Origin of the sequence: Ferrimonas senticii DSM 18821, assembly GCF_000422665.1 — a bacterium.
GTDB classification, from domain to species: Bacteria; Pseudomonadota; Gammaproteobacteria; order Enterobacterales; family Shewanellaceae; genus Ferrimonas; species Ferrimonas senticii.
The window spans coordinates 1-113,521 of sequence record NZ_KE383900.1; the positions used below are offsets into that span (position 1 = coordinate 1).

The window sequence follows — 113,521 nt, forward strand, 5'->3', positions numbered from 1 at the left end:
TTCATGGTGGACGCTCCTTCAGCGAATTAAGCAACTCAACTGCTTAATTCTGGCGCATTACGACGCCGTTTCACGGAGGGGCGTCCATCACATCATTACAGTTTTTGAGTAAGTTAGTATATCGTGCGATTGTTTTTCATCGTTCGATTGACCAAAAAACTCTTTCAACTTTTGATCAAATTTATCAAATGACTCAAATGTATTTCGTTCAAGTTTTATTGCTTCTGGGTTTAATGGTATTGGTGCGACAATTTTAGGAAGTAACTTTCCTTCGTTCAAAGTTACGCTTTCAACACGAATCCATAAACGGCCACCAGCCATTGACATTGGACAAGCATGTGTAACTAAGTCGCGATATGAGCCTAATACATTTAACCAACCGTTTTTATCACAAGCATTTTTAAAGTTAGCTCTGAATAATGTAGGCTGACTCTTATCTTTGAAATATTTTTTGAATATTCGAGATGTCATATTCATGTGCTGTACATCCAACTTTTCATCATCTGTTAATATGAAATGAAAAATAAACTCGGATAAGTAATCCCTTAAAGTACATGCGTCAAATAAAAAGTACTGAAAAGAGTTATAGATCTCTTTTGAGAATCCATCTTCAAATTTTCTTCCTATTTCAATTTTTTCTCGTACACACCGTCCCATAAGCTGCTTTCTGTATCTATGGGACAGTACTTTAAATGACCCATTTAAAGCACCAATTTGATGAGATATCCGTTTAGCTATATCCCACAAGAACGCATCCTTTATTTTGTGACCTTGATTTGACACATGTGACCAGTGCCAAATAGCTTCAGTGTGTGACCATGCTTTTGATTTATAAGCTGTATGAGCTCTCCATTCAGATGGAGCACTACCATCGAAATGAGATACATCAGTATAAAACTCTGTACCAACTAGTTCGCTTAATCCTACGTGAGCTAATCCTTCATATAACTTTTGATATGTTGGAATCGTTATCACTGCCGATTTACCATCAATAGTGCTAGGGTAAATCTTAACTTGATTAGATGAAGGTAAATTAATTGCATGAATACCACCGAGAAAATGGACATCCCTCCCTGATATTGGCCAATTATTCAATTTTATTCTCCATAGTTTGACAAAGTAGCTAACAGCTTATAGGAGAAATCATGCCTCCTATCCTCGTTCTGCAAGCATTCTATCGCGCCATATTGAAAGTTGTCACCGTGACACTTTAGCAAATTAGATCAATATCTTACTGGCAGTATTTGAGATTGCTCGTTACGATTTAAATTCGGCGGAACAACTAAATCCTCCAATGACAACACAAAAAAAGGGAGCCAATCGGCTCCCTGTTCGCTATCACGGTAATTACCGCAATTGAATTAGATATCTTCGTCGCCGCCGAAGTCGTCAAAGCCGCCGTCGTCAAAGCCACCGAAGTCTTCGCCACCGCCGAAACCAGCGTCAGCAAAGCTGTCGGTGCCGGCATCGGTGTACTCAGAAGCGAAACCGGAATCGCCGCCCAAGAAGCTGGAACCGGCTTCTTCAGTGGCTGCAGTTTCAACCGCTTCTGGCGCCGCTTCGGCTACTTCTGGTGCCGCTTCAGCCGCAGCGTCAGTCGCCGCGCTCATATCGGCAGCGTCGTCACCGAACAGCGCGTCGCTGATCAGGTTACCAACAACCATACCGGCGGCGATGCTAGCGGCAGTTTGCATAAAGCTGCCGAACGCGCTTGGCTGGTGTACTGGCTGTGGTGGCATTGGTGGTGGGGTTTTACCGCCCATCATACGGCTCAGGGTGCCACGCTCTGACTCTTGCTTGAAGTGGGCCACTTGCTGCTCAAGGAAGTCGTTTTTGGACTTCATCTCTTTCAGTGCCATCTCTTGCACCAGCACCGCTTGGGTCAGCTTGTACACGATGTCTTCTTGAGAACCGATCTGTTGGTTGATCAGCGCTTCCGCTTCGGCGTCTTTTGCTTGAGTTGGTGCCGCTTTCAGTTTATCCGCAACGTTTTGGATCAACTGTTGTTCTTGTGGGGTCATGGTTCAATCCTACGACTTAAATGGATTAGTTTTAGCGCATCCTAGCCTAACCCAAGCGCGCTGCTAACTACTTAATATTACTTTTTTAATCAACAGCTTAAATAAAGATCAATTCGTAACCAGTTGTAACTGAACCACCATCACAAGTGAGCATTCACATACGCCAGACAGCGCTGCTGGCACTGCTGCCATTGATGTTGATCTGCCCCAGCCGAGCTCAGGTTACCCCCGCAGTGATCGCTCTGCGGGAGCATCTGCGCCAGCGTTGCCAGCAATATCCCGTTTAGGCGATGTAAAAATCACCCAGCACCTTGCTGCGACGAAGATCCTGATACTGCAGCGCGTCGTGGCTGCACAGCACCTGCAGTGTCGGTTCGGTCGCCATCAGATGATTCAGCCACACGAATTGCGCTTGCAGCTGCTTTTCATCCTCTTTAATCCATGAGGCGTTTTTCATCTTTTGCTTAACGATGTTTTCCATCGACCAGCCAATATCAACGCTATGGATAAACTCTTGGCCCGATTCCAGCTTGATGTAGAACATCAACGAATCCGCTGAATGGCCAGGAGATTTGATCGCCACCAACCCCGGGGCAATCGGGTAGTACTGGTTAAAATCCACCACGATAAATTGGTCAACGATTTGCTGGCTAATTTTCAGGGTTGGCTTATGCGGCTTGGCCACCATCTGCTGTGCAGTTAGCTGGTTTAGCCACACTTTCGGCGCCAGTTGTGGCAGCTCTGCTGAACGCACCACCCCACCGACGTGATCGCCGTGATAGTGGCTGAACGCAATCAGTTTGGCCTGTGACAACGCCTGTTGCAGCACTTGATAACGCTCTGGGTAGAAGTTACCCCCTTTACCAAAGGTCAGATGGGTTGCTTCGTCCATGCCACTGTCGAGCATGATGGTGCCATCGGCGTATTGCAGCTGGTAAGCGGTGCGCTCTAATTTAATTTTGCGGTTGGCCTCAGCCCCTTTCACCACAATGTTGGCTGGGCGTTCGGTATCGGCAATGCTCAGCACATTTAGGCCAACTGGTAGGGCACCAGTCACGCTGGTGGCTAACTGACGAATGCGAGCCAAATCCGGGTTAAACAGCGGCATCTTCACCGCACTTTGTTCAGTCAAACTGGATGCCAGAGCTGGGCGACTAGCAACGCCTAGGCCTAAGCCAACGAATAGGGCGTTTTTGATAAAGGTTCTTCTGTTGTTGTTCATGGCGTTGCTACTCCGTTAAAGCTGATGACATATGTGAGCGACTGAAGCTCATCGAATGCCGCCATAATAAGTAAGCGCGGTTATCACCACGGTGACCACAACATGAAACTTTGTTCATTTGCAGTTAGCGGCTCGGCCTCCCGCAACAACTTAGCCCGCTCAATCGCCGCTGCAACCGGCTTAGCCAAATCCCCTGTAGCAAAAGGGCTAACCAACGAATTGGTTAGCCCTACCCACGCGCTCACGCGCTTAAGCCACCGATTGCGTTCCATACCCCAGCCGCGCCAACGCTTGTTGGATCAATTCCAGCGCCGCTGGATCTTCAATGGTGGCAGGCACTTTCACTGGTTTGTTGTCGGCCATCTGGCGCATGGTGCCGCGCAGGATCTTGCCCGAGCGGGTCTTGGGCAGCTTCTCCACCACGGTGACCAACTTAAACGCCGCCACCGGCCCTACTTGCTCGCGCACCAGTCCAATCAGATCGGCATCCAATTGCTGATCGGCAATCGCGCCGGCTTTCAGTACCACCAACCCCAGCGGCAACTGCCCTTTAAGTTTGTCGGCCACCCCAATCACCGCCACTTCGGCGACGCTCGGGTGCTGGGCTAGTACTTCCTCAAACCGGCCGGTCGACAGTCGGTGACCGGCAACATTGATGATGTCGTCAAGGCGGCTCATCACGTACAGATAGCCGTCGTCATCGAGATAACCGGCGTCACCGGTAAGGTAGTAGCCGGGATAGCGGCTTAAATAGCTGTCGATGTAGCGTTGGTCGTTGCCCCACAGGGTTGGCAAAGTGCCCGGTGGCAGCGGCAACTTAATCGCAATCGCACCGCTTTGATTGGCAGCCACTTGTTCACCGACTTCATCGAGAACTTCAACCTGATAACCAGGAATGGCGGTGGCGGGCGAACCGGCTTTAATCGGCAGCGGCGTCAGCCCCTGCAAGTTGGCGCAGATCGCCCAGCCGGTTTCGGTCTGCCACCAGTGATCGATCACCGGCTTGCCGAACACTTGGCTGGTCCATTCTAAGGTGTCGGGATCGCAGCGCTCACCGGCAAGGTAGATCGCTTGTAAGCAGTCGGTGTTGTAGCGGCGGCACTGAGCCCCGGCCGGATCATCGCGCTTAATCGCCCGCATCGCCGTCGGCGCGGTAAAGAAACTGCGCACTTGGTACTGTTCAATCACCCGCGCAAACGCGCCAGAGTCCGGGGTGCCGACCGGCTTACCCTCATATAACACGGTGCTGGCGCCCACCAACAGCGGCCCATAGACAATGTAGGAGTGGCCAACCACCCAACCGACATCGGAGGCCGCCCAAAAGGTGTCACCGGCTTTGATGTCGTACACCGCCTGCATCGACCACGCCAGCGCTACCGCATGGCCGCCGTTATCGCGCACCACCCCTTTGGGCGTGCCGGTGGTGCCGGAGGTGTAGAGGATATAGAGCGGATCGGTCGCCTTAACAGGAATCCAATCCGCCAGCGGCGCGGCGCTGACGCTCTGTTGCCAATCAAGATCGCGGTCTGGGGTTAACTCGGCGCTCAGCTGTGGCCGCTGCAGGATCAGACAATGCTCAACCTGATGCTGACTTTGTGCCAACGCCGCATCCAATAGTGGCTTGTAGGCCACGGTGCCGGAGGGCTCGATGCCACAGGAAGCGCTGAGCACTAACTTCGGTTTGGCGTCGTCAATTCGAGTCGCCAGCTCCGCCGCCGCAAAGCCACCAAACACCACCGAATGAACCGCGCCGATCCGGGCACAAGCCAGCATCGCCACCACGGTTTCCACCACCATCGGCATGTAGATCACCACGGTGTCGCCTTTGTTCGCCCCCAGTTGCTGCAAACAGCCCGCCAGTTGCGCCACCTGTTGTTGTAACTCGGCGTAACTGACGCTCTGCTGCTGACCAGTTACCGGACTGTCGTAATGGATGGCGATACGCTCGCCATGGCCGGCCTCTACATGACGGTCGACAGCGTTGTAACAGGTGTTGAGCACGCCATCGCTAAACCAGCGGTACAGCGGCGCGTTACTGTCATCAAGGATGGTGCTGGGGACGTTAACCCAATCGATCAATTCGGCGTGCTGTCCCCAGTATTGCTGTGGATGCTGTGTTGCCTGCTGTTGCAGTTGCCAAAGCTGCTGTTGATTGGCCTCGACGGTATTGGTTGGGCTGCTCATCACGATAGGGTCCTTACTTCGATTGATAGCGCCAGTTGTAGCAACTGCACCCGCCAGCGCCCATTAGACCAATGATTGAAACGCACTCGCCTTATTCGTGCCCGCTTTCACGGCACGCCAACAATCACAATAAGTTATTAAATAAATAACAAATGATAATTTCTGTTAATGCTCGTGCCGCCATAGACTGTGCTCATCGAAACAATCCTGTTTCCCAATGGTTAAGAGTTGGAGCGCATTATGAAAATGAGTCACGTAGGCATCATGGTCAACGATATGGACCAAGCGATTGAGTTTTACACCAAAGTGCTAGGCATGCGCGTGGTGATGGGCAACACCAAAGTGGTTGAAGAGTCCGAAACCGCCATTGGTCGCATGTGCATTGCCGTATTTGGTGAAGGCTTTAAAGGCTTCAATATCGGCCACTTGGTTACCAGCGATGGCGTCGGCTTTGAACTGTTCGAAATGGTTGACCGCGAACAGCGCCATCAGGTGGATTTCAGCCGCATCGGCTTGTTCCACTTCGGCTTAGAAACCGACGATTTTGAAGGGGTCATCGCCCGTACCGAACAGTACGGCGGCAAGGTACGGATGGACATCCATCGCTACCACCCAGAAGACGACAGCAAGCCAGCGAAAATGGTTTATCTGGAAGACCCGTTTGGCACCTTGTTTGAGCTGTACTCACACAGCTACGAAGAAACCTACGCCTCTGATTACGAGTAATTCGTCGCATCAAAGCGTCCTAAACCTCAGGCTGACAACAATCTCAGCCTGGGGTTTTTCATGTTTGGCACTGGCGGTCAGCACTGCCAAATCACACTTTTCTGGTACACTCTGCGCCCTTTTGTTTGTCGGTGTTTAACCATGCGTTTTGACCAGTTTGCCCTTGATGATCGTCTGCTTGCCGCGCTTACGGCGCTGGATTATCAAACTCCTACCCCAGTTCAAGCGGAAGCGATCCCGGCGCTGCTGGATGGTCGAGATGTGATGGCAGGGGCGCAAACCGGCACCGGCAAAACCGCCGCCTTTCTGCTGCCGATGTTGCAGCGCTTATTAACCACCCCGGCCAATAAGCAACCGCGCGCCTTGGTGTTAGCGCCAACCCGCGAACTGGCACAGCAAGTCGCCAGCAACGCCCGCCAACTGGCAGCCAATACCGAGCTGAAGATCACCGCCGTTTACGGTGGCACCAACTTGGGGCCGCAGATTGATCTGGTAAAGCCGGGCGTCGATCTGCTGGTGGCAACCCCGGGACGGCTGCTGGATCTGATTGGCAAACGAGTGATCAGCCTTAAGCAGGTGGCGATGGTGGTGTTTGATGAAGCCGACCGCATTCTCGATCTCGGCTTTAAAGAGGAGATCCGCCAAGTGCGCAGCCAGTTGCCAAAGCAGCGGCAAACCGCACTGTTCTCCGCCACCTTCGACGACAGCATGTTTGAATTCAGCAAGCGAGTGCTGACCGAACCACTGCGCTTGCAGCTGAATGAACGCAACAGCACCGCCGCCAAAATCGAGCAAAAGCTGTATGTGATCGACGCCGAGCGCAAAGCCGAATTTGTTGCTCACCTGATTGCCAAGCAGCAGTGGCCACAGTTGATCGCCTTTACCCGCACCAAAATTGGTGCCGATGAGCTCGCCAGCGCCCTCTGCGCCAACGGCATCAACGCCGCCAGCATCCACGGCGACAAAACCCAAAGCGCCCGCGACAAGGTGTTAGCCGAGTTTAAACAGGGGCAGTTGTGTGCGCTGATCGCCACCGACGTTGCCGCCCGCGGCATCGATATCCAGGGTCTTGATGTGGTGATTAACTACGACCTGCCCTACATCGCCGAGGATTACGTCCATCGCATCGGTCGCTGCGGCCGCGCTGGCCGCGAGGGGTTAGCGCTGTCGCTGCTGTGCCCCGGCGAAGAGTATCTGCTGGAAGAGATTGAAGCGGTGATTGGTGATCGCTTAGGTCAGCAGTGGTATCCGGGCTTTGAGCCGGATTTAACCAAAGAGCCGCTGGACGATCCCCGCAACAGCCGCGCCGCCCAGAAACGTCGTGCCAAAAAACGCGGCCGTGGCGGTCGCACCGGTAACCGTCGCGGTTAATAGCATTCTGCATAATCATCTGGTCTATCTGACTTTCCCGGTAAACGCTCTTGCTCAAGCCTTCGGCGGTCAAGGGCGGTGCCCTTTGGATTCCCCTTAGCCTGCAAGGTTGACGAGAGCCACTGTAATAAGCGGCATCGAATGCGCAAACCAATGCAATTTATAGATGACGGTTGCGCCAACGGGCTTTGGCCGACTCGCGGCGCTGAGCGGTGTGCTGCGGATTGAGGCCGGAGGCCATGGATGGCCGAAGTGCGCTGCTAAGCCATGGATGGCGCATCAGCGCAGTGCCGAAAGGAGCAGCACAAGGAGCGAAGGGTTGTCGCCGTGTTGGAGGCTTTCGGGTGTGCAGAGGGCAACGCCCTCGCCCGCCGGAGGCTAACGGCTATGAAATGGGAGATTGAACATCGCGATATTAGCTGCAGCCACCGGCAATCTTGCTCTTACAGGCCACGGCGGACCAATCACTGCTAACGCTCTTATCTTTACCTCCGGTGGCCTAGGGCTGTGCCCTTTGGAATCCACTGCGCCTCCAAGGTTGACGAAAGCCCCTCGTTCCCACCGCACTGCGCGGCCGTACCGGCCCGAGGCGGCATCCATGCCTTCACGGGCCTCTCGGGCATCCTGCCCTCGGCTTGCCGCTACGTTTGCGGTTTCACTCGGCGTCAACAAGTCGGCAAAAGCACTCTGATTTACCCTCATCGAAAACAGAAACGTCAGCAGTTTGCTGTAACAGTTGCGCCAACGGGCTTTGGCTCTGCTCTTACTAACGACTGCGAACTAATCACTATCAACTCTCTTCTCTTTGCTTCCGGCGGCCTAGGGCTATGAAATGGAAAATTGAATGTCGTCGGTATTAGCTGCCATCGGCAATAAAAAAGCGGCTCCAGAACGGAGCCGCTTTGTGGTCTTGGCAGTGGGTTATCGCTACGCCAGCGAGAAGAAAATGCCGGCGATCGCCGCGCTCATTAAGTTAGAGCAGCTGGCAGCAATCAAAGTGCGTACACCGTATTTAGCAATAAAGTCGCGGCGAGATGGGCACAGAGTGCCAATGCCGCCAATCAGAATGCCGATAGAGGCGATGTTGGCAAAGCCACACAGGGCGAAGCTAACAATCACTTGGGTTTTCGCTTGCAGCAACTGACCACCAGCCGCTAACACCGCCGCTGGATCTTTCAGATACGGCGACAGATCGGAGTAGGCCACGAATTCGTTAACGATGATCTTCTTGCCGATCAGCGCCCCAGCGATGTCGATATCCGCCAGCGGCACCCCTAATAGGAACGCCAATGGGGCGAAGATCCAACCAAGGATAATCTCCAGCGACAGCTCCCAACCAAACAAGCCACCTAGGCTGCCCAGCAGGACGTTTACCAAAGCCACCAGACCGATCATGGTCACCAGCATGGCACCGATCGCCGCCGCCAATTTCAGGCCGCTCATCGCGCCCTCACCGGCCGCCGCCAGCACGTTCTCTGGGCGTTTGCCATCGAACTGAGTTTCTTTGCTGATGGTGTATTGCGGAGTGGTGGTTTCTGGGATCACCAGCTTGGCAAACAGAATACCGCCGGGTACCGCCATAAAGGACGCCGCTAACAGGTAGTTCATATCAACCCCCATCATCGCGTAACCCGCCAATACCGTGCCGGAAACCGACGCCATACCACCACACATGATGGCGAAGAACTCGGAATCGCTCATCTTCGGCATGTAAGGCTTCACCACCAACGGCGCTTCGCTTTGACCAACAAAGGCGTTGGCCACCGCCGACATCGATTCCGCCTGTGAAGTGCCCAGCGCCTTAGCGACTAAGCCACCGATGGTGCGGATCACCAACTGCATAATGCCCAAATAGTAAAGCACCGCGATAAAGGCGGAGAAGAAGATAACCAGCGGCAACACGTTGAGAGCGAAAACAAAGCCAATGCCTTCAACCGAGAAGTTCACCAAGTTGCCAAACAGGAAGCGAATGCCCGCTTTGCCGCTGTCTAATACCGCATGAACCCCATGAGACAAGCCTTGTAATGCCTGTCGACCCAGCGGCACATACAGCACCAAGGCGCCAATCGCCATTTGCATTAACAGCGCCAAACTGACGGTACGCCAGTTGATAGCGCGACGGTTGGTGGAGATCAAAAAGCCGATCAGCACCAACACCGCGATGCCAACAAAACCAATTGCAAACATGGGAGATCCTTATGCCGCAAAGTGGCTTTGCATAAACTGTTCAATCAGTTTGATGAAGTTGCCTTCGGCAAGCTTGGCGCTGGCCAGGGTTTGCTCGTGAGACAATTCAACGTCACCGAGTCCTTCAGCCATGTTGGTGATGGCACAGATCGCCAGCACCGGCAGGCCGCAATGGGCCGCAGAGATCACTTCTGGAACCACGGACATACCCACCACATCGGCACCGATAATCTGCATCATGCGGATCTCAGCCGGGGTTTCGAAGTTCGGTCCGGTGTAGGAGACAAACACCCCTTGGTTCAGGTGGATGTTGTTGTTTTGGGCAACCTGCAAGGCTTCGGCGCGCAGATCGCGATCGTAGGCGTTGGCAAGACTGAAGAAGCGCGGGCCGTAAGCCTCATCATTCGGGCCACACATTGGCGATTCCGGCATGGTATTGATGTGATCGGTAAACATCACCAATGAGCCCACATCAATTCGCTCTGGACGCAGCGAACCGGCGGCGTTGGTCACCAGTACAAATTCACAGCCTAAGCGCTTGAAGGTGCGGATTGGGGTGGTCATCACCTTCATATCACTGTTTTCGTAGTAGTGACCACGGCCCTTCATGCACACCACATCGACACCGTGCAGTCGCCCCAACACCAATTCGCCAGAGTGGCCGGAAACGGTGCTGACTGGGAAGCCCGCCAGCTGCGCGTAAGGGATCACCACTTTGTCTTCTAACGCATCGGCGATCACCCCTAGGCCAGAGCCTAAGATCAAGGCCGCTTTCGGGTTAAAACCTGGCTTACGGGCGCGGATGGTATCCACCGCCACCAATACTGGATCGTGTTTCATTTTTATTGTTGCTCTTGTAGGTACAGAGGCGAGCAAAATAGCAAAAAACCCATTTGCGAACGTATGCAAATACCCCACTATCGTGCTGATTTTCAGTATAATCCGCCAAAATTTCCCTCTCGAACGACGGCTAATTGCGGTGATAAACGACAAATTGACCCTGCGCGCCCTGCGCTATTTTTCGGTACTGGCTCAGACCCGCCATTTCGGCCAAGCCGCCGAGCGCTTGAATATCACCACCTCGCCGCTGAGCAGCAACATCAAAGAGCTGGAACAACAGCTGGGGGTTAGCTTGTTTGAGCGCAACTCCCGCAATGTCCGGTTAACCGCCGCCGGCCACGCCTTAAAAGCCGAATGTGAGCAGCTATTCAAACAGCTAGATCAGTCGATTATTCGGGTGCAGCAGGTCGCTCAAGGGGAGTTGGCCGATCTGACCATCGGCTTGATCAGTACCGCCTTTTGGTCAGGGCTCGGTGAGCTGCTGACGGCGCAGCGGCAACGGCGACCACAGCAACAACTGGAACTGATTGAGGCCAGCCCGCAACAGCAAAAGAAACTGATATTGGCCAAGCAGCTCGACATTGGCTTAGTGCGTTACGCCGACGCCCAGCAAATTGCGCCATTAACCGCACGGCGCTTAACCCATGAACCGTTCATGGTCGCCCTCAATGCCCAGCATCCGTTGGCTCAACAGCCGCAACTGAGTTTTAGCCAAGTGGCACACCATCAATGGTGCGTATTCAATCGGCAAAATTCCGCGTCGACCGAACTGTTATTGGCCGCCAGCCAGCAGCAAGGGATAACGCCGTTGGCGCTCAAATCATTTATCGAACCCAATACCCTGATGGCCTACGTCGCCCACAGTGACAACGTCGCCATTGTTCCCGCCAGTTTTGCCAACCAGCACTGGCACAATCTCACCTTCATTCCTTTCGATGAGCCACTCGAAGCGGGGCTTTGGGCGATATTCCACCAACCATCTCTGCCCGTTACTGCCACCGAATTCTTAAACCATTTAACTTAATCATCTGGTCAATACAGCTTTCCCGATGAACGCTCTAGCCTCCGGCGATCAAGGGCAATGCGCTGTGAAATCCCCTCGTTCTCACCGCAAAGGGGTAGCCGCGAACATGTTCGCGGGATTATTGAACCGCTGACGGTTGCTCCATCGGGCTTTAGCTCTTACTGCCCACTGCGAGCTAATCACTATCAACTCTCTTCTCTTTGCCTCCGGCGGCCAAGGGCTGCGCCCTTTGGAATCCCCTTAGCCTCCAAGGTTGACGAGAGCCTCTCGTTCCCACCGCACTGCGCGGCAGCATCGGCCCGAGGCGGCATCCCTGCCTTCACGGGCCTCTCGGGCATCCTGCCCTCGGCTTGCCGCTACGTTTGCGGTTTCACTCGGCGTCAACAAGTCGGCTTAGAGCCGTCATAGCAACCGTCATCAGAAGTATCAAGGACAGCAATTCTCTGGCAACGGTTGCGCCAACGGGTTTTGGCCGACTCGCGGCGCTGAGCGGTGTGCTGCGCATTGAGGCCGGAGGGCAGGATGCCCGAAGTGCGCTGCTAAGCCATGGATGGCGCATCAGCGCAGTGCCGAAAGGAGCAGCACAAGGAGCGAAGGGGTGTCGCCGTGTTGGAGGCGCTGGGGTGTGCAGAGGGCGCAGCCCTTGCCCGCCGGAGGCTAATGGCTATGGAATGGGAGATTGAGTGTCGTCGGTATTAGCTGCCATCGGCAATATTGGCCTTGCTACCCACGGCGAACTAATCATTGCTATCGCTCTTATCTTTAACCTCCGGTGGCCAAGGGCTGCGCCCTTTGGAATCCCCTTAGCCTCCAAGGTTGACGAGAGCCCCTCGTTCTCACCGCACTTCGCGGCAGCATCGGCCCGAGGCGGCATCCCTGCCTTCACGGGCCTCTCGGGCATCCTGCCCTCGGCTTGCCGCTACGTTTGCGGTTTCACTCGGCGTCAACAAGTCGGCTTAGAGCCGTCATAGCAACCGTCATCAGAAGTATCAAGGACAGCAATTTTCTGGCAGCGGTTACGCCAACGGGCTTTGGCCGACTCGCGGCGCCGAAGCCTGAGTCCGGCGGCCAGCCCGTCCAAATTTACTGACGGTCGCCAGTGATTGCAGATGGTCAACAATTGCCCACCCAGGTTTACCTTAACGTAAAGGTGAGATACGTTAATCGCATGTAACAACACACGGACGCGGTTACGATGCCAACCAAAGAAACTACGTACTCCATCAGCGAGTTGTCGAAAGAGTTCGACATCACCACCCGCGCGATCCGCTTCTACGAAGACCAAGGGTTACTGAAGCCTAAGCGCCGCGGCCAAACTCGGATCTACAACCTGCAAGACCGAGTGCGCCTGAAACTGATCCTGCGCGGCAAACGTTTGGGCTTTTCGTTAGCGGAAACCGGCCGCCTATTTGACCTCTATGACGCCGATCGCAGCAGCCGCACCCAGCTGCACACCATGCTGGAGCTTGTGTCGGAGAAAAAGGCCGACTTGCAGCAGCAGATGGACGACATCCGGGTGATCATGATGGAGCTGAACTCCGCCGAAACTCAGTGCCTCGACGCACTGGCGCAATTACCCGAGCAAAGCCTCGCCGACAACTAATGCGGCGGGGTAGCCCACCCCGCCTAAAAACAACCACAGCAGATTAGAGATCGCGCCACAGCCGCCAGCAAGAGCGGCGCGCCAACCAACTACGAGGCCAAGCCTCACCGGGAGAAGTGACATGGAACTGTACCTCAACACCTTTAACTTTGGCCTTGGCGACACTGCCGAGATGCTGCGCGATGCCGTGCGCGATTTTGCCCAAGCGGAAATTGCGCCGATGGCGGAAAGCATCGACCGCGACAACGCCTTCCCCAACGAACTGTGGCGCAAATTTGGCGACATGGGTTTGCTTGGGATCACCGTCGATGAGCAGTATGGCGGTGCCGGCATGGGCTACCTTGAGCACGTAATCGCGATGGAGGAGATCTCCCGCGCCTCAGCCTCGGTAGGGCTCTCCTACGGCGCTCACTCCAACCTCTGCGTTAACCAAATTCACCGCAACGGCAACGACGCGCAGAAGCAAAAGTACCTGCCGAAATTGGTCAGTGGCGAACACATCGGCGCGCTGGCGATGAGTGAGCCCGGCGCCGGTTCCGACGTGATGTCGATGAAACTGAAAGCGGTCAAAGATGGCGATCACTATGTGCTCAATGGCAACAAGATGTGGATCACCAACGGTCCCGATGCCGACGTCTATGTGATTTACGCCAAAACCGATCCCGAGGGCGGCAGCCGCAGTGTCAGCGCCTTTATTGTCGAGCGCGGCAGCGCTGGCTTTAGCCAAGCGCAGAAGCTCGACAAACTGGGGATGCGCGGCTCCAACACCTGCGAATTGGTGTTTGAGGATGTCCGAGTGCCGGCAGAAAACCTGCTGGGCAACGAAGGCGATGGTGCCAAAATCTTAATGAGTGGCCTTGATTACGAACGAGTGGTGCTCTCCGGCGGCCCGCTCGGGATCATGGCCGCCTGCGTCGATAACGTGATGCCCTACATCGCTCAGCGCCAGCAGTTCGGTAAAGCGATTGGCGAATTCCAATTGGTGCAGGGCAAAGTCGCCGACATGTACACCCGCGCTAACGCCGCTCGCGCCTTTGTTTATGCGGTCGCCGCCAGTTGCGATCGCGGCGAAACCACCCGTAAAGAAGCCGCTGGCGCGATTCTTTACAGCGCCGAGTTGGCAACCCAATTGGCACTGGATGCGATTCAGCTGCTCGGCGGCAACGGCTACATCAATGAATACGCCACCGGCCGCTTGCTGCGCGATGCCAAGCTGTACGAAATCGGCGCCGGCACCAGTGAAATTCGCCGCTTTTTGATTGGCCGCGAGCTGATGAACGAGATGAAGTAAGGGCAAGTCGATGACGGTATTACGCAGCACCATCAATCCCTCATCCCCGGAGTTTGCCGAGCGCCAACAAGGGATGAGCGAGTTAGTCCACGATCTTAAGCAGCAACTGGCGACCATTCTGCCCGGCGGCAACCAAGCGGCACGAGAGCGCCACAGCAGTCGCGGTAAGTTGCTGCCACGCCAGCGCATCGAACAGTTGCTGGATCCCGGCGCCCCGTTTTTAGAGATTGGCCAGTTTGCCGCCTATCAATGCTATGACGACCATATCCCCGCCGCCGGCGCCATCGCAGGGATTGGCAAGGTCAACGGCATCGACTGCATGATTGTCGCCAACGACGCCACAGTCAAAGGCGGCACCTACTACCCGCTGACGGTGAAAAAACACCTGCGGGCGCAAGAGATCGCTCAGCGTTGTCATCTACCCTGCATCTATCTGGTCGACTCCGGCGGTGCCTTTTTGCCACGCCAAGATGAGGTGTTCCCAGATCGCGACCACTTTGGCCGGATCTTCTTTAACCAAGCGCAGATGTCCGCCGCCGGCATTCCGCAAATTGCGGTGGTGATGGGGCTCTGCACCGCCGGTGGCGCCTACGTGCCAGCGATGGCCGATGAATCGATCATCGTTAAGAACCAAGCCACCATCTTCTTGGCCGGGCCGCCATTGGTGAAAGCCGCCACCGGTGAGGAGATCAGCGCCGAAGATCTGGGCGGCGGTGCGGTTCATACCGAAATTTCTGGGGTCGCCGATCACCTCGCCGACAACGACCAACACGCCCTACAGCTGGCCCGCCAAGCGGTGCTGCGGCTGAATCATCAAGGGGCGCAGCCGCTTAAACGGATCACCCCGCAGCCACCGAAGTTCAGCGCCGATGAGCTGTATGGCATCGTCGGCACCAACCTCAAGCAGCCGTTTGAGGTGCGCGAGGTGATTGCTCGCTTGGTCGATAACTCCGATTTCGACGAGTTTAAAGTCCGCTTTGGGGCGACGTTAGTGTGCGGCTTTGCCCACCTCAACGGTTACCCGATTGGCATCGTCGCCAACAACGGCATTTTGTTCAGCGAATCGGCACAAAAAGGCGCCCACTTTATTGAGCTGTGTTGCCAGCGCGGCATTCCGCTGCTGTTTTTGCAAAACATCACCGGCTTTATGGTCGGCCAAAAATATGAACACGAAGGGATCGCCAAGCACGGGGCCAAGCTAGTAACCGCGGTGTCTTGTGCCAAGGTACCGAAATTCACCGTGGTGATCGGCGGCAGTTACGGCGCGGGCAACTACGGCATGTGTGGCCGCGCCTACGACCCCACCATGATGTGGAGCTGGCCAAACGCCCGTATTTCAGTGATGGGCGGCGAGCAAGCGGCAGCAGTATTGGCGCAGGTGAAAACCGATCAGCTGGCCAAACGTGGCCACAGTTGGAGCGACGCCGAACAAGCGCAATTTAAAGCGCCGATCGTCGAACAGTATGAGCGCCAAGGTCATCCCTACTACGCCTCGGCGCGGCTGTGGGACGATGGCATCATCGATCCTGCGCAAACCCGCGAGGTGCTGAGCATCGCCCTTGAAGCGGCGCTGAATGCGCCGATTGAGCCGACCAAGTTCGGCGTATTTCGGATGTAAGGGGGCCAGATGCAGTTCACCACCTTACGGCTAGAAATAAACAACGACATCGCTCGGCTGACGCTGGCCCGCAGCGACAAACACAACGCCTTTGACGATGGCATGATTGCCGAGTTGCTCAGTGCCATGGCGACTATCCGCCAGCAGCCCAACCTTCGTTTGCTGGTGCTGGATGCCGACGGCAAACACTTTTGCGCCGGCGCTGATTTGGCGTGGATGCAGCGCCAAGCGCAGATGGATGAAGCCGCCAACCTCGCCGATGCCGAACAACTGGCCGAGCTATTCCATCAACTCGACACCCTACCGATCCCAGTGCTGATGCTGGTGCAAGGGGCGGCCTTTGGCGGCGCGCTCGGGCTAGTCGCCTGCGCCGATATCGTGCTGGCCGATGCTCGCGCCCGCTTCTGTCTGTCGGAAGTCAAATTGGGGCTTATTCCCGCCACCATCGGCCCTTATGTGGTGCGCGCCATCGGCCTGCGCCAAGCCCGCCGCTTTGCCCTAACCGCCGAGGTGATCGATGCCGAGCAGGCGCTGCGACTGGGACTGGTGCATCAGCTGTGCGATGACCTTGGTGAGGCCAGCAAAGCGATGATCGCCACCCTCAGCAACAATGGCCCACAGGCACTGAAAGCCTGCAAAGCGTTGCTGCAGCAGATTGAGCACGCGCCACTGGATGAAGCGCTGCGCCGTGACACCGCCGAGCGGATCGCCGCCATTCGCGTCAGTGACGAAGGCCAGCACGGCCTGCAATCGTTCTTTGACAAACAACCGCCCCGTTGGCAAGGACGCTAGCCATGAATACACCTAAGCAAAGCCTAACCAAAGTCTTAGTGGCCAATCGCGGCGAGATCGCCTGTCGAGTGATGGCCACTTGCCAAGAGCTGGGGATCGCCACCGTTGCGGTCTACTCCGACGCCGACATTAACGCCCAGCACGTACAGCAAGCCGATGAGGCGTTGTATCTCGGTGCTGCCGAAGCTAAGCACTCCTATCTGGATGTCGATAAGATTTTGGCGGTGGCCAAGCAAGCCGGTTGTGATGCCATCCACCCCGGTTACGGCTTCCTTTCAGAAAACCCCACTCTGGCCCGCGCCTGTGGCGAGCATGGCATCGCCTTTATCGGCCCCAGCGCCGAAGCGATCGAGCAGATGGGCAGCAAATCCGCCGCCAAGCTGATTATGGAAACCGCTCAGGTGCCGATGCTGCCGGGCTATCACGGCAACGCCCAAGATGACGCCACCTTAACCGTGGAAGCGGAAAAGATCGGCTATCCGCTGCTGGTCAAAGCCGCCTTTGGTGGCGGCGGTAAAGGGATGCGCATCGTTGAACGCCATGCCGATCTGCAAGCAGCACTGGACAGCGCCCGCCGCGAAGCGCAATCGGCCTTTGGCAACCCGCAACTGCTGCTGGAACGCTATCTGATCAGCGCTCGCCACGTCGAGGTGCAAGTGTTTGCCGATAACCACGGCAACGCGGTCTATCTGTCGGATCGCGACTGCTCCTTGCAACGCCGTCACCAAAAGGTGGTCGAGGAAGCCCCAGCACCGGGATTATCGGATGAGCTACGCCAGCAGATGGGCGAAGCCTCGGTCCGTGCCGCCAAAGCGATCAACTACAGCGGCGCTGGCACCATCGAATACCTGCTGGACAGCCAAGGCCGATTCTACTTTATGGAGATGAACACCCGCTTGCAGGTCGAACACCCGGTCACCGAACTGGTCACCGGCCAAGACTTAGTGGCATGGCAATTAAGCGTCGCCGCCGGTAATCCGCTGCCGCTGACCCAAAGCGAGCTCAGCGTCCAAGGCCACGCCATGGAAGTGCGTTTGTACGCCGAAGATCCGGCTAACGACTTTATCCCCGCCACCGGCACCATCGCCAAGCTGCGTTGGCCGCAAGGGGCAGGCTTTCGCATCGACAGCGGCATCGCCGAGGGCGACAGCATCACCGCCTATTACGATCCGATGCTGGCCAAACTGATCGCCTACGGCGCCGATCGCCAGCAGGCACTGGCACGACTGCGACAACTGCTGCGTGGCACCGAACTGTTTGGCCTAAGCCACAACCTGCCCTATCTGGCCAAGGTGCTGGCACACCCTGAGTTTGCCGCCGCCAACTTAGACACCGGCTTTTTGCCACGCCATCAGCCTGAACTGTTGGCAGGTAGTCAGCCGCAACTGGCGGCAGCAGTGGCCAGCTTGCTCAGCTGCCAGCAGCCACAGTTAGGCTTTCGCTTAAACGCCCCTGCGCAACTACAGCAACAGTGGCAACTGGGCGAGCAACGGTTAGAGGTGGCTCTAACCGAGCTTAGTGATAGCGTTTGGCAAACCGCAGCGGGGCAGCAACTGCAACTGCTGGCTAATGGCGATAGCCCCAGGCTGATTGTTGATGGTCAGCCGCAACTGCTGCGCACTCACCAACACGGCGACAGCTGGGAGATACAACTGAATCAGCAGCGCTATCTGCTGGCGCCCTATCAGCATCAAGCCGAAGCCGCTGGCGCCTGCGATAAAGCCCTGCAAGCGCCGATGAACGGCACCTTTATCGCCAATCTGGTGAAACTGGGTGAGGCGGTCAGTGCCGGCCAACCGCTGGTGGTGATGGAAGCGATGAAAATGGAATACACCATCAAGGCGCCCAACGATGGCACCGTCGCCGAACTGCCGTTTAACAGCGGCGATCTGGTCAGCGATGGCACCCAGTTGGTCGCCCTAGCCGAAGCGGAGGCCTAAGATGCGTCCTCATCGAGTAAAAATCGTTGAAGTCGGCCCCCGCGACGGCCTGCAAAACGAGCCAGAAGTCAGCTTTGATGACCGCCTATGGCTGGTTAATGCCCTAAGCGACACCGGCCTAAGTCACATCGAAGCGGCCAGTTTTGTCTCGCCCAAATGGGTGCCGCAGATGGCCGACGCCGACAAGCTGATGGGCCAAATTGAACGCCGTGCTGGCACCACCTACGCCGCGTTAACTCCCAACCTAAAAGGCTTTGAAGCGGCGATCGCCGCCGGAGCCGACGAAGTGGCGGTGTTCGCCGCCGCCTCGGAAAGTTTCAGCCACAAGAACATCAACTGCAGCATCATCGAATCGATAGAACGGTTCGAGCCGATCCTCGCCGCTGCCCGCGCCGAAAACATCCGCGTCCGCGGTTACGTTTCTTGCACTTTAGGCTGCCCCTACGAAGGCACCATTGCCCCCGCCAAAGTGGCGGAGGTATCGCAGGTGCTGTTTGAGTCCGGCTGCTATGAGATCAGCCTTGGTGACACCATCGGCACCGGTACCCCCGATAAGGCGGTGGCGATGGTCGAAGCGGTGGCAGCGCGAGTACCGATGGGCTTGCTGGCGCTGCACTTTCACGACACCTACGGCCAAGCGCTGGCGAACGTCGCCGCGTGCTTAGAGCTTGGGGTAAGCACCATCGACAGCTCAGTTGCTGGTCTCGGCGGTTGCCCCTACGCCCGCGGCGCCAGTGGCAACCTCGCCACCGAAGATCTGCTGTATATGCTCAATGGCCTTGGTATCGACCACGGCGTGGATCTGGCCAAGCTGATTCAGGTGGGTAATCAGATCAGCGACCGCCTCGGGCGGATCAATGGCTCCAAAGTGGGGCTGGCGAGCAAGCCCAGTTGTTAGTTTTTAGTGATTAGCTTTTAGTAAGCCGTTGCCGCAGCATCCACACGCCGCGGGTCAGAGCATCAACTTTACCGAACACAAGGAATCATCATGGCAGGATTCGACAAAGTAGTGACCAGCTACGCCGAGGCATTGGCTGGCCTAACCGACAACATGACCGTTATCGCCGGTGGTTTTGGCCTTTGCGGCATTCCCGAGGGCTTAATTGCCGAGATCAAACGGATGGGCACTCGGGGCTTAACCGTGGTTTCCAACAACGCCGGCGTCGATGGCTTTGGCCTTGGGCTGCTGTTGGAAGACCGCCAGATCAACAAGATGATCGCCTCCTACGTTGGCGAAAATGCCCTGTTTGAAAAGCAGCTGTTATCGGGAGAATTGGAAGTGGAGCTAACCCCACAAGGCACCCTCGCCGAGAAGATGCGCGCTGGCGGCGCTGGCATTCCAGCGTTTTTCACTGCCACCGGTTACGGCACCCCGGTCGGTGAAGGCAAAGAGGTGCGCCAGTTCAATGGCCGCAACTACATCTTGGAGGAATCCATTACCGGCGACTTTGCCATCGTCAAAGGCTGGAAAGCGGATCGCTTCGGCAATGTGATCTATCGTCACACCGCCCGCAACTTCAACCCGCTGGCCGCCACTGCCGGCAAAATCACTGTGGTCGAAGTGGAGGAGATCGTCGAGCCCGGCGAACTGGATCCGGCGCAAATTCACACCCCTGGGATCTACGTCAATCGGGTGATCCAAGGCAGTTTTGAAAAACGCATCGAACAGCGCACGGTTCGTGGTTAATTGCAGTCAGAGGAGAACAACATCATGGCACTGAATCGCGAACAACTGGCCAAGCGGGTCGCCCAAGAGCTGCAAGATGGCTACTACGTTAACTTAGGCATTGGCATTCCAACGCTGGTGGCCAACTACGTCCCCGAGGGCATGCAGGTGATGCTGCAATCGGAAAATGGCCTGCTGGGGATGGGGCCGTTCCCCACCGAAGACCAAGTGGATGCCGATATGATCAACGCCGGCAAACAAACGGTCACCGCCATCACCGGCGCCTCGATTTTCGACTCCGCCGAATCCTTTGCGATGATCCGTGGCGGTCACGTAGATCTTACCGTCCTCGGCGCTTTTGAAGTCGACGTGCAGGGCAACATCGCCTCATGGATGATCCCCGGCAAACTGGTCAAAGGGATGGGCGGGGCGATGGACTTAGTCGCTGGTGCCGACAACATCATCGTCACCATGACCCACGCCGATAAGCACGGTAACTCAAAACTGCTGAGCCAATGCAATCTGCCGCTAACCGGCGCCGGCTGCATCAACAAGGTGGTTACCGATCTGGCTTACATCGAAATCAAAGACGGCAAGTTCCACCTGATCGAACGCGCCCCTGGGGTATCGGTCGAGGAGATCATCAGCAAAACCGCTGGCGAACTGGTGGTGCCAGAAAACGTGCCAGAGATGCAGGTTTAGTTCCGTTGAAATCACTGATAGCGGCTAGCCTCTATTAGGGCATGTTGATCTTTCGTAATGGATTTTTGAGCAGCATGGTAAAGGGTTACAATTTGCTTCGCCAGAAGTAAAAAAGAACCCAATACCATGCCTAAAATAATGCTAACGATAGTCAACTTATTTTTAACCGCAGTCAAAAGTAGAGGTTAGGTCGCCATTATTCATTTCAGTTCGTCTGGAATTACCACTTCAGCGCCACTCTCTTGAATCGTGTTCGCGCCTGATTTTGACTTCTGCCCTGCGCAATCAATCATAATTTCACCGTTAACGCGGATCTGCTGACAGCCTTCTGGAATTACTTGTTTCTCTTTCTCAACAATTTTTTCTTTCTCAACGATTTTTTCTTCAACAACCGTTTCTACCTTGGTTACTTCTTTAATCAGCGGTTCTTCCGTCGCCCAACGCCATAATCGAAATGCTATAGCGGCAATTAAAACTGATAACAGAAGTGCCAGCAACAATGTCACCAAACCACGAACGAAGCGTTTAAAACGATTGTTGCGATGCTGTTCCTTTACAGCCCACTCTTGCTGTTTAATTGCAGACAACCGTTCATCATGAGCAATCTTTTGTTCAGCTTGGTCGAGCGCCTGTTGCTGCAACGCCATCTCGCCTTTCTTTATTGCAGATTGCGCTTGGCTATTTGCTTCTTGTTGCGCCAAAGCTTGTTGTTGCACTTCATTTCGTAGCGCTTGCATTTGGGCTTCGTGTTTGAACTTCAGTTGTTCTTGCTCAAGCTCAAGTGCCCGTTGCTTTTCAATCACCTCGGACTGAATTTTTTCACGCTCAAGTTGCTCAGCAGCTTGCTGTTTAATTTCCTCTACCGCTATGGGCTTTTCTGATGCGGGTTGAGAAGGCTGCACTTCGTGAGCCTTCTGAATTGCTTGGGCTTTCTGAGTAGATTCTTTAACGGGCTCCACCGATTGCTCGGCAGCCTTTTCAGAGTGCTCAATTACAGCATTCAAGCTGTTAGGCTTATTATTGGCCTTGGATTGAGCTTCCTTAGCGTCCTTTGTGTCGAAACGCTTCAAGTGCTTTTCTGTGTTCAACCGGTTGAGAATGCTTAAGTCAATCTTGCTCACGCTTTAGCTTCCTCAGCCTTCAACTCCACCATTTCTACTGGTGCTGGTTTCGCATTTGCTTCTGTCTTACCTCTGGCTTCGTATTCATCGATTACTAATTGCATTTCAGCGGCGGTCAGGTTCTCTGGCACTGGGATGAAGACATTCTGCAGCACTGGTTCAACTTTAACGATTTCAACAGCAACTTCGTGGCGAACTGGGATGATGCGATCAACCTCAACCAACTTTTCAACGATGGTTTGAATCTCAACTTCTTTTACGATATCAACTTCAACTTCCTTGATGATTTCAACCTCAACCTCTTTCTCGACTTCACGAATCTTGGTGCGGCGAGCAGCCCATACGCGTAGGTATTTCAAAAGCTTGCCTTTGTTAGTGACGTTGCGCTGAAGATCAGCCATTTTCTTGTCGTGATTGGCAATGCACTTTTGTCGTTTGATAATGTTATTAAGTTTGCGCTTCTCGCTAACCAATGCTTCCTTTTCAGCTTTTAGTGCTTCACGTTTTTTACGTTTTTCAATGCGAACCGCACGATTAGGGGCAGAGCCCAACGAAAACGCAAGGTTAAGCAAGAAATACAATGGATAGATAATCAAGGAAACAAAGCCGATGAACAAACTAAATGGGTCATTGGAACGTTCCAGTCCAAGTGTGTCTGTAATGCTATTTATCAGATTCACATAGGTTTGTTGCTTTGTTGCGAACTTGTTTTCAGTAGAAGCATGGGCGTTTAGATCAATGCGGTCTTTGCGAGTAAGTTCCCGTACCTCAGTCTTAAGGTTTGTAGCTGCCGCCATGGCGTTGCCAATCTGAATTTGCGCTTGTTCCATAGATAATTGCAGCATTTTGATAGATTGGTCGTTCTGCTCTTTTTGTTGGCCGTAATCTCTCACTGAAGCAGCACAATCGATTGAATCTTCGCAGTTACGCCACTTTTCGCCCGCCCGACGCTCACTCATCTGAGTGCTGATCTGAGCATTTTTAGCAGTGAGTTCTTGGATTGTAGCGGCAGATTTCTCAAACAGTTTCTGCGCGTTTGCGGCCTTGGCTTCTTCCGATGCGATTTGCAGCTTTAAGTCGTCAATCACAACCTTGTTATTACCTGCTTTGGTTTTAACCGTTTTTGCTTGCTCTAAATCACGAAACGAACTGTCTTTTAGATAGGAGTTGATACCTGCAAATGACAGCGCAGCAAAACTGATTACAACAAACGGCAACGCGATGAAACGCATGAATCGGCTTTGTGTTGGCAGGTTGGAAATGATAAAGCTGACCCAGACCAGAACAGCGATTTCTGCAATCCCGATCAGCAAGCCAAAAGGGGTAAGGCTTAAAAACAAAGGCTCTTCGTCGAACAATTGACGATAGCCCATAATGTTAAACAAAATGATACCCGACCCCATCAGAAAGGTCATTACAAGTAGCACTATGCTGCGCTTATCACCATTAAGATCGCCGGTTTCAGCCTTTGGCTCATTGGCTAACTTTGTCTTTGGGTTATTTTCGCCAGTTGGTTTTATTACTTGTTCAGATGCTTTTTCAACTTCTAACTTGCTATCTTCGACCGCGGAGTTTAGCTCAACTCGGTCGTTAAAACTTATATCAGCCTGATTCGTTAGTGTCTTATTCATTAGGTTTTACTTAGGCATTCAATTAGTATACTTGTACATTCAAGTTGTATCGGTTTATGTTATAAATGTTCAGAACAAGCATATCATCCCGACCATAGCTACCCATAAACTCATTATATAAATCCCAATCACCATGAATGTAACCCCAATAAGGTTTATAATCATTTTTTATTTTATCGACAAATTCAGGCGTGTCACTTTCATTAGGCAAGTAAGGTCGATGAAAACCAACTTCCGCGCCCTCTTCCATATTCTTAGTGGTCGCCCCTGCGAAAGCCATCGCGCATGCTGAATAGCATTTACTGTGCTTATCCAGAGTAAAATTCCAGTTATTTTCACGGAAGTAGGTGCCCATCTTGATGCCATCAACAAGTACGCCGCCAGGGCTATGCATCATAATTCTTTTAAGCGTAATACCTTGTTTTTCATAATGCTCTACATACTTGAGAAAGATGTCATAAACACCTTGTGTAAATGCCCCTTCTGCCCACAAATAGTTCCCATGTTTATCTTGGCCAAGTAAAAACTGCATTGATTTAGCATCTTGCAACGGGTGCTGGAACTTCGCCGGCGCCTTAATTACAGGTTCTGGGTGAACCAAAGGCTGTTTCGGTGGTTCTGGCGCTTTCTCTGGCGAAGGTATAGGTTTACGTTCGGAAATAGGTTTACGTTCGGAATTTAGCTGATCTTTCTTTTCAGGCTCAATTTCTCGAGGCGTCGGTTCGGGTTCAAGTTCAGGCCTAGGATCTATGGAAGAGCCTTTAGCAGGTGCCCCCTCTTGGGGTGCCTCATCTAGTTCCGGTTGCCGTGGTTCTTCTGGCGGCTTAGCTTTTTGAGTTTGCGGACACACGCAGTTACACTTTTCTTTAACCGAAGCCTCTTCAGCCAGTTCTTTCACTCTTTCTTGCTCAACACGACGTTCAATTTCCTCACCAATAATTGGTTTCGGCGCTTCGCTGGTGCTCCGTAGTGAATGGTACTCGGCCAGCGAACTGCACCCGCTAAGGATTGTCATCATCACTAGTGCAACAGCGGACTTGGTTAGGCTCATGGTTTTGTGCTCTCGTGCTATTTCTATCGTGAGTTTACAGTTGAATTTAAATTTAGTGAAAATATTTCTGTTCACTCACTTCCCTGCAATGAACAAGAACCAATAATGAATAAGGTTCACAAACCTACTAACTTAACGTCACCCAACATATAAATCCAAAATTTCATTAACCAATAGTGAGATTAAATATCTTATCACCCTGATTGCTTATTGCATCAAAGCAAAGAAAAGGTTAATGATGTAACTATTTTCCATTAATGAAACAACCCTTAATAACGCTGAGACCACCTTGCTTACGAGTCAGGTAACTCAACTTTAAAAATATTGTATTTATACATTAAATTGTAAATTTATGCTTTACCACCTCTGTATGCAAGTCATATCATTCGGCAACACCCTAAAAGAGCAATAACTCGTGAAACGACCATTTGTAATGCACCGTCCAGAGCAGGGCTTTGTGTACATTTTAACCAACCAAGCAATGCCAAATCTCGTAAAAATTGGCATGACAGGTCGCAGCGCTGAGATGCGCTGCCAAGAATTAAACAAGCAAAGTGCTGCAGCATTGCCACATCCACACAGAGTTGTGCATTCAATAAGATGCTTTGACCCCTACGCAGTAGAGCAGCGCGTTCACCACCTCCTGAAGCGGAAACGTCCTAACCCACGTCGAGAGTTCTTTTCTGTGACACCGATAGAGGCTAAAGCTGCGATCGAAAAAGTGTTATCTGAACCAATTCCTGAGCCATTACTTCGCCATTTAGACAAACAATATTCTAAATCCCAAAAAGACAAAAATGCTTGGGACAAATATCAAGCCAATCAAGTATATAACAAAGACGAACAACCATATACCCAGCCGTTAGGGCAGAGCAATCAAAGCAGCCAGCCAGATCACAAAAAAACATCAACGGAAACGCAATCCCAAGCATCAGAACCCAAAGATTTTCTTGACTCAAATAAGTTCTGGGCTGCTATGTTCATTGCCTTTGTAATTTTATTTACTGCCTGTTATTTTGTAATGGAAACCTTTTAGTAAAATTCATAACAACGCCCATAATAAAAATATTATTTTGACAATACTAATTTCACCACAAATAAGGCATGTAAAACATATTTACTTCAATGTTTACCCACTCCTAATAAAAACGTGCAACCGAAGCGATGATACATAAATATAGAGTTTTGTTTGTAAACAAACTGTGTAATGAGGTAGCCCCAATTATCTACAAAGATCCCGACCGACTTAGTACCACTACTGCCAATATGACCACGTTCAAGGCAACAAGGGGAAGCAGAAAAATCCGAATCAGCGTAAACCTTCGTAATTTTCACTAATGCGTAAAAAGGCGCCCCTGAGCGCCTCTTTGTTATGTCCCGGATCTTACACTTCCAACTGTTGCAGCAGTTCTGGCATCAGCTTTTGCAGTTCGGCAATGCCGGCTTTGGCATTAACGTTGATCTCCACCCAGCCGTCAGTGCCAAGTTTGGCTGCAGAAGTGAAGTCAATTTGCAAAGCGCGGGTCGATAGATCGTAATTGCCGGCCACGCGGTAGGTGCCAAAACGGCTTTCCAGCCGTGCAATTTCAAATGGCGTCATGGTTTCCTCAAGAGCTTCACCAATAATTGCCGCAAACCTTAAGGGATCCCCCACCATCTAGCCACCAAAATTGTGCCTCACAGCCGCGGTTGACGCCGCTGTTGCAAATTGTGCCGATGCAAAGAGTCGGTCTCATCACTCTCACTTAGCCGGCAAAACTGCAACCGCCCCAAACAAAATTGAACCCGATTAATACTCAACAATTGCTCGCCCCGTTGCGGGGCAAACCACGCGGGGTATTGCTGCAGCTGGATAACATTGCTTGGCATCGGGGTTTTAAATTCCGCAGTGCCAGAGAAGATAACCAGCGACTTAAACGCCTCGCTTGGCAAAAAATCAAACAGTTGCTCCAGTGCTTTTTGATGACGATAGTTTTGCCGCAGTGGATTTTGGAATTGATGTTTTTGTCGATACACCACTTGAGTCCAGCGGGCGGCGGTCGGTTGGCCAAAAATCCAGCCACGATAGTGCTTCGACTCAATCACATAAATGCCGCTGGTTGCCAACAAGATATGATCGATTTGGGTGGTGCTGCCGTCGGCCAACTTTAATGTGATGTTATTAACCAAAACCTCTTGCTGAGGGTTAAGTTGACGCCCCAACACCTCAGCAACTTGGCGTTCTTGCCACGAACGTTGATAACGACGTTGCCAACGACCAGCAATAAAACCTAACACAAGTCCAATAACCAGCGTCACCATCGTTCCTCTCCTTGGCTATCTAAGCCCGGCGTAAAAACAACAAAAGCTGCCCAAGGGCAGCTTTATCATCAGATTAATCGTTAAGCGGCGACCGATTTCCCCGCCGGCACTGGGGTACGGATCAGATAATCAAAGGCACCGAGGCTGGCTTTGGCGCCCTCGCCCATGGCGATGATGATCTGCTTGTAGGGCACAGTGGTGACATCGCCAGCGGCAAACACCCCAGCCACAGAGGTTGCGCCGTGGGCATCCACTTCAATTTCACCACGGGGCGATAACGCCACTTTGGAATCGTTCAGCCATTCGCTGTTCGGCACTAAGCCGATCTGAACAAAGATCCCCGCCAGCTCAACATGTTTAGTCTCGCCAGTGGTGCGATCTTGGTAATTGAGGCCAGTTACCCGAGTACCATCCCCCAACACCTCGGTGGTTTGTGCCATGGTGATGATCTCGATATTGGCGGTGGCATTGGCTTTGTCGATCAGCACTTGGTCGGCACGCAGGCTATCGGCAAATTCCAACACGGTAACGTGTTCAACGATACCGGCCAGATCAATCGCCGCTTCAATGCCGGAGTTACCGCCACCAATTACCGCGGTGCGCTTGCCTTTAAACAGCGGGCCGTCGCAGTGCGGGCAGTAGGCTACGCCCTTGTTGCGATACTCCTGCTCACCGGGAACGTTCATCTCGCGCCAGCGAGCACCGGTGCTGGTAATGACGCTGCGGGCTTTGAGAACCGCGCCACTGGCCAGCTCGACATGGATATAACCGTCGGCGGTTTCCTCTGCGCCAACCAGTTGCACCGCCCGTTGTTCGCTGATGATCTCCACCCCGTACTGTTTGACGTGCTCTTCTAAGCTGGCCACCAGTTTCGGTCCAGTGGTGGCAGTCACCGAGATAAAGTTTTCAATCGCCATGGTGTCTTGCACCTGACCGCCGAAACGCTCTGCCACCACGCCGGTACGAATGCCTTTACGAGCTGCGTAAATTGCCGCCGAAGCCCCCGCCGGGCCACCGCCGACCACCAGCACATCAAACGGCTGCTGTTCATTGAGTTTGGCCGCTTGCTTTTGCGCCGCACCGCTGTCGACTTTGTTGAGGATCTCCGCCAGCGTCATTCGACCTTGGCCGAACAGTTCGCCGTTGATGAACACACTGGGCACCGCCATGATGTCGCGATCTTTCACCTCTTGCTGGAACGCCGCACCGTCAATCATCACCGGTCGGATCAGCGGGTTAATCGCCGCCATCATATTGAACGCCTGCACTACCTCGGGGCAGTTTTGGCATGACAGTGAGATAAAGATCTCGACATCCAGCGGCTTATCCAGCACGGCGATCTGAGCAATGGTCTCCGTTTCGAGCTTCATGGGGTGTCCACCACTGTGCAGCAGCGCCAGTACCAGCGAAGTAAATTCATGCCCCATCGGTAACCCAGCAAAACCAATGACGGTGCCTTTAGCAAGGTTTTCCACCCGCAGTTGCGGCTGGCGGCTGTGATCGGTGATCACCGCGACGGTCAACAACTCGCTCAGCTCGGCCAGCTCTTGTGCCAAGGTTTGCAGCTGCTGCGACATCTCGCTGTCGTTCAGGCTAAGGCTAAGCTGTACTGGGTTTTTCAGGTTGCTAAGGTAACTGGCAAGTTGCTGCTTCATTCCGTGGTCAAGCATGATCGGCACCTAATAAATTTTTCGAAATCAGAGACAAAAATGCACGGAGGTTGGTATTGCCCCACCTGCCGTGCATCACTCTTGGCTATCGGTATGCGGTTACGACGGTTAGATTTTGCCAACCAGATCCAAAGACGGTGCCAGAGTCGCTTCGCCCTCTTTCCACTTGGCTGGGCATACTTCACCTGGGTTATTGGCCACATACTGCGCCGCTTTAACCTTACGCAGCAGATCTTCGGCGTCACGGCCAATACCCTCGGCGGTGATCTCCATCGCTTGAATAACCCCATCTGGATCAACCAAGAAGGTAGCGCGATCCGCCAAACCTTGACCTTCACGCATCACCCCAAAGTTGTTGGTGATATTGCCGGTTTGGTCGCCAACCATGAAGTAGTCGATCTTGCCGATGGTGTCAGAGCTGTCATGCCAGGCTTTGTGGGTAAAGTGGGTATCGGTAGAGACCGAGTAAACTTCGACGCCACGGCTTTGCAGCTCGGCGTAGTGATCCGCCAAATCCCCCAGCTCAGTTGGGCAAACAAAGGTGAAATCCGCTGGATAGAAGAAGAAAATGGCCCATTTGCCCAGCACGTCCTGCTCGCTGATCTCAACAAACTCACCCTGTTTGTAAGCGGTGGCGTTAAATGGCTTGATCTTGGTATTAATCATGGTCGATTCCTTATTAACTCAGTGATTCTGACGCACTATTCGGCGTTGATGGGGCAATCATGGCAACCCAAACCAATCAGGTAAAACAGTTAAACTGCATCATCTTAATCTAATAATGCGTTTCAAATAGCAATGGCTATTCGCTATATCCTGTTGATGAATCCAGATCCATCGCTCGACCTATTTCACGCCAAGCGCCCAAGCCCTGCATTGATCCAGCGCAGGATTGACGGTCGTGATATCGACATCACGCCGTTTACCTTGGGTGCCGCGTCCCCGCTGCTACTGTCGCCTAACCCCGTAGCGGCGGGGAACTGCATCGAACAGCCCTGCCCTTGCTTTCATCTCGCCTATCGATCAATAACCAATCTGTGCTTGCTTCTTGTACGGCGCTCGCTACGATAGACGTCTAAACGTTTAAAAGGCCAAGTTGATTTGGTATGCCAATCGCGATGATGGTATTGCGGTGGTGTTAAAGGGAGTGGTGCCATGGCAGTTGGGCAAAAAGTCAGTGATTCATTCAAGCAGCTTACCGAGTTGCTTACGCAGCGAATTGTGATCCTTGATGGCGCCATGGGCACCATGATCCAGCGCCATAAGTTGGATGAAGCTGATTTTCGTGGCGACCGCTTTCGCGATTGGCCCTGCTTACTGAAGGGCAACAACGATCTATTGTCGCTGACCCAACCGCAGATCATCGCTGAGATCCACCGCCAGTACCTGCTTGCTGGCGCCGATATCATCGAAACCAACACCTTTAACAGCACCAGCATCGCCATGGCCGATTACCAGATGGAGTCGTTGGCCAGCGAAATTAACTTTGAATCGGCCAAATTGGCACGACAAGTGGCCGATGAGGTAACAGCGGCAACCGGCATTGCGCGCTTTGTTGCCGGCACCTTAGGCCCAACCAACCGCACCTGCTCGATCAGCCCTGATGTGAATGATCCCGGCTTTCGTAATATCGATTTCGATACTTTAGTCGACGCCTACTGCGATGCCACCAACGCCCTGCTTGATGGTGGCGCTGACATCATCATGGTGGAAACGGTATTTGATACTTTGAACGCCAAAGCGGCGCTGTACGCCATCGATGCGGTATTTGAGCAGCGCGATTGCCGCTATCCGGTGATGATCTCCGGCACCATCACCGACAGTTCTGGCCGCACCCTGACCGGCCAAACCACCGAGGCGTTTTACAACTCACTGCGGCACATCAACCCCATCAGCTTTGGCCTTAACTGCGCCTTGGGTCCGAAAGAGTTGGTGCCCTACATGGCCGAGCTGAATCGGATCAGCGAAGCGCCAGTATCGGCGCACCCCAACGCCGGCTTGCCGAATGAATTTGGCGAATACGATGAAACCCCGGCGCAGATGGCGCAGATCATCGGCCAGTGGGCCAAAGATGGCTGGCTTAATATCGTTGGCGGCTGCTGTGGCACCACCCCAGAACACATCGCCGCCATTGCGGCAGCGGTCAATGGCATCGCCCCACGACAAGCACCACAGCTTAGCGTCAGTACGCGGTTGTCGGGGCTGGAACCTTGTAACATCGACGCCGATTCGCTGTTTGTTAATGTCGGCGAGCGCACCAACGTCACCGGCTCAGCGCGGTTTTTAAAGCTGATTAAAAGCGGCGATTATGAAACCGCGCTGGAGGTCGCCAAGCAGCAGGTGGAAAGCGGCGCCCAGATCATCGACATCAATATGGATGAGGGGATGCTCGACGCCACCGAGGCGATGCCACGGTTTTTGAAACTGATCGCCGCCGAGCCGGATATCGCTAAGGTGCCGATCATGCTCGACTCATCCAAGTGGGAGGTACTCGAAGCCGGGCTTAAGTGCATCCAAGGCAAAGGGGTGGTTAACTCGATCTCCCTTAAAGAGGGCGAAGAGGCGTTTATCCGCCAAGGCAAGTTACTGCGTCGCTACGGCGCCGCGGCAATTGTGATGGCCTTTGATGAACAAGGCCAAGCGGACACCTACCAACGCAAAGTGGAGATCTGCACCCGCGCTTACAAGGTGCTAACCGAACATGCCGGAGTGCCCCCAGAAGACATCATCTTCGATCCCAATATCTTCGCCATCGCTACCGGCATCGATGAGCACAACAACTACGCCGTCGACTTTATCGAGGCCTGCCGCACCATCCGCGCCACCTTGCCGCACGCGCGGATCTCCGGCGGCGTCTCCAACGTGTCGTTCTCGTTCCGCGGCAATAATCCGGTGCGTGAAGCGATTCACGCGGTGTTCCTCTACCACGCCATCAAAGCCGGGCTAACCATGGGGATCGTCAACGCGGGGCAATTGTCGATCTACGATGACATTCCAGCACAGCTGCTAGAACGGGTTGAAGATGTGGTGCTGAATCGCCGCGACGATGGCACCGAACGGCTATTAGAAATTGCCGAAACCTTTCGCGACGATCAGCACGGCGACGGCAGTAACCGGGCACAGCAAGATCTCGAATGGCGCAGCTGGCCGGTGGCGAAACGGTTAGAGCACGCCTTAGTGAAGGGCATTACCGACTACATCGAGGAAGACACCGAAGCCGCACGGCTTGAGGCCAACCAGCCGCTGGAGGTGATCGAAGGGCCGCTGATGGATGGCATGAACGTGGTCGGCGATCTGTTTGGTGATGGCCGGATGTTCCTGCCCCAGGTGGTGAAATCAGCGCGGGTAATGAAACGGGCGGTAGCCTACTTAAACCCCTACATCGAAGCCGCTAAGGTTAAAGGCCAAAGCAACGGCAAGGTACTGATGGCCACGGTGAAAGGCGATGTCCATGACATCGGCAAAAACATCGTCGCGGTGGTGCTGCAATGCAACGGTTATGAGGTGATCGATCTTGGGGTGATGGTGCCGGTGGAGAAGATCATCGAAGTGGCCATAGCGGAACAGGTCGATGTAATTGGCATGTCGGGGTTAATCACTCCCTCACTGGATGAGATGATCCACAACGTCAAAACCTATCAGAAGCATGGCCTTACCATCCCCTGCATCATCGGTGGCGCAACCACCTCGAAGATCCACACCGCGGTGAAAATTCACCAACACTACCCCCATGGCGCCATCTATGTCCCCGATGCGTCACGAACGGTACCGGTGATCGCCAAACTCTGTAGCGCTGAACGTGAGCAGTTTATTGCTGAACGTTACCGCGAATACCAGCAGCTGAAACAACAGCGAGAACAGCAAGGACGCCGCAAAACCTTAATTCCATTGAGCGTGGCGCGGGACAACCGCTGCCAAATCGACTGGGCAAACTACCAACCAGCAGTACCTAACCAACTGGGGGTGTTCACCCTAGCGGACTACCCGCTGCAAGACTTAATCGAGCGCATCGACTGGACGCCGTTTTTCCGCAGTTGGGGACTGCACGGTAAGTTTCCAAAGATCTTTGATAACCCCACCGTCGGTGCTGAAGCCCGCGAGCTGTACGACAACGCCCAGACCATGCTGGCAACGGTGGTACAACAAAAGTGGCTGCAAGCAGCGGCAGTCTATGGCTTGTTTGCCGCCAACACCTTAGATAACCACGATGACATTCAGCTGTACCGCGATGACAGTCGCACTGAACCGCTGCTGAAACTGCAGATGCTGCGCCAGCAGGTCGAGCGCCTCGATAATCACAACTACGCACTATCGGATTTTGTCGCCCCACAAAGCAGCGGCTGCCGCGATTACATGGGCGCCTTTGCAGTGACGGCGGGGATTGGTATCGATGAGCACGTTAAGCGCTTTGAAGATGCCGGCGACGACTACAACGCCATTATGATTAAAGCGTTGGCGGATCGCTTGGCCGAAGCCTTTGCCGAACGGCTGCATGAACGGATACGCAAGGAGTTCTGGGGTTACGCCAGCGATGAACGCTTGGATAACGACCAGCTGATCCGCGAACAATACAAAGGCATTCGTCCCGCTCCCGGCTACGCCGCCTGCCCGGATCACACCGAAAAAGGCCTGCTGTGGCAGTTGCTAGAGCCAGAAAAACGGATTGGTCTAAATATCACCGAGAACTTCGCCATGTACCCAACCGCGGCGGTCTCCGGCTGGTACTTTGCCCACCCGGAATCACGCTACTTTGGCGTTACCGACATCGACCAAGACCAGCTCGAAGACTATGCCGAGCGCAAAGGGATGACGGTTGCCGAAACCGCCAAGTGGCTGGCGCCGTTGCTGCATCAGTAGCACCGTGTTTAATGGCTATTTCGGCTCATCTATCGCTTCAATCCGTTCGAGTTCCTCTTGATGCTGGAACAGCACCGCATCGCACTCACGGCAGCGATATTTGTGCCAATTTGCGCGGGTTATATGACGCTCTAGAAATCCTCGTCGTAGGCGCCTTAGTTGGCTGCGCTCACCACAGACTGGGCATTCGTTGTAACTCATTCGATCAGCTCCATTGATGCTTAGAGTTAGTTCACAAACTGAGGGGAATATAATCAAATGTGATCACGATCACAAATAAACGTAAAAACCTCAATAACAACGCTTTAGTGGCGATAAAAAAAGACGGCCTGTCGGCCGTCTTTCGCTAATGATGAAATCGCAATTACTCTTCGCCGTACAGTTGGCTTTGGCAGTAAGCGTAAGCCACGTCAAACGCTTGCTTTTGGAACTTCTTCAAGCCCAGCTCATCGAAGCCAGCCTGTACCGGGTTACGCTTGATCCACTCTTTAATTTCGGTCGGGTGCATTACGGTTGCGCCCGCTTGTACCAGCTGCATCGCCGCTTCCATCTTGAAGGTATCGCCGCTGCCAGCGAACTTACCTTTGGTTGGACGCTCAATGATGGCGATATGATCAACGTGGTAATCTTCGGTCAATTTGCCGAAAGCAAAGTGAAACTTACGCAGTGCTTCGGTGCTCTCGCCCTTTGGCATCGGCATCGACAGTTGGCGCAATGACAGCACTTCAAACAGACCATCTTCCATCGCTAGCAAGCAAAATACCGCTTCGCCGCCTTTAATCTCTGCCCCTAAAACTCGCATGGTTTACTCTCACTAAAAACATTCTGCGGTTATTGTAACTCAGACCACGGCTTTGGCTGTAAAACAAAAGCGGCCGAGTTTCCTCAGCCGCTTAATGGTTATCGCGTAAGTGAGCGGTTAATCGCTGCCGAACAGATCGCGGGTATAGACCTTATCGGCAACATCACGGATGTCGTCGGTTAGGCGGTTGGCGACAATCACATCCGACACCGCCTTGAACTGCTCGAGGTCGTTAATTACTCGCGAGTTGAAAAACTCGGGCTCAGTCAGCACCGGCTCATACACCACCACTTCGATGCCCTTGGCTTTGATCCGCTTCATCACCCCTTGAATCGATGAAGCGCGGAAGTTGTCGGAACCGGCTTTCATGATCAACCGGTGTACACCAACCACCTTGGGTTGCTTCGCCAAGATGGCATCGGCGACAAAATCTTTACGAGTCCGGTTGGCATCGACAATCGCCGAGATAATGTTGTTCGGCACGCTCTCATAGTTAGCCCGCAACTGCTTGGTGTCTTTCGGCAGACAATAGCCACCATAACCAAAGCTCGGATTGTTGTAGTGGCTGCCGATGCGCGGATCAAGGCCAACCCCTTCAATAATCTGCCGTGCGTTCAGACCATGGGTTTCAGCGTAGCTGTCGAGTTCATTAAAGTACGCTACTCGCAGCGCCAGATAGGTATTTGAGAACAGCTTGACCGCTTCCGCTTCAGTAGAGTCGGTAAACAGTACTGGGATATCTTGCTTAATCGCCCCCTGCTGTAGCAGCCCGGCGAATACTTCAGCCCGTTCGCTTTGTTCGCCAACGATGATCCGCGATGGGTACAGGTTGTCGTACAGCGCTTTGCCTTCGCGCAAAAACTCCGGCGAAAAGATGATGTTATCAGTGCCGAAACGCGCTTTTAGCTGTTTGGTATAACCCACCGGTACGGTGGATTTGATCACCATCACCGCATCCGAATTGATCGCCAGCACATCGCTAACCACCGCTTCCACCGATTTGGTGTTGAAGTAGTTGCTGCTCGGATCGTAATCGGTTGGGGTGGCGATAACCACAAACTCAGCACCCTGATAAGCCTGTTGCTTGTCTAAGGTCGCGGTGAAGTTCAGCGGCTTATTGGCCAAAAAATCTTCGATTTCGGCATCGGCGATCGGCGCTTGTTTGTTATTAAGCATCGCCACCTTTTCCGGCACGATGTCCAGCGCCACCACTTGATGATGTTGCGCCAGCAACATCGCATTCGATAAACCAACGTAACCGGTTCCGGCAATGGCGATTTTCATAAACAAGATCCCACTATTTTTAACTGCCGCCAATAATGCCACAGTCAGTCGCTAATGTATTGAAAGCCGCCGTAAATCAACGACGATGCAACGTCACCAATAGCTGTGCTTCGGCTCTTGGTAGCTCGCACTCTTTGATGATCTCATCGACGTCGGCGCCCAGTTCCACCATCTTCATCGCGCGGTTGTAAAGCTTGGCATCGGGATCGGTTTGCAACACTTCATCTTGACGAGCCCGCAGTTGCTGCTGATGTTGCTCCAACTGTTGGACCCGACGGCCAACCCCGTGGGCGCCGCTGCGCAGTTCAGTGAGCTCCCGCTGCTGCGACTCCAGTTGCGTTTGAGTCGCCTTCAGCAGCAGTTTTAACGCCTCTATTTTGCGTTCATATTGACCTAACTTAACCGCCAGCCAGCGCCGCAAAGCCAGCGCCAACAGCCCCATCAATAACATGCAAACACACAGGGGCAATAACCAACTCATCACAGGGTTGCGATCTCCGTCCATTCATCGTTGCTTAGCAGCTTTTCCAAATCCACCAGGATCAGCAGTTGCTCATCGCGGTGACAGACCCCGTGGATAAAGCGGGCATTATCATCATTGCTAACCCGAGGTGCAGCGTCGATTTCAGCGCTGTTGAGGTAAACCACCTCAGCCACGGCGTCGACCAACATGCCGACCACTTGTTCGTCTGCTTCGATAATCACGATGCGACTGCTGTCGGTGATCTCCCCCGGAGCCAGCCCAAATCGCGCTCGAGTATCGATAACGGTGACCACATTGCCACGCAGATTAATGATCCCCAGCACGTAACGGGGCGCCCCTGGTACCGGTGCAATGTCGGAGTAGCGCAGCACTTCACGCACCTGCATCACGTTGATGCCGTAGATCTCTTGTTCCAGCTTAAAGGTGACCCACTGCAGCACTTCACCTTGCTTGTCGGTATTACTCACCACGGTTGAGGCATTCATCGTATTGACTCCTGTAAGGTAAGCGGCATCTTCGCCTGTAACTGGGCAATCAGCGTCGGTACATCAAGCACCACGCATTGCGTTGATTTAAGGATGGCGCCGATTCCTCGGCGCCGTTGTTGTGGCGCCCGCCACTGAACACTGGCAGCGTCCAGTGGCGCACCTTCGATAATCTGCTGACACACCAATCCAAACTGACCATCTGCCAATTTCAACAGATAGCCACGACGGGGGCGCTCGTCTTGATAGCGGCTTGGCAACAACCAACGACCGCTGTCGATTGCCCAGGTTGCACCCTGTCGACCCAATAGCCAATCCGGCTTAGCTGGCGGGACGTCAAGCGCCGCACTCCACGGTTCAACCCCAGACAACTGCGCCAACGGTAACGCCACCGTCACCCCAGCCAGTTGAAAATAGAGGCAGGGTAATGACTCTGGTCCTGGTTCTGGTTCTGGTTCTGGTTCTGGTTCTGGTTCTGGTTCTGGTTCTGGTTCTGGTTCTGGTTCTGGTTCTGGTTCTGGTTCTGCAGGCAGGGCAGCCATGGCAGCCGGTTGCGGCAAACTGCCGCTGTCTCGCGGCTCCGCATCTGCATCCGTGGGCGTCAATAGCACATTGAAATATTCTGCCAGTGCTTGTTGGGCTATGGTGGTCATCTAGGCTTGCTCCAACAGTTCGTCCAGCAGTTCTCGATAGGCTGCAACCCCACGGCAGTCAGCGGCAAACTGTGGCGGCGGCAGTTGCGCCTGACTGGCGTCACGAAACCGAGTGTCGACTGGGATCACCGAATGCCACAATTGCTGCGGATAGCTGCGTGCCAGCGCCGATAGCGCTTGCATCGACGCTTTGGTGCGCCGATCAAACATGGTCGGGACGATAGTAAAATTGACCGTGCGGCGACCACCGTGCGCCATCTGCTCGAAGGTAGCGACCATCCGTGCCAGCCCTTTCAGGGCCAGATATTCGGTTTGTACCGGCACAATCACCCGATCGGCACAAGCTAAGGCGTTGACCATCAATACCCCCAGTACCGGCGGGCAATCGATGATCACCACATCATAGCGCCCGGCCAATTGCGCCAAGGCATTGCCAAGCACAAACCCCATTCCCAGCTGAGCACCAAGGGTGCGATCTAAGGTCGCTAACGCGGTGGAGGCTGGCAACAGGTGCAAGCGCTCAATCGCAGTCGGTAGGATCACCGCTTGGCAGCTGGCGGTAGTCAATTGATCTGGGTGGCAAAACAGATCAAACAGCGACCGTTCGAGGGTTTCCGTTTCCACCCCGAGGTAGTAACACAACGACCCATGCGGATCGGTATCCACCACCAATACCCGCTTGCCCTGCTGCGCCAATAGCCCCGCCAGCGAGATCACCGTGGTGGTCTTGCCGACGCCGCCCTTTTGATTAACCACTGTCCAGATCTGCACCGGCTTATTCCGCCATCGACGTCGGTTGCGGTGGCGCTGACTTGGTTAACCTACGCAGCAGTTCCTGTTTTTGCTGCTGCAACAACAACACTTGCTGTTGCAAGCCTTGATTGGCGGCCGCCTGCTCGCTGATGCGCAGTTGCAGTTGCCGCTGCTCGGCAAGCAGTTGCTGGTTATACAACTGCTTATCAACCGCCCAAAACAGCGACACCAACAACATCAACAGCAGCAGCGCTAACGCCAGCGGCCATGGCCGCAACACCAAACGATCAGCCATAGGTTTCACCTAAAATCGCCGCCGCCATCTTATCCAGCGGCAAACAGCGCTGGGCCAGGCCTGCCTTGGCTACCGCGCGCGGCATGCCATACACCACCGAGCTCTGCTCATCCTGCGCCCACACGGTCGCACCTAAACGGCTTAATAGCCGGCAACCTTCACGACCATCGGCACCCATGCCGGTTAATACCAGCGCCAGTACATCAGCGCCAAGCAATCTGGCGGCGCTACCAAAGGTGATATCCACTGATGGCTTGTAGTTGATCCGCGCCTCACCACCGACCACCTGCAAACGGGGGCTGGCGGCACTGCCTTGCAACAGCAGTTGCTGACCTCCAGGAGCCAAATAGGCGCAGCCACGACGCAATAACTCACCAGATTGCGCTTGCTTAACCTCAATCTGACACAGATTGTTCAAGCGCTCGGCAAAGGCTGGGGTAAAGGCCGCAGGCATGTGCTGCACCAGCACAATCGGCAATGGATAGTCCCAGGGTAACTGGGTCAGGATATTCTGCAGCGCCACCGGCCCGCCGGTAGAGGCGCCAATCAACAGCGCCTTATAACCGGCACGACGAGGCGGCTTAGCGCTGATCACCGGCGCAATCGCCGCAGGCTGAGACAGCCCAACCCGGCAACGACCACGGCCAAGTTGTTTGACCCGCTGCTGCAGCACCAACGCCGCTTGAGCGCTGTCGCTGGCAATATCTTCAAACCGTTTGGGCAGATAATCGGTGGCACCGGCGTCTAACGCATCCAAGGTGGAGCGAGCGCCATGCTGAGTAAGTGACGAGAACATCAACACCGGTACTGGTCGCTCGGCGATGATCCGCTTCATGGCGGTGATGCCGTCCATCAACGGCATCTCGATATCCATGGTGATCACATCTGGGCGCAGTTGCCGAGCCAACTCAATCGCTTCAAGGCCATTGCTGGCCGCCGCGATCACCTGAATGGCGGGATCGCGATTTAAGATCTCTTGCAGACGCCGACGAAAGAAACTGGAATCGTCGACCACTAAAACCGTTACTGGCATCTGTGTATTGTTACCTAACGACGCCCAGCGTAATGGTTAATCAATCCCGGCAGATCCAAAATCAAGGCGATGCCACCGTTCGAGGTAATGGTCGATCCGGCCATTCCCGGCACCCCTTGCAGCAGTGCCCCAAGAGGCTTAATCACCACCTCTTCTTGGCCAATCAAGCCATCAACCACCAGCCCAACCAAGGTTAAGCCAACCTGCACCATCACCACATGGCCAAAACCTTGCCGCTGGGCCCGCGCCTGCTGCGGTCGCAGCCACTGATCTAGATAGAACAGCGGAATCGCTTTTTCACGCACGGTGATCGACAACTGACCATCGACTAAGTTGGTTTTGCGAAGATCCATATGGAAGATTTCAGCAACCAGCGACAGCGGCAACGCAAACACTTGCCCTGCGACATTGACCATCAACGTCGGCATGATCGCCAACGTCAGCGGTACTTTAATGTCGATGGTGGTGCCGCGGCCGGGGTAAGAATCGATATCCACCGAGCCATTAAGCTGGGTGATGCGGGTTTTCACCACATCCATACCTACACCACGACCAGAGATATCGGAGATCTCGGTCTTGGTCGAGAACCCCGGAGCGAAGATCAGCGCATAAGCCTCTTTATCGGACATCCGGTTGGCGGCGTCGACATCGAGCACACCGCGGTCGATGGCGATCTGTTTCAGCTTGGCCGCATCCATACCGGCGCCATCATCAACAATCCGCAGGCGGATATGATCGCCCTCTTGGCTGGCGGACAAGATAATGGTGCCTTGGCGGTCTTTACCCGCTTGCTGACGGATGGCTGGCAGTTCAATGCCGTGATCAACCGCGTTGCGCACCAAGTGCACCAACGGATCCGCCAGCGCCTCAACCAGATTCTTATCCAGATCGGTATCTTCGCCCTCCATCAGCAGTTGTACCTGCTTATCAAGATTACGCGCCAGATCGCGCACCACCCGAGGAAAACGACCAAACACCTTTTTGATCGGCTGCATTCGGGTTTTCATCACCCCCGATTGCAGATCGGCAGTGACCACATCAAGGTTGGCCAGTGCCTTGCTCATCTCCTCATCCTCGCGCTCGATACCGAGGGTTAATAGGCGATTACGCACCAGCACCAGTTCACCGACCATATTCATGATCTCATCCAGTCGCGCGGTATCGACCCGCACAGTGCTGTCCCCTTGGACTGAACCGGCTACCCGTTTGCTGGTGGCAGGCGCAGCGCTGTTATCCGACACCGCCACTGGCGTGCTGTCGGCATAGGCGTTAGCGCTGGCGGCGGCGATCTGCTCGGCCACCACCACGGCCGCCTGCAACGCCCCTACCGGATCCGCAACGACCTCTTGCTCTAGCGCCACTTCCGCTGCGGCCGCGGCGGCAGATAACACCGCCGAGGTGGAAACGGTCGAAGCTGCCAGCGCCGCATCAACCGCGGGCGTCGCCACGGCCACCGCGCCACGAGCAAGCGCTGGCTGTGACGGCGGCAGCGGCTGTGGGAAACCGCTGTGAGACGGGCCTTTACCAACCCCATGCAGCTGATCCAGCAGCGCTTCAAATTCATTTTCGCTGATCTGTTGCTGGTCATCGTTGACGCTGAACTGCCCTTTGCCGTGCAGTTCATCCAGCAACGCTTCAAACTCATCGTCGCCAATCTCATCGTCCGTCAGTGCCGACGATTGGGTTGGCGCCGCCGCAACCAGCGGCGGCGTCGCCACCGTCACCTCTCCGAACTTGCCTTTGCCGTGCAGTTGGTCAAGCAGTGACTCGAACTCATCTTCACTGATGTGATCGTTGTTGCTTTGTGCCTCGACAATGCAGTCGAGCATCTGTTGATAAGCTTGATTATCCAGCTGATCGATGGCGAAGCCAGCGCTCGACTGACTAGAGGAGGCAACCACCGTCGATTGCGGCTCGCTAGGCGTTGCCGTCAGCGCCGCTAAGGTGAGATCGGCACTATCGGTGAACGGCAGTACTGGCACCGCTTCGGCCATAACCACCGTGGGCGCCGCCACTTGGCACGGTTCAAGCTGCAGCGGCTTTGGGGCCGCAGCAGTGGCAATCGCCGCGGCGTTAACATTACCAGCGCAGGCTTGGGCCAACAGCTGCAACAACTCATCGTTGCTGCCACTGGGCTCTTGCTGCTGCTGTAACAAACTAAACATGCCGTTGACTTCATCCAGCGCCGTAAGCACCAGATCCATCAGCTCTGCGGTTACCTGCAGTTGTTGATTGCGCAGCAGATCAAACAGGTTCTCGGCGCCATGACAGGTATCCACCATTGGCGTTAGCCCTAAAAAGCCAGCGCCACCTTTAACGGTGTGAAAACCACGGAAGATGGCATTCAGCAGCTCCTGGTCATCGGGATCCTGCTCAAGCTCAACCAGTTGCCCCTGCAGCTGTTCGAGGATCTCGCCGGCCTCGACCATAAAGTCGTGGAGGATGTCGTCTTCAAAATCCAGTGCCATGGCCTGTTCTCCTTGATTGCCGCGCTAAAAGCCAAGGCTCGACAACAGATCGTCGACCTCATCTTGGCCACTAACCACATCCATCTTGTTGCTGGACGCCACCACCGGCCCTTCCGCCATCAGCAGATCTTGTTGCCGCTGCTGGCGTTCATTACCTCCAAACAACGTCAGCAGCTCCACCAGGCTTAATTCAACTTCGCGCACCAGTTCAATCACCCGCCGGATCACCTGCCCGGTCAGATCTTGAAAGTCCTGCGCCAGCAAAATCTGGTTGAGCAGCTCTCGCAGCCGTTCGACATCGCAACTGGACTCGTTCAGCAGCCCATGCAGGTCGTGACACAAGGTTTTAAACTGCTCGAGCTCCAGCTCTCGCCGCAACAACTGTTCAAAGCGCGGTTTCACTTGCAGCAGCTTGGACTGCATCGCCTCGGCCAACGGCAAGCTCTCCTCGACCGCATCCATGGTGCGGTTGGCCGCTTGCTCGGTCATGCCGATCACATAATTCAGGCGCTCTTTGGCGTCGGGGATCTCATGGTTGGTCAGCTCGGCCAGACGCTCATCCAGCTGAAATTCCGCCATCGCATTGTGCAGTTGCCGAGTTAACTTGCCGACCTCATCAAACAGCGGTTGATTCAGGGGCTGACACAGGCAGCGAAACAGTTCATCGGCGCCAGCCTGATCACCCTGCTCCAGCAGCAATACCAGCGACCGCGCCTGCGCTAACGACACCAATGATTGGGATTCACTCATTGACTAACGATCCTTGTGTTCAAGCCCTGACGTTACGCCAAACGCTCAAAAATCTTGTCCAATTTCTCTTTTAAAGTACCGGCAGTAAACGGCTTAACGATGTAGCCATTAACCCCCGCTTGCGCCGCCATAATGATCTGCTCGCGTTTCGCTTCGGCGGTCACCATCAACACTGGCAGGTGCTTCAAACTTTCGTCACTGCGGATCGCCTTAAGCAGATCGATGCCCTGCATTCCGGGCATATTCCAATCGGTTACGACAAAGTCGAAATCGCCGTTTTGCAACATCGGCAAAGCGCTGGAACCATCATCGGCTTCTTGGGTGTTATTAAACCCGAGATCTCGTAGTAAGTTTTTGATGATCCTCCGCATTGTTGAAAAATCATCAACAATCAAGATCTTCATATTCTTGTCCAACGTGCCCTCCACGTTATCTACTGCGTTGTTATTATTAAGTTGGCGCTATGCCGCCTCGGTCCAGCTGCGCAGTTTGCTGCGCAACCGAACCATCGCTTGACTGTGGATCTGGCTGACTCGAGATTCACTGACCCCCAGCACCGCGCCGATCTCTTTTAAGTTCAACTCTTCGTCGTAATACAGCGACAACACCAACGCTTCACGCTCTGGCATCTGTTTGATCGCCGCAATCAAAGCTTGTCGAAAACGTTCATCGGCAATATGGCTAAATTGATTAGCACTTTCGTCACTGCCTGCGACCGTTTCCAGTGGCTGCGCCATATCATCGAAGCCGATGATCCGGCCGCTGCTAACGTCAGAGAGGATGTGGTGATAGTCATCCAACGACATCTGCAGGTAAGCGGCCACTTCGCTGTCGCTGGGATCGCGACCAAGACTGGCCTCTAGGGTGGCGATTGCCTCATTGACCATCCGGCCGTTGCGATGCACCGACCGTGGCGTCCAATCGCCACGGCGGATCTCATCCAGCATCGCCCCGCGAATTCGAATGCCAGCAAAGGTTTCAAAACTGGCCCCTTTGCTGGCGTCAAAATTACCAGCCGCTTCCAGTAGCCCAAGCATCCCCGCTTGCAGCAGATCGTCCAGTTGCACACTGGCGGGCAGCCGCGTCAGCAGATGATGACCAATGCGTTTCACCAACGGCGCGTACTGAGCCACAATCAGGGCACGATTGTCCTGCTGGCCGTACGCCGCCAACTTATTCACCGGCGGCTTTCCCATAAGCATTGCGTTTCACCAATTGCTCTACAAAAAATTCCAGATGGCCACTAGGCTGCTGTGGTAACGGCCACGACATCACCTTGTTGGCCAAGCCTTGATAAGCGATCGCAGCGGGGCTGCGCGGGTACGCCTCCAGCAGCACTTTTTGTTGGCGCACCGCTTTACGAACGTTTTCATCGAACGGGATGGTGGCCACCAGTTCCAGCGCCACATCCAAGAAGCGATCGGTCACCTTCGACAGTTTGGCGAACAGCTCCATCCCCTCACGCAGGCTGCGCACCATATTGGCGACGATACGAAAGCGGAATACCCCATGTTCGCGGCTAAGCAGTTTGATCAGCGCGTAGGCATCGGTGATCGAGGTCGGCTCGTCACAGACCACCACCAGCACCTCTTGCGAGGCGCGGGCAAAGCTCATCACCATGTCCGAGATCCCCGCTGCGGTATCGACAATCAGGCAATCAAACTGACGATCCAATTCGGAAAACGCTTGGATCAGTGCCGCGTGTTGCGCTGCGGTTAGCGCTACCATCTCTTGGGTACCGGATGCCGCTGGGATCACATACAGGTTTTCCGCTGCTTCGATGATCACCTGCTCCAGGGTGCATTCGCCGGCCAGTACGTGCGATAGATTGCGCCGCGCTCGGACGCCAAGCAGGACATCGACGTTGGCCAGCCCCAGATCGGCATCGAGCAACAATACCCGCTGCCCCTGTGCAGCCATGGCCGCGGCGGTGTTGATCGAGACGTTGGTTTTACCGACCCCGCCCTTACCGCCGGTAACCGCCACAACCCGAGTGGTGCGCGGTTGATTGGCTGCCATCTGTCGCAGACCGCTTGCTTGATCTTGTAAGTTCCAGTTAGTCATAGTGCCCCACCGCTCGACGTTGCTCTGCGTTAGCGCTGTTGGTTGAAAGACGGCCCGCCCCAGCGGTATTGAGTTGCTCTTCAGTTAGCGCTCGCTGCGCTAAATAGTGCGGATCGGCAGTGCGCAGATCCTCAGGCACCCGTTGGCCATCGGTCAGATAGCAGACGGGCAAATTGTTTTGCAGTAACACGCTTAACACTTCGCCAATGCTGTGGGCTTCATCCAATTTGGTGATGATGCAGCCCGCGATATCAATTCGTTGGAAACGCTCTAAGGTTTCCCGTAGCACTCGGTACTGTGCCGTTGCAGGCAAGACCAAATAGGGCTTGATCGCCACTCGAGTGGCGCTGGCCAACCGCTCGAGCTGCTCCATCAAGCGCATATCACGCTGGCCCATGCCAGCGGTGTCGATCAGGACGATGCGACGGCTGCGCAGCGAATACAGCACCTGCTCCAGCTCTTCCACGCTGGCAGCGCTGCGTACCGGACAGCCCATGATTTTGCCAAAGGTTAACAGCTGCTCTTTGGCGCCGATCCGATAATTATCGGTGGTCACCAACGCCACTTGGTCGATGCCAAAGCGACTGGCCAGACGCGCCGCCAACTTGGCGATTGAGGTGGTTTTACCAACCCCAGTTGGCCCCACTAAGGCAAACACCCCACCTTGATGCCAGGCGTGTTCACTGCCGCAGCGCAGCTCTTCTGCCACCAAGTTTGGCAACTGCGCCAAGATCTGATGCATCTCACCCTGTTGTGGCAAGCGTTTGGCAAAGTGATCCGCCACCTCACGCACAAAACCGAGATCTTCCAACTGCTCGCGTACCATCGACTGCAGCGGCTGACTGCGGGCGATATCTTGCTCCATCAAGCTCGACACTTGATGCTGCAGCAGCTTGCGGATCGAGGCCATCTCTTCGCGCATGGCGCTGATCTCAACCGCCGCCTGGTTGCGGCCACCGCCATGAGACGAGGCAGCGGTCGCCGAGGCAACGGCTTTAGGCTGCGGCGGATGGGCTGGCTCGCGCTCCGCTTGAGGCGGGGTAAAGGCGGTTTGTGCCCACTGCGGCAACACTTCTCGGCTTGGCAGCGATTGCGCCGCCTGTTGCTCGGCGTGGCGCTGTTGCCGCAGTTGCTGCTGGCGCTCAAGCAGCGCCCGCAGCCCCTCAGGATGGGCCGCGCTGGGCGCTGGCCGCGCCGCGGGTTGCGGTTCAGCGTCATAACCTTGGCGCATACCAACTCGGTTGCTTGATGAACCGCCAAAGGTTGGCTCGCTGCGAGTCGATAAACTGACGCGATCATCGCCTAATGGCCGTGTCGCCAGCGACGGTTCAGCCCGAGTTGGTGCCGCAACCGCAGGCGCGGCAAAGTCGATGGCGGCGACAATCTCGACCCCGCCGGTGACCTTTTTATTGGACATGATCACCGCCTCAGGCCCCAGCACCTCTTTGACCTCAGCCAAGGCACTGCGCATATCTTTGGCGAAAAATCGCTTAATCTTCACTGCGTGTTACTCCGCTCGGTGAGCGCCGACGTCCGTTAACCAGACCATTCACTGCCCCACCGATTGCACAATCTTTATCTGCTTGTCATCGGGCACCTCTTGGTAAGAGAGCACCCGCAGCGCCGGAATCGTGTGTTTCACAAAGCGCGACAAGGTGGTTCGCAACAGACCGGAAGTCAGCAATACCGCTGGCTCGCCTAACATCTCTTGCTTTTGGCTGGCTTCGCGCAGGCTGCGTTGCAGTCGCTCTGCCAAACCGGGCTCCAGTCCACCGTTGTCGCCATTGCTGGCTTGCAGGGACTGGTGCAGGATCTGTTCCAACTCTGGCGCCAAAGTGATGACGGGGATCTCGGCCTCGGGGCCATTGATCTCCTGCACGATAAGCCGCTTCATCGCAATTCGCGCCGCCGCAGTTAACACGTCAGGATCTTGGCTTTTGGGGCCGTACTCGACCAAGGTCTGCACCAAAGTACGAATGTCGCGGATCGGCACCCCTTCATTAAGCAGGTTCTGCATCACCTTAACGATGACGCCCAAAGTTAAAATGTCCGGCACCAAACCTTCGACCAACTTCGGCGTCGATTTGGCCAGAATATCCAGCAATTGCTGCGCCTCTTCGTAGCCCAGCAGTTGCGCCGCGTTGTTACTAAGTAGCTGCGACAGATGGGTGGCCACCACCGTGGCAGCATCGACCACGGTGTAGCCGAGGGTCTGGGCGTAGTCGCGCTGGCTAGGGTTGATCCACACCGCCTCGAGGCCAAAAGCGGGATCCACCGTCGGTTGACCATCCAGCTTGCCAAACACTTGCCCCGGGTTGATCGCCAGTTCGCCGTCATGGCGAATATCCGCCTCGCCGACCACCACCCCCATCAAACTGATGCGATAGGCGCTCGGGCCAATATCTAGGTTGTCGCGGATATGCACCGGTGGGATCAAAAAGCCAAACTCCTGCGACAGCTTTTTACGCACCCCTTTGATCCGCGACAGCAGTTCGCCATCTTGACCCTTATCGACCAACGGGATCAGTCGGTAGCCAACCTCCAGACCGATAATGTCGACTTGGTTGACGTCGTCCCACACCAGCTCTTTCGGCTCTTGGCTTATCACCTCGGTATTGGCCGAGGCCTGCTGCGCCGCGACGGTCGCTTGCTTATCCTGTTGATGGCGCCAGTAACCAAACGCGGCGATGCCGATCCCAAGCGACAAAAACGCCAGATGCGGCATCCCCGGCACCAACCCCATGACGATCATCACCCCAGCGCAGATGGCAATCACCTTCGGATTGGCGAGCATCTGCTGGCTGATCTCATCGCCCATCTGCACCGATTCATTTTGCCGAGTGATGATGATCGCCGCGCCAATCGACAGCAACAGCCCGGGGATCTGCGCCACCAAGCCATCACCAATGGTCAGCAAGGTGTAGATCTCCAGCGCCTCGGCAAAGCCAAGACCGTGTTGCGCCATGCCGATCACAAAGCCGCCGACGATGTTCAGGCCGAGGATCAATAGGCCAGCGATGGCATCGCCTTTAACAAACTTAGAGGCACCGTCCATCGAACCGTAAAAGTCGGCTTCGCGGGCAACGTCAGCGCGCCGCTCGCGGGCCTGCTCTTGATTGATAAGGCCAGCGTTTAAGTCGGCGTCAATCGCCATCTGCTTACCCGGCATCGCATCCAAGGTAAAGCGGGCGCTAACTTCGGAGATCCGCCCAGCGCCCTTGGTGACCACCACAAAGTTGATGATCACCAGAATCAAGAACACCACCAAACCGACGGCGTAGTTACCGCCAATCACCACCGAGCCGAACGCCTCAATCACCTTACCGGCAGCATCAGGGCCTTCGTGACCGTGCAGCAGCACCAAGCGGGTTGAGGCCACGTTCAACGCCAACCGCAGCAGCGTTGCCACCAGCAGCACCGTTGGGAACGCGGCAAAATCCAGCGGCCGCAGGGTGTATACCGCCACCAGCAACACCACCAGCGACAGCGCAATGTTGAAGGTAAACAACAGATCCAGCAGCAGCGCTGGCATCGGCAAGGTCACCATCGCCAACGCCGCCAGCACCACCAATGGCGTGCCGAGGCCTTTTATGATCTGGCTGCGATTCTGATACAGGGCAGCAAACTGGGCTTTGGGGTTCACGGATGGAAGATCGCTAACTGATTGACGTAATTGGCAAGATAAGCGGTTTCCACTGCAAAAAACGCGCCATCTACCGCAAAGGCCCCAGCAGTGGCGATCAAAAACGATCCGCTGCCACTCTATATCAGCCCCATAGAGGAATTTTTGTGATCCAAACTGGCGTTTGCCGCTGGCGCAGGCGTCACCGATCGACAGTCATTACGCCGGTTACGGCAAGCCGTTGCCGTCGCTGTCGACCCACAACTCAGTCGGGATCGCCAACTCCGCTGGCAATGGATTTGGCCGACGACCGCGACCACGCTGATGCTGCTTAAGTTGGAACACGTAAGCGAGGATCTGTGCCACCGCCGTAAACAGCCCTTCGGGGATCGGCTTATCCAACTCGGTTGAGTAAAACAGCGCTCGCGCCAGCGCTGGTGAAGCGATCACTGGCACCTGATATTCTCGGGCAATCTCGCGGATCTTCAGGGCAATCTCATCGTTGCCTTTGGCCACCAACAGCGGCGCGGCATTTCGGGCTTTGTCGTACTTCAGTGCCACCGAATAGTGGGTCGGGTTGACCACCACCACATCGGCGCTGGGCACCGCCGCCATCATCCGCCGCTGCGCCATCTCCCGTTGCAATTGGCGGATCCGCCCTTTGACCTCTGGCTTGCCCTCGGTCTGCTTGTATTCGTCTTTGACCTCTTGCTTGCTCATCCGCAGTTGCTTGCTGTGATTCCACACTTGATAGGGCACGTCGATCGCCACGATCAACAGCAGCGAACAACACAGCAACACAAACAGCGATAACAGCAGCACCAGCGCATTGCGAATGGCACCGGCGGGATCGCCAAACGACAGCGCCAAAATGGCGTCAAAATTTAGGCTTAACAATACGTAAGCGACTAGGGCAATCACCAAGAACTTGGCAATCGATTTGATCAGTTCAACCAGCGCCTGCAAACCAAACATCCGTTTCAGGCCACTCAGCGGGTTCATTTTACTGAGCTTCGGCGCCGCCGCTTGGCCACTAAAACTGACCCCTCCTAAGGCGACGTTGCCAATAAACGCGGCGATAAACAGGGTCACAATAAACGCCGATAGCGGCAGCGCCAACTCCGCCAGCACCCCCATCGCCATCGCCCCGTAATCACTGCCAGCAAAGGATTCCGCTCGGCTAAGATCAAACTGATTTTGCGCCACCGTCAGCAGCGCCGTCGCCAAGCCCTCGCCAAAAGCGATCATCGCCAGCGCTGCTGCCACCAATACCGCCGCCGTTCCCAACTCTTTGGAACGCGGCACCTGCCCTTTTTCACGCGCCTGTTGGCGCCGCCTGGGGGTGGCCTCTTCGGTTTTTTCCTGATCGTCGCCTGCTTGTGCCATTTGGATCTACGGTGAGACAATAGTTGTTAGTTGTTAGTTGTTAGTTGTTAGTTGTTAGTTGTTAGTTGTTAGTTGTTAGTTGTTAGTTGTTAGTTGTTAGCTGTTAGTTGGTAGTTGGTAGTGGCAGGTAGCCGAGAACCCGTTCTCGGCGGCAGCAAACTATTACGGCACGGTGCAACTCATCTGCAATAGATCGCACATCACTAATTGCCCCTGCTGCCAAACGGTATCGAAGTGCGGCAGGATGCCATCAAGGGTCAACCACAGAATGATCAGTCCCGCCAGCATGGTAATTGGAAAACCGATGGCGAAGATATTCAGCTGCGGCGCGGCGCGGGTCATCACCCCGAAAGCAAAATTGATCAGCAGCAGCGCGGTAGCCGCCGCCAGCGATAGGGTTAATGCGCTGGCAAAGATGTAGCCGACAAAGTCCGACAACCCTTTCAGGCTTGGCAGTAGCAACGATTCACCGATGGGCAGTGAATGGAAGCTTTCAATAATCATCCGAAACATCGTTAGATGGCCGTCAAAGCTAAAAAACAGCAGGGTCGCCAGCAGCAGATAAAACTGCCCCACCAATGGCACCTGTTGGCCGTTACTGGGATCAACCATCGAGGCAAAGCCCAATGAGGTTTGCATGCCGATAATCTGCCCTGCCAACACAAAGGTTTGGATCACCAGCAAACTGACAAAGCCCATGGCGGTGCCGATCAGCACCTGCTGGGCGGTAACCAAGGCACCAGTTAACGACAACATCTCCAGCGGTGGCGGCTGCGGCAACATCGGCACCGCCGCCAGCGTGAACAGCAGCGCCAACCCCATGCGGATCGGCGCGGGTACCGTGGCCGCGCCGATGGTGGTCATCACCATCAACATCGAACTGATCCGCACCAATGGCCACAGCAACAGCCGCAACCAATCAAACACCAACTCAAACGGCAGTTGCAGTAACGCCGGTTGCGCCGCCATCAACCGATCACCTGCGGGATCAAGTCCACCAAGTTATAAACAAAGTCCATCAGCACCTGCACCAACCAGTGACCCAGTGCCATCAAGGTCAACAGGGTCACCAGCAACCGCGGCAGAAACGACAGCGTTTGCTCGTTGATTGAGGTCGCCGCCTGAAACACCGCCACCACCAAACCGACCAACAAACCGGGGACGATGATCGCCGCCACCAACAGCACCACCACTTGCAGCGCTTGGCGAAAGATGTCGACAAAGATCTCTGGGGTCATGTGCCAAGCCCAAAGCTGACTGCCAAGGTGCCCATCACCAAGTTCCAGCCATCCACCAACACGAACAGCATGATCTTAAAGGGTAACGACACAATCATCGGTGACAGCATCATCATCCCCATCGCCATCAGCACCGACGCCACCACCAGATCGATCACCAAAAATGGGATAAACAGCATAAAGCCGATCTGGAAAGCCGTTTTTAGTTCAGAGGTGACAAACGCCGGAATGATCACCGTCATCGGCAACTGTTCTGGGGTGGTGGCGCTGGTATTGCCGCTGATCTCGGTAAAGGTGTTGAGATCGGTCATGCGCGTTTGCGCCAGCATAAAAGTGCGGATTGGCAACTTCGCCTGTTGCAGCGCCTCGAGCGCGCCGATCTCTTCATTGATGTAGGGGGTGACGGCGTTGGCGTGCACCTCATCCAGCACCGGCTGCATGATAAACAGGGTCATAAACAGGCTGATCCCCAGCAGCACCTGATTGGATGGGGTCTGCTGCAGTCCCAGCGCTTGTCGCAAAATCGCCAGCACCACAATGATGCGGGTGAAACTGGTCATTAGGATCACCATCGCCGGCAGGAACGACAGTGCCGTCATCAGCGCCACAATCTGCAGGCTGACGCTGTATTGTTGCTCGCCATCGGCGCCGGTAGTCAGTGCCAACGCCGGAATCCCAGCTTGCGCCAACACCGGCCATGGCAGCGCCGCTAACAGCAGCAACAAGGGAGTTATCAACCGAATCATTGCGATTGCTTCTTGTAGTTATCCAGCAGGCTGGCAAACGACCCCGCCAACGGCTGGCTGGTGCGAGGTGGCAGCGGCTCGGTCAGTTCTGTCAGCAACCGGGTTCCACCACTGCCGGTCGCCAGCAGTAACTGTTGCTGGCCAACTTCGACCACCAGTAATCGCTCTTTCGGCCCCAACGGCATGCTGGCAATCACTTGCAACGGCCCTTGGTTAGCCAACGGCAGTTGCAACCGCTTGGCCAGCCACGCCAACACCAATATCAGCGCCAGCACCAGTGCCAACCCCAGTAAGGTGGTTAGGTAGGATTCACTGGCAGAAAAGGCACTGCGACCAACCTCAGCGGTGGCGACCGTAGCGCTACTGCTGATCAACCACAGGCTACTCATTTCAGTTTTTTGATCCGCTCGGTTTGGCTGATCACGTCGGTTAAGCGAATACCAAACTTATCGTTAACGACCACCACTTCGCCGTGGGCGATCAAGGTGCCGTTGACCATCACATCCAATGGTTCACCGGCAACCCGATCCAATTCCACCACCGAACCTTGGTTCAATTGCAGCAGATTACGGATCGAGATTTTGCTGCGGCCGACCTCCATCGAGATGGTCACCGGAATATCCAAAATCGCATCTAACTTGCTCTGTTCGTCGAGATCCAAGCCGTTGCCACGATCAAACGATTCTAAGGTCATCGGCTCGGCTTGCTGTTCCAGTGCGGCGGCCCAATCGTTGGCTAAATCGTCATCCATGGTTTCGCTGTTATGCATGTCATCAATCATGAGGCACCTTTAGGTTGCTATTCATGGCCATCGGTGCTGCGACGCGGCACCAATGTCAGTTCATTTTTGTAAGATTTCGGACGCGGGATCCGTTCGTTAATGCGGATCGCCACTTGGTCATTGCTGCGGCCAACTTTGCCGCGGAAGGTCGGCAACTCCTCGACCTTCAACAGCACATGCTCTGGCATATCGATGGGGATGATGTCACCGGCTTTCAGTTCCATGATCTGCCGCAGGGTCAGTTGCTGTTCAAGCATGGTGGCCTCGACGTTTACCTCGACGTCCATCACCTCTTCTTGCAGCGCTTTCGCCCAGCGCATATCGGTATCTTGCTTATCGCTCTGGACCCCGGCATCAAGCAGTTCGCGGATCGGTTCAATCATCGAATAGGGCATAGTCAGGTGGAAATCACCACCGCCGCCGTCCAGTTCAATGTGAAAGCTGGAGACCACCACCACTTCGGTCGGGCTAACGATGTTGGCCATCGCCGGATTGACCTCGGAATCAAGGTACTCAAACTCAACATCCAGCACCGGTGACCAGGCTTCTTGGTAATCTTCAAAGACGATCTTCAGCAGCAGTTGGATGATCCGCCGCTCGGTTGGGGTGAACTCTCGCCCCTCGATCTTGGCTTGAAAGCGACCATCACCACCGAAGAAGTTATCCACCAAAATAAACACCAAGCGCGCTTCCATGGTGATCAAGGCGGTGCCTTTTAATGGCCGGAAGCGCACCATGTTAAGACTGGTTGGAACGAACAGTGAATGGACGTATTCACCGAACTTGAGCATCTGCACGCCGTTAAGGGAGATCTCCGGGCTGCGGCGCATCATATTAAACAGGCTGATCCGCAGATGGCGGGCAAAGCGTTCATTAACCAACTCTAGGGTCGGCATCCGGCCACGAACGATGCGATCCTGCGAGGCAAAATCGTAATGGCTGGCGTCTACCTCCGGCTCGTTGATCGCCTCATCGACATCGTCGACCCCGTGCAGCAGCGCATCAATTTCGTCTTGGCTTAGTAAATCGGTCATCAAGATCTCACTGCATAATGAAGCCGGTAAACAACACCCGCTCGATCTGTGGATGGCCACTGACGGTTTGCATCGCCGCTTGCACATCTAACAGCGAGCGCGCTCGCAGCTCATCCTTACCCTCGGCGGTGCGCAGCGCTTCCGGATCGGCAGAAGAGAAGGTCTTTAACAGCGCATCGCGCAGCAGCGGCGAGTGTTTACGCGCTTGCTCGTGAGCAACGGCGCCACGCACCTGCAACTGCACCTTGATCTGCACCAAGTAGCTGCGACTGCTGTTTTGCAGATTGAACAGAAACGGTTGTGGCAAGCTGACGTACATCGACTCGCTCGGTTGCACCGGCTGGCTGCCGGCACTCGGGGCGGTTAACGGCGGTTCACTGCTATCAGCAAACCACAGCCAGCCGCCCACCGCGGCGCTAAGCAGCACTACCAGTGCCACCACCGCAATGATGATCCGCTTCTTGTTGTTGCGGTTGCCAACGTCATTAACGTCGACTTGTAATGATTGTTGCGCCATAAAATCCGTTTTGAATCAAAGCAGTTATTGGTAATTGGTTATTAGTTGGTAGTTGTTAGCTGTTAGTTGGCAGTTTTTAGTTAGTAGTTAACAGCGATGGTTAGGCGTAATAGTCGATGCCACCGTCGCGGTGGCGACCAGCCATGCTGTGCCACTGGCCGGTGCTCACATCGCCATCACCGCCATCGGCGATCAAGCTGGCACCAGCGGGGTGGCCCTGCTGTTGATCCGCATGCGACCGCGACTCACCGCCAGATTGCTGCGACACTTGGGTTTGTCCCAAGCTTAAGCCTTGCTGCTGCAGCATTTCACGCAGACGCGGCAGCGCCTGATCAATCAACTCCCGCGCTTGCGCCTGCTGGGTAATGATCTGCAGGTTGGCTTGATCGCCATTCATCTGCACCCGAATTTGCAGCGCCCCCAACTCAGGCGGATCCAAGCGGATCTCGGCGGTTAAGTTGTTGCTGTTGACCATCATCTGCAGCCGATCCCGCAGCTCTGGTGCCAACTGCTGGGCATTTAGGGGCTGGCGCAGCGCCTGTTCCGCAGAGCCGCTTGGATTGGCAGTGGGATTGCCGGCCTGGGCTAAATGGCGCCCCTCGGCACGCAACAATTGACCGCCCGGTTGCAGTTCATCACCACCATCAAGACGTTCACCCGCGTCAGCTGTCATGACAGCGGGATCAAGATCGCTATCGCCGCTGCCAGTGGCTATCACTGCCGCCAGCGAGCCGTGTAAGCCAGCGGCAATCGACTTATTGTTGACTGCCGTTGCTGGCGACTGCGATTCGCCCTCATCGACCGTTACCTCGCCACTGACTTCAATGCCGCCATCAATGGCCACCGCAACCGCCCCCGTTGTAGCTTGAGAGGCTTGATTGGTTAGAGCGGCTGGAGTGGCTTGAGTGGCTGCGCCGTTGGTCGCATTAGCGCTGCCTAGCTGCGGCCAGCGGCTGTCAGCACTGGCGCCAGAGTCAGAACCAAGTTCCGATGTTGCTAGCTGTTGGGAAACGGTGGGGGCAACCACGATGGCCGTTGCATTCGTGCCCAAGTCGGCCGGATGGCTCGGGGTTGTGGTCGAAGCCAGCGGCAACGGCGCAGTAGCGTCAGTGGTTGCCAACCCGGCATTAGCATCGTCGCTGGCAACCGCCTCGCTAAGCTCGGCAGCGGCCGGCAACGGCGCCTTGGATGCGTCAGCTTGTAAGGCGTGACCAAGCTCTGCCAATTGCGCCAGCAGCTGCTCTGAATCAAGCGTCATTGGCGTCGCTTCAGCGCTGTCACTGGCGGCAACAACTTGCCCCTCGGCTACAGTTGTTGGCGCCGATTCGGCCACAAACGCTTGCGCCAATTCACTGGAAAATAATCTGCTTGGTGCGCTGGCATCGGTTGCCACCAGCGTGTCCGCCGCTGACGTTTCAGCGACGCTAGCGTCTGCGCCAAGGGATAATACGCTTGCAGTTTTGGTGCTCGGTGCAGCATTTCCAGCAGCAATAGCGGTCATCAACGTCTCGACTTAACCTAAGGCCGCCGCGTCAAGGAACTGTCGCAGCGGCAAATGATTGGGTAACTGGCTGAGGAATAGCGATTTTCGTGCCAAAAGTGTCATCCCAATTGGCGAGCTAGCCAGCGATCTTCGCTAATCGACTCGCGGCAGCCCTTGCTCAGCGGCGACGCACAAACTGCATGGTGGCAAACTCATCCAGGGCCGCTTGCTCACGCTTGGCCTGCAGTGCCAGCTGATCGGTTTGGGCACGGTCGATCAGCAACTGCAACGCTTGCTGACGTTGATGCACCTGTTGCCACTGCTGCTTGGCCTCGGCGACTTGCTCGCTGGCACGGCGCTGCTTGCCGACGTGGGCGGCGATGGTGTCATCAAGGCGGCCAATAAAGTGATGATATTGCTGATAAGTGTTGGCGCTAAGGGTTTGCTGAACTTGGCTTTGTGCTTGGCTGATGTAATCCCAGCGATACTGCTGCAACTGCGCCATCTGTTGCTGCAACAGCGCTTGTTGCTGGTGCGCTTGCTTGAGCTGCAGCGCTGCCTGCTCCAGTTGCGTTGCCACCACCTGCAGCACCTTAGCCAGCTGTTTAGGATCGGCCATCGGTCAACTGCCCGCCATCAGCGCGATTGCGCCGCCACTCGAGCCAACTGCGCCAAGCTGTCGGCAAATGAGAGCGGAGTGCGCATCGGTTGTTGTAGATAAGCCGCCAACGCCGGTTGCAGCGCAATCGCTTTATCGACGGTGGGATCGGCACCTTTGCTGTAAGCGCCGATGGCGATCAGATCCTGATTTTGTCGATAGGCGGACCACAACTGCTTTAACCGTTGCGCCGCTTCAAGGTGCGCGGTTTCGGTAACTTGCGGCATCACCCGACTGATCGACGCTTCAATATCGATCGCCGGATAGTGGCCGCTCTCCGCTAATTTGCGGCTAAGCACCACGTGGCCATCGAGGATCGCCCGCGCCGCATCGGCAATCGGATCTTGCTGGTCGTCCCCTTCGGTCAATACCGTGTAAAAGGCGGTGATGCTGCCCTGATCTGGGCCGCCATTGCCCGCCCGTTCAACCAGTCGCGGCAGCTTGGCAAACACCGATGGCGGGTAGCCTTTGGTCGCTGGTGGCTCGCCAATCGCCAGCGCAATCTCCCGCTGCGCTTGAGCGTAGCGGGTCAAGGAGTCCATCAGCAGCAATACGTTTTGGCCGCAGTCGCGGAAGTATTCGGCAATGCGGGTAGCGGTTTCACAGGCGCGCAGCCGCATCAGTGGGCTGGTATCAGCGGGGGCGGCGATCACCACCGAACGGGCGCGGCCTTCGGCGCCTAAGATCTCTTCGATAAACTCTTTAACTTCGCGGCCACGCTCCCCCACCAGACCAACGACGATGACATCGGCGTTGGTGCCTCGAGTCATCATCCCCAGCAGCACCGATTTACCAACCCCAGATCCGGCCATCAAGCCCATCCGCTGGCCAACGCCAACGGTCAGCATGCCGTTGATGGCGCGCACGCCAACGTCCAGCGGTTGCTGCACCGGGCGCCGTGCCATCGGGTTAAGCAGTGGCGCACTGCCGTGCAGTTGTTGCCGACAGCTAAGCGGCCCTAAGCCATCAATCGGGTTGCCATTACCATCCAGCACCCGGCCTAACAGCTGCGGCCCCACCAACAGCCCTTGCCGCCCTGCCAGCGGGGTGACTTTGGCGTTGGGGAGCACCCCTTTGAGTTCATCCACCGGCACCAGATACAGCACCTGATCATCAAAGCCGACCACTTCGGCGGTCATCGGCCCTGAATCGGTATCGATCTGACAGAGCGAGCCCACCGGCGCACGGCAGCCAACCGCCTCTAACGTCAAGCCTACAACCCGCAGCAGTTGCCCAGAGGCCACCAATGACGGTACTTGGATATGCTGCTGCCACGCGGGTAACCGCGCCAGCAGTCGATCACGCCGCAGGTTGTTCATCGGGCTCGGCAACGGTGACTGGCTCAGGAGCTAGGTCGTCAGCTAACGGTGGTTGATCCTGCCCTTGTTGCTCAGCGGCACTGGCCAGATCGATCACCTCAGCGTCGGTGCTGTCGGTCAAGGTCGCTGCCGTCGGGTAGTCCGGCTCAATAACCGGGTCTCTTGGGCTGGCGATAAACTGGTTAAGCAGCTGCGCTATCCGCTGTTCGCTGCTGACCACCACTTGGCTGCGCTCGGTGCTGATCTGCAACGATCCCGGCGATAACGCCGGGTCAAGCTCCAGTTGCCACTGGCGTTTGCCGAGCTCTTGCACGCCATAGCTTTGCTCGATCAGTGCCAGATCGTCGCCATTGGCATGAATGGTGACCGCCTGCTGCTGGCTTGGCAGCGCCGCCAACGCCGTTTGCAGGGTATGCAACAGCGCCTGCGGGTTGGTCTTCAGTTCAACCTGGATCAACGCTTGCGCCAGCTTCATCGTCAGTTGCAGCAACTCTTGCTCGACCTGATCGTCCACCGCCGCCAACGGCCGTAGCAATTGATCCAGCAACTTATCAAGCTGGGCACAGCGCTGGATAATCTCTTGTTCTCCAGCGGCGATCCCCTCACGGCGACCTTGTTCCAGTCCTTGCTGCAGCCCCTGTTCGGCGCCGGTCAAGCGCCCCTCGCTAAGCCCTTCGGCAAAACCGTCTTGCTTGCCCTGTTCAAAGCCTTCCTGCCAAGCGGTTTGCTGAATCGCTTCGATCTCTTCCAAGGTTGGCGGCTCGGGCAGTGCCAGCGCTGCCGCCAATTCTTGTTCATCTTGGGGAATGCCGCCGTGGATGGCGCCTTCGCTGGGATCGTCGTTATCGGTAAATTCGTGCAGTTGCCAATCCCGCACATTGGGATTGTGAAAGTTACTGTGCGGCAACGGCTGCAAGGTGCTGGCTTGATTGGCCATAGTTTACAGAAACTCCTCGCCACCGCCGCCGGCCAACATAATTTCGCCGGCATCGGCCAACCGTCGAGCCACCGCCAAAATCTCTTTTTGCGCCGCTTCCACTTCCGACAAGCGGATCGGCCCCATCGCTTCCAAATCGTCGCGGATCAGATCCGCTTGGCGCTTGGACATGTTGTTCAAGATCTTATCCCGCAGCATATCGTCGGCGCCTTTCAGCGCTGGCAGCAAGGTGTCTTGCGCCACTTCGCGCAACAGTTTCTGCAAGCTGCGATCGTCGACGTCGCCAAGGTTGTCGAACACGAACATCAGATCTTGGATCTTCTGCCCCAGTTCTTCGTCGTTCTCGCGGATCTGATCCAGCAGCACCGATTCGCTGCCGGACTCCATAAAGTTCATGATGTCGGCCGCCGCTTGCAGGCCGCCCATCTTGGCCGCTTGCGCCCCAGCTTGGCCGGCAAACTGTTTCTCCATGATGTCGTTCAGCTCTTGCAACGCCGCCGGTTGCACCTCTTCGAGGTTGGCAATTCGCATCATCAGATCCAGGCGACTGCGTTCACTGAACTGGCCTAAGATCTGCGCCGCTTGGTCCGGTTCCAGGTAGGAGAGCACGATGGTTTGGATCTGCGGGTGTTCATTGCCAATCATGTTGGCCACTTGCCGCGCGTCCATCCATTTCAGCGATTCTAAGCCGCTGGCGTCACCACCCATCACAATCTGATCAATCACGTTGCCGGCTTTATCGTCACCGAGCGCATGGGTTAAGGCTTTACGCACGAACTCGCGGTTATTGATACCGATGGTGCTGAAATGCTGAATGTCATTAAGAAACGCCCGATGCACCGCGGTGACTTTGTCTTGGGCAAAATCCTGCATCGCCGCCATCGCCATCCCCACTTTCTGCACCTGTTTCGGTTCCAGATTTTTGAGGATCTGGGCCGCATCGGATTCACTGAGACTGAGCAGCAAGATCGCGGTTTTATCGATGCCAGAGACCGTGCCGATGTCGAAGTTACGATCGGCCGCCGCCGGCAGGGATGGGTTATCAGCCATTTTTATCTAACCAGTGTTGAATAACTCGGGTGGAAAGCTCTGGTTCGTTAGCCACCAGGGCGCGGATTGCCCGCAACATATCGTCATCACGATGCAGTTCTGGCAGCACAATCGAACCATCCTCGCCGTAGCTGTAGTCGCTGTTGTCGCTCTCAAGTCCAGTCAGGGCATCATTGGCAAACTGCTCTTCCAGATCCGCCAAACTGCTCTTGTTGTCGTCGGCTTGATACTGTTCCGGATAGAGCAATTTCTTGATCATCGGCCGTACTACCACCAGCAACAGCGCCACAATCACCAACGCCGCTAAAGTCAGCCGCAGCGCGCGCCAGAACCACGGTTGCTGGTACAGCGGTAACGCCTGATCTGGCGCGAGCAACTGCTCGGCAAAGGCCATCGACACCACTTCCAGTTGGTCGCCGCGCTCAAGGTTTAAGCCGACGCTACCGGCCAGCAAGCGCTTGATGGCGGCCAACTCTTCGGCGCTGCGCGGCTCACGGCTGATCTCTCCTTCAGCACCAACCACCGGCTTATGATCCACCGCCACCGATAGGGTTAAGCGCTGCACCGTACCAATTTGATTGCGGGTGTGGCTGACGGTGCTATCCAGTTCGTAGTTACGAGTCGCTTCGCTGCGGCTGCGGCCATTGATGGGATTAGCGTTGGCGGCCAGCTCTTCTGCCTGCTGCGGGATCTGCGAATCAAGCGGCGGTTGATTGGTTAGGGCGCCGGGGATCCCCTGCGCCTCTTGGCCACCTCGGTTGTCCTCAATCAGCATCTCGCTACGTACCGATGATTCCGGATTAAAGGTGCGGGTGGTCTGCTCTTTGGCGGAAAAGTCCATCTGCACCGCCACCTGAGCGGTGTATTCGCCAAGACCCAGCACGGGGATCAGCAGCGAATCGACCTTATTCAGCAGCAGTTGCTCCTGCTTGATCTGCAGTTCCAGCTCGCGCCGACCTTGGGCGCTGATGCTGTCCTGCGAGCCAGAGTGCAGCAACCGGCCATGCTGATCGGTCACGGTAACTTTGTCGGTAGACAAGCCATGCACCGCCGACGCGACGATATCGACAATCGCATCCACTTCGGTCTGTTTCAGTTCAGTACCACGGCCAAGGGTGACCACCACGGTAGCGCTGGGTTGTTGCTGTTGCCGAGCAAACACATTCTGTTTCGGCAGCGCCAAAATCACCCGGGCGCGACTGACACTGCGCAGTTCGCTGATGGCATCCGCCAAACTTTGCTCTTGGCTTTTTTGCAGGCGTGCTGCTTCCAAGCGCTGACTGACACCAAAGCCGCTATCTTGATTTAGCAGATCTTGGCTGGCGGTACTGGCGCCTAAACCGGCACGGGTTAATTGCAGTTTGCTGTCGGCGAATTGCTCTTCAGGAAAGGCTAAGACATTGCCCTCCAGCTGGTATTCAATCCCCTGTTTATCAAGAAAATCCAGGGTTTCAATCAGCTCTTGGGTTTCAAGCTCGCCGAGCGGGCGGTAGTTGGGCTCTTGCGCCCAGATCAGCACAAACACCCCCAGCGCCAGCGAAATCGCCAGCGCCAAGATCAGACTTATTTGCCGCAGCACATCGACATTGCCAAGCGTTGCCAATGGCTTGGATTGCGTCTCTTCGATGGTGGCGTTGGCTTGGGGTGCCAACGGCACCGCGGCATTGCCTGCGGCCACAGCCAAATCGGTTGATGGGGTAGTTGTTGCCACCGTGATCCCTTAATCCGCTAATTGCGCATGCCAGTTACACCGGCATGCTCATGATCTCTTTGTACGCTTCAACCAATTTGTTGCGTACCTGCACCGTGGCTTCAAACGCCACTCCGGCTTTCTCTTTGGCGATCATGGTATCGCCAAGGCTGACCTTGGGATCGCCCAGTTCAAAGCGGGTTGCCAGTTCACTGCTGGTGCCTTGCAGTTGGTTGACGTTGTTGATGGCGGCGCTAAGCAGCTCGCCAAAATCGCTGCCGACCGGATTGCTTGGCGTCAGCGCATTGGGGTTGCCGCTGGCTTCCAGCGCCATGGCATTCATCTCAGCCAACATTGAGTGATTGGTGACTTGCATACGACCGTTCCTGTCGAAAATTTGACGCCTAATCAGTATTTTACTGGCAACGTCTAGCCTATGTTGATCTCGCTAGCAAAATTTAGACCAAACCACATCAAATGCGCTCAAGCTGGGATCTCAAAACCCGCATCGCGCATCTTCGCCAGCTTGTAGCGCAGCGTCCGTGGGCTCAGTGCCAATTGTTCCGACACCGCTTTGCGACTGCCACCGTGGGCGCGCAGCGCCTCCGCAATCAGGCTAAATTCGGTATGCTGCAGGTTCTGATTTAAGGCGCCAGCGCCGACTATCCCAACGGCGGCACTGATCGCCGTTACGGCATCGGCCACCGGGGCAACCGCCGCCGTTGTCGCCGTTGTCGCAGTAGCTACTGGGGTCAGCAGCGCATCGGTGGCGAAACTGAAATCGGCGCCGTCAATAAACAGCTCGTGGCCATAGAGGGTGTCGCTTTGGCACAGGATCAAGGCCCGCTGCATCACGTTATCCAGCTCCCGAACGTTGCCGGGCCAACGGTGGCTCAACAGTCGCTGCTGCGCACAGGGCGCTAACTGCGGCAATCGCTGACTACAGCGCAAGGCGTGTTTCGCCAGCAGGTGCTCGGCCAATGGCACGATATCCAGTGGTCGTTGCCACAGCGCCGGCCAAGTCAATGGGAATACATTCAGGCGGTAATAGAGATCTTCGCGGAACTTACCATCGGCCACCGCTTGCGCCAGATCGCGATTGGAGGTCGCCAGCACCCGCACATTAAGCTTGATGGTTTTGCGTGATCCCAACCGCTCAACCTCGCGCTCTTGCAGCACCCGCAGCAGTTTCGCTTGCAGGTTAAGATCCATCTCGGTGATCTCATCCAGCAAGATGGTGCCGCCTTCGGCTTGTTCAAACTTGCCGGCGCAGGCGGTCACCGCCCCAGTGAATGCGCCTTTCTCATAGCCGAACAGGGTCGCTTCCAGCATATTTTCTGGGATCGCCGCACAGTTCAGCGCCACAAACGGTTGTGGCTTGCGCGGCGATTGCTGATGGATGTAACGCGCCAGCACCTCTTTACCTGAACCACTAGGCCCAAGCACCATCACTGACGCGTCGGTGGCCGCTACCCGTGCCGCCAGCGCCAACAGTTGCTGCGATTTAGGATCAGCCACCACCGGTTGTGGCAATTGATGCAACTGCGGCTGCAGATAGCGACCAATCAGATCCAACAGCAGTTGCGGCGCAAACGGTTTGGCTAGATAGTCACTGGCGCCCGCTTGCATCGCGGCCACGGCGGCATCGATACTGCCGTGGGCGGTCATCAGCAAAAATGGCAGCTGACTGTCTTTAAGCCGCAAGCTTTTTAATAGGGTTAAACCGTCCATTCCGTCCATCTGCACGTCACTGATGACCATGTCGATGCGCTGCCGTTTTAGCAGCAACAACGCTTCATAGCCGTCACTGGCTTCGGCCGTGGCAAAACCGGCCAGCATCAAGGTATCGACCAAGGCCTCACGCAGCCCTAAATCATCCTCAACCACTAAGATGGTGGCGCCATGATGGCTGCCTGTAGGGTTACTCATAGACCACTCCAATGGCTGGGAATATCAAGCTAAAACAACTGCCTTGACCAACAACCGAGGCCACCTCTAAGCGCCCCCGATGGCTGCGACAAACGCTTTGCACCACCGCCAGCCCAAGGCCGGTGCCATTAGTTTTGGTGGTGAAAAAGGGGCTGAGGATCTGCCGCTGGGTGGCGGCGTCAATGCCACAGCCATTGTCCAGCAACTGCAGTTTAAGCTCGCCGCCATCACAGTGCAGTTGCCATTTCAGCGCAGTAGCTCCAGCCTCGATGGCGTTGTTAACTAGGTTTTGCATCGCCCCGCACAGGGTATCGAGGTTGCCGTTGATCTGCCCTTGGGCAGCAGTCGGCATACTCCAACTGATCTGATGCTGACTCAGTTTGGCTTCCATGCTGCTGTGCAGTTGCCGAAGCAGATCGCCGATCGCCAGCGGTTGCAACTGCTGTTCATTACCACCACGGGCATACAGCAGCAGATCATTGACCCGCTGTTCCAATTCGCCAAGGCGGGCTAACAGCCGATGTTGAAAACGCTCGCGGCCAGCCTCATCGAGATTGCGGTTGCCTAGATTAGCGGCGTACAGCAGTGCTGCGGCCAGTGGCGTACGGATTTGGTGCGCCAGTGATGCCGCCATTTTGCCGAGCGCGCACAGGCGCTGATGATGGGCAAGATTGGTTTGCAATTGGCGGGTTTCGGTCAGATCGGTCAGCATCACCAACTGACCCGGTTCCGGAGCCAACGCTCGCGTCGCCAACTTAACCCGCCGACCATCGTGCAGCGAGACCTCATGACCATCGTCGTACTGCGGCGCAAAGGCGCGGCCGATCACCCGTCGCCAACGCTGCCCAAGCAGTGGTTCGCCCAGCAACTGCTGCGCCTGCGGGTTGGCTTCCACCACCACCCCAGCGTCATCCAGCACCACCACGCCGGCGGGCAACAACTGCATCAGATGATGCAGGCGGCTGCTGGCTTGCTGGGGGTTACGGGTCGGTTCGCCGATTCCCTCTGACATAAACTTCCCGTCAAAAAACAGTTATTTGTTTTATTTTTGGCTATTTTAAGCAGGCTTTGTGCCAGAAACTGCGACTGTTCTATCAAAATCAGTAGAGAATTTAGTCCGGTGCAACATTTGATGTAAAACAGCCGCAGCGTTAGTTACATATATGTATATTACACCCATGCGCTCTGACTCAGCGGCGCTGGTAGCGCGCAGCAGAGCTTAGCGGCGAGCAAAAACGACAAAACCGCCTGACGGCGGTTTTGTTAGCGACCACAACTGCGATCACATCCCTTCTTTGTTGAGTCCATATTTGCGCATCTTCTCCACCAAGGTGGTGCGGCGCATTCCCAACAATTCCGCGGCACGAGCGACCACATTACCGCCCTGCTCTAACGCTTGACGGATCATGTCGATCTCCAGTTCCGCCAGCATGTCTTTCAAGTTCACCCCCTCTTCCGGCAGTTCCGACGGGAAGCGACTCTCTTGGATCTCTATCGGTTCATCGCCGTTAAACAGCGCCGCCAACATATCGCCCTCTTGTTCGGCTTCGCTGCTGACTGGCAGCGCTGGGACATATTCCGGCACATCCAAGTAGCGATAGCGGGGCGGCAAATCGTTAACGTCGACCAAGCCATTGGGGAACAAAATCACCATCCGTTCGACCAGATTGGACATCTCTCGCACGTTGCCAGGCCAATTATGCTGACACAGTGACTCAATCGCCCGGCGGGTAAAGCGCACCTTGCCCTTGCCCTCGCCTTCTAAGCGACTGACCAATTCGTTAAGCAGTAAGGGGATATCCTCACAGCGCTCACGCACCGCAGGCATCTCGACAGGGAACACATTTAAGCGGTAGTAGAGATCCTCGCGAAACTCGCCGGCCGTGATCATCTTTTCCAAGTCTTGGTGGGTCGCGGCAACAATGCGCACATCCGCCGTCATCGGCTTACTGCCACCCACGCGCTCGAACACCCGCTCTTGCAGCACGCGCAACAGCTTGACCTGCATATTGGCCGGCATATCGCCGATCTCATCCAAAAACAGGGTACCGCCTTGGGCCAGCTCAAAGCGACCTTTGCGCGCACTGATGGCGCCGGTAAAGGCGCCGCGTTCATGGCCGAACAACTCACTTTCAAGCAGATCCGGCGGGATCGCACCGCAATTAACCGGAATAAATGGGCCATCGCGGCGCTGGGATAGGTAGTGAATGTTACGCGCCACCACCTCTTTACCGGTGCCCGATTCGCCGGTCACCAGCACGCTGGCATCGGTACCGGCCACTTGGCTAAGCAGTTGCCGCACTTGGCTCACCGCAGGACTGAGTCCCACCAACGAGCGGAACAATTTGGTTTGATTGCGGCTCGGTGCGGGCAGGTGCTGACTGCTGCGGCCAAACACCTGACAGAAATGCAGCGCCTCGGTTAACTGCCCGTAACTGAACGGCTGAGCGATGGCCGTAACCAAATTACCACTGCTGGACAGTGAGTTACCAATAGCCACCAACGGCTGGTTACGATGCTGTTGCAACGCCTGTTGATGCTGGCCATAGATCTCTTCCGCCAGCAGCACGGCGCGGTAGCGATGATCTTGCAACCGTTCCAGCAGTTGCGACGATGGCACTATCTCGGTCTGTTCACCGATAAAATTCAGCAACATTTGCAATTGCTGCTGGCGCTGGGGATCGCTATCGATAAGCAGTATCAGTTGATCGTTTTGCATTAGGTGGTTGAGCTCTGGCTACCGGGTGATATAAGTGCCTGCAGGCGTGGCATCCATGATTACCTGCACGCAGCAAAAATTATCAAGAATTGTAACGGTAGCCAAGAAAGCGATAACCAACCGCCTATTTAATGTGGTTATTTTGTGCGGCGGGATCGGTTTTTCTATAAAAAGATGAATAAATAACCATGCGGATTAGATGGCTTGGCCTAGATGATGGTGTTCTGCGGGGATCTCATCCCAGCCGGACTTGATGGTTTTTAGCAGTTCCATCACCTCTTCCAACAACTGCCGATCATTGCTGGCACTGGCCTCAGCCAAGCGGCGAATGCAATAGGCGTAAATTGCGCTTAGGTTGTCGACCAACTCTTCGCCGTGGCTGCGATCCAGCGCCGCTTCTAGGTGCGAGATAATCTCCATCGAGCGGCTCAGCAGTTCGCCCTTTTTGGCAAGCTGCTGCTGTTCAATGGCCAAGATGGCGCAGGCGATCTTTTCAATGGCACCGGCCAGCAGCATCTGCACTATTTTGTGCGGGTTGGCGACACTGGCCTGCGCCTGCACATTGACCTGCTTGTATGCCTTTAATGAGCCTCTCATTATCCTTTTCCTGCTTCAATTTGCTGATATCGCATCACTTGGCCGCGCCCTTTACGGTAACCGCCAAGTCGTTGTTTGCATTGCTGCCGCTGCTCGGCGGCTAGCAGCAGCAATTGCTGGGTGTGCGCTATTTGCTGTTGCAGCCACTGCTGCTGTTGCCCCAGTTCGGTCGCCGACAGGGCCGTTAGACAGCGCTGGCGCTCTGCCAATAGCGCCGACCAATCGGTGCTAAGCGCTTGCTCAGATTGGCTCAACAGCAGAGTTAACTGCTGATCAATTGCGCTAAGTTGTTGTTCGGTTGCCACGGTCATTGCGGTGCCTTGTAGTTATCGGTTAGCGGCCGGCAAACTTTAGTTTTTCGGCACCATACCAGGTAGACCAGCCAAGTTGTTTTGCAGCCCGGCCAGTTGCGCGTTCAGTTCATACATCACCAGATCCATGGCGTTGAACTGATCAAACATCTGCGATTCGTAGGCCGCCATCTGCCGATTCAGCAATTCGCGCTGATCGCCAATATCATCCAATTGGCCGGTTAACGATTCATCCCGACCAGCCAAGATGCCACCAGACTTGGTGTACGGCTCTAACGCATTATCCAGCAGATAGGAAAGCCCTTTGTCCTCTTCGGCAAACAGGTTGGCAACGCCGCTCATATCCGACTTCAGCGCCTCATCAAGGGCGTCGTCATCCACCTCTAAGGTGCCGTACTGATCAAACTTCAGGCCAATTTGGCCAAGGCTGGTATTGTCGTCGCCGAACACGCTGCCCATGGTGTTGCGCAGGATACTGCTGATGCCACGCAGCAAACTGTCGCCCTGCAGCGGCCCCGCTTTTTCATTTTCAGCGTCGTAGCCGCTCAGATCCGATAGGGTTTTCTGCAGCGCGTTGTATTGTTCAACGAACTCTTCCACCACCTTTTTGGCACCATCGACATCTTGTTTAACCTCAACGTTGATGGTTTTGCCCAGCTCCGCCTCTTTTAAGGTCAAGTCAATGCCAGCAATGGCGCCGCTGACGGTGTTGCTGGCGCTGCTGATGCTGATGCCATCGACAGTTAACTTGGCGTCTTTGGCCGCTTGCAGTTCAGTCATACTGCCGAAGGTATCGCTTAAGCCGCTACCACTGCTGTCGGTGGCCTGCACCGTTAGCTTGTTCTCAACCCCAGTTTCATCGGAGCTAAGCACCATCTGCGGGCCATCTTCGCCATAGACGATGGTGGCGGTAACCCCTGGGTTGTCGTCGGCGTCATTGATCTTATTAACGATATCTTCAAGGGTGTCATCGGCGGCGACTTCGATATCGAGCTGGGCTTCGCTATCGGGATTGCCGGCCTCATCAACACCAACAAAGATCGACAAACGGCCTTCACCAACGGTGGACTCTTTATCTTTTACCGCCGCCGCGCCCACTTTATGACTTTGTGCCAGCTGTTGGATCTCCACCGAATAGTTGCCCGCGACGGCATCGCTGTCGGCTTCAACCGCCAGCGCACTGCCGTCACTGACTGTGGTTTTACGCTTATCAAAGCTGTCGATATCCTGCAGCTCTTGCACGCTCTCTTGAAACGCTTCCATCGCCGCTTTGACCGAGCCAATGGCGGAGATCTCGGTCTGAATATCGGCTTCTTTGACGTTCAGGCTAACCTGTCGTGGCTGGTAACTGGCGTTAACCAGCGCCGTGACGATGGCGCCGATATCCATTCCGGAACCAATACCCGGTGATGACAATCCCATGATGAGCTTCCTTAAATTTCCAAATCAACCAACAAGCCGCGCAGATCCGACAGCTTAGCCGCCAGTTTTAACATCTCTTCCGAGGGGATCTGGCGGATCACCTCATCGGTTTGTCGTTCCCGTACCACCACCACCGACTGACCACTGCTGTCGTCGACCTCGAACGCCAACGCGCGCTGATTGGCATCCATAAACCGCGCCAACTCTTGCGCCATCTTCTGCAGCGTCTGCTGATTGCCTTGGCCAAGGCTAACTTCGCCCTCAACCTGCGGTTGCTGTGTCATCGCCTCCAGCGCGGTTGCCGCTATGGCCTGCTGGGGCGGCAACTTTTTGCCGCCGATGTTGCTGCCTTGTGGCTCTGCGGTAGGGGAAACTTGCTGGTTATTGTGGAGATGATTGTTATCTGGGGTAGCCGCTGCACCCACCAACGGGGTTATCGCAGCCGACACCGAGTTGATGTTGGCGGTCATATTGTTGTCCCTCAAAGCCACAACGGATAAACGGTTGTTGCCCAAGATATCGGCGGGCGAAAGCGAAGCTTTAGTTAAAGGCAGCTACCTATTTTTAGTTTTCAGTTTTTAGATTTTAGTTTTCAGCAGGTTGGTGAAGATTTCTGAGGTCGCCGCTTCTGCTCTGGCTCTGGCTAATAACTAATTACTGACAACTGATTACTGATAACTAATCACTGACAACTGCTCTTATCTGGCTCCTAAAAGCAAGGGCACCCGCTGGGTGCCCTTGTTCTAGCTAGCTTGTCGTTGCGATTACAGCAGTGACAGTGCCGCTTGTGGCAGTTGGTTGGCTTGCGCCAGCATTGCCGAAGAGGACTGTGACAGCACCTGCTGCTTCGCCAACTCTGCAGACTCTTTGGCAAAGTCAACGTCTTGAATACGAGAGCGCGCATCCGCTACGTTGGTTTGGATATTACCCAAGTTGTTGATGGTGTGGTTGAAACGGTTTTGTACCGCACCCAGGTCGGCGCGTTGTTCGTCGATTTGGGAAATCGCGGCATCAATAACGTCAATCGCCAACTGAGAGGTTTCAGCAGAAGAAAGATCTATGGTATTCACACTGGTTTCAGCGCCGCGGGTAAGGGCTAAAGTAGTGGTGACACCGGTTCCGCTAGCAGCAGCAGTTAGAGTTGCATCGCCGGACATCCCCCCCGAAAAGGTTAAGTCGCCATCATCGTTCAGAGATGCTTGCACGCCTGTGTCCTTCAGCTTGTCATTTACGGCAGTAACCAGCGCTTCAGGAGTCTTTTCAGCAAGATCTTTAACTTCCAACTCAATGCTAATAGCGGCTTCTGCTCCGCTGCCATCAGCGTCATATGTAAAGGTCAATTTACCATCATTAGCTTCGGGATCACCGCTTGCAGCTTCCAATAATTTGGTGACGTCACCAGCTGCATAAGAGCCTGATATAGAGGTAGTTAAGCCAAGCTTATCAGCACTAATATCGCTTAACGTGACACCAATAGTCTCGTTGGAATTAGAACCAACCTGAAACTGTTTGGTACCAAAAGATCCATCAAGCAGGCTCTGGCCACCGAACGAAGTGGTTTCCGAGATCCGGGTCAACTCCTCTTGCAGCGCAACAACCTCTTTTTGAATCGAGGCACGATCTTCATCGGAATTGGAACCGTTGGCGGACTGCAATGACAGATCACGCATGCGCTGCAGGATGTTGGTGGATTCTTGCATCGCGCCTTCGGCGGTCTGAGCGATGGAGATGCCATCGTTGGCGTTGCGCATCGCTACGTCGATGCCGTTCACCTGTGAGGTCAAACGGTTGGAGATCTGCATCCCCGCGGCGTCGTCTTTGGCCGAGTTAATGCGCAAGCCGGTGGAGAGACGCTCCATCGCGGTTTGGGTGGCAGAGTTAGCGCCGTTAACACTGCGCTGGGCGGTCATTGAAGTGACGTTGGTATTTACGGTAATAGCCATGATTTTATTCCTTAATTTAATCGATAGCCGCCGGGACCAACCATCACTGCTGTATCCCCGCTACAGTCAGGTTTTCGGCGCAAGGCGACGAACCTTTAGCAATTTTTTGGCGAAATAGTGTTAGCCGGTTGTTGTAGTGAAATTCGCCCTCGAACAACAGCAAACGCCAACAAACAAAAATCCCCGTGCCAACGGCAACGGGGATCGCTAGTTTGCTGGTGCGTCTGCCTGCGCTTACTTCAGGCTGTTAACGAACTCACTGAATTGTTCACCCAGCTCTGGATGGCGCATGGCGTACCGCAGATTGGCCTTCATGTAATCCAGCTTGTTGCCACAATCGTGGGATTCGCCGGTCATGTGGAACGCTTCCACGGTTTGCTGCTGCATTAGCATGGCGATGGCGTCGGTCAACTGGATCTCATCACCGGCGCCCAGCGGAGTGCGCGCCAACAGTGGCCAGATGTCCGCAGGCAGGATGTAACGGCCCACCACCGCCAAGTTTGACGGCGCCTCTTCCTGCTTCGGTTTTTCCACCACCGCCGTCATCGGCGCTGAATCGCCAGGCTGCAACTGGGCACCACCACAATCAGCCACGCCGTAGCTGGAAACCTGCGCCATCGGTACCGGTTCAACCATAATCTGGCTGTGACGGGTTTGCTCGAAGCGCTGCTTCATCAACGCCAAGTTTTCGCGGGTTTGATCGGCGGTGTATTCATCCAAAATCACATCCGGCAACACCACCGCAAACGGGTTGTCACCCACCACCGGCTGAGCGCACAGCACCGCATGGCCTAGGCCTTTGGCCTCGCCTTGACGCACATGCATGATGGTCACATCTTTCGGGCAGATCGCTTGTACCTCTGCCAGCAGCTGCCGTTTAACCCGCTTCTCCAAGGTCGCTTCCAGTTCAAACGAGGTATCAAAGTGGTTTTCAATGGCGTTTTTCGAAGCGTGGGTAACCAGCACAATCTCTTTAAAACCGGCGGCGACACATTCGGCGACGATGTATTGGATCAGCGGTTTATCCACCAATGGCAACATCTCTTTGGGGATGGCTTTGGTGGCTGGCAGCATGCGGGTACCTAGACCCGCAACCGGAATAATGACTTTGGAAAGCATGATGACCTAGCTGTATTGATTGATAAGCGCTTGGATAAATTGCGACAGTTGCGCAGCGGGCAACCGGTTGATCCCCGCCGCCGCTTGGCGACCGCCACCGCCGACAAACTGACTGCAGAGTGTATCGGCACCGATCTTATTCGCCAACGGGGCGCGCACGCTGACTCGGTGGCTGCCATCGGCATTACCGGTTAATACCGCGTGCGCCCTGCGAGGATACCGATTTGCAAGGGTATTGCCAAATACCCCACTGATCCGCCGTGACCAAGGCTGTGAACCTAAATCATAAACGGCGCTATGCTCGCCAACATGCAGCGGCTGGATCTGCTGTGCTAGCGCCATATCTTCGGCAAACGCCTGCTGCAAAAAACGAAATGGCGAATCGCTGGCGGCGATAAAATCCAGTGGACAAGCGTAGGGCAGCAGTTGGCTAAACAGCTGGGTTGGCGCAATGTGCAGATCGCTGACGCTGTCGCCATAACTGTTGTAGTTCAGCAAGGTGCCAAGCTCGCGCAGTTGTTGCGCTTGTCGGTTGGTTAGACCGGCCTGCTTGGCTAACTTATCGGCCACCGCAACCACGTTATCGCCATACGCGGCAACGATGGCCCAACGCCGATAACGACCAGCAAGGTAGTTATCCACCAGTAACGCCGTACAGCAATTGGCAGCGGTGTTGATATGGGCGGTCAAATTAGGATGGGGCGTCAGCTTGTCGGCTTGATGGTGATCGAAATACTCAACCGTAACCCCGGCCTGAAGCAGCAACGCCAGTGGCTCGGCGTTTTTATCCAGCGAAATATCCAGCACGGTGATGCTGTCCCCTGCCACCGCGTTAACTCGCTTGAGCAACTGAATATCGCGCTTGACCCCAGTGATCAGTGTGCTCGATTTAGGCTTAGCCAAACGCAGTTGCAACAACGACAAGATGCCATCGGCGTCGCCATTAAATAGGTCAAAGTGCATCGGTTACTCCGCTGCCGCAGGGATCACCCCGGCGTTAGTCAGTGCCTCAATAATCTGCTCCACCGCTTGGTCGATGCTGTGCTCGGCGGTGCGCAGGTGGATCTCGGGCGCCACTGGCGCTTGATAGGCGGAATCGATGCCGGTGAAGTTGGCTATCTCGCCACGGCGCGCTTGTTGATAGAGCCCTTTGGGATCGCGCTGCTCACAAACAGCCAACGGCGTATCGACAAACACCTCAAAGAATTGGCCTTCACTAAGTAACTCGCGCACCGCTTGGCGTTCACGGCTAAATGGCGAGATAAAGGCGCTCAGTACGATGGTACCGGCATCAACAAACAGCTTGCTGACCTCGGCGACGCGGCGAATGTTTTCCACTCTGTCGGCATCAGAAAAACCCAGATCACCGTTTAATCCATGGCGAATATTATCGCCATCAAGCAGATAGGTTTGATAACCAGCTTGATGCAACTTGACCTCTAGGGCATTGGCGATGGTCGATTTACCCGAACCGCTTAAGCCAGTAAACCACAGCAGCGCCGGCTGATGACCGTTGCGCGCCAACCGCTGTTGATGACTGACCGCATGTTGATGCCACTGCACGTTCCGGCTTACCTGCGCCATGGTTAGTTCCTTTTACTGTATTAACCCGAACCGCCAGCATACCTTGGCCCGCCGCTGGGCAGCAGAACCATATCGAATCAGTTATAAAAAAAGCCGCTCATAGAGCGGCTTAGTGGTTTTGATATCAAGCTTTGGGGATTAACCAAACTGTGGCAACAGCCCCAGCAGGTGCAGCGTTTCGGCAACCAGCGCCAATACGCCAAAGCCAAACACCAGATTCAACCGCGCCATACCGCCAGCCACTTGGAACTGACCCTGTTGACCGCGCTGACGCAGCACCCGCGCCATCATCGGCGGCAAAATCAGCACAAACACTACCGCCGCCAAGGCCGCATAACCAATGGCGGTAATAAAGCCATTTGGTGCCAAAGCGCCGCCGATCGCCGGTGGCAAGAAGGTAATAACCCCAGCAACCAGGCTGTGCTTGAGGCTATCACCCAACTTAAAGAAATCTTTGACCAAGTCTTGCAGACCCAACGCCACGCCAATAAACGAGCTGGCCAGTGCCAAGTTACCAAACACCATCAGCGCCGATTCAACCCCAGTAACGTCGGTCGACTGCCCTACGGCGCTGATCAAGGTAGCAACGTTACCGCCTTCGGCAATGATCGCGCTGAACTGCTCGCGACCGACGTTGCCCATAATCGCCAACTGCCATACCACGTATACCAGCAGCGTCAGCAACATCCCTAGCAGCACCGCTAATCGCACCCGCTGCATATCTTTGTTGTAGTGTTTGGCCAGTGACGGCACGGTGCTGTGAACGCCGAAACTGGTCACCAGCAGTGGGATAGCCACCCACAAGTAGGACAGGCTGTCGCTAAATGGCAGCGCCGGGAACAACTTATCGGCATCGGCCGACACCGTCAGCATTGAGGTGGAGCCAAAAAACGTCAGCACCATCCCGCCGAGCATAATCACCGACACCTTATCGACCACTCGCGAACCGGCAATCACTAAGGTGGCGAACACCACCGCAAACAATACCGCGGCGCTGGAATGGGACAAGTTCATCCCCATATCAGCGGCGACTTGCGCCACGATGGAACTGCCGCCGGAGATGTAGGCGTAGCAGAGGATAAAACTGACAAAAGCGACACAGCCAGTAGCAAACAGTTTGCCCAGCGGCCCCAAGGTATCGGCGGCGATGGTGGTAAAGCTAGCCCCCTCTGGGTAGTGCTGGCCCGCTTCAATCATGTACAAGCTGGTGGTGTAGGCGCAAAAGCAGCAGAACAGCAGCAGTGCCATCGACACCGAGAACCACATCCCTGCACTGTATACCGGCAGGGCAAACATCCCGGCACCAACGGCGGTACCGGCAATAATCATCGCACCGCCCAAAATACTGGGCATTTTTTTGGTTGGAGCAGCGCTCACTGAGGCAGTGGTCTCAGACATCAGAGGTTCTCTTCGCTTGTAGTAATTGTCAGTCGTACATCGTGTTGGCGTTGTCGACGTTGAGCAGTTGTTTTAATTGCGCCAGTTCACTGGCACTTAGGTTCTTTAGGTTGTTAGAAGCGCGGGTAATGGTGGCGATACTGATCCCCAACTCTGCCGAGATCTGCCGCTGGCTTTGTTCACCGATTAACAGTGCCTTGATGATCGCCAGTCGACCCGCGATCGATTGCCGCTCATCGTGGCTTAGAAGCAGGCTTAACAGCCATTCAAAGGTCTCTAATTCGGTTTGGCTAGCCAGCAATTGCAGTAACTCTCGCCATCGATTTTCGCTCATAGCAACTCTCTGTTTGTGTAATGCCATGTCATTACACCATTACAGCATCACGGTTAGCAAGCACCCGCAGATTCAACCGAGTTTGATCTGTGACCAAGATCCCGTCACTAAAGCGCTGGTTTTCATTTTTGCAACAAGGCTACAATCGCTTGGTTACAGGAGAGACTAATCGGTTAAGGATGAAAACAATGAAGAAAGTTGTAATTGCGACCGCGCTGCTGCTTTGCACCGGCAGCGCTATGGCGAAAGGTGCCTTTGATGATGCCGCCGATGCCATCGATTACCGCCAAGCGGCCTTTGGTTTGATCAAAGAGAACTTTGCCGACATGGGCGCCATGCTGAAAAACAAAAAGCCGATGGACAGCCAAGTGTTTGCCGAACGTGCCGAGCATCTAGCAATGCTTGCCGCAATTCCCTTTAATGGCTTCGATGTCAAAGGCTCCGACCAAGGCGATACCGGTGCCCTGCCCGCGGTTTGGAGCGATCGCGGCGAATTTAACGCCATCGCCGATAAGTTTCAGCTAGCCACTAAAGCGTTGGCCAAGGCCAGCAGCAGCGGCGACAGCAGAGCGATCGCCAAAGCCTTTGGCGGCGTTGGCAAAACCTGTAAAGGCTGCCACGACCAATTCAAAGCGGATTAATGTTCGCCACCACCGAATAACAAAAACCATCGGCAGTGCCGATGGTTTTTTTATTTCCAACCGAAAAGTAGCCACCAACGCGGGCAACTCATCAATAAGTCAAACAAGCAAGCGTTAACATATTACCATTCCGTGCAACAATCACATTTAACAATCAATCGCAAACAGCAACTGCCAACTTGTTAAAACAAACAATCCGGCAACAAGGGCGCAAGCCAACAAAAACAAAGAGATAGGCAACACACCAAACACCAATGCAGCCAACCCATTAACAAGCACCAGCTTGCAACCCGAAGCAGTTAACAACCATCCATCCATTGCAACCGACAGCCAGCTACATCTACCGCAATCCATTTACTTGCATTTAGCTTCAGTTTGGGCATCAGATCTGACTTGGCCTGATACCCCCAAGCCAGCGACTCACTGATCCATCCAATAGCCGTTATCGGTGACGATTCGGGCAGCCGATCAGTGTGGCAATGACTATCACCACAACGGCGCGATCAACCACAGCGCGACCACGATCACCCAAGCGATCAGCCAGCCGAGCGCCACTGGCCAAGGCCGCAGTAACGGTTGTGCGGTATTGATAACCACCTTGCCGTGCAGCATCGGGGTCACAAGTGATATGCCGCGCAAGCGATACACGGCGATGGCAGTTAGGTGTAGTGCCACCGCGCCAAGCAATAGATTGATGCCAAAGCCGTGATACTGAGAAAACCACGAGGCCAGACTGGCAGAGACACTGCCATACAGTGGCCCTTCGGTAAGGATGTCATCGGTAATGAATAAACCGGTGGCGAACTGGCAAAGCAGCAACATCCACAGCAGCAGCACCATATAGCCGCCGGCAGGGTTATGACCTAGATGAGGAGAGCGTGGTGCACGCCATTGGCGCAGATAATCAAGCACCACTTGGGGGGAGCGAACAAAGTGGCTAAAACGGGCGGGTACGCTGCCAAACAGTCCCCAGCTAAGCCGGGCAAATAATAACGCCGCCAGCAGATAGGCGGCGCTTTGGTGGAGTTCCATCTCACCTTGATCGGCACTGTACCAACACAACGGCAGCAGCAGGGCGATGCCCCAATGACAGATCCGCACCAGCGGATCCCAAACTCGGATCGACATCCTATCCTCCGATTAAAACAACTACGATTGTGCCGCTAAGGCGCCAGCATAATCGGTACAAAAACCCATCACAGGCAGCGCATATTGCCGTTGTTATCCCATCCAATATCAACCGAAAAATCGCCACTTTCAAGGGCTTTTAGCGCATTTTTACAACTTTGCGGTGCGTTCGCCGTTAAATCCATCAAGCGCACCAAAACATGACCTGAATCACTTTCGCCAATCGTGCCAGAGGGGTAGTCTGAAGTTGAACCACAACAGAGGTCGCGAAGGAGACAACTATGCGTATTGAGATCACCAGCAAAACCGTCGCTGTTACCGAGTCCATGGAAGTTCGCATCCAAGCCTGTTTCGACAAGCTACTGCGTCACGATATCGATCTGATTGGTCCGCATCTGATCATCACCCAAGAGGGTAAAGAATTTAGCGTTGAAGCGACCACCAACAGCACCGTTGGCCAACTGTTTGCCAAGGCCCAAAGTGAAGATCTCTACGTTGCTCTGAACCAGCTGAGTAGCAAACTGGAACGGCAGTTAAACAAAGCCGTCGACAAGGAAACCGCCCGTCGTCATGACCGCACCGGCGACATCGTTCACGCAGAACCCGCTTAATCTTCATAACTCACTCTTATGTTGAGCCAACACCCGCTGCGGCGGGTGTTTTCATAACTTGCGCCGGTTGCTGGCAAATCGTACTGTCGGGGATAAGATTTGTTTTGATAGCATCGATATGGAACCGACCGCCCCACTGGATGGCATTCGCCAGCAGATCACCGACCTTGACCAACAACTGCTGACGTTACTGGCTAAGCGCCGTAACTTAAGCCTACAGGTAGCCCAAACCAAAGCCGCCAGCGGCGACAACATCAAACCAGTACGCGATCGCGATCGGGAAAACGCCCTGCTTAACCGGTTGGTTAATGTTGGTCGACAACAGGGCTTGGATGGGCAATATGTGGCGCGATTGTTCCACGCCATCATCGAAGATTCGGTGCTGCTGCAACAGGCCTGGTTTCATGAACAACACAACCCCAGCGAGCGCGGCAACGTTACCGTCGCATACCTTGGCGCCCGTGGCTCCTACAGCCACATCGCCGCCTACCACTATTTTGAACGGCGCGATCGCACTCTGACCGAGCTTGGGCAACAACGGTTTGAACAGATCTTTGCGGCGGTCAGTGACGGCCGTGCCGATTACGGCATCCTGCCGGTGGAAAACACCTCCTCAGGGGTGATCAATGAGGTGTTCGATCTGCTGCAAAAAACCGATCTGCAGATCGTCGGCGAAACCACCGAAACCATCGCCCATTGCCTGTTGCTGCCTGAAGGTCGCGGCATCGAGCAGATCAGTAATGTTTACGCCCACCCGCAGGTTCATGCCCAGTGCAGCGGCTATCTGGCAGACAAAAACTGGCAACCGCATTTTTGCTCCAGCAGTGCCGAAGCGATGCAACAGGCAAACAACGATCCCCACGGTGCCGCCATCGGCAGCGCCGACGGCGGTCGCTTCTATCAACTGCATGCGGTGGTGCAGCAATTGGCTAACCAGCAGCGCAATGAAAGTCGGTTTGTGGTGATCGCCCGCCAGTCGGTATCGGTGCCAGCGCAAGTACCCGCTAAAACCTCACTGTTGATCGCCACCGGCCAACAAGCAGGCGCGCTAGTCGAGGCGCTGTTGGTGCTTAAACAGCACGGTTTGACCATGACCAAACTGGCGTCACGGCCGATCCACGGCAATCCATGGGAGGAGATGTTCTATCTGGACATCGCCGCCAATCTCGACAGCAGTGCAATGCAACAAGCGCTGCAAGCACTGACGAAACTGACCCGCTTTATTAAAGTGCTTGGCTGTTACCCCAGTGACACCATTGTTGCGACCGAACTGACCGCCAAGCAATTGGCCGATGATCCCCGCGTGGCCTTGGTCGATGATGACCGCAATCTCAATTACCCGTTCAACATCGGCGTTCAACCGCTGCAATCAGCCCAGCTATTTGTGATGGTTGAAGCCAGCAGCGTGGCAATGGCCGCCACTATCGCCGAACAGGGCGGGCAACTGCTGATCAGTGATCAGGCCATCGCTACCACCACTTTGCCGCAGGGGCGACGCTTCAGTCAGGCGGCGCAGATCGATGCTGCCGATCCGCATCTAGCGCTACTGCTGCTGGAGCCAAGCAGCGTTGCTGATCAAGCCTTACTGGAGGTGGCCGGCAAGCAACCGCGACCACTGTTATTGGCGCAAGCGGCTGATGCTAATCTGCAGCAGTGGCTGGCCAGCGCCGATCGGATTGTGCAACACGGCAACCAACAAGTGGCGCTGCTGGTGCGCAGCCCTAACGGTTCATGCGATCTAAATCAACTGGCTGCGGTGATCGCAGCCAGTCGCTACCCGGTCGTGGTTGAGCTGGGTAAAAACGATTCCGTGGGGCAACTGATAAAACAAGCCAAAGCAGCGCAAGCCCTTGGCGCAGCGGCGATAAGTCTTTCGCTGACGGCGAATAATTACCCGCAATTCCCACAGTTAATGAAAGGGATCCATCACCGTGACTGAGTACAAATTAGAGTTATTGCTCGAATAAATTTTCCGATTCGCGCTGATCTCGATCAACAACCGCTCGATTTGGGTTTTTAATCGCCACCATTGCTCACCAGAATGAGAGCTAATCATTCAACAGGTCAGACCTCAAGCAATGGAGTACCCCACCAATGAACTATCTCATTACTGGCGCCACAGGTTTTCTCGGTCGGTTTTTACTAGCACGGCTGGTACAGCGGCCGGGAAACCTGTTCTGTTTAGTCAGTAGTGAACGTTCAAAACAGCGGTTGGCTGAAATTGGCCAGCAACTGGGGGTCGAATCCGATCGCTTAATCGCCATCAACGGCGACATCACCAAAACCGATCTGGGGATCACCCCAAATCAACAGCAACAGTTGCAAGGCCAGATTGATCATCTGATCCATCTGGCCGCCATCTACGATCTGAATGCCAGCGCAGAAGAGCAGATCAACGCCAACGTTGAAGGCACCAAGCAGGTGATCGCCGTCGCCAGCAAATTGCAAGTTCGCTGCCTGCACCACGTCAGTTCCATCGCCGCCGCCGGCTTTTATCGCGGCACCTTTGATGAGCGGATGTTCGCCGAAGCGGAACAGCTCGATCACCCCTATTTCCTCACCAAGCACATGGCCGAACATGCGGTGCGTGAACAAACGGCGGTGCCCTATCGCATCTACCGCCCGGGGATGGTGGTTGGCGATAGCCGCACTGGCGAAGCGGATAAGCCCGATGGCCCTTACCTGTTCTTTAAGTTGCTGCAAAGTTTGCGCAATAACCTGCCCAAATGGGTGCCGCTGCTGGGGTTTGAAGGCGGTCGCCTGAATATCGTACCGGTGGATTTTGTTACCGATGCCATGGATCACCTGATCCACCTTGAGGGTCAGGATGGCCAATGTTTTCACCTAACCGATCCCAATCCGCTGCGCTCTGGCGAGGTGCTCAATCTGTTCGCCGACGCCGCCCATGCGCCCCGAATGGCGATGCGGTTAAACACCCGCCTGTTTAATTTTATTCCGCGCAACTATCTGCAACTGCTCAGCCACTACCCACCGGCTAAGCGGTTATTCCAAGGGGTGATGGCTGAACTGGGGGTACCGGAAACCGCGCTGAAGATGGTCAACTACCCCACCCGCTTTGACAGTCGCGCTACCCATAACCTGTTAAAACCCGCTGGCATTGAATGCCCGCCGCTGGCCAGCTATGCCACCACCCTATGGGATTACTGGGAGCGCAATCTCGATCCAGATCTGCACAAAGATCGCAGTTTGTGTCAGCGCCTGTGCGGCCACAATGTGCTGATCACCGGCGCCAGCTCTGGCATTGGTCTGGCCACCGCCAAACGCTTGGCCCACTGCAGCAAAGCCAATTTCTTGATTGTCGCCCGCGACTGCGAGCAATTAGAACAAGCCAAACAGGAACTGTTGGCTCTCGGCGCCGAATCGGTTCACGCCTATTGCACCGATCTGACCAACGCCGAACAAACCGAAGAGCTACTGGCGCAGATCAAGGCCGAACACGGCGCTGTCCACCTACTGATCAACAATGCCGGTCGTTCGATCCGCCGGGCGGTCACCGATTCCAAAGATCGTTTCCACGACTTTGAACGCACCATGGCGCTTAACTACTTTGGCGCGCTGCGGCTGATTCTGGGGGTGCTGGATGGCATGGAGCATCACCATCGCGGCCACGTGATCAACATCAGCTCCATCGGCGTGCTCACCAATGCACCGCGATTCTCTGCGTATGTGGCCTCCAAAGCCGCTTTGGACGCCTTTAGTCGCTGCGCCGCGTCGGAGTATTCCGACATGAACATCCGCTTTACCACCATCAATATGCCGCTAGTGCGCACGCCGATGATCGCCCCCACCAAGATGTATGACGACGTGCCAACCCTAACCCCAGAACAAGCGGCAGAATTGGTGGTCGATGCCATCATCCACCAACCGAAGCGGATCGCCACCAAGCTGGGGATCTTAGGGGCGGTGCTGCATGCGGTGGCACCGAAGATGGCGGAGTTGGTGATGAACGGCGCATTCCGCATGTTCCCTGACTCGCCACAAGCTCAGCGTGATAACGCCTTGGCCGATCAACAACAACAGATCCAGTTAGCGGCGCTGCTGCGTGGCATCTACTTCTAAGGTGACAACAATCATGACTAACATCCATCTAGAGCACCGTTACCCTGCCCCCTGCGAACAGGTGCTCAATCACTTTTGGCAGCCACAACTGGTCGAGCAAAAGTATCTCGCGCAAGGCGCCAAGCAGGTTCGAGTGGCGGTGGTTGATAATGAGATCCGCAGCCAGCGCCAGATGCAATCGGATGTGCCAGCGATGCTGAAATCGTTGTTAGGCAGCGACATCAGCATTGAACAGAGCGAGCAGTGGCTGGAAACCGAAGACGGCTTTGATTGCCAATTCCAAGTAAAACTGGCCGGGGTACCGATCAGCATCGATGGGGTGATGCAATGGCGCAACTACAGCAATGGCTGCTGCAACTACCTGAATCTGAATATTCAGTCATCGATCCCGATACTTGGCAAAACCTTAGAAGCCTTTGTTGGCAAATCCTGCCAAGCGATGGCGGATTCAGAGCAGCGCTATCTGCTAGAGCAACTGCATGAAACCGTCGATGGCCACTAGAGAGCGGATCCTAGAAGCCGCCTTGCGCGGCTTTAACAGCACAGGCACAGCGCAACTAAGTTGCGTTGAGATTGCCAATGAGTTGGAGATCAGCCCCGGTAATCTTTATTACCACTTTCGCGGCAAGGAGGAGATCCTGACCGCGCTGTTGGCCGAATTAGAGTTGGCGCTGCGCCATCTGTATCGCCGCTTTATTGAGGACGTGCAGCAACCGGAGGATCTGCAGCCCTATCTGCTTAGCTTGCTGCAGATCGGCTATCACTTTCGCTTTGTGTTTCGCGATCAAGCCTGTTTTCGCTTTGGCGATCGCGCCCTGCAGCAAAGCTGGCGGTTAACCTTGCGGCAAATTCGCAACCACAGCCAACAGATGTTTCGTGCCATGATTGCCGTGCAACCACTGCCACTGCCGGAGCCCCAGCAGCAGATCCTAGCCGACTCGTTGCTGCTGTATGCCTTTGCCAGTTTGAGCTTTGAAGGGGAATTGCAACAACCGCAAAGCATCGAGCAACTGCTGCTAAGCACCGCCGACGCCATCGCCCTAATGCTTAAGCCGTACGATCATCCTGCAGTGCGGCTAAGCGAGCAGTGGACTCACTAAGCGGTTTGTTCATTCGCGGGATACTGGGTAGTTCGTTAGCCCGATGCTCGACAGCCACTATCAGCAGTCGTGTTGGCCGCTGTGCTGCTCGATAAACTGCGCCATTCGCCGCAGCGCTTCGTCCGCTTCCGGCAGCTGATCAAACAGGTGGAATACGTGCGGCATCCCCGGCCAGATAGTCAGATCCGCTTCGCCACCATGGCGCCGCACCTGCGCCGCTAGGCGTACCGCATCGTCCCGTAAAATCTCCAGCGCGCCAACGTGCAGCATCATTGGCGCCAACTGCTGCAACTCGGCAAAAATCGGCGATACCAATGGATCGCAAGGGCAATGGCCATTCAGGTAACTGTTGCGCATCAACAGCAAGGTGCCTAAATCAAAGAACGGATCGTGTTCGCGCAGCAAAAACGCCGACTCGCCATTAACGGTCATATCCACCGCTGGTGACAGCAACAGCGCCGCCGCCGGTTGCGGCAATCCCTGCTCCCGCGCCAACAGCATGGTGGTCACGGCTAGGTTGGCCCCAGCGCTGTCGCCTAAAAACACGATATCTTCAGCGGCGTAGCCGTCCTGCAGCAGCTGCTGATACACCGCCAAGCCATCTTGTTGTGCGGCCGGGAATGGAAACTCCGGCGCCAATCGATAGTTCACCAGCACCCCACGGGAGTTGGTCAACTGCGCTAACCGCGCCAACGCCGCCGCATGAATGGTTGGGGTGCGAAAACAGAAACCGCCACCGGGAAAACAGAGAATAATCCGCCGACCAACGCCGCGACCAAGGCTAACCCAATCACAGGAAACCCCAGCAATTTGGTCGCTGATGATCTCCATCGCCGTCGGCGCGGAAATGTAGCTACCAAGCTTTTCCAGCTCCGCCACCACGGTGCGCAGGCCATAAACATCATTGCACTTGGCCAAGCGTCCCCGCATCAACCGAAACAGCAATTTATTCAGTGCCACCGAGCGCCAACTGGCCATTACGCCTCCTTAAGCTGATTCAGCGGCTTCAAACAGCACCGAAGTCAGCGCTTGCAAGGTCTCATGTTCAAGTTCCACCACCGCTTGTTGCAGGTATTCGGCCACCGCTTCAAAGCCCGGTAATGAACGACGACAACAGGTTAAGCCAAACTGCAATTTACCGTTGTAGCTTAGCAGAGTAATGTTCAAGCTTTGCCCTGGCACCAACAACGAGATCGGGTACAACGAGTCTAAGCGCGCGCCGTTAAAATAGACCTGCTCGTTGGGGCCGCGGACATTGGAGATCAACATATTGGTCGCCGGTGGCAACCATTGATCGAGATCCAACCGGCCTGCCAGCACACTGATGCCATTAATGATGATCGCGTATTGATAATAGGCGTCTGGCGACAGTTCCAGCGCCTGCTGCTTGGTGGCGTAGGTAGCAGCGCTGATCCCATGCAGCCGCTGCAGTGGCGGCTCATCATTGCGCCCCAGCTCAATCATCCCAAGGGTAAACTTATTGCAACCGCTAAGCTCATCGCCATCTGCCCGCAGGTTGATCGGCATCTGCGCCACCATCGGCCGCTCGCTACGCCAGTTGTGTTGGCTAAGATAGCGATGTAGCGCCATGTCAGTGACCGTCAACACCACATCATTGAGTGAACAGCCATTGAGTTTCGCCAGCCGATGCAGACGCCGTAACGGCACTGAGGTCAGCGCTACCGTGCGCGCTTTATCGCGGCTGCGATTAAACGGCGTCCGTGGTGCGGTGAATGGCAACGATAAGCGACTGGTGCCGACCTTGGCCCAATTGAGCAGCAGTTGGCTGGCGATCTTGGTCAGCCCTAAGCTGGCGCCAAACTGGCGGCGGATCAGTGGCAATAGAGCTTGGTTGCGCTGCTGATCGCAACCGTTCAACTGCGCCTCCGGCAAATCCCAAAACAGCGGTGATGGTGCCAATGGATCGCTGCTGCAGCATTGACTGAACATATTGACCGCCTTGATGCCATCGGCACAGGCGTGGTGAATTTTAATCAGCAACGCTACTTGGTTATCCGCCAAGCCGTCGATCACCCACAGCTCCCACAGCGGTCGGGTGCGATCCAACCGGTAACTGTGAATGCGGGCGATCAACTCCAACAGTTGGTGACGATCCCCTGGCAACGGCAGATGGGAATGACGCACGTGGTAATCCATATCGACAAACGCCACCGGTTGCCAACGCGGCAGATGGCTGATGCCAATATCAAGCAACTGATTAAACGGCGCTCGGCCCGGTTGGCTGGCGCGCAATTTGTTGACCAACGCCTCGGCGTAGTGATGTGCCTCACCCTCCTCCGGAGACAGCAGCGCCAAGCCGCAGATATGAGCGGGATTGGCGTCACGCTCCAGGATAACAAAGGCTAAATCCATCAAACCCAAGGTGCTACTCATCGCCGCTCCAGCTGTATTGGCAGTATCAAACATTGTCGGAAATTACCGCGCTAACCACCTTGATTTGGGTCAGTCGGGGTTCGGATAGTAAACCGCCGCTAACGGGTAGCGGCGGGATCTGCGCTATTTGCTGGCAAGCTTTTCGACCATCTCAGTAAGCTTGTCGATCTTGTGGTTCATCTGCTCAACGCGGTTGGGATCGATGCCGCTCATTCGGCCAAACAACGCTTGTACCCGCTGTTCAACCCGACGATTGGTGCTAGCCACCTGCTGTTGAATGGTTTCGCGAGTGCGGCCTTCAACTTGACGGCCCTCTTCAACTAAAGATTCAAACAGCTCGCTGGTGCGCCCTTCGATCGCTTGCCCCTCTTGCAGGCTGCGACCATAAACTCCTAAGCCTGCCCACCAGATGTTGCGTGCCATCTGCTCGCCATCTTGCAACCAGTTATCATGACGTTCGACGTTATCCATGGGACCTCCTAGCTTACTTTAGTGTCATCAGGCTTTGCCGCCATCGCTTTCGGCTTGACCGCTGCTGGCTTAACCGCCGCAGCCGGTTTCACTGGCGCCGCTTTAGGCTCTGGCTTGACGGCCGGTTTGGCGGCTTTACGGGGACGTGCTGCAGCCGCTTTCGTCGGCGCTGCCGGCTTGGCTTCGGCCACTTTCATCTCGGCCAGCTTATCAACCATCGCCGCCAGCTTTTCCAGCTTGGCATCCAGATCATCCAGCTGCCGTGGGTCCATGCCGGTAAAGCGCTGCATCTGCTCGTTCATCTTGTCGTTAACCGCTTGAGTGGTTTGACTTGAAGCGTCTTTCCAGCGGGTTTTGGTATCGGTTTCCATCGCTCGACCTTGCTCAACCAGATCGGTAAGCCAGCTGCGAGAACGATCAGACAATTGACCCAGTTCACGACTGCCCTTGGCGTAGGCACCCAAGCCCGCTAACCAAATCTTGCGTGCCAGTGCCTCGTCGTTAGTGATCAGTTTTTCAATTGGGGTAGACATGGGTGCCTCCAGTAGTGAGAGAGTGAGGCTTATCTGCCTCACTTTCAGTCTATGGAGCGCCGTTAGAATTTGGCTTCTAAAGCCAAGGCGGGAAATTGATGCAGATCAAATGATGGCTGAGTTTTCGCCGAGCAGTTGATCCAGCTGGCGATGGATCTGCTGCTCGATCTGGGCCCGAAACGGTTTCAGCATAAAGCCTAGCTTGAGCTCCAACCGCAGCTGCTGCTCACACGTCGCCAACCGACCGCTGGCGCCAATTCGATTGAAATGGATGCCGTCGTCACGGTGATCGCATTGCAGCTGATACTGGGTCGCGAGCTCGGCGGTCACCTCATCGACTAAGGCCGCTAATTTGCTCGGATCTAATCGATGACGGCGAACAATGGCGATAGTAGCCATAACCGACAACCTCCTTGTTGTTATCGCGGTAATTTAAACGCTGCGGCTATCGTTAGCCATCATCAGCATATTGGCGCTTTCGTGCTGGAACTGCTCGGCGAAATCACCAAACCAGTGAGCAACATTGGCAAAGATCCGGTTAAAGCCAGCCTTGTCGCCTTGCTCTAGCAGCGCTAGCGCCTGTTGGTAGCGATCCAGATAGTGCCGCGCTCGCGCTAAGGTATCCGGCTGGCTAAAGATGATGTCGGCATACAGGTTGGCATCTTGAGCAAACAGCCGACCAACCATCGCTAACTCCAACCGATAGATCGGTGAGGAGAACTGCAGCAGTTGTTCAATATCGGCGTGTTCACGCTTTAAGTGCATGCCATAAACAAAGGCGGTGAAGTGACGCATCGCCTGCACTAACTGCATCGCTTGGTCGTGCTCGACCGCGGACGCGTGGTGCAAGCGAGCGCCCCAGATGGTGATCTGCTCCAGCAGCCACTGATATTGCTCTGGCATCCGTCCTTCGCAGACCACCACCACCTGCTTCGCCAGGCTGGCAACATCGGCGCCAAACATGGGGTGCAATCCCAGCACCGGGCCGGCATGGGCTTTCAACATCGCCGCTAATGGTGCCTGTTTGATCGAGGTGAGATCCACTAATAGGCAATCTGCTGGCAACGGCGGCAACTTGGCGATCACCGCCTCGGTGACGTCGATCGGCACCGACACCAGCACCATTCCGGCATCGGCTACCAGCGCTTCGGCATTATCCCAATCGCCCTGTTCCAATAGCCGCACTGGATAGCCCGACAGCTGGAACAGCTGCGCGAACAGCCCGCCAAGCTTACCGCCGCCGCCGACGATCACCACCGGCCCCAGATCGGGATTAACCCGCTTAAAACCGATCTCTTTTTCGCTGATGTAGGACTCGCGCATAATTCGCCGCAGCAGATCTTCAATCAACTGTGGCGACAGCCCCATCGCTTCCGCTTCGCTGCGGCGCTTAGCCAACATGCTGGCCTCGCGCGCCGGCGCGTAGATCGGCAAGCCCTCTTGATGCTTAATGGTGCCAACCTGTGCCACCAACTGCTGACGACGCCGGAGGATCTCCAGCAGCGCCTTATCGGACTCATCAATCTGTTGTCGCAACGCATCCAGCGCCACGCTTGTCGGCTCGACCATCAAGCCTCCTTAAATCGGTTTGCTAGTACTGCTGACAGCGCTTCGGCGCCATCGCGTAGCAGGGTGTCAGTGGTATCCCAATCGATGCAGGCGTCGGTGATCGATACCCCATACTGCAGCGGTTTATCCGCCGCCTGTTGGTTGCCTTGAAAGAGGTGACTTTCCAACATAATGCCAATGATCGAGCGATTGCCATCGGCGATTTGGTGAAACACGTTCTGCGCCACCAACGGTTGCCGACGGTGATCTTTAGCCGAGTTACCATGACTGCAATCGACCACCAGGCGAGCATTTAAGCCCGCGTCATGCAGCGCTTGCTCACTAACGGCGACACTGACCGAGTCGTAATTGGGCTGGCGACCGCCACGGAGGATCACATGACCGTCTGGATTGCCGCCGGTGCTTAGCAGCGCCACTTGGCCGTCGCTGTTGATCCCCATAAAACGGTGACAGTGCGAGGCCGCTTGCAAGGCATTGATGGCGACATCGAGTTTGCCGTTGGTGCCATTTTTAAAACCGACCGGCATCGACAACCCCGAGGCCATCTCTCGGTGGGTTTGCGATTCGGTGGTACGAGCCCCAATCGCCGACCAGCAGAACAGCTCGCCTAGATATTGCGGACTGATGGGATCGAGCGCCTCGGTGGCTACCGGCAACCCCAGTTCGGCCAACCACAGCAGCAATTCGCGCGCTTGTCGCAGGCCCTTTTCGATATCGAACGAGTTATCCATATCGGGATCGTTGATAAGCCCCTTCCAGCCAACCGTGGTGCGTGGCTTTTCAAAATAGACTCGCATCACGATGTAAAACTGATGGCGCAGATCATCATGCAGTTGCTTGAGCCGCAGCGCGTACGCTTTGGCCGCCTCAATATCATGAATGGAGCACGGGCCGGTGATCACCAATAAGCGGTTATCACGCTTATGAACGATGTCCGCCACCTGCCGACGGGCGGCTAAGATCCGCTGCCGCGCCCCCTCCCCTAATGGCAGTTCAGCCTTGAGTTGATTGGGGGTGGTTAACACCTGCTCGGAGGCGATATGAACGTTATGAATGCTGTCTTGCTGCATCAGCAACTACCTTGGCAAAGCACGAATGCTGTCAGAGTGCCAAGGGCAGTAACTGTTGTAAATAAGTCACTGACGCCAACTTCAAAGGCAAGTGCGCCATATCAACAAAGTCATAAGCGACAAGAATCCACCGCGACAAACAAAAACGGCCCCGCCAGATGGCGGGGCCGTTCAGACCGAAACGTCGGATCGATTAGCCAGAGGCTAAGGGATCTTAGTTCAGACGCTCACGGATACGTGCAGACTTACCGCTGCGCTCGCGCAGGTAGTACAGCTTAGCACGACGTACGCGGCCACGACGCTTAACAGTGATGCTTTCTACCAGTGGAGAGTGAGTCTGGAACGCACGCTCAACACCTTCACCATTGGAGATCTTACGAACAGTGAACGCAGAGTGCAGACCGCGGTTACGCTTAGCGATAACTACGCCTTCGAATGCCTGCAGACGAGTTTTGTCGCCTTCAGTTACACGTACCTGAACAACAACGGTATCACCAGCGCCAAACGCTGGTACGTCGCTCTTCATCTGCTCTTGTTCAAGCTGCTTGATGATATTGCTCATAATCTTTCTCATCCTAGATATACTGAAAACTCTAACGCTTAACCGTTTTTCTCGGTTACAAACTCGGCAAGCAATTTCGCCTGCTCGTCAGTCAGAGCTAGGTTATTTAAGAGTTCTGGACGTCGCTCCCAAGTGCGTCCTAGGGACTGCTTGAGGCGCCATTTTCGAACTAATTCATGATTGCCGCTTAGCAATACTTCCGGAACCTGCTGGCCATCCAGCACTTCAGGACGGGTGTAGTGAGGGCAATCCAGCAAACCGTCCGAAAACGAATCTTGCTCTGCCGAAGCGGCTTTGCCTAACACGCCGGGCACCAAACGGGACACCGCGTCAATTAGGTTCATCGCTGGCAGCTCTCCGCCGCTGAGTACGTAGTCACCAACGGACCACTCCTCATCGACTTCCGCCTGAATGATGCGTTCATCGATACCTTCGTAACGACCACACACCAGTACCATGCGCTCGTTGGTGGCTAGCTCGGCCACCCCAGCTTGCGTCATACGACGCCCCTGAGGGGACAAGTAGATCACCTTGGTGCCTTCCCCGCCTGCCGCTTTGGCGGCGTGAATGGCATCACGCAGTGGTTGCACCATCATCAGCATGCCTGGGCCACCGCCGTAAGGACGGTCATCCACAGTGCTGTGCTTATCATGGGTGAAATCACGAGGATTCCACGTTTGCACCGAAAGTAAGCCGTTTTTCACGGCTCGACCAGTTACCCCGAAGTCAGTAATGGCACGGAACATCTCGGGAAACAGGGTTACTACCCCTAACCACATAGAGAGCTCCTTAGCTTAAAAACTTGGATCCCAGTCGACTTTAATTTGTTTGCCAACCACATCGACCTCAAGGACGAATTGGTCGGTCACAAACGGAATCAAACGCTCCCGTTTGCCGAAGGCATCGTTACCTTTGGCTTTCACTTCCAGCACATCATTGGAACCGGTTTCCAGCAAGCCAGTTACGGTACCCATCTGATAGCCTTGGGTGTTAACCACTTCGCAGCCAACCAAGTCACGCCAGTAGAACTCGTCTTCTGGCAGCTCAATCAGTTGCTCAGCGTGAATGCTGATCTCAGCATTGGTCAGACGCTCTGCAGCGTTGCGGTCGTCGATACCCTCGAGGCGGCACACAAGACCACCACCGTGGCGACGCCACTCCAATACTTTGATCTCACGCTGTTGCCCTTCGGAACCGATGGTCCAAGGGGTGTAAGCGAAAATTCCTTCGGGTTCGTCGGTAAAGGCGTTTACCTTCAGCCAACCACGAATGCCGTAGGCTGAGCCAAGTTTGCCCACTACGATCATCTGTTGAGTGTTGGTCATCAGTTGCCCTACCAAACCTGATTAAGCCGCTTTACGAGCGTCTTTGATCAGAGAAGCTACACGGTCAGAAACCGCTGCACCTTGACCGATCCAGTGATCAACACGGGCCAGATCCAGACGCAGTTTCTCAGCTTGACCTTGAGCTACAGGGTTGAAGAAACCCACTTTTTCGATGAAACGGCCATCGCGTGGACTACGAGCGTCCGCAACTACAACAGAGTAGAAAGGACGCTTTTTTGCGCCGCCACGAGCCAAACGAATGGTTACCATACGGTTTACATCCTCTAATGGTGAATAAAATTGGGGCCAAGAAATGGCCCCAAGGTAGAAAGCCCGCCGATTTTACCTGAAAGCTTGGTCAATGCAAGGCCACCAGACCACTAATTCACCGCCCAAGCTGCGCCACTTCAGTGCAGTGGTTATGCTGTGGATAACCAGTAGCCGCCACCAGCTGTGGCTAAGAATAACGCCGCAGTAAATCACCCAATTGAGCTAACTGCTTAAGCCTAAAAGCAAAACCGTCTGAAAAACAGGTTACCGACTCCATGCTAATAATAGTGAGCAATGATCCGTTGGCTTATCAGTGTTACTTAGCTGCAAGCAGTAAAACAAAACAGCCCCCGATGGTTCGGAGGCTGTTCTATTGCTTTGGCTCTTGTGCTCTAAGCAGCAGGTCTTGTTCAAAGCAAAGGACGAATTAACGGGGGAATTTCATCCCCGGCGGCATCATCCCGCCCATGCTGCGCATCATTTTCTTCAGACCGCCACCTTTCATCTTCTTCATCATCTTCTGCATCTGGGTAAACTGCTTCAACAGCTTGTTGACCTCTTGAATGCTGGTGCCGGCACCAGCGGCGATGCGCTTCTTACGGCTGCCTTTGATGATCTCTGGACGGGCGCGCTCTTTCGGGGTCATGGAGTTGATGATCGCTTCCATGGTTTTGGTCATCTTATCGTCTTGCACCTGCGCCAGCGCTTCTGGCGGCAGGTTGCTCATCCCCGGCAGCTTGTCGAGCATGCTCATCATGCCGCCCATGTTCTTCATCTGCTGCAGCTGATCACGAAAATCGGTAAGGTCAAAGCCTTGGCCTTTTTGGATCTTCTGCGCCAGTTTAGCCGCTTGGTCTTTATCAACCTTAGACTCAACCTGCTCGATCAACGACAGCACATCGCCCATGCCCAAGATCCGCGAGGCGATCCGATCTGGGTGGAATGGCTCCAGCGCTTCGGTTTTCTCGCCAACACCCAAGAACTTAATTGGTTTTCCGGTGATATGGCGGATAGACAGCGCGGCACCACCGCGAGCATCACCATCGACCTTGGTCAGGATCACCCCGGTCAACGGCAGTGCTTCGTTAAACGCTTTAGCGGTATTGGCGGCATCTTGACCGGTCATCGCATCAACGGTGAACAGGGTCTCAATCGGCTTGATGGCGGCGTGCAGATCGATGATCTCAGCCATCATCTCGCTGTCAACGTGCAGGCGCCCTGCGGTATCGACGATCACCACATCGAAGAACTGCTTCTTGGCAAATTCAATCGCACCGGTGGCAATCGCAATCGGCTTCTGGCTGATGTCGGATGGGTGGAACTCAACGCCAACTTCACCGGCTAGGGTTTCCAACTGTTTGATCGCGGCCGGACGGTAAACGTCGGCGGACACCACCAGCACCTTTTTCTTGTGCTTCTCTTTTAGGTGCTTCGCCAGCTTGGCAACCGAGGTGGTTTTACCGGCACCTTGCAGACCGGCCATCATCACCACGGCTGGCGGCTGGCAGGACAGGTCCAACGCTTCGTTGGCCTCGCCCATGGCGTTTTCCAACTCGGACTGGACGATCTTAATGAACATCTGACCTGGTGACAGGCTCTTGTTCACCTCAGCGCCCAAGGCGCGGTCACGCACCTTGTTGATAAACTCGCGTACAACCGGCAAGGCCACATCCGCTTCCAACAGCGCCATCCGCACTTCGCGCAGGGTGTCTTTGATGTTGTCTTCGGTCAGTCGACCGCGACCGCTGATGTTCTTTAGCGTTTGATTCAAACGCTCGGAGAGGTTGTTAAACATCGCCTTGCTTTACCACGTAGAATTCAAAAATAGGGCGGCAGTATAACAGCCCCACGCCACCGTTGCCCACCATCGCCAATCTCGCGGGTTGGGCTAGGGCGTGTTGACCTTTGCCGTATATTTTTGCGCCCACTAATGCCTATTTTCGACAGCAAATTGATCTTGGTTAGTGAATGTTGCTGTTTAGGGCTCACTAAGGGGCGCCTTGCAGGGTCGGACTAGCGGCTGTCACTCTTCGTCATACGATTTCGACGTAGAGCCACTATGCCTTCAATAGCAATCCTCGATTGACAACCGCTATCCTCGACCAAATTCTGAAACCCAAACATCAACACGCCCTAACAACTCTGCCACACAGATCACACCGAAAGCCGCTGCCGCCATACGTTTTGGCATGGTATGCTTGAACGACCAATATGGCGCGGATTTACACCAATAACGCCGCCATTTCGACCGCCTTTACGGTGCACCCTGCGCCGCCGAGGCCGTTGACAAAAGCTTTCAAGATTAAGGGAAATCATGGAGTTTCTATCCATACCGGCGATCCTCGGATACGTCGTTGCACTGGTTCTGGTGGCCTCCAAGCTGCTGCACCCAGATGGGCCGGATCGCACCAAAGCCACCATCGCCGCCGCGGTCGCGGTGGCCATGCACGGCTTAGTGCTTAGCGGCGAAATCTTCTTAGACCAGGGGCAGAATTTCAGCCTCACCAACACCTCATCGTTGATCGTCTGGTTGCTGACGCTAGCGGTGACGGTAATGCTGCCGCGGCTAAAGGTGATCATTGTTGCGCCGGCGGTGTATGCCCTAGCAATCATATCGGTGGCGGGATTATGGTTGCTGCCACCGCAATACATCACCAATTTTGAAGCCAAACCCGCGGTGTGGACCCATGTGATTATCTCACTGTTGTCGTACTCACTGCTGCTGTTGGCTGCACTGTATGCTCTGCAATTGCAGGGTATTAACAAGCGTTTGAAAGACCGCAAACTGATGCTTAATAGCTCGTTGCCGCCGCTGATGACCGTCGAAAAACAGCTGTTCCACTTTATCTGGGTCGGTTTTGTGATGCTGTCGGTTTCGCTACTGACCGGCTGGCTGTTCTTGGAAAACTTCTTGGGCGACGGCTTTGGTCATAAGGTGATCTTATCGAGTGCCGCTTGGGTGGTGTACGCCATCATGCTGGCACAAAACCACTGGCGCGGGATGCGCATCCCAACCGCCGTGGCCTACACCTTTACCGGCGCGGGCCTGCTGACTGTGGCTTACTTTGGCAGTCGCGTGGTTAAAGAGCTGTTCTTAAACTAACGAGCGGCTCTTAAAGGAACTTGTCTTACTGACAAAAAAGGCGCTAAGAACCTTGTTCTTAGCGCCTTTTTTGTTACCTCTCTCTTGACACTGTTGCCCACCATCGCTTTGATGGCAATCTAATCAACGGAACGGATTGGAATTTTTGGACGCTATCGCCACCGACAGTTTGCTGATTGCACTGGTTGTACTGCTGTTGATCTCCGCGTTTTTCTCAAGCACTGAAACCGCCATGATGGCACTGAATCGCTACCGCCTGCGCCACCTTGCGCAAAGCGGCAATCATCGCGCCAAACGCGCCGACGAACTGCTGCAGCGGCCAGACCGCTTGATTGGCCTGATCTTAATCGGCAACAACATCGTCAACATCGGTGCCGCCACCCTCGCTACCATCTTGTGTGAACGTTGGTTTGGCGCTTGGGGACCGGCCGTCGCTACCGGCGGCCTCACCTTGATTGTACTGATCTTTGCCGAGGTCACGCCGAAGACTCTAGCGGCGCTTTACCCAGAAAAGATCGCCTTCCCCAACTCCGCTATCCTCAAACCGTTGATGACCCTGTGTTATCCACTGGTATGGCTGGTTAATGCCATCAGTAACGCCCTACTGGCGCTATTTGGGGTTAAATCCCTAAGCCACGATGACACCCTAACTGCCGATGAACTGCGCAGCGTGGTTCATGATGCTGGGGCACTGATCCCCAGTCGTCACAAAGAGATGCTAGTGTCGATTTTGGATCTTGAAAAAGTCACGGTCGAAGACATCATGATCCCCCGAGCCGATCTGTACGCCATCGACATCAATGATGATTACAAGGTGATCATGCGTAAGTTGACTCGGTCGCCACATACCCGGGTGCTACTGTATCGCGACAACATCGATGATCTGGTGGGGATGATGCACCTGTCGGATGTACTGCGACTTATTACCCGCGAGCAGGGCGAACTGGATAAATCAACGCTATTGCGGGCGGTCGAAGAGGTCTACTACATCCCCGAAGGGACGCCGCTCAACGTGCAGTTATTAAAATTTCAGCGCGCCAAAGAGCGACTAGGCGTAGTAGTTGATGAGTATGGCGACATTCAAGGCTTGGTAACGCTAGAAGGGATCCTTGAAGAGATCGTCGGCGATTTCACCACTGGCCTTCAAGGCCCACCCAGCGATGATATTCAGCAGCTGGCCGACGGCGCTTTGTTGGTCGATGCCTCAATCACCCTACGCGATTTCAATCGAGAAACCGGCTGGGAACTGCCCACCGATGGCCCCAAAACCCTAAATGGCCTGATTGTCGAACAACTGCAGCGGATCCCTGCCGCGGGCACCACTCTGACCATTGTCGGCCACCAATTGGAAGTGGTCACCGTCACCGACAATAAAATTACCCAAGTTAAGCTATACCAACAGCGCTGAAACGTAACAACGGCCACGCTATTACCGTGGCCGTTTTGTAGTTGTTGCTTACTGCTAAGGCAGTGGAATTGTCACCTGCAACTGGAAGATCTCCCCTTGCGAAGGATCGAGCGGCAAGATCCCCTCATAAGCACCAATCTCACTAAAGACGCTCATACGGTAGAACCCACGTAAATCAAAGCCGCCTTGGCCGTCACTGGCCACCACCGCAAAATGTTCACTATCGCTAATGGTGTACTCGGTGCCAGAGGTACCGGTCACGGCAATGTCGGTTACCGACACCACCAACATGCCATCGTCCACTTGCCAGTTAAACGGCACATTTTCGTCACCATCAACAAAGGTACCGCTGCCACCAGCATTAAAGGTGTATGCTTCGCCATCAAACAACTCGATGGTTTGGCCGCTGACCAGCTCGGTGGTGAACTTCAGATCGGAGCCTGATTTACTTTGGCACAAGGTCACCACACGCTGAAAGGCGCGGAAACTGTGAGCGTCTTCCGGCCGGGGGCCACCGAGGCCATCATAGGCTTCATCCTCGTAATTACCTTCAATCTGGCAGGCGTTATCGATGCCGATAGCAAACTGATCGTTGTAAACGAAATTGGCCGCGTTGATCAGCGCATCGCCGGCGCTGGCGTTGTATACCCAACTGCGATCATTCATGCCAGCAGGGCTCAACTCGCCCCAATGAACGACATCGTCATACACCGCAACAATCAATGTGGCTGGCAGCGCCGCGCCAGCAAGATCCGCTAGCGCCGCTGGCAACGTCAATGACCACAACGTTTGTTCAGCGACAGTGACCTCGGCATAACTGCCGGCGGCAACCATGGTCGCCTCCCCCTGCTGCGGCAGTTTGTACCATTGTGCGGTCAGGCCATCATCATCCAGTAACTTAACCAGCAGATCGTAATCCAGCTCTGCGGGCAGCAACAATGCTCCGGCTATCCCATCGCTGTCGGCCGCCACCGGCAAACTGGCGAGAGTCGCAACGCTTTGCGCTTCGGGATCACCACTGGCATCGACACGTTGTACCGCCTCGCCGCTGCCATCATCGAAATAGAGCAGATAGGTATCGCTGCTGTAACCATCGTTAAGCCGATAAGCCAAAGCCCCGTCACCGAAACTGGCGTTATCTTCGATGATGCTGGCCAAGGTTTGCGTTGATGGCCGAGTCGCGAGAAAGTCCGCCATATCGCGCCCAGCAAGATTGACACTGAAATCCGAGCGAATAACGTAAGGCGTCTCGGTCAGCAGATCTTTGAAGTTGACGCTGCCATCGTCATTGACGGCGCTGAACTGAAAAATATCGGCGCTTCGCTGCCAGCCACTGTCGGTAAGCAGCAATGGCCCTTCGGCATCAGCACTGGTAAGCTCCGCCAACTCGCCCCACTGATCTTGCTGATAATCGTATTCGGCAAAGCTCTCAGCCGTGCGAGTCAGCGTGCCGTAATCAAACGTCGGCGCCGAGCCAACTTCGTCAAGATCGCCAGCTGCTGGCAGCGCTTCTAGGTAGCTATCGAAGTACACTAAGCCGTTCTGCCCGTCGGCAAATTCAGCGCCGATGCTGATCTCGGCACTGCCATCCATATCGGCTACCGCTTGCTCGACCACCTCGTCGACTACGCCATCGATCGCCACCATTAACTCGGCGACGCTGCTGTAACCGCTCAGGTTGATGCCATTATCACTAAGCAGGTTCGTAAATTGTTGCTGCACCTCATTGACCAGTGCCTCGACCTGCTCAACATCGGCGGCATTGGTGGGATCAAGCCCCAAATCGGCAAAACTTAAGCCCTCCTCGATACTCTCAAGAAACTGCTGGTAAGCCGCTGTCGAGGCGATGTCAGCATTAATGCTTACCGCTGTGGTCGGCGCGTAGATGGCATCGTCTGGCAACGGCTGACCAACCGTTAGGGTTGGCACCCCATCCAAGTCAAACAGCACCACACAATCAAAACGCGGATCGCCGGGGATCTCGACCGTCCAAGTACCGGTGGCGTCATCTCGCACCAAGCTTTCTGAGGGAATATCAACAACTTCAACTACGTTGCCAGCGCTATCAACCACCGCAACCGCAATGTTTTCAGCCTCGATATCATTACCATCAATGGCGTAGGCTCGCGCTAACAGCGCATCGCTCCAATGCCACTGTTGGCTGGTCAATAAATTGTCAGGGGCATCTAGGGTGACTTCAAAGGCAGTGGTGGTAGGAGGTGGCGGTGCACTGCCACCACCAATGGTTTCAGGGGCACTGTTGCTGCCGCCGCCACTGCAGCCAGATAGCAAAATTGCCGCCACGGCCGTGGCGGCTAACGAATGGGTGTTATTCATGACGCTCTTCCTTGAGTTGGTTACATCCCTAAGGCCCGCCACGAAACCGCGACGAACAATGTCAGGCTAGTACATCCACACAACAAAGAGGGTTTAATACCAATTCACCCAAATATCTAATTACTATTGCTGGTTTAAATCGTCTCACTCGGCGTTACTCAACTTACTGGTAGAGCCACTAGCAGCGGCGTTGAGTGCCTTGATTGAAACGATTTCTCCTGCGCACTAGATAAACCATGTACTTACGTGAATTGGTATAATCGCAAGATTGAATTGCTATGAGTTCATCTAGCCGCTTTGATCGCTAGTCCTAGCTCTTGCGCCAGAGCAATCAACTGTTCATCGTTATCCAGTTGCAACGACCAACTGACGCCACCACCGAAGCCAGTGATGACATTAGCAATGCCGATCAGTTGAATGTTGTCGGCACCGGCTTGGAAAGTGATTCGGGCAGGGCCATCCAAACGCACCATCAGTTCGTTAGGATTGGCAATCAAGGTGCCCTGAGAGAAGCTCAGTTTCACGGGTTACCTTTAACTGTCATTGCTTACCTTTGTGTTTCATTATTTACCTTTTGTGTTTCAACACCGCCATGGTCAAGCGACTGGTACAGACCAAACGCTCCCGTTCATCGCGGATCTCAATCTGCCAAACTTGGGTGGTTGCCCCTAGGTGAGCCGGGGTCGCCGTCGCGATCACCAGACCACTGCGCACCGCTCGAACGTGATTGGCATTGATATCTAAGCCCACACAATAGTAGCCCTCTGCCACACAATAGTTGGCGGCAATTGAACCAACGCTTTCCGCCAGCGCGACACTGGCGCCGCCGTGTAGCAGCCCTAGCGGTTGATGGGTGCGATTATCCACCGGCATGCTCATCGACATCGACTGATCATCAAAGCCGGTTACCTGCATCCCTAGATGCGCCACCAAGCAGTTATCGCCCCGGGCGTTTAATTGCGTCAGATCGATCGGTCGTTTCCAAATTGCCATCGTCGTTTTCCTTAATTTTTGTTGATCGCTTGGGCAGTTACCGCCGCGCGCAGTGGCAGGCAGTGTAAACCTGTGGGGGAATCGGCTGCAATCAGCCGCTTCAGCCATCTAGCCTGAGCGCCGTTATCTGCTAAAGTAGCCGGCAAATCACTCTGGCTATTGCAGCAATGAACTACCAAGCCCTCTCCGACTACCCGCTAAGCTGGGTATACAACCGTGCTGACATGGCGATCAGCGACGACGACAAAGCCACCATCAAACCGCTGGTGCGCCAATACGCCAACCAAGTGTGGCAGCGTGAAGTCAGTGCTGAAGCGATTGACTTAGAGCGACTAGAAGCCAATGAATGGCTGGCCAACAAAGCCAACTGGCATGGCAGCGTCAATTGGGAAACCGCGTTTGACAGCGACGAGTTGCAACTGCCTGCAGAACTGGCGGATTACCTGAACTGGGATCCCAACACCATCGTCTACGTCTGCTACGATGCCGATCACATCATCGAAACCCGCTACGGCGCGTTTCGCCGCAGCTGGAAAGCGTTTCTGTTTGCCGCCGAACAAGCGCTGATTGTCGGCCGCCGTCGCAACGAAGTGCTGTGGTTTGTCGATGAATCCAAGGTCAAACTGGGTAATAAAGCCTAAGCCGATTCGACCAAAGCGCTGGCCGACGACCTGCGCGAACCGCAGAAACAACAAGGCCCCGACATCACTATCGGGGCCTTGTTCATTTCAGGGCGTTTGAGAATTAACCCAGCAGCTCTTCGGCGGTGGCAACCACGTTATCAACGGTGAAGCCGAACATCTTGAACAGCTCTTCCGCTGGCGCAGATTCACCGAAGGTGGTCATGCCGATGATGCGGCCATTCAGACCCACGTACTTGTACCAGAAGTCAGCGATCAGCGCTTCGACGGCGATGCGCTTGGTTACATCAGATGGCAGTACCGATTCACGGTAAGCGGCATCTTGCGCGTCAAACACGTCGGTGGCTGGCATGGAAACCACCCTTACCGCTTTGCCTTTGGCTTCCAGCTGCTCTGCTGCTGCCATCACCAATTCCACTTCAGAACCGGTAGCGATCAGGATCAGCTCTGGCTTGCCAGCGCTGTCTTTCAGTACGTAACCGCCCTTGGCAACGTTAGCCAGAGTGGCATCGTCGCGCACCATCGGTGCCAGACCTTGGCGCGAGAAGATCAGTGAAGATGGACCATCTTTACGCTCTACTGCGTGACGCCACGCTACTGCGGATTCCACCGCATCACATGGGCGCCAGGTGCTCATGTTCGGGGTCATACGCAGTGATGCCACTTGCTCAACCGGCTGGTGAGTTGGGCCATCTTCACCCAAACCGATGGAATCGTGGGTGTAGACGAAGATGGTTGGCTGCTTCATCAGCGCTGCCATGCGCACCGCGTTACGGGCGTATTCCATGAACATCAGGAAGGTCGCGCCGTATGGCTTAAAGCCACCGTGCAGGGTGATGCCGTTCATGATGGCGCTCATGCCGAACTCACGTACACCGTAGTGCACGTAGTTACCAGAAGCGTCTTCGGCAGAGATCGACTGCGAACCAGACCAGTTGGTCAGGTTAGATGGGGTCAAATCGGCAGAGCCGCCCAGCAGTTCAGGCAGCACTGGGCCAAAGGCGTTCAGACAGTCTTGGGAAGCTTTACGGGTAGCAACCTTGTTGGCGGTCGCTTGCAGCTCGGCCACGTAGTTGTCAGCGTGCTCGGTCCAGTTGGCTGGCAGTTCGCCGGCCAGACGACGCAGCAGTTCCGCCGCCAGCTCTGGGAACTCGGCTTGGTAAGCCGCAAATTTCTGATCCCAAGCCGCTTCGTGCTCGGCACCGGCCGCTTTGGCGTCCCACGCTTCGTATACGTTAGCTGGGATCTCAAATGGACCGTGGTTCCAGCCCAGGAATTCACGGGCAGCAGCGATCTCTGCTTCGCCCAGCGGCGCGCCGTGACAGTCGTGGGAACCAGACTTGTTTGGCGAACCGAAACCGATGATGGTCTTGGTGCAGATCAGAGTTGGCTTGTTGGTTTCGGCTTTGGCAGCCTCAATCGCGGCTTTAACGGCGGCAGCATCGTGGCCATCGACCGCTGGAATAACGTGCCAGCCGTAGGATTCAAAACGTTTCGGGGTGTCGTCAGAGAACCAACCTTCTACGTGACCATCGATGGAGATGCCGTTGTCATCCCAGAACGCGATCAGTTTGCCCAGACCCAAGGTACCCGCCAACGAACAGGCTTCATGGGAGATGCCTTCCATCAGACAGCCGTCACCCATAAACACGTAGGTGTGGTGATCAACGATGTCGTGGCCAGGACGGTTAAACTGCGCGCCCAGTACTTTTTCAGCCAGTGCCATACCAACACCGTTGGTGATGCCCTGACCTAGAGGACCAGTGGTGGTTTCCACGCCAGGGGCGTAACCGAACTCTGGGTGACCAGGAGTCTTAGAGTGCAACTGACGGAACTGCTTCAGATCGTCGATAGACAGATCGTAACCGGACAGGTGCAGCAGCGAGTAGATCAGCATCGAGCCATGGCCGTTAGACAGAATGAAGCGATCGCGATCCGCCCAGTTCGGGTTGGATGGATTGTGCTTCAGAAAATCACGCCATAAGACTTCAGCGATATCCGCCATGCCCATTGGGGCGCCAGGGTGGCCAGAGTTTGCTTGTTGTACAGCGTCCATGGACAACGCGCGGATGGCGTTGGCGAGCTCTTTACGGGATGACATTATGACTCCTGAGTGCAGAGAATTTTTAGAGCACGGTGACACTTCCGGTCACTTAAGGTGCCCTGATTTATCAAATTGTATTCGATTTTAGCGTTGATCTAATGACGACGAACGGTCATTACGGCGAGAACCCGGTGGTTGCGACCAACCGATTGTTGTTGCCAGAGCCCAACGCGCCCAAACGGGCGGCGCTATTGTCCTGATTTGTAAACGCTGACGCAATTGCGATGACCCAATTGCCGAGCTCTTTAGCCATTATCACCAGATAACTGTCTATCAGCTCATGGATTTAAGCCAAAGTGCTTGCCTACAGCGGGGTAAACAATCGCTCGAAGCGCGCAAAGCGTGGCAATCCAGAATCGGTATAGCCATTAAAGCGATAAGTGACGGTACTGCCCACCGGCGGTGGATTTTGTCGCTGTTCATCACTAAAGCCGCTACCCAGCGCAAATTGACGACCACTGGCATCGCGCACCAACAGCGCCCCCATCTGGCCATGATATTTGCCCTTGCCCGGCAGATGTTCCAACACTACTGCTTCCGCGTCTTGATACACCTTAAGCTTGAGCATTAACGATGATCGGCCAACCAAATAGGGCGAATCGTAGCGTTTCAGCATTAACCCCTCACCGCCACGCTGTTGCACCTCTTCAAGCATCGCTTGCAACGCCTTGCGGTCGGCCAAACTGTGCTGGCGTACACCCCGCAGATGCGGTTGATCGATTCGTTGCAGCAGTTGTTGTAGCTCTCGATTGCGCACATAGAATGGGTCAAGACTCATCGGCAGGTCGTACACCAAGAAGCGCACTTGATGCCAACGTTGATCGCGGGAATGGGCATCACGCACCACGCTCATCAACTCTTGGAAACGGCCGTAGCCAAGCCACAGTTCGCCATCTAGCGGGTAGTCCGGCAGATCTTCAATAAACCAACTTGGGGCATTGATGTCGCTGCCGCCGCGGGTAACCAGTTTGCTGCCGGTCCAATAGGCACGCATGCCGTCAAACTTTTCACTGACCAAATACACCGTTAGATCAACGTCTTGGTGATAGGCCTTGGCCAACATCAAATCAGGCCCTTGTGGATATACCGCGGGACTTAACAGTGCCGTTATGCCGCCGAAACAGATTGCCGGTATCGCCCGATTCATTGTCGCTCCTTGAGGTAGTTAACGGCACACTCAATCCCTGCTGGTGCCAACTAGTCGTTCAAATTATCAACCAGTTACAACGCAAAGCAAGACGCCAAGAGGTAAAACTAAGCAAATCCTGCCCTAGCGCAAACCAGCCTTTGGCCAACGACTACACTTGAGCAAAAACTGTGACTTTAAAACGGTTTATTTTGCCGCCAACACTGGCAATCAACGGCAAAATCCATAGAATAGCCGTCCAGACGTAGAAGCATCTACCAACAATTTTTGATATTCCGACGGGAGAGTTCCTTTAATGGCACGTCATCTGTTTACTTCAGAATCCGTATCCGAAGGCCATCCGGATAAAATCGCCGATCAGATCTCTGATGCGGTACTGGACGCCATTCTGGCGCAAGATCCAAAAGCTCGCGTAGCTTGTGAAACCTACGTAAAGACCGGCATGGTTATGGTTGGCGGTGAGATCACCACCTCCGCTTGGGTAGACATTGAAGAGATCACCCGTCAAACCGTACGCGAGATTGGCTACATCCACTCCGACATGGGCTTCGACGCGAACTCTTGTGCGGTTCTGTCTGCCATCGGCAAGCAGTCTCCAGACATCAACCAAGGTGTTGATAAAGCTGACCCACGCGAGCAAGGCGCTGGCGACCAAGGTCTGATGTTCGGTTACGCGTCTAACGAAACCGACGTGCTGATGCCAGCTCCAATCACCTACTCTCACCGTCTGGTTAAGCGTCAAGCGGAAGTTCGTAAGAACGGTACCTTGCCTTGGCTGCGTCCAGATGCGAAGTCTCAGGTAACTTTCGCCTACAACGCTGACGGCACCGTCGCCGGCATCGATGCGGTAGTACTGTCTACCCAGCACGCAGAATCGGTATCTCTGGAAGATCTGCGCGAAGGCGTAATGGAAGAGATCATCAAGCCAACTCTGCCAGAAAAGTGGCTGACCAAAGACACCAAGTTCCACATCAACCCAACCGGTCGTTTCGTAATCGGCGGTCCTATGGGCGACTGTGGTCTGACCGGTCGTAAGATCATCGTTGATACCTACGGCGGCATGGCTCGTCACGGTGGCGGCGCATTCTCCGGTAAAGATCCATCCAAGGTAGACCGTTCTGCGGCTTACGCCACCCGTTACGTTGCCAAAAACATCGTTGCGGCAGGCCTGGCGGATCGCTGTGAAATTCAGGTTTCCTACGCCATCGGCGTGGCCGAGCCAACCTCCATCAGCATCGAAACCTTCGGCACCGGTAAGCTGCCAGAAGACAAACTGATCGCATTGGTTCGCAAGCACTTCGATCTGCGTCCATACGGCCTGATCCAGATGCTGCACCTAGAGCGTCCAATCTATCAGCCGACCGCCTCTTACGGTCACTTCGGCCGCGTTGAGTTCCCATGGGAACAGACCGACAAGGCAGAAGCGCTGCGCGAAGAAGCTGGCCTGTAAATGCTCGCTTAAACCGTCTCACTACGCGTTGGTTAACTGATTGGTAGAGCCCACTAGCAATTGCGTTAACCGCCTTGATTGAAACGGTTTACCCTTCGCATTAACGGTTAAAATTAGCTTGATGCGAAACATAAGTTATTGAAAAACCCGCCTAGTGCGGGTTTTTTATTAACCAATTCAGCGTTACCTTACAGCCCATACCTTTCGCTAATGGAGTAGCGTGTTATGGCTCGTGCCACCCTGATTGCCCTCTCTTTACTTGCCGCCAGCAGCCAAGCCACCGCGATGAACGTCGAAGAGCAGCGCTATGCTCAGGCGATCACCGAACTGCCGGGGGTGACCGGTCGTTACCAACCGCAAATCGACCACTTGCTGTCGCGCTATCGCGCCGACACCAACGAACTGACCGTCACCCGCAAGGTTGCCGAAGATGGCATCAACTTATGGCGTGCCGCCGTTGCCGATGTGCAAGCTGGCTACCTTGATGATCGCAGTCTCTATTGGGACCGCTTAGCCACCCGCATCGCCTTAAAACAGCAGCGCCCGGACTTTGTGATGGCCGACTGGCAGCGCGACATATTGCTGACCACCCTTGAAAAAGCCTCCCGTGGCATGAGCGATATTAAGTTCGCCCCAGACAGTGATATCCGCATTCTGATCACCGGCTTTGATCCCTTCAACTTAGACCGTCAGATCGGTCAGTCCAATCCGTCGGGGCTGGCAGCGATGGTGCTGGATGGCACTAAATTCCAACTGGGCGACAAGCAAGTGCAGATTGAATCGGTGCTGATACCGGTGCGCTTTGCCGATTTTGATAACGGCTTGGTGGAATCGCTGCTCACCCCCTATTTCCGCGATAACAGCGTCGATATGGTGGTCACCATCTCGATGGGACGCGACGATTTTGATCTAGAACGCTTCCCCGGCCGCAATCGCTCCGCCAGCGCCGCTGATAACCTCGGGGTGCTGACCGGAGCCAGCAGCAAGCAGCCATTACCGCCACAACTGAATGGCAAAGTGCTTAATGGGCCAGAATTTGTTGAGTTCACCCTGCCCGCCAATGCCATGCTCAAAGCCCATGGCCAGTACGCCATCAACGATAACCGCAAAGTCACTACTGACCGTGGCGAGCGCAGCGCCAGTTCGCTGCGACAACTGGACGATGCCCTGTCAGTCCAAGGCTCTGGCGGCGGTTATCTATCGAATGAGATCAGCTACCGCAGCGTGCTGTTGGCGGAACTGCTGGGTAGCCGCGTGCCGGTTGGCCACATCCACACCCCGAAAGTCAGCGGCCACGACGTCAATGCCGAAAAAGCGATTGTGGAACAGCTAGAAGCGATGCTGGCACAAGCGGCGATGACGTTGTAACGGCCTTTAGCGTTATACTGCGCGGCATGAGCTTTGAAGATGCCATCGCCGCGCAGGTAGAGCGTTGTTACCAACACGCCGAAAACCAGCTCAAGCGGCCATTTCCCAGACCCTCGATCAGCTTCGCCATGCGCGGGCAAGCCGCTGGCGCGGCTCACTTACAGCACAATCGACTGCGCTTTAATCCAGTGCTTGCGGCGCAAAACCAGCAAGCCTTTATCGATCAAGTAGTGCCGCATGAAGTCTGCCATCTGTTGGCGTGGCAACTGTATGGCAAGGTCAAACCCCACGGCCGCGAGTGGCAAGCGCTGATGGTTAACTTGTTTGCCGTCCGTCCAGATACCCGTCATCAATTTGATGTCAGCGCGGTCGCCCCGCGCACCTTTAGCTATCGCTGTAACTGCCGTTTGCACCAACTGACTATCCGTCGCCATAACAAAATCTTACGAGGCCAAGCAGAATATCGCTGCCGCCTGTGCCAAAGCCCGCTACAATCCGCGCTTAGTTAATTTTGTAACCGACTAATAACCGAAGTATTCATGCCTGTTGTTGTATTTTTATTGGCGTGTCTGGTGAGTTTTAACGCTGCCGCGACCCCACAATCATTCAGCTCTGCCAAGAAAGAGTTGCGAAAAATCTACGTTAATAACCTGCCGCTACAGTCGTTCTACTGTGGCTGTGAGTTTTCCGCTCGAGGAAAAAAATTGGTGCCCGACTTAGATGGCTGCGGTTATGAACTGCGTAAAGAAACCCAACGCGAACGCGCCGAGCGGATCGAGTGGGAACACGTGGTACCGGCCTACGACTTCGGCCGTCAGATGCAATGTTGGCAAGATGGTGGCCGCAAAAATTGCGGTAAAGACCGAAACTTCCGCCGCATGGAAGCGGATATGCATAACCTCTATCCGGCCATCGGCGAGGTTAACGGCGACCGTTCCAACTTTGGCCTAACCGACTGGAACGGCAAATCGGTTAACTACGGCAGCTGCGAAATGGTGGTCGACTTTAAAAAACGCCAAGCCCAACCACCGGTGCGCGCTCGCGGTCAGGTAGCCCGTGCCTACCTTTACATGGCCGACCGCTATAATTTGCGTCTGTCCCGATCCCAACAAAAGCTCTACGCTGGGTGGAATCGAATGTACCCAGCCGACGCCAACGAATGTCGCCGCCATCAGTTGGTGAGCAAAAAGCAGGGCTGGGAAAACCCATTTATCGCCGAGCAATGTAACTGATCATGCGAGTACCACGAATTTATCAGCCGCAACCACTGACGTTGGGGCAACGTTTATCCTTGGATGAAGATGGCGCCAACCACGTTGGTCGGGTGCTGCGAATGCAAGCCGAGCAGCAGCTGATGCTGTTTAATGGCGACGGCGACCAATACCTTGCGACCATCGTTGAAGCCAGCAAGAAATCGGTTGTGGTGTGCATCAGCGAAGTGCAACAGCATAACGCCGAATCACCGCTGGATCTGGAACTGGGGCAGGTGATCAGCCGCGGCGATAAGATGGAGTTCACCATCCAAAAATCGGTCGAGCTTGGGGTTAACGTTATCACCCCACTGTGGTCCGAGCGCTGCGGCGTCAAACTGCAAGGCGACCGCCTTGATAAGAAATTGCAGCAGTGGCAGAAAATTGCCATCGCCGCCTGTGAACAATGCGGCCGTAATGTGGTGCCAGAGATCCGCCCAGTGATGAAGCTGGAGCAATGGTTACAAGAGTCGTACGATGGCCTTAAACTGAACCTGCACCCGCGCGCTCAATACAGCATCAATACCCTGCCTACCCCAGTGACTCGGGCACGGTTGTTGATTGGCCCGGAAGGCGGCTTGTCGGCAGAGGAGATCGCCACCGCCGCCGACGCACAATTTACTGATATCCTGTTGGGCCCACGGGTACTGCGTACCGAAACCGCAGCACTGACCGCGATTACCGCTCTGCAAGTTCGTTTTGGCGATCTTGGCTAACAAGGAACAAAGATGATCAAACTTGGCATCGTGATGGACCCAATTGCGTCCATCAACATCAATAAAGACACCAGCTTCGCGTTCCTGTTGGAAGCGCAACAGCGCGGCTATGAATTGCACTACATGGAGATGAACGATCTCTATCTGCTGCAGGGACAGCCACTGGCACGGATGCAACCGCTAACCGTGCAACGGGATGCCGACAACTTCTATCAATTAGGTGAAGCGGTTGAGCGGCCACTGACGGATCTCGATGTGATCTTGATGCGCAAGGATCCACCGTTCGATACCGAGTTTATCTACGCCACCTACATGCTGGAACGCGCCGAAGAGCAAGGCACCTTGATCGTCAACAAGCCGCAGAGTCTGCGCGACTGTAACGAAAAGCTGTTTACCGCCTGGTTTGCTGAACACACCCCAACCACCTTGGTCACCCGCCGCGCCGAAAAGATCCGTGAATTTCACGCCGAGCACGGCAACATCATCGTTAAGCCGCTGGATGGCATGGGCGGAGCATCAATCTTCAAGGTCGGCCCAGAGGGCGATAACCTTGGGGTGATCATCGAAACTCTGACCAATCTGGGTAATAACTACGCCATGGTGCAAGAGTTTATCCCTGAGATTAAACAGGGCGACAAACGCATTCTGGTGGTCGATGGCGAACCGGTACCGTACTGCTTAGCGCGCATCCCGCAGGGCGGTGAAACTCGTGGCAACTTGGCCGCTGGTGGTCGTGGCGAAGCTCGGCCGTTGTCCGACAGTGATTGGGCGATTGCCCGCGCGGTCGCTCCGGAATTGAAAAAACGCGGATTAATCTTCGTAGGCTTAGATGTCATTGGCGATAAGTTAACCGAAGTTAACGTCACCAGCCCAACCTGTGTGCAAGAGATTGATAAGGCGTTTGGCACCAACATCAGCGCGATGCTGATGGATGCCATCGAAGCGCGGCTCAACCAGCTAAACTGAGCCACTAACTAACCGCTGCCTGGCAGCGGTTATTTTTTACCTGCACGACCGGCGATGCGAGTATCAGAACGCCAATCTCGCCAGATAAATTTTGGCCCCACCTGCGCCAACGCTTTCATCAATTGCCGCTCCTCCATTGCCGCTGCATACAGGTAGCCTTGGGCATAGTCGCAGCGCGCTTTGAGTAAGAACTGGTGCTGGTCGTGACTTTCCACCCCTTCGGCAACCACCGTTCGCTTAAGGTTGTGAGCCAAATCGATGACGCTGGTAACGATGTTGCGATCGACGTCAGAGTTATCCAGATCGGCAACAAAACCGCGATCCACCTTAAGCACATCAAACGGCAACTGCTTCAAATAACTTAAGCTGGAATAACCGGTACCAAAATCATCGATGGCAATCTTCAATCCCATCGATTTCAGCTGATGCATAATGTTCATCGCCCGGTCGAGACTTTTGATCAGCACCTCTTCGGTCAGCTCTAACATCAACCGTGCCGGCGCAACGTGGTGCCGCTCTAACGCCTGCCCTAAGCGCTCCACCAAACTGGTGTGCAGATACTGGCTGGGCGATAAGTTTAGCGACACAAAGAAATCATCCCGCTCTAAAGTTTTGGTTAACCGCGCCAGGATCTCGACCGCCTGCTCTAGCATCCGATAACCCAACTCGATCCCCTGTTCACTGCCTTCAACCTCAGCCATAAACTCTTCCGGCATCACCAAACCGCGCTTGGGGTGATGCCAACGACACAGCCCTTCAAAGCCGATGATGCGACCACTGTCCATCGACACAATCGGTTGCAGCGACAACCGCAGTTGCTCGTCACTCAAGGCGCTGCGGATCTCTTGCTCCAACTGTAAGCGCCGCGAGGCACTCTCCAGCATCTGATCGTTAAACACCCGATAGTTGCTGCGCCCAGCCTGCTTGGCTTGATACATCGCCAGATCCGCCCGTTTCAAAAGCTCTTCTGGGCGCACCATTGGATTATCACAGAACACCACCCCGATGCTGGTGGTGATGATTAGGGTATTACGGCCTAACTGCAGCGGCTGCTGCAAACTGGTAAAGATCTGATGAATGATCCGGTGAATGTCCGACTCCGATTCCAGACCTCGAACAATCACCGTGAACTCGTCGCCCCCTAGCCGGCACACGGTATCCATCGAGCGCACGCTTTTTTGCAAGCGATTGGCAACCGTCTTCAGCAACTCGTCGCCGATATCATGGCCTAAGGTATCGTTGATCCGCTTAAATTCATCCAGATCCAGAAACAGCAGGGCAATCTGTTCATCGGTGCGGCCAATCGCGCCTAACGCTTTGCCCAATTCGTGGTGGAACATCGCCCGGTTTGGCAGACCGGTCAGCGCATCCATCATCGCCATCCGCTGTAATTCGTCGGTGTAACGCTCGACATCGCTCTCTAGGCGCTCTAGCTGATTCGCCACCTCTAGGGTCGTGACTTCCAACTGCCCGAGTTCATCGGCAAACCAACTGCGGCGGCGTTGTAGCCGTTCACGCAGATCATCAAAGCGGCTTTGCGCCAACATCGGCAACACTACCCCCAGTCGCCGCAGTCGTGCCAACGGAGCCCAAAACAGCGCGATCCCCACCCCTCCAGCAATCAACACCGCCGCCGCCAGCATCCCCAACAGTTCATTGCGAAATGCCCGTTCGTTGCCAGCCAGCAGATCGATATCGCGAAACAGCAGTAAGGTGTCGTTGCTAGGCGATACCGACCAACCGAAAAACACCCAGTTGGTGTGATACAGCGACAATCGCTGCGGGGCGCTGCTGATCTCGTCCAAGCTCAGTTGGCTGCTGGTCTCCGACAACAGCCGCATGTTGCTGCTGCGGTTGGTTAGGCTAAGCACCTGCCGTTGCCACGGCCCTTGACCACCTTGAGCGCCGCTGATCAGCGCCAGCTGCACCTGATGATTCTCCACAAGCTGCCCCAGTACCTCCTCTAAACCACTGACAAACACCAGCAGTTTGACCTCACCAGCAACCAAAATCGGCACCGCCACTTCAATAAAACAGCTGTTTTGGCAACGTACTCGTTGCACCGGTTCGCTGCGATTGAAACTGCTGGCAAGCCAGCTTTGCTCCATCGGCAAGGCGCTGCCAACCGACATCAATACCTCATATTGCTCATCCACCAGCAGCAGACCACGCAAGCGCCAAAACAGCTCAAAATCACCCCAATTTTGCTCAATCCGCTGGCGCATCTGCTCTATTTGCAGAGTATCGTCACCATCGCGCAAGGTTAAATTGAGCTCTTGGCTAATAACAATTAAGCGCTCCTCTTCAGCTCGCAATCGCAATTGGTAATCGCGCTGCAAAATTTGTTGCTGCTGCTGCAGCACTTGATCCAGTTGCTGATCAAAACGGCGGATCGCCAACACCCCGATCACCAAGCTAACCAGCAGCAGCATTAAGATCAGTGACAGAATGAACTTCCAGCGCAAGCTAACAAAGCGGGAGGGCACAACGGCATCAATCGACATGCATCCCTCCTAAAGCAGGGGATACCACCAGCGACAACACGGCAACATTAGAAACTGACATGCAACTGCAACCCCTGTGCTTCCATCTGCTCAGGCAGATAACCAATGGCTCCCGGGGTGGCATTTACCAACCGCAACAATTCGGCCGCATTGGCCGCTTGCTGGGGTCGTTCGCCCATGCCAGAGAACACCAACCGATCCCATTGCCGATTCAATTGGAATGGCAATAACTGCAGCTTTTGTTTACAGAACTGCTTATGTAACGGATCGCTGGGCTGTAAAACCACCACGGTAATGGCGGTGCCATCTGGCCAAAACTGTCGCTTCATCGAATAGATGGCCCGCAGATCAGCGCGGCTTAATCCCTCGGCGAGCGTAGGTTGATTGACGATAATTTGCACTGCTGCTGCGGGGGCAGACATGGCCACAGCAAGCACAATGGCAGTTATCCAATAGCGCATGCGGCCTCCTACAGGCTCCAGTTCCAACGATAAGCAAGCTGCAGCAACAGGAGATTGCTGTATTTTTGTTGCCCCGGCAGCAGTAGTTGCCAACGCGGCAATAAGGCGCCACCTTCGGTGTAGTGCCATTCCGCCGACAACTGCCAGTTGCGCTGAAATTGCCAACTAATGCCACTGCTCCAGGTTTTGGCATAAGCCGCATAGGCTGGCGCAGGGGGCGTGACTTGCGCGCCATCGCGGTCATCACGATTGGGGTAGTAGATGTCATACCGGCCAAACCACTGCCAGCCATCGCCGGCTAAATAGCGCGCTTGCAAATAACCGCCTTCTGAATCCTGAGGTACGGTTAAGCCAAAATCGATAAGCTCGACATCCATCCGTTGATTGAGATATTCAGCGGTCAACTGCCAATTGCCCAAATCGCTGCGCCAACTGAGCAAATGGGTGTCAACCTCATTGCGGCTACTGGGAGTGAATATCGGCGTCGGTTGGGTAAAATTGTTAATTAAACTGACTTCGGTGTTCACATAGGAATACTTCAGCTGCAACCAGGGCTGATACTGCCATTCGATTGACAGATCCCAAGCGCCATCACTACTGGTATCGAACACCCCCTCCACACCCACCAAAGTGGTGTTAAACTCGTCGCTAAAGTGCATATCACCGTAACTTACATTCCAAGTCAGCGATTGTTCACCAAGGTAGTGTAAGCCTTGCAGTAATAGGCCATCACGGCGCAGTTGCGCATCCCTGCTCCACTCTCGGTAAATGGAACCTGGCAGCAAAATCGAGGGGCGACTAAAGGCGCTATCACGACTGGCGTTGTACCAGCCTTGCGGGATTTTATAGCGTCCTGCGGTTGCTGACAGTTGACCCGAGGACAACGGATGACGGTATTGCGCAAACAGGTAATCGATGGCGGGATCTTCATCGGACAACAACCCCAGTTGCCGCCAAGTCGCCTGTCCGGCGATACGCCAACGCGGGTTGATGCGCCAGTTAGCGTTAATGGCGACCTCTTGCAGTTGCGTTTCCCAATCGCCCTCTGGCGCTATCATGTTGCTGCCATCGCTGTAAGCCAAACCTTGGCCTAAGTAGATGGTGCCGTCGATCTTTGCCTGTGCCGCCATACTTAGCAGCGCCAGCAGATAGATAGATACTCTCAGCGTCATCGACATTCCTTGTGCTCACTGCTTCTTCGACCAATGAAGATCACTGCTTTGGGTTCGCTCCGCGTCACGCTAATGGTATTGGTTGCGCTGACCGGTGAAGGCCAAGCGGAATCGCTGTCATGCAAAGTGCATCAGCTTTGATCCCGAACGCCGACATTGGAGCGATTGTGCAGCTTTATTCAGTGTAGGTCAGAGCCCATGCAACAACGTATAATCACCAGCAAATATGTTTGATGATGCCCCCAATGAGCCTGACCAACCCCAGCCGCTTAGTGCAAAAAAATCTGGATGAATTTCGCGGTAAACACCTACTGCTGCTAAACGCCGATGGCGATACGCTGCTGACGCATTTGACCGCAGAGTGCGCCAGCGTCACCGTGCTGTGCCAAGATCTGGTCCACTTTGAAGCGCTGCGCGCTGGCAACAGCAAAGCCACGGTGCTGTTTGGCTTTGAACCAACAGTGCTGGCGAAACACCAGTTTGATGCCGCGCTGATCCGCATGCCGAAGGCCAAAGAGCAACTGGCATTGCTGACCGCCATCGCCAGCAGTGTGGTCACCACCGGCGAATGCTTGTATTGGTTTGGCGAAAACAAAGGCGGCATCCGCACCGCCGCCAAAGTGGTCGCGCCATGGAGCCACTTTGCCCTAAAGCTGGCCTCGGGCGCCCACAGCCAGTTGCTGCGCGGGGTTAACTTTGAACAACAGCCATGGTGCGCCGACGCTTGGTGGCAGCAACATCAAGTACCGACCCCAGATGGCGAGTTAAGCTTGGCGTCACTGCCAGGGGTTTTTGGTCACGGTAACCTCGATCCTGGCACCAAACTGCTATTGAAAAACCTGCCGCAGCAACCACAGGGCCGGGTGTTGGATTTTGGTTGCGGCGACGGCGTTATCGGTACCTTTTTAGCCAAACGCAATCCGAACATTGAACTGCATATGGTCGACATTAACGCCATGGCGGTCGCGGCAGCGGAACGTTCGTTGGCCAGCCACGGCTTATCGGGCAAGGTTTACCCATCGGATGGCTTGGCGGCGGTTAGCGGTAAGTTCGATCTGATCGTATCCAACCCACCGTTTCACCATGGCCTTGACCAAAGTTTCAACACCGCGCGGCAATTCATCGCCGATGCGGCGGCGAAACTAAATCCCGGAGGCCAGTTGATCATCGTGGCTAACCATCATCTGCCTTACGGAGATGATCTGCATCACGCTTTTGGACGGGTAAATATCCTAGATCAGGACTCAAAGTTCAAAATCTACGCAGACAGTAAATAAACTCAAATAAAGTCGATTTAGAGTGTTGACGACCTCCGAAATCTCCCTATAATGCGCCCCCGTACCAACGATGAAACGCAGATGTGGCGGAATTGGTAGACGCGCTAGCTTCAGGTGCTAGTGTTCGAAAGGACGTGGGAGTTCAAGTCTCCCCATCTGCACCA

At 54.9% G+C, this 113,521-nt stretch carries 108 protein-coding genes and 1 tRNA gene; 31 read left to right on the forward strand and 78 right to left on the reverse strand.

Annotation, left to right across the window (positions count from 1 at the left end):
• Window positions 1-87: 87 nt before the first annotated feature.
• Entirely contained in the window at window positions 88-1,095 is a 1,008-nt protein-coding gene (locus G506_RS20035) for a hypothetical protein (protein ID WP_205619512.1), read from the reverse strand.
• 266 nt (window positions 1,096-1,361) lie between these two features.
• The gene (locus G506_RS0116700; protein ID WP_028117867.1) at window positions 1,362-2,021 is read right to left on the reverse strand and encodes a DUF2076 domain-containing protein; all 660 of its coding nucleotides are present in this window, start codon (window positions 2,019-2,021) and stop codon (window positions 1,362-1,364) included.
• A gap of 146 nt (window positions 2,022-2,167) precedes the next feature.
• Here G506_RS0116700 and G506_RS20980 point away from each other — a divergent pair, with 146 nt between their 5' ends.
• Window positions 2,168-2,308 (forward strand): hypothetical protein, encoded by a 141-nt coding sequence (locus tag G506_RS20980; RefSeq protein WP_156904935.1) that lies wholly within the window; start codon window positions 2,168-2,170, stop codon window positions 2,306-2,308.
• On the opposite strand, the gene G506_RS0116705 is transcribed toward G506_RS20980, so the two are convergent.
• Together G506_RS0116705 and G506_RS0116710 are read right to left on the reverse strand one after the other, a co-directional pair.
• Window positions 2,305-3,243 carry an MBL fold metallo-hydrolase gene (locus G506_RS0116705; protein WP_028117868.1) on the reverse strand — a complete coding sequence of 313 codons (939 nt, stop codon included), beginning with the start codon at window positions 3,241-3,243 and terminating at the stop codon, window positions 2,305-2,307. The genes G506_RS20980 and G506_RS0116705 overlap by 4 nt on opposite strands.
• Window positions 3,244-3,492: 249 nt before the next feature.
• Window positions 3,493-5,427, reverse strand: coding sequence for a propionyl-CoA synthetase (locus G506_RS0116710; RefSeq protein WP_028117869.1), 1,935 nt, complete (start codon window positions 5,425-5,427; stop codon window positions 3,493-3,495).
• A gap of 240 nt (window positions 5,428-5,667) precedes the next feature.
• On the opposite strand from G506_RS0116710, the gene G506_RS0116715 reads away from it, so the two are divergent.
• Together G506_RS0116715 and G506_RS0116720 are read left to right on the forward strand one after the other, a co-directional pair.
• Window positions 5,668-6,153 carry a VOC family protein gene (locus G506_RS0116715; protein ID WP_028117870.1) on the forward strand — a complete coding sequence of 162 codons (486 nt, stop codon included), beginning with the start codon at window positions 5,668-5,670 and terminating at the stop codon, window positions 6,151-6,153.
• A gap of 141 nt (window positions 6,154-6,294) precedes the next feature.
• Window positions 6,295-7,524, forward strand: a complete 1,230-nt coding sequence (locus tag G506_RS0116720) for a DEAD/DEAH box helicase (protein ID WP_028117871.1) — start codon at window positions 6,295-6,297, stop codon at window positions 7,522-7,524.
• Between the two features lie 927 nt (window positions 7,525-8,451).
• Here the strand turns inward: G506_RS0116720 and G506_RS0116730 are convergent.
• Window positions 8,452-9,711 (reverse strand): NupC/NupG family nucleoside CNT transporter, encoded by a 1,260-nt coding sequence (locus G506_RS0116730; RefSeq protein WP_028117873.1) that lies wholly within the window; start codon window positions 9,709-9,711, stop codon window positions 8,452-8,454.
• Window positions 9,712-9,720: 9 nt separating this feature from the next.
• On the reverse strand, window positions 9,721-10,551 hold the full coding sequence (xapA, locus tag G506_RS0116735) for a xanthosine phosphorylase (protein WP_028117874.1): 831 nt from the start codon (window positions 10,549-10,551) through the stop codon (window positions 9,721-9,723).
• A 139-nt stretch (window positions 10,552-10,690) separates the two neighbouring features.
• Between xapA and G506_RS20040 the strand changes: the two genes are divergently transcribed.
• From G506_RS20040 to G506_RS0116780, 9 genes are all read left to right on the forward strand, one after another.
• Window positions 10,691-11,575 (forward strand): LysR substrate-binding domain-containing protein, encoded by an 885-nt coding sequence (locus G506_RS20040; protein WP_240473449.1) that lies wholly within the window; start codon window positions 10,691-10,693, stop codon window positions 11,573-11,575.
• Window positions 11,576-12,770: 1,195 nt separating this feature from the next.
• Window positions 12,771-13,178, forward strand: a complete 408-nt coding sequence (locus G506_RS0116745; protein WP_028117875.1) for a MerR family transcriptional regulator — start codon at window positions 12,771-12,773, stop codon at window positions 13,176-13,178.
• 121 nt (window positions 13,179-13,299) lie between these two features.
• Window positions 13,300-14,469 (forward strand): isovaleryl-CoA dehydrogenase, encoded by a 1,170-nt coding sequence (locus G506_RS0116750; protein ID WP_028117876.1) that lies wholly within the window; start codon window positions 13,300-13,302, stop codon window positions 14,467-14,469.
• 10 nt (window positions 14,470-14,479) lie between these two features.
• Window positions 14,480-16,087, forward strand: coding sequence for a carboxyl transferase domain-containing protein (locus tag G506_RS0116755; protein ID WP_028117877.1), 1,608 nt, complete (start codon window positions 14,480-14,482; stop codon window positions 16,085-16,087).
• 9 nt (window positions 16,088-16,096) lie between these two features.
• Window positions 16,097-16,879, forward strand: a complete 783-nt coding sequence (locus G506_RS0116760; RefSeq protein WP_028117878.1) for an enoyl-CoA hydratase-related protein — start codon at window positions 16,097-16,099, stop codon at window positions 16,877-16,879.
• A gap of 2 nt (window positions 16,880-16,881) precedes the next feature.
• Window positions 16,882-18,819, forward strand: coding sequence for an acetyl/propionyl/methylcrotonyl-CoA carboxylase subunit alpha (locus G506_RS0116765; protein WP_028117879.1), 1,938 nt, complete (start codon window positions 16,882-16,884; stop codon window positions 18,817-18,819).
• Window position 18,820: 1 nt separating this feature from the next.
• Window positions 18,821-19,717, forward strand: a complete 897-nt coding sequence (locus tag G506_RS0116770; RefSeq protein WP_028117880.1) for a hydroxymethylglutaryl-CoA lyase — start codon at window positions 18,821-18,823, stop codon at window positions 19,715-19,717.
• Between the two features lie 90 nt (window positions 19,718-19,807).
• A complete protein-coding gene (locus G506_RS0116775) occupies window positions 19,808-20,506 on the forward strand; it encodes a CoA transferase subunit A (RefSeq protein ID WP_028117881.1) in 699 nt (232 codons plus the stop codon).
• Window positions 20,507-20,530: 24 nt separating this feature from the next.
• On the forward strand, window positions 20,531-21,187 hold the full coding sequence (locus G506_RS0116780; protein ID WP_028117882.1) for a CoA transferase subunit B: 657 nt from the start codon (window positions 20,531-20,533) through the stop codon (window positions 21,185-21,187).
• A 200-nt stretch (window positions 21,188-21,387) separates the two neighbouring features.
• Here G506_RS0116780 and G506_RS0116785 read toward each other — a convergent pair whose 3' ends face one another.
• The 3 genes from G506_RS0116785 to G506_RS20540 are packed head-to-tail and all read right to left on the reverse strand — an operon-like array spanning window position 21,388 to window position 25,065.
• Entirely contained in the window at window positions 21,388-22,308 is a 921-nt protein-coding gene (locus G506_RS0116785) for a hypothetical protein (RefSeq protein WP_028117883.1), read from the reverse strand.
• A complete protein-coding gene (locus G506_RS0116790) occupies window positions 22,305-23,939 on the reverse strand; it encodes a hypothetical protein (RefSeq protein WP_028117884.1) in 1,635 nt (544 codons plus the stop codon). The genes G506_RS0116785 and G506_RS0116790 overlap by 4 nt, the downstream gene beginning before the upstream one ends.
• Window positions 23,940-23,961: 22 nt before the next feature.
• Entirely contained in the window at window positions 23,962-25,065 is a 1,104-nt protein-coding gene (locus tag G506_RS20540; RefSeq protein ID WP_028117885.1) for a hypothetical protein, read from the reverse strand.
• Window positions 25,066-25,405: 340 nt separating this feature from the next.
• Here G506_RS20540 and G506_RS20545 point away from each other — a divergent pair, with 340 nt between their 5' ends.
• Window positions 25,406-26,026: a GIY-YIG nuclease family protein gene (locus tag G506_RS20545; protein WP_156904936.1), complete on the forward strand. Its 621-nt coding sequence runs from the start codon at window positions 25,406-25,408 to the stop codon at window positions 26,024-26,026.
• A 348-nt stretch (window positions 26,027-26,374) separates the two neighbouring features.
• On the opposite strand, the gene G506_RS20055 is transcribed toward G506_RS20545, so the two are convergent.
• From G506_RS20055 to ahpC, 4 genes are all read right to left on the reverse strand, one after another.
• Complete coding sequence (locus G506_RS20055; protein WP_035387474.1) at window positions 26,375-26,590, reverse strand: hypothetical protein; 216 nt, start codon at window positions 26,588-26,590, stop codon at window positions 26,375-26,377.
• Window positions 26,591-26,667: 77 nt separating this feature from the next.
• Window positions 26,668-27,291 carry a nuclease-related domain-containing protein gene (locus G506_RS0116810; RefSeq protein ID WP_028117886.1) on the reverse strand — a complete coding sequence of 208 codons (624 nt, stop codon included), beginning with the start codon at window positions 27,289-27,291 and terminating at the stop codon, window positions 26,668-26,670.
• 80 nt (window positions 27,292-27,371) lie between these two features.
• Complete coding sequence (ahpF, locus tag G506_RS0116815) at window positions 27,372-28,961, reverse strand: alkyl hydroperoxide reductase subunit F (RefSeq protein ID WP_028117887.1); 1,590 nt, start codon at window positions 28,959-28,961, stop codon at window positions 27,372-27,374.
• Window positions 28,962-29,069: 108 nt separating this feature from the next.
• Window positions 29,070-29,627: an alkyl hydroperoxide reductase subunit C gene (gene ahpC / locus G506_RS0116820; RefSeq protein ID WP_028117888.1), complete on the reverse strand. Its 558-nt coding sequence runs from the start codon at window positions 29,625-29,627 to the stop codon at window positions 29,070-29,072.
• Window positions 29,628-30,116: 489 nt separating this feature from the next.
• Here ahpC and metH point away from each other — a divergent pair, with 489 nt between their 5' ends.
• Window positions 30,117-33,818, forward strand: a complete 3,702-nt coding sequence (gene metH, locus G506_RS0116825) for a methionine synthase (protein ID WP_028117889.1) — start codon at window positions 30,117-30,119, stop codon at window positions 33,816-33,818.
• 15 nt (window positions 33,819-33,833) lie between these two features.
• Here the strand turns inward: metH and G506_RS20985 are convergent, their stop codons facing one another.
• The 44 genes from G506_RS20985 to trpR form a co-directional block, all read right to left on the reverse strand.
• Window positions 33,834-34,019, reverse strand: coding sequence for a hypothetical protein (locus G506_RS20985; protein WP_156904937.1), 186 nt, complete (start codon window positions 34,017-34,019; stop codon window positions 33,834-33,836).
• Window positions 34,020-34,182: 163 nt separating this feature from the next.
• Window positions 34,183-34,620 (reverse strand): DUF3010 family protein, encoded by a 438-nt coding sequence (locus G506_RS0116830; RefSeq protein ID WP_028117890.1) that lies wholly within the window; start codon window positions 34,618-34,620, stop codon window positions 34,183-34,185.
• Window positions 34,621-34,737: 117 nt separating this feature from the next.
• Entirely contained in the window at window positions 34,738-35,904 is a 1,167-nt protein-coding gene (locus tag G506_RS0116835) for a nucleotide sugar dehydrogenase (protein ID WP_028117891.1), read from the reverse strand.
• Window positions 35,905-35,980: 76 nt separating this feature from the next.
• Window positions 35,981-36,385 carry a DUF2802 domain-containing protein gene (locus tag G506_RS0116840; RefSeq protein ID WP_028117892.1) on the reverse strand — a complete coding sequence of 135 codons (405 nt, stop codon included), beginning with the start codon at window positions 36,383-36,385 and terminating at the stop codon, window positions 35,981-35,983.
• On the reverse strand, window positions 36,385-36,873 hold the full coding sequence (locus G506_RS0116845) for a chemotaxis protein CheW (protein WP_028117893.1): 489 nt from the start codon (window positions 36,871-36,873) through the stop codon (window positions 36,385-36,387). The genes G506_RS0116840 and G506_RS0116845 overlap by 1 nt, the downstream gene beginning before the upstream one ends.
• Complete coding sequence (locus G506_RS0116850) at window positions 36,870-37,526, reverse strand: chemotaxis protein CheW (protein WP_028117894.1); 657 nt, start codon at window positions 37,524-37,526, stop codon at window positions 36,870-36,872. The genes G506_RS0116845 and G506_RS0116850 overlap by 4 nt, the downstream gene beginning before the upstream one ends.
• Window positions 37,527-38,297 (reverse strand): ParA family protein, encoded by a 771-nt coding sequence (locus G506_RS0116855; RefSeq protein ID WP_028117895.1) that lies wholly within the window; start codon window positions 38,295-38,297, stop codon window positions 37,527-37,529. It lies immediately after the preceding gene.
• 4 nt (window positions 38,298-38,301) lie between these two features.
• Window positions 38,302-38,574 carry a hypothetical protein gene (locus tag G506_RS0116860; RefSeq protein ID WP_028117896.1) on the reverse strand — a complete coding sequence of 91 codons (273 nt, stop codon included), beginning with the start codon at window positions 38,572-38,574 and terminating at the stop codon, window positions 38,302-38,304.
• Window positions 38,567-39,607 (reverse strand): protein-glutamate methylesterase/protein-glutamine glutaminase, encoded by a 1,041-nt coding sequence (locus G506_RS0116865; protein ID WP_028117897.1) that lies wholly within the window; start codon window positions 39,605-39,607, stop codon window positions 38,567-38,569. The genes G506_RS0116860 and G506_RS0116865 overlap by 8 nt, the downstream gene beginning before the upstream one ends.
• 14 nt (window positions 39,608-39,621) lie before the next feature.
• Complete coding sequence (locus G506_RS0116870; RefSeq protein ID WP_028117898.1) at window positions 39,622-42,075, reverse strand: chemotaxis protein CheA; 2,454 nt, start codon at window positions 42,073-42,075, stop codon at window positions 39,622-39,624.
• A gap of 24 nt (window positions 42,076-42,099) precedes the next feature.
• Window positions 42,100-42,825: a protein phosphatase CheZ gene (locus G506_RS0116875; RefSeq protein ID WP_028117899.1), complete on the reverse strand. Its 726-nt coding sequence runs from the start codon at window positions 42,823-42,825 to the stop codon at window positions 42,100-42,102.
• Between the two features lie 32 nt (window positions 42,826-42,857).
• The gene (gene cheY, locus G506_RS0116880) at window positions 42,858-43,241 is read right to left on the reverse strand and encodes a chemotaxis response regulator CheY (protein WP_028117900.1); all 384 of its coding nucleotides are present in this window, start codon (window positions 43,239-43,241) and stop codon (window positions 42,858-42,860) included.
• A gap of 45 nt (window positions 43,242-43,286) precedes the next feature.
• Window positions 43,287-44,006 carry an RNA polymerase sigma factor FliA gene (locus G506_RS0116885; RefSeq protein WP_028117901.1) on the reverse strand — a complete coding sequence of 240 codons (720 nt, stop codon included), beginning with the start codon at window positions 44,004-44,006 and terminating at the stop codon, window positions 43,287-43,289.
• Window positions 43,999-44,889, reverse strand: coding sequence for a MinD/ParA family protein (locus G506_RS0116890; RefSeq protein WP_028117902.1), 891 nt, complete (start codon window positions 44,887-44,889; stop codon window positions 43,999-44,001). Before G506_RS0116890 ends, G506_RS0116885 begins: the two co-directional genes overlap by 8 nt.
• Window positions 44,882-46,390, reverse strand: coding sequence for a flagellar biosynthesis GTPase FlhF (gene flhF, locus G506_RS21110; RefSeq protein ID WP_035387475.1), 1,509 nt, complete (start codon window positions 46,388-46,390; stop codon window positions 44,882-44,884). Before flhF ends, G506_RS0116890 begins: the two co-directional genes overlap by 8 nt.
• A 48-nt stretch (window positions 46,391-46,438) precedes the next feature.
• Complete coding sequence (gene flhA / locus G506_RS0116900; RefSeq protein WP_051202225.1) at window positions 46,439-48,532, reverse strand: flagellar biosynthesis protein FlhA; 2,094 nt, start codon at window positions 48,530-48,532, stop codon at window positions 46,439-46,441.
• A gap of 207 nt (window positions 48,533-48,739) precedes the next feature.
• On the reverse strand, window positions 48,740-49,897 hold the full coding sequence (flhB, locus tag G506_RS0116910) for a flagellar biosynthesis protein FlhB (protein WP_028117904.1): 1,158 nt from the start codon (window positions 49,895-49,897) through the stop codon (window positions 48,740-48,742).
• Between the two features lie 162 nt (window positions 49,898-50,059).
• Entirely contained in the window at window positions 50,060-50,845 is a 786-nt protein-coding gene (gene fliR / locus G506_RS0116915) for a flagellar biosynthetic protein FliR (protein ID WP_028117905.1), read from the reverse strand.
• Window positions 50,846-50,865: 20 nt separating this feature from the next.
• Window positions 50,866-51,135, reverse strand: coding sequence for a flagellar biosynthesis protein FliQ (fliQ, locus tag G506_RS0116920; RefSeq protein ID WP_028117906.1), 270 nt, complete (start codon window positions 51,133-51,135; stop codon window positions 50,866-50,868).
• Window positions 51,132-51,881 carry a flagellar type III secretion system pore protein FliP gene (gene fliP, locus G506_RS0116925; protein ID WP_028117907.1) on the reverse strand — a complete coding sequence of 250 codons (750 nt, stop codon included), beginning with the start codon at window positions 51,879-51,881 and terminating at the stop codon, window positions 51,132-51,134. Before fliP ends, fliQ begins: the two co-directional genes overlap by 4 nt.
• The gene (fliO, locus tag G506_RS0116930) at window positions 51,878-52,270 is read right to left on the reverse strand and encodes a flagellar biosynthetic protein FliO (protein WP_051202226.1); all 393 of its coding nucleotides are present in this window, start codon (window positions 52,268-52,270) and stop codon (window positions 51,878-51,880) included. The genes fliP and fliO overlap by 4 nt, the downstream gene beginning before the upstream one ends.
• A complete protein-coding gene (fliN, locus tag G506_RS0116935; protein ID WP_420806113.1) occupies window positions 52,267-52,575 on the reverse strand; it encodes a flagellar motor switch protein FliN in 309 nt (102 codons plus the stop codon). The genes fliO and fliN overlap by 4 nt, the downstream gene beginning before the upstream one ends.
• A 104-nt stretch (window positions 52,576-52,679) precedes the next feature.
• Window positions 52,680-53,696: a flagellar motor switch protein FliM gene (gene fliM / locus G506_RS0116940; protein ID WP_028117910.1), complete on the reverse strand. Its 1,017-nt coding sequence runs from the start codon at window positions 53,694-53,696 to the stop codon at window positions 52,680-52,682.
• Between the two features lie 7 nt (window positions 53,697-53,703).
• Window positions 53,704-54,213, reverse strand: a complete 510-nt coding sequence (locus tag G506_RS0116945; RefSeq protein ID WP_028117911.1) for a flagellar basal body-associated FliL family protein — start codon at window positions 54,211-54,213, stop codon at window positions 53,704-53,706.
• 100 nt (window positions 54,214-54,313) lie between these two features.
• The gene (locus G506_RS0116950) at window positions 54,314-55,714 is read right to left on the reverse strand and encodes a flagellar hook-length control protein FliK (protein WP_028117912.1); all 1,401 of its coding nucleotides are present in this window, start codon (window positions 55,712-55,714) and stop codon (window positions 54,314-54,316) included.
• Window positions 55,715-55,874: 160 nt separating this feature from the next.
• Window positions 55,875-56,315, reverse strand: a complete 441-nt coding sequence (fliJ, locus tag G506_RS0116955; protein ID WP_028117913.1) for a flagellar export protein FliJ — start codon at window positions 56,313-56,315, stop codon at window positions 55,875-55,877.
• A 17-nt stretch (window positions 56,316-56,332) separates the two neighbouring features.
• Window positions 56,333-57,673, reverse strand: a complete 1,341-nt coding sequence (gene fliI, locus G506_RS0116960) for a flagellar protein export ATPase FliI (protein WP_028117914.1) — start codon at window positions 57,671-57,673, stop codon at window positions 56,333-56,335.
• Window positions 57,654-58,610 carry a flagellar assembly protein FliH gene (locus tag G506_RS20550; RefSeq protein WP_051202227.1) on the reverse strand — a complete coding sequence of 319 codons (957 nt, stop codon included), beginning with the start codon at window positions 58,608-58,610 and terminating at the stop codon, window positions 57,654-57,656. The genes fliI and G506_RS20550 overlap by 20 nt, the downstream gene beginning before the upstream one ends.
• A 3-nt stretch (window positions 58,611-58,613) precedes the next feature.
• Complete coding sequence (fliG, locus tag G506_RS0116970; protein ID WP_028117915.1) at window positions 58,614-59,660, reverse strand: flagellar motor switch protein FliG; 1,047 nt, start codon at window positions 59,658-59,660, stop codon at window positions 58,614-58,616.
• On the reverse strand, window positions 59,653-61,371 hold the full coding sequence (fliF, locus tag G506_RS0116975; protein ID WP_084631551.1) for a flagellar basal-body MS-ring/collar protein FliF: 1,719 nt from the start codon (window positions 61,369-61,371) through the stop codon (window positions 59,653-59,655). Before fliF ends, fliG begins: the two co-directional genes overlap by 8 nt.
• 34 nt (window positions 61,372-61,405) lie before the next feature.
• Window positions 61,406-61,726 carry a flagellar hook-basal body complex protein FliE gene (gene fliE / locus G506_RS0116980; RefSeq protein ID WP_028117917.1) on the reverse strand — a complete coding sequence of 107 codons (321 nt, stop codon included), beginning with the start codon at window positions 61,724-61,726 and terminating at the stop codon, window positions 61,406-61,408.
• A 107-nt stretch (window positions 61,727-61,833) separates the two neighbouring features.
• Complete coding sequence (locus tag G506_RS0116985; protein ID WP_035387476.1) at window positions 61,834-63,279, reverse strand: sigma-54-dependent transcriptional regulator; 1,446 nt, start codon at window positions 63,277-63,279, stop codon at window positions 61,834-61,836.
• On the reverse strand, window positions 63,272-64,291 hold the full coding sequence (locus G506_RS0116990; protein ID WP_028117919.1) for a sensor histidine kinase: 1,020 nt from the start codon (window positions 64,289-64,291) through the stop codon (window positions 63,272-63,274). Before G506_RS0116990 ends, G506_RS0116985 begins: the two co-directional genes overlap by 8 nt.
• A gap of 270 nt (window positions 64,292-64,561) precedes the next feature.
• A complete protein-coding gene (locus tag G506_RS0116995) occupies window positions 64,562-65,998 on the reverse strand; it encodes a sigma-54 interaction domain-containing protein (RefSeq protein WP_028117920.1) in 1,437 nt (478 codons plus the stop codon).
• A gap of 195 nt (window positions 65,999-66,193) precedes the next feature.
• Window positions 66,194-66,595, reverse strand: coding sequence for a flagellar export chaperone FliS (gene fliS, locus G506_RS0117000; RefSeq protein ID WP_028117921.1), 402 nt, complete (start codon window positions 66,593-66,595; stop codon window positions 66,194-66,196).
• Window positions 66,595-66,906 (reverse strand): hypothetical protein, encoded by a 312-nt coding sequence (locus G506_RS0117005; protein WP_028117922.1) that lies wholly within the window; start codon window positions 66,904-66,906, stop codon window positions 66,595-66,597. Before G506_RS0117005 ends, fliS begins: the two co-directional genes overlap by 1 nt.
• A gap of 39 nt (window positions 66,907-66,945) precedes the next feature.
• Window positions 66,946-68,328: a flagellar filament capping protein FliD gene (gene fliD / locus G506_RS0117010; RefSeq protein WP_028117923.1), complete on the reverse strand. Its 1,383-nt coding sequence runs from the start codon at window positions 68,326-68,328 to the stop codon at window positions 66,946-66,948.
• A gap of 11 nt (window positions 68,329-68,339) precedes the next feature.
• Window positions 68,340-68,798 (reverse strand): flagellar protein FlaG, encoded by a 459-nt coding sequence (locus G506_RS20555; protein ID WP_051202228.1) that lies wholly within the window; start codon window positions 68,796-68,798, stop codon window positions 68,340-68,342.
• 294 nt (window positions 68,799-69,092) lie between these two features.
• Window positions 69,093-70,271, reverse strand: coding sequence for a flagellin (locus G506_RS0117020; RefSeq protein ID WP_028117924.1), 1,179 nt, complete (start codon window positions 70,269-70,271; stop codon window positions 69,093-69,095).
• Between the two features lie 234 nt (window positions 70,272-70,505).
• Window positions 70,506-71,390: a UTP--glucose-1-phosphate uridylyltransferase GalU gene (gene galU / locus G506_RS0117025; RefSeq protein ID WP_028117925.1), complete on the reverse strand. Its 885-nt coding sequence runs from the start codon at window positions 71,388-71,390 to the stop codon at window positions 70,506-70,508.
• Between the two features lie 6 nt (window positions 71,391-71,396).
• Window positions 71,397-72,353: a hypothetical protein gene (locus G506_RS0117030; RefSeq protein WP_028117926.1), complete on the reverse strand. Its 957-nt coding sequence runs from the start codon at window positions 72,351-72,353 to the stop codon at window positions 71,397-71,399.
• 3 nt (window positions 72,354-72,356) lie between these two features.
• Window positions 72,357-72,974, reverse strand: coding sequence for an adenylyl-sulfate kinase (cysC, locus tag G506_RS20075; protein ID WP_035387477.1), 618 nt, complete (start codon window positions 72,972-72,974; stop codon window positions 72,357-72,359).
• Between the two features lie 138 nt (window positions 72,975-73,112).
• Window positions 73,113-74,372, reverse strand: a complete 1,260-nt coding sequence (locus tag G506_RS0117040; protein ID WP_035387478.1) for an amino acid permease — start codon at window positions 74,370-74,372, stop codon at window positions 73,113-73,115.
• 28 nt (window positions 74,373-74,400) lie between these two features.
• Window positions 74,401-74,706, reverse strand: a complete 306-nt coding sequence (gene trpR / locus G506_RS0117045; protein WP_028117928.1) for a trp operon repressor — start codon at window positions 74,704-74,706, stop codon at window positions 74,401-74,403.
• Window positions 74,707-74,894: 188 nt separating this feature from the next.
• On the opposite strand from trpR, the gene G506_RS0117050 reads away from it, so the two are divergent.
• On the forward strand, window positions 74,895-75,347 hold the full coding sequence (locus G506_RS0117050; protein WP_028117929.1) for a c-type cytochrome: 453 nt from the start codon (window positions 74,895-74,897) through the stop codon (window positions 75,345-75,347).
• A gap of 486 nt (window positions 75,348-75,833) precedes the next feature.
• On the opposite strand, the gene G506_RS0117060 is transcribed toward G506_RS0117050, so the two are convergent.
• Complete coding sequence (locus tag G506_RS0117060; RefSeq protein ID WP_051202229.1) at window positions 75,834-76,475, reverse strand: cytochrome b/b6 domain-containing protein; 642 nt, start codon at window positions 76,473-76,475, stop codon at window positions 75,834-75,836.
• Between the two features lie 281 nt (window positions 76,476-76,756).
• Here G506_RS0117060 and hpf point away from each other — a divergent pair, with 281 nt between their 5' ends.
• From hpf to G506_RS20560, 5 genes are all read left to right on the forward strand, one after another.
• Window positions 76,757-77,086, forward strand: a complete 330-nt coding sequence (hpf, locus tag G506_RS0117070; RefSeq protein ID WP_028117931.1) for a ribosome hibernation-promoting factor, HPF/YfiA family — start codon at window positions 76,757-76,759, stop codon at window positions 77,084-77,086.
• A 118-nt stretch (window positions 77,087-77,204) separates the two neighbouring features.
• Window positions 77,205-79,025 carry a chorismate mutase gene (locus G506_RS0117075; RefSeq protein ID WP_028117932.1) on the forward strand — a complete coding sequence of 607 codons (1,821 nt, stop codon included), beginning with the start codon at window positions 77,205-77,207 and terminating at the stop codon, window positions 79,023-79,025.
• Window positions 79,026-79,180: 155 nt separating this feature from the next.
• Window positions 79,181-81,166: an SDR family oxidoreductase gene (locus G506_RS0117080; protein WP_028117933.1), complete on the forward strand. Its 1,986-nt coding sequence runs from the start codon at window positions 79,181-79,183 to the stop codon at window positions 81,164-81,166.
• 13 nt (window positions 81,167-81,179) lie between these two features.
• A complete protein-coding gene (locus G506_RS0117085) occupies window positions 81,180-81,668 on the forward strand; it encodes a DUF2505 domain-containing protein (protein ID WP_028117934.1) in 489 nt (162 codons plus the stop codon).
• Window positions 81,646-82,266, forward strand: coding sequence for a TetR/AcrR family transcriptional regulator (locus G506_RS20560; RefSeq protein WP_084631554.1), 621 nt, complete (start codon window positions 81,646-81,648; stop codon window positions 82,264-82,266). The genes G506_RS0117085 and G506_RS20560 overlap by 23 nt, the downstream gene beginning before the upstream one ends.
• Window positions 82,267-82,326: 60 nt before the next feature.
• Here the strand turns inward: G506_RS20560 and G506_RS0117095 are convergent, their stop codons facing one another.
• The 12 genes from G506_RS0117095 to ffh form a co-directional block, all read right to left on the reverse strand.
• Window positions 82,327-83,244 (reverse strand): alpha/beta hydrolase, encoded by a 918-nt coding sequence (locus tag G506_RS0117095; protein WP_028117935.1) that lies wholly within the window; start codon window positions 83,242-83,244, stop codon window positions 82,327-82,329.
• A gap of 9 nt (window positions 83,245-83,253) precedes the next feature.
• Complete coding sequence (locus tag G506_RS0117100; protein WP_028117936.1) at window positions 83,254-84,660, reverse strand: wax ester/triacylglycerol synthase family O-acyltransferase; 1,407 nt, start codon at window positions 84,658-84,660, stop codon at window positions 83,254-83,256.
• 123 nt (window positions 84,661-84,783) lie between these two features.
• A complete protein-coding gene (locus tag G506_RS0117105) occupies window positions 84,784-85,131 on the reverse strand; it encodes a phasin family protein (RefSeq protein ID WP_028117937.1) in 348 nt (115 codons plus the stop codon).
• An 8-nt stretch (window positions 85,132-85,139) separates the two neighbouring features.
• On the reverse strand, window positions 85,140-85,664 hold the full coding sequence (locus G506_RS20085; RefSeq protein ID WP_051202231.1) for a phasin family protein: 525 nt from the start codon (window positions 85,662-85,664) through the stop codon (window positions 85,140-85,142).
• A 105-nt stretch (window positions 85,665-85,769) separates the two neighbouring features.
• A complete protein-coding gene (locus G506_RS0117115) occupies window positions 85,770-86,063 on the reverse strand; it encodes a polyhydroxyalkanoic acid system family protein (RefSeq protein WP_028117938.1) in 294 nt (97 codons plus the stop codon).
• 33 nt (window positions 86,064-86,096) lie between these two features.
• Window positions 86,097-87,233 (reverse strand): bifunctional chorismate mutase/prephenate dehydrogenase, encoded by a 1,137-nt coding sequence (gene tyrA, locus G506_RS0117120; protein ID WP_028117939.1) that lies wholly within the window; start codon window positions 87,231-87,233, stop codon window positions 86,097-86,099.
• The gene (locus G506_RS0117125) at window positions 87,233-88,303 is read right to left on the reverse strand and encodes a 3-deoxy-7-phosphoheptulonate synthase (RefSeq protein WP_028117940.1); all 1,071 of its coding nucleotides are present in this window, start codon (window positions 88,301-88,303) and stop codon (window positions 87,233-87,235) included. Before G506_RS0117125 ends, tyrA begins: the two co-directional genes overlap by 1 nt.
• A 214-nt stretch (window positions 88,304-88,517) precedes the next feature.
• On the reverse strand, window positions 88,518-88,865 hold the full coding sequence (rplS, locus tag G506_RS0117130; RefSeq protein WP_028117941.1) for a 50S ribosomal protein L19: 348 nt from the start codon (window positions 88,863-88,865) through the stop codon (window positions 88,518-88,520).
• Between the two features lie 38 nt (window positions 88,866-88,903).
• Complete coding sequence (trmD, locus tag G506_RS0117135) at window positions 88,904-89,644, reverse strand: tRNA (guanosine(37)-N1)-methyltransferase TrmD (RefSeq protein WP_028117942.1); 741 nt, start codon at window positions 89,642-89,644, stop codon at window positions 88,904-88,906.
• 15 nt (window positions 89,645-89,659) lie between these two features.
• Entirely contained in the window at window positions 89,660-90,190 is a 531-nt protein-coding gene (rimM, locus tag G506_RS0117140) for a ribosome maturation factor RimM (RefSeq protein ID WP_028117943.1), read from the reverse strand.
• 21 nt (window positions 90,191-90,211) lie between these two features.
• A complete protein-coding gene (gene rpsP, locus G506_RS0117145) occupies window positions 90,212-90,460 on the reverse strand; it encodes a 30S ribosomal protein S16 (protein WP_028117944.1) in 249 nt (82 codons plus the stop codon).
• Window positions 90,461-90,887: 427 nt separating this feature from the next.
• Entirely contained in the window at window positions 90,888-92,255 is a 1,368-nt protein-coding gene (ffh, locus tag G506_RS0117150; protein ID WP_028117945.1) for a signal recognition particle protein, read from the reverse strand.
• A 519-nt stretch (window positions 92,256-92,774) separates the two neighbouring features.
• Between ffh and G506_RS0117155 the strand changes: the two genes are divergently transcribed.
• Window positions 92,775-93,563 carry a cytochrome C assembly family protein gene (locus G506_RS0117155; RefSeq protein WP_028117946.1) on the forward strand — a complete coding sequence of 263 codons (789 nt, stop codon included), beginning with the start codon at window positions 92,775-92,777 and terminating at the stop codon, window positions 93,561-93,563.
• 145 nt (window positions 93,564-93,708) lie between these two features.
• The gene (locus tag G506_RS0117160) at window positions 93,709-94,971 is read left to right on the forward strand and encodes an HlyC/CorC family transporter (RefSeq protein ID WP_028117947.1); all 1,263 of its coding nucleotides are present in this window, start codon (window positions 93,709-93,711) and stop codon (window positions 94,969-94,971) included.
• Between the two features lie 54 nt (window positions 94,972-95,025).
• Here the strand turns inward: G506_RS0117160 and G506_RS0117165 are convergent, their stop codons facing one another.
• The 3 genes from G506_RS0117165 to G506_RS0117175 all read right to left on the reverse strand — a co-directional run bounded on the left by G506_RS0117165 (window position 95,026) and on the right by G506_RS0117175 (window position 98,301).
• Entirely contained in the window at window positions 95,026-97,308 is a 2,283-nt protein-coding gene (locus tag G506_RS0117165) for a hypothetical protein (RefSeq protein WP_028117948.1), read from the reverse strand.
• 284 nt (window positions 97,309-97,592) lie between these two features.
• Complete coding sequence (locus G506_RS0117170) at window positions 97,593-97,832, reverse strand: DUF3389 domain-containing protein (protein WP_028117949.1); 240 nt, start codon at window positions 97,830-97,832, stop codon at window positions 97,593-97,595.
• A gap of 43 nt (window positions 97,833-97,875) precedes the next feature.
• The gene (locus tag G506_RS0117175) at window positions 97,876-98,301 is read right to left on the reverse strand and encodes a hotdog fold thioesterase (protein WP_028117950.1); all 426 of its coding nucleotides are present in this window, start codon (window positions 98,299-98,301) and stop codon (window positions 97,876-97,878) included.
• Between the two features lie 167 nt (window positions 98,302-98,468).
• Here G506_RS0117175 and G506_RS0117180 point away from each other — a divergent pair, with 167 nt between their 5' ends.
• Window positions 98,469-98,942, forward strand: a complete 474-nt coding sequence (locus G506_RS0117180) for a DUF2947 family protein (RefSeq protein WP_028117951.1) — start codon at window positions 98,469-98,471, stop codon at window positions 98,940-98,942.
• Between the two features lie 103 nt (window positions 98,943-99,045).
• Here G506_RS0117180 and tkt read toward each other — a convergent pair whose 3' ends face one another.
• Both tkt and G506_RS0117195 read right to left on the reverse strand, forming a co-directional pair.
• Window positions 99,046-101,043 (reverse strand): transketolase, encoded by a 1,998-nt coding sequence (gene tkt, locus G506_RS0117185; RefSeq protein ID WP_028117952.1) that lies wholly within the window; start codon window positions 101,041-101,043, stop codon window positions 99,046-99,048.
• A 307-nt stretch (window positions 101,044-101,350) separates the two neighbouring features.
• The gene (locus G506_RS0117195) at window positions 101,351-102,193 is read right to left on the reverse strand and encodes a DNA ligase (protein ID WP_028117953.1); all 843 of its coding nucleotides are present in this window, start codon (window positions 102,191-102,193) and stop codon (window positions 101,351-101,353) included.
• 295 nt (window positions 102,194-102,488) lie between these two features.
• Here G506_RS0117195 and metK point away from each other — a divergent pair, with 295 nt between their 5' ends.
• The 6 genes from metK to gshB all read left to right on the forward strand — a co-directional run bounded on the left by metK (window position 102,489) and on the right by gshB (window position 107,943).
• Complete coding sequence (gene metK / locus G506_RS0117200) at window positions 102,489-103,643, forward strand: methionine adenosyltransferase (RefSeq protein ID WP_028117954.1); 1,155 nt, start codon at window positions 102,489-102,491, stop codon at window positions 103,641-103,643.
• Between the two features lie 225 nt (window positions 103,644-103,868).
• Window positions 103,869-105,011, forward strand: coding sequence for a C15 family peptidase (locus tag G506_RS0117210; protein ID WP_028117955.1), 1,143 nt, complete (start codon window positions 103,869-103,871; stop codon window positions 105,009-105,011).
• Between the two features lie 26 nt (window positions 105,012-105,037).
• Window positions 105,038-105,520, forward strand: a complete 483-nt coding sequence (locus G506_RS20090) for a SprT family zinc-dependent metalloprotease (RefSeq protein ID WP_035387481.1) — start codon at window positions 105,038-105,040, stop codon at window positions 105,518-105,520.
• Between the two features lie 30 nt (window positions 105,521-105,550).
• Window positions 105,551-106,243, forward strand: a complete 693-nt coding sequence (locus G506_RS0117220) for an endonuclease (RefSeq protein WP_028117956.1) — start codon at window positions 105,551-105,553, stop codon at window positions 106,241-106,243.
• A gap of 2 nt (window positions 106,244-106,245) precedes the next feature.
• Entirely contained in the window at window positions 106,246-106,977 is a 732-nt protein-coding gene (rsmE, locus tag G506_RS0117225) for a 16S rRNA (uracil(1498)-N(3))-methyltransferase (protein WP_028117957.1), read from the forward strand.
• A gap of 12 nt (window positions 106,978-106,989) precedes the next feature.
• A complete protein-coding gene (gene gshB, locus G506_RS0117230; RefSeq protein ID WP_028117958.1) occupies window positions 106,990-107,943 on the forward strand; it encodes a glutathione synthase in 954 nt (317 codons plus the stop codon).
• Between the two features lie 29 nt (window positions 107,944-107,972).
• Here gshB and G506_RS0117235 read toward each other — a convergent pair whose 3' ends face one another.
• The 3 genes from G506_RS0117235 to G506_RS0117245 are packed head-to-tail and all read right to left on the reverse strand — an operon-like array spanning window position 107,973 to window position 112,080.
• Complete coding sequence (locus G506_RS0117235) at window positions 107,973-110,447, reverse strand: putative bifunctional diguanylate cyclase/phosphodiesterase (protein WP_028117959.1); 2,475 nt, start codon at window positions 110,445-110,447, stop codon at window positions 107,973-107,975.
• Window positions 110,448-110,494: 47 nt separating this feature from the next.
• Window positions 110,495-110,908, reverse strand: coding sequence for a type 2 periplasmic-binding domain-containing protein (locus G506_RS20095; protein WP_035387482.1), 414 nt, complete (start codon window positions 110,906-110,908; stop codon window positions 110,495-110,497).
• Window positions 110,909-110,916: 8 nt separating this feature from the next.
• Entirely contained in the window at window positions 110,917-112,080 is a 1,164-nt protein-coding gene (locus tag G506_RS0117245) for a TonB-dependent receptor (protein WP_035387483.1), read from the reverse strand.
• A gap of 245 nt (window positions 112,081-112,325) precedes the next feature.
• On the opposite strand from G506_RS0117245, the gene G506_RS0117255 reads away from it, so the two are divergent.
• Both G506_RS0117255 and G506_RS0117260 read left to right on the forward strand, forming a co-directional pair.
• Window positions 112,326-113,357: a methyltransferase gene (locus tag G506_RS0117255; RefSeq protein WP_035387484.1), complete on the forward strand. Its 1,032-nt coding sequence runs from the start codon at window positions 112,326-112,328 to the stop codon at window positions 113,355-113,357.
• Window positions 113,358-113,434: 77 nt separating this feature from the next.
• Window positions 113,435-113,521 (forward strand) — tRNA-Leu (locus tag G506_RS0117260).

What these genes read in the sequence shown, in the direction of transcription:
- G506_RS0116700 (WP_028117867.1), bottom strand. Translation starts at nt 2,021, where the DNA reads ATGACCCCACAAGAACAACAGTTGATCCAAAACGTTGCGGATAAACTG.
- G506_RS0116705 (WP_028117868.1), bottom strand. Translation starts at nt 3,243, where the DNA reads ATGAACAACAACAGAAGAACCTTTATCAAAAACGCCCTATTCGTTGGC.
- G506_RS0116710 (WP_028117869.1), bottom strand. Translation starts at nt 5,427, where the DNA reads ATGAGCAGCCCAACCAATACCGTCGAGGCCAATCAACAGCAGCTTTGG.
- G506_RS0116715 (WP_028117870.1), top strand. Translation starts at nt 5,668, where the DNA reads ATGAAAATGAGTCACGTAGGCATCATGGTCAACGATATGGACCAAGCG.
- G506_RS0116720 (WP_028117871.1), top strand. Translation starts at nt 6,295, where the DNA reads ATGCGTTTTGACCAGTTTGCCCTTGATGATCGTCTGCTTGCCGCGCTT.
- G506_RS0116730 (WP_028117873.1), bottom strand. Translation starts at nt 9,711, where the DNA reads ATGTTTGCAATTGGTTTTGTTGGCATCGCGGTGTTGGTGCTGATCGGC.
- xapA (WP_028117874.1), bottom strand. Translation starts at nt 10,551, where the DNA reads ATGAAACACGATCCAGTATTGGTGGCGGTGGATACCATCCGCGCCCGT.
- G506_RS0116745 (WP_028117875.1), top strand. Translation starts at nt 12,771, where the DNA reads ATGCCAACCAAAGAAACTACGTACTCCATCAGCGAGTTGTCGAAAGAG.
- G506_RS0116750 (WP_028117876.1), top strand. Translation starts at nt 13,300, where the DNA reads ATGGAACTGTACCTCAACACCTTTAACTTTGGCCTTGGCGACACTGCC.
- G506_RS0116755 (WP_028117877.1), top strand. Translation starts at nt 14,480, where the DNA reads ATGACGGTATTACGCAGCACCATCAATCCCTCATCCCCGGAGTTTGCC.
- G506_RS0116760 (WP_028117878.1), top strand. Translation starts at nt 16,097, where the DNA reads ATGCAGTTCACCACCTTACGGCTAGAAATAAACAACGACATCGCTCGG.
- G506_RS0116765 (WP_028117879.1), top strand. Translation starts at nt 16,882, where the DNA reads ATGAATACACCTAAGCAAAGCCTAACCAAAGTCTTAGTGGCCAATCGC.
- G506_RS0116770 (WP_028117880.1), top strand. Translation starts at nt 18,821, where the DNA reads ATGCGTCCTCATCGAGTAAAAATCGTTGAAGTCGGCCCCCGCGACGGC.
- G506_RS0116775 (WP_028117881.1), top strand. Translation starts at nt 19,808, where the DNA reads ATGGCAGGATTCGACAAAGTAGTGACCAGCTACGCCGAGGCATTGGCT.
- G506_RS0116780 (WP_028117882.1), top strand. Translation starts at nt 20,531, where the DNA reads ATGGCACTGAATCGCGAACAACTGGCCAAGCGGGTCGCCCAAGAGCTG.
- G506_RS0116790 (WP_028117884.1), bottom strand. Translation starts at nt 23,939, where the DNA reads ATGAATAAGACACTAACGAATCAGGCTGATATAAGTTTTAACGACCGA.
- G506_RS20055 (WP_035387474.1), bottom strand. Translation starts at nt 26,590, where the DNA reads ATGACGCCATTTGAAATTGCACGGCTGGAAAGCCGTTTTGGCACCTAC.
- G506_RS0116810 (WP_028117886.1), bottom strand. Translation starts at nt 27,291, where the DNA reads ATGGTGACGCTGGTTATTGGACTTGTGTTAGGTTTTATTGCTGGTCGT.
- ahpF (WP_028117887.1), bottom strand. Translation starts at nt 28,961, where the DNA reads ATGCTTGACCACGGAATGAAGCAGCAACTTGCCAGTTACCTTAGCAAC.
- ahpC (WP_028117888.1), bottom strand. Translation starts at nt 29,627, where the DNA reads ATGATTAATACCAAGATCAAGCCATTTAACGCCACCGCTTACAAACAG.
- metH (WP_028117889.1), top strand. Translation starts at nt 30,117, where the DNA reads ATGGCAGTTGGGCAAAAAGTCAGTGATTCATTCAAGCAGCTTACCGAG.
- G506_RS20985 (WP_156904937.1), bottom strand. Translation starts at nt 34,019, where the DNA reads ATGAGTTACAACGAATGCCCAGTCTGTGGTGAGCGCAGCCAACTAAGG.
- G506_RS0116830 (WP_028117890.1), bottom strand. Translation starts at nt 34,620, where the DNA reads ATGCGAGTTTTAGGGGCAGAGATTAAAGGCGGCGAAGCGGTATTTTGC.
- G506_RS0116835 (WP_028117891.1), bottom strand. Translation starts at nt 35,904, where the DNA reads ATGAAAATCGCCATTGCCGGAACCGGTTACGTTGGTTTATCGAATGCG.
- G506_RS0116840 (WP_028117892.1), bottom strand. Translation starts at nt 36,385, where the DNA reads ATGAGTTGGTTATTGCCCCTGTGTGTTTGCATGTTATTGATGGGGCTG.
- G506_RS0116845 (WP_028117893.1), bottom strand. Translation starts at nt 36,873, where the DNA reads ATGAATGCCTCAACCGTGGTGAGTAATACCGACAAGCAAGGTGAAGTG.
- G506_RS0116850 (WP_028117894.1), bottom strand. Translation starts at nt 37,526, where the DNA reads ATGACCACCATAGCCCAACAAGCACTGGCAGAATATTTCAATGTGCTA.
- G506_RS0116860 (WP_028117896.1), bottom strand. Translation starts at nt 38,574, where the DNA reads ATGGCTGATCGTTTGGTGTTGCGGCCATGGCCGCTGGCGTTAGCGCTG.
- G506_RS0116865 (WP_028117897.1), bottom strand. Translation starts at nt 39,607, where the DNA reads ATGCCAGTAACGGTTTTAGTGGTCGACGATTCCAGTTTCTTTCGTCGG.
- G506_RS0116870 (WP_028117898.1), bottom strand. Translation starts at nt 42,075, where the DNA reads ATGGCACTGGATTTTGAAGACGACATCCTCCACGACTTTATGGTCGAG.
- G506_RS0116875 (WP_028117899.1), bottom strand. Translation starts at nt 42,825, where the DNA reads ATGAGTGAATCCCAATCATTGGTGTCGTTAGCGCAGGCGCGGTCGCTG.
- G506_RS0116890 (WP_028117902.1), bottom strand. Translation starts at nt 44,889, where the DNA reads ATGACTAACTGGAACTTACAAGATCAAGCAAGCGGTCTGCGACAGATG.
- flhB (WP_028117904.1), bottom strand. Translation starts at nt 49,897, where the DNA reads ATGGCACAAGCAGGCGACGATCAGGAAAAAACCGAAGAGGCCACCCCC.
- fliQ (WP_028117906.1), bottom strand. Translation starts at nt 51,135, where the DNA reads ATGACCCCAGAGATCTTTGTCGACATCTTTCGCCAAGCGCTGCAAGTG.
- fliP (WP_028117907.1), bottom strand. Translation starts at nt 51,881, where the DNA reads ATGATTCGGTTGATAACTCCCTTGTTGCTGCTGTTAGCGGCGCTGCCA.
- fliO (WP_051202226.1), bottom strand. Translation starts at nt 52,270, where the DNA reads ATGAGTAGCCTGTGGTTGATCAGCAGTAGCGCTACGGTCGCCACCGCT.
- fliN (WP_420806113.1), bottom strand. Translation starts at nt 52,575, where the DNA reads ATGACCTTAGAATCGTTTGATCGTGGCAACGGCTTGGATCTCGACGAA.
- fliM (WP_028117910.1), bottom strand. Translation starts at nt 53,696, where the DNA reads ATGACCGATTTACTAAGCCAAGACGAAATTGATGCGCTGCTGCACGGG.
- G506_RS0116945 (WP_028117911.1), bottom strand. Translation starts at nt 54,213, where the DNA reads ATGGCGCAACAATCATTACAAGTCGACGTTAATGACGTTGGCAACCGC.
- G506_RS0116950 (WP_028117912.1), bottom strand. Translation starts at nt 55,714, where the DNA reads ATGACCGCTATTGCTGCTGGAAATGCTGCACCGAGCACCAAAACTGCA.
- fliJ (WP_028117913.1), bottom strand. Translation starts at nt 56,315, where the DNA reads ATGGCCGATCCTAAACAGCTGGCTAAGGTGCTGCAGGTGGTGGCAACG.
- fliI (WP_028117914.1), bottom strand. Translation starts at nt 57,673, where the DNA reads ATGAACAACCTGCGGCGTGATCGACTGCTGGCGCGGTTACCCGCGTGG.
- G506_RS20550 (WP_051202227.1), bottom strand. Translation starts at nt 58,610, where the DNA reads ATGGCCAATCAAGCCAGCACCTTGCAGCCGTTGCCGCACAGTAACTTT.
- fliG (WP_028117915.1), bottom strand. Translation starts at nt 59,660, where the DNA reads ATGGCTGATAACCCATCCCTGCCGGCGGCGGCCGATCGTAACTTCGAC.
- fliE (WP_028117917.1), bottom strand. Translation starts at nt 61,726, where the DNA reads ATGCAAGTCACCAATCACTCAATGTTGGCTGAGATGAATGCCATGGCG.
- G506_RS0116985 (WP_035387476.1), bottom strand. Translation starts at nt 63,279, where the DNA reads ATGAGTAACCCTACAGGCAGCCATCATGGCGCCACCATCTTAGTGGTT.
- G506_RS0116990 (WP_028117919.1), bottom strand. Translation starts at nt 64,291, where the DNA reads ATGTCAGAGGGAATCGGCGAACCGACCCGTAACCCCCAGCAAGCCAGC.
- G506_RS0116995 (WP_028117920.1), bottom strand. Translation starts at nt 65,998, where the DNA reads ATGCAAAACGATCAACTGATACTGCTTATCGATAGCGATCCCCAGCGC.
- fliS (WP_028117921.1), bottom strand. Translation starts at nt 66,595, where the DNA reads ATGAGAGGCTCATTAAAGGCATACAAGCAGGTCAATGTGCAGGCGCAG.
- G506_RS0117005 (WP_028117922.1), bottom strand. Translation starts at nt 66,906, where the DNA reads ATGACCGTGGCAACCGAACAACAACTTAGCGCAATTGATCAGCAGTTA.
- fliD (WP_028117923.1), bottom strand. Translation starts at nt 68,328, where the DNA reads ATGGGATTGTCATCACCGGGTATTGGTTCCGGAATGGATATCGGCGCC.
- G506_RS20555 (WP_051202228.1), bottom strand. Translation starts at nt 68,798, where the DNA reads ATGACCGCCAACATCAACTCGGTGTCGGCTGCGATAACCCCGTTGGTG.
- G506_RS0117020 (WP_028117924.1), bottom strand. Translation starts at nt 70,271, where the DNA reads ATGGCTATTACCGTAAATACCAACGTCACTTCAATGACCGCCCAGCGC.
- galU (WP_028117925.1), bottom strand. Translation starts at nt 71,390, where the DNA reads ATGCTTTCCAAAGTCATTATTCCGGTTGCGGGTCTAGGTACCCGCATG.
- G506_RS0117030 (WP_028117926.1), bottom strand. Translation starts at nt 72,353, where the DNA reads ATGCACTTTGACCTATTTAATGGCGACGCCGATGGCATCTTGTCGTTG.
- cysC (WP_035387477.1), bottom strand. Translation starts at nt 72,974, where the DNA reads ATGGCGCAGGTAAGCCGGAACGTGCAGTGGCATCAACATGCGGTCAGT.
- G506_RS0117040 (WP_035387478.1), bottom strand. Translation starts at nt 74,372, where the DNA reads ATGTCTGAGACCACTGCCTCAGTGAGCGCTGCTCCAACCAAAAAAATG.
- trpR (WP_028117928.1), bottom strand. Translation starts at nt 74,706, where the DNA reads ATGAGCGAAAATCGATGGCGAGAGTTACTGCAATTGCTGGCTAGCCAA.
- G506_RS0117050 (WP_028117929.1), top strand. Translation starts at nt 74,895, where the DNA reads ATGAAGAAAGTTGTAATTGCGACCGCGCTGCTGCTTTGCACCGGCAGC.
- G506_RS0117060 (WP_051202229.1), bottom strand. Translation starts at nt 76,475, where the DNA reads ATGTCGATCCGAGTTTGGGATCCGCTGGTGCGGATCTGTCATTGGGGC.
- hpf (WP_028117931.1), top strand. Translation starts at nt 76,757, where the DNA reads ATGCGTATTGAGATCACCAGCAAAACCGTCGCTGTTACCGAGTCCATG.
- G506_RS0117075 (WP_028117932.1), top strand. Translation starts at nt 77,205, where the DNA reads ATGGAACCGACCGCCCCACTGGATGGCATTCGCCAGCAGATCACCGAC.
- G506_RS0117080 (WP_028117933.1), top strand. Translation starts at nt 79,181, where the DNA reads ATGAACTATCTCATTACTGGCGCCACAGGTTTTCTCGGTCGGTTTTTA.
- G506_RS0117085 (WP_028117934.1), top strand. Translation starts at nt 81,180, where the DNA reads ATGACTAACATCCATCTAGAGCACCGTTACCCTGCCCCCTGCGAACAG.
- G506_RS20560 (WP_084631554.1), top strand. Translation starts at nt 81,646, where the DNA reads ATGAAACCGTCGATGGCCACTAGAGAGCGGATCCTAGAAGCCGCCTTG.
- G506_RS0117095 (WP_028117935.1), bottom strand. Translation starts at nt 83,244, where the DNA reads ATGGCCAGTTGGCGCTCGGTGGCACTGAATAAATTGCTGTTTCGGTTG.
- G506_RS0117100 (WP_028117936.1), bottom strand. Translation starts at nt 84,660, where the DNA reads ATGAGTAGCACCTTGGGTTTGATGGATTTAGCCTTTGTTATCCTGGAG.
- G506_RS0117105 (WP_028117937.1), bottom strand. Translation starts at nt 85,131, where the DNA reads ATGGATAACGTCGAACGTCATGATAACTGGTTGCAAGATGGCGAGCAG.
- G506_RS20085 (WP_051202231.1), bottom strand. Translation starts at nt 85,664, where the DNA reads ATGTCTACCCCAATTGAAAAACTGATCACTAACGACGAGGCACTGGCA.
- G506_RS0117115 (WP_028117938.1), bottom strand. Translation starts at nt 86,063, where the DNA reads ATGGCTACTATCGCCATTGTTCGCCGTCATCGATTAGATCCGAGCAAA.
- tyrA (WP_028117939.1), bottom strand. Translation starts at nt 87,233, where the DNA reads ATGGTCGAGCCGACAAGCGTGGCGCTGGATGCGTTGCGACAACAGATT.
- G506_RS0117125 (WP_028117940.1), bottom strand. Translation starts at nt 88,303, where the DNA reads ATGCAGCAAGACAGCATTCATAACGTTCATATCGCCTCCGAGCAGGTG.
- rplS (WP_028117941.1), bottom strand. Translation starts at nt 88,865, where the DNA reads ATGAGCAATATCATCAAGCAGCTTGAACAAGAGCAGATGAAGAGCGAC.
- trmD (WP_028117942.1), bottom strand. Translation starts at nt 89,644, where the DNA reads ATGTGGTTAGGGGTAGTAACCCTGTTTCCCGAGATGTTCCGTGCCATT.
- rimM (WP_028117943.1), bottom strand. Translation starts at nt 90,190, where the DNA reads ATGACCAACACTCAACAGATGATCGTAGTGGGCAAACTTGGCTCAGCC.
- rpsP (WP_028117944.1), bottom strand. Translation starts at nt 90,460, where the DNA reads ATGGTAACCATTCGTTTGGCTCGTGGCGGCGCAAAAAAGCGTCCTTTC.
- ffh (WP_028117945.1), bottom strand. Translation starts at nt 92,255, where the DNA reads ATGTTTAACAACCTCTCCGAGCGTTTGAATCAAACGCTAAAGAACATC.
- G506_RS0117155 (WP_028117946.1), top strand. Translation starts at nt 92,775, where the DNA reads ATGGAGTTTCTATCCATACCGGCGATCCTCGGATACGTCGTTGCACTG.
- G506_RS0117165 (WP_028117948.1), bottom strand. Translation starts at nt 97,308, where the DNA reads ATGAATAACACCCATTCGTTAGCCGCCACGGCCGTGGCGGCAATTTTG.
- G506_RS0117175 (WP_028117950.1), bottom strand. Translation starts at nt 98,301, where the DNA reads ATGGCAATTTGGAAACGACCGATCGATCTGACGCAATTAAACGCCCGG.
- G506_RS0117180 (WP_028117951.1), top strand. Translation starts at nt 98,469, where the DNA reads ATGAACTACCAAGCCCTCTCCGACTACCCGCTAAGCTGGGTATACAAC.
- tkt (WP_028117952.1), bottom strand. Translation starts at nt 101,043, where the DNA reads ATGTCATCCCGTAAAGAGCTCGCCAACGCCATCCGCGCGTTGTCCATG.
- G506_RS0117195 (WP_028117953.1), bottom strand. Translation starts at nt 102,193, where the DNA reads ATGAATCGGGCGATACCGGCAATCTGTTTCGGCGGCATAACGGCACTG.
- metK (WP_028117954.1), top strand. Translation starts at nt 102,489, where the DNA reads ATGGCACGTCATCTGTTTACTTCAGAATCCGTATCCGAAGGCCATCCG.
- G506_RS0117210 (WP_028117955.1), top strand. Translation starts at nt 103,869, where the DNA reads ATGGCTCGTGCCACCCTGATTGCCCTCTCTTTACTTGCCGCCAGCAGC.
- G506_RS20090 (WP_035387481.1), top strand. Translation starts at nt 105,038, where the DNA reads ATGAGCTTTGAAGATGCCATCGCCGCGCAGGTAGAGCGTTGTTACCAA.
- G506_RS0117220 (WP_028117956.1), top strand. Translation starts at nt 105,551, where the DNA reads ATGCCTGTTGTTGTATTTTTATTGGCGTGTCTGGTGAGTTTTAACGCT.
- rsmE (WP_028117957.1), top strand. Translation starts at nt 106,246, where the DNA reads ATGCGAGTACCACGAATTTATCAGCCGCAACCACTGACGTTGGGGCAA.
- gshB (WP_028117958.1), top strand. Translation starts at nt 106,990, where the DNA reads ATGATCAAACTTGGCATCGTGATGGACCCAATTGCGTCCATCAACATC.
- G506_RS0117235 (WP_028117959.1), bottom strand. Translation starts at nt 110,447, where the DNA reads ATGTCGATTGATGCCGTTGTGCCCTCCCGCTTTGTTAGCTTGCGCTGG.
- G506_RS20095 (WP_035387482.1), bottom strand. Translation starts at nt 110,908, where the DNA reads ATGCGCTATTGGATAACTGCCATTGTGCTTGCTGTGGCCATGTCTGCC.
- G506_RS0117245 (WP_035387483.1), bottom strand. Translation starts at nt 112,080, where the DNA reads ATGACGCTGAGAGTATCTATCTATCTGCTGGCGCTGCTAAGTATGGCG.
- G506_RS0117255 (WP_035387484.1), top strand. Translation starts at nt 112,326, where the DNA reads ATGAGCCTGACCAACCCCAGCCGCTTAGTGCAAAAAAATCTGGATGAA.